This window comes from Tenggerimyces flavus (genome assembly GCF_016907715.1).
GTDB lineage: Bacteria > Actinomycetota > Actinomycetes > Propionibacteriales > Actinopolymorphaceae > Tenggerimyces > Tenggerimyces flavus.
Genome location: NZ_JAFBCM010000001.1, coordinates 5,743,962 through 5,852,136, shown reverse-complemented (window position 1 = coordinate 5,852,136; position 108,175 = coordinate 5,743,962). Strand labels below are relative to the sequence as shown.

The following is a 108,175-nucleotide window of genomic DNA, read 5'->3' as shown; positions in this document are numbered from 1 at the left end:
CCCGCACCCGAGTCCCTCCAGGCGTTCGGCGATCGCGTCGCGAACGCGTTGCCCGCGACGGCGCACGGCGTCCGCATCGCCGGCGACCCCGATCGGCAGGTCCAGCAGGTCGCGGTCTGCGGAGGAGCGGGCGACTCGTACCTCGCCCTTGTCCGCAGCGCCGGCGTCGACGCGTACGTCACCGCGGACCTGCGCCACCACCCCGCTTCGGAGGCTTCGGAGCAGGCCGGTGCGCCTGCGCTCGTCGACGTCGCGCACTGGGCGAGCGAGTGGCCATGGTTGGCCGTTGCCGCCGAGCGGTTGCACCGTAAGCTCGCGGTAGCCGGCACCGCGGTCGAGACCCGCGTGTCGACACTTCGAACCGACCCGTGGACCGTCCGCGCGTCCAGTGACGAGGGAGGGATGGCCCGTTGAACGCCGACCCGTCCGTACAGCTCAGGCTGCTCGACGTTCAGGCCCTCGACGTCAAGCTCGACCAGCTGGCGCACCGCCGCGCGACCGTGCCCGAGGCCGTGACCGCGCAGGAGCTCGCTGCCGAGCACAAGGAGATCTCCGACGCGGTGGGTGCGGTGGAGACCGAGCTCGCCGACCTCGGGCGCGAGCAGCGCAAGGCCGATGCCGACGTCGAGCAGGTACGCAGCCGGCGGGACCGGGACGAGAAGCGGCTGCAGGCCGGGCAGGTCGGCTCGCCGCGCGACCTGGAGAACCTGCAGCGCGAGATCGAGTCGCTGACCAAGCGGCAGTCCGATCTGGAGGACGCCGAGCTCGAGGTGATGGAACGCGTCGAGGAGTCCGGCAAGCGGCAGCAGGAGCTTCAGGCGCGGCAGGCCGAGATCGCGGGGAAGCTGTCTGTTGCCGAGCAGGCGCGGGACGCGTCGTACGCGCAGATCGACACCGAGATCTCGGCGTCGCACACCGAACGTGCGCTGACCGCCGAGGGGATCGGCGCGGATCTGCTGGGCTTGTACGAGAAGCGCCGGGCCCAGTTCGGCGGGGTGGGTGCGGCGGCGCTGCGCAACCGGCGGTGTGAGGGCTGCCGGATGGAGATCAACGCGAGCGATCTGCAGAAGTTCGCCGGGTCACCGCCGGAGCTGGTGCTTCGGTGCGAGGAGTGCGGGCGGATTCTCGTACGTACGGCACAGTCGGGACTGCCGGGCGCGTGAGGTTCATCGTCGAGGCCGACGGCGGTTCGCGCGGCAATCCGGGTCCGGCCGCGTTCGGCGCTCTCGTACGGAACGGGTCGACGTTCGAGGTACTGGGTCAGATCGCCGAGTCGATCGGGGTCGCGACGAACAACGTGGCCGAGTATCGCGGCCTGCTCGCCGGGCTTCGGCTCGCGCGGGAGCTGTCGCCGGCGGCGCCGGTCGAGGTGCGGATGGACTCCAAGCTGGTCATCGAGCAGATGGCCGGGCGGTGGAAGATCAAGCATCCCGAGCTGCGTTCTCTGGCTGCGTCGGCTTCGGAACTGCTGCCGGCGTCGGTGACGTGGACGTGGGTGCCGCGGGAGGAGAACGCCGCGGCGGACGCGTTGGTGAACCAGGTGCTGGACGGCGGCGAGCCGGTCTGGGGACTGTTTGCCGACCGGGCTCCCGACGTGCAGGCGACCGAGCCAGCCTCGGACCCAGTGAACAAGCTGGTCGGCTGGGGTGACGTCACCTCACCGCCGACGCGCACCATTCTGCTGCGGCACGGCGAGACGATGCACACGATCGAGAAGCGGTTCAGCGGTACGGGCGGCGTGGATCCAGCTTTGACGGCGCTGGGCCGGGCGCAGGCCGAGTCCGCGGCGGCGGCGCTGGCCGCGGGGCCGATGATCGACGCGATCGTGCACTCGCCGCTGCGGCGGGCTCGGGAGACGGCGGAGATCGCGGGCAAGGTGCTGGGTCTGGACCTGGCGCCGGAGCCTGGCTTCGCCGAGGTGGCTTTCGGTGCGTGGGACGGGTTCACGTTCGTCGAGGTGCGGGAGCGGTGGCCGTCCGAGCTCGACGCTTGGCTGGCTTCGCCCTCGGTCGCGCCGCCTGGCGGCGAGTCGCTGGAGTCGGCCGACGCGCGGGTGCGTGCCGCGCACGCTTCGCTGTTGGACGCGTACGCGGGGAAGACCGTGCTCGTGGTGGCGCACGTGACCCCGATCAAGCTGCTGATCCGGCACGCATTGCAGGCTCCGTTGCCGGTGGTGTTCCGGATGGAGCTCGCGGCGGCGTCGATCAGCGAGATCCACTGGTACGCCGACGGGCTGGCGTCACTGCGCTCGTTCAGTGTGTCGACGCATCTGCCGGAGATCACCGACGGATAGCAAGTTCGGATAAGCCTGCTGGGTGTGTGCGCGCCTAGGCTCGCTTGTCATGATCACTCATGTGGGTCTCGCGGTGATGTACGTCGCCGATCCACCGCACGCACCGACCCTCTCACGCCTCGCGGGGTTTGCTGGCGAAGAGGAAGGCGCGGGGGAGGAGCTCGTGGGGCTCTGGGCCGCGGAGGAGGCGGGCACGTTCGACCAAGCCGGCTGCGCGCATGGCTTCGGCGACGCGGTCGGCGGGGCGGAGGTGGTAGTCCAGCGCCACCTCGTACCCGAACGCTTCCGTTCGCCGCATCCGCTCGTCTCCGGTGAAGAATACGACCAGCACCTCACCACCCGGCGCGAGCACTCGAGCGAATCCATCGAACAGCGACGGCAACGCCTCGTCCGGCACATGGATGATCGAGTACGACGCCACGATCCCACTCACCGACGCCGGCGGCAGATCGAGCGCGGTCATCGAACCCACGTCGAAGCGCAGGCCGGGATTCTCCTTCCGTGCAAGCGCGATCATCTCCGGTGACAGGTCGATGCCGAAGACGTCCACGCCCAGCCCGTGCAGGAAGGACGTCACCTTGCCGGGGCCACACCCCAGGTCGGCCACCGGCAATCCGCCAGCGGAGGCGCGCGCGTACTCCGCGAACGCACCGAGCATCGCCCGCTCGAACGGAAGCGGGCCATAGTCGTTCCGCTCGTCCCTCGCGTACTCCTCAGCGAACGTGTCATAGGCGGTCCTTGTCGTCTCGAGAAATCCCTGCTCTGTCATCGAGATCAGACGCTAGACCCACCCACCGACAAGGCCGTTCCAGCCCGTAAATCAGCGCTGATCTGCCAACAGGACCTGGAACTTCCCTACAACCGTCACGCAACGGCGATCGCGGTGAGAACGTTGTCAGCGGGAATGGGGAAGGGACCTCAACGGCTCAGCAACGCCAGCATCCGCCTGCACCTCCCACCGGAGCGAAGGCAAGCGGTGCAGAGGTGTCCTCGGTCGATTCGTGAATTCCACCGTGCAGAACGCCAACGCGCGCACCTGATGCGTGCGCGAGCCGGCGGGGGTGCGGTCGTGCCCTGAGGCAGACCGCGGCACCACATCCAGGGGGAGGAACCCTCAGCATGTCCCAACCAGATCTTTACCCATCCGAGCAGCGGCCCTGGTGGACGGGCAACACGCAACCGCCCGCGCCACCACCGCCGCCCCGTCCACCGCGTACGGCGAAGCGTCCGCCCACCTGGCCGTGGATCGTCGGCATCGTTGCGTCCCTGCTCATCGGCCTGATCGTCGGCTCCGCCGCGGGCGGCTCGCCGACCACGACCGCGGCGGCCAACCCCGCGCCCGTCGAGACCGTCGAGGTCGAGGTGCCCGGACCTACCGAGACCGTCGAGGTGCCCGGGCCGACGAAGACCGTCGAAGTCCCAGGCCCCACGGTGACCGTCACCGTCAGGCCGGCCGCGCCGCCGAAGGCGGTCGAGCCCGCCGAGCAGACGGTGACCTCGTTCGCCGGCGACGGCACGTACGTCGTCGGCGAGGACATCGAGCCGGGCCGGTACAAGTCGCGGCCCTCCATCGACGGCGCCGGAATCTGCTACTGGGCAAGGCTGAAGTCCACCGACGGCGACCTGGACTCGATCATCGCGAACCAGCTCGGCGAAGGCCCGCAGACCGTCACGATCAAGAAGTCGGACGAGGCGTTCGAGACGTCCGGCTGCGCGGACTGGGTCAAGACCAACTAACCAGCACCTAGGCTGCCCTTCATGCCTAGACGCCAGATTCGCCTTGCCGCTGCCGATGGAGGCGAGGTCCGGGCCGGGTTGGCGCGGATCCGCGAGGAGCTCGACATCGCTCCGGAGTTCCCGCCCGAGGTCCTTGCCGAGGCGGCCGCGGCCAGCGCCGGCGACGGACCCCGTACCGACCGGACCGACCTCGCGTTCGTGACGATCGACCCGCCGGGCTCGATGGACCTTGACCAGGCTCTGTTCATCGAGCGCGACGGCACGGGTTTCCGTGTGCACTACGCGATCGCCGACGTGGCCACGTTTGTACGTCCCGGTGGGGCGATCGACCTCGAGGCGCACCGGCGCGGCGTGACGATGTACGGGCCGGACGTGCGTACGCCGCTGCACCCGCCGACGCTGTCCGAGGGCGCGGCCTCGCTGCTCCCCGACGGTGACCGGCCGGCGATCCTGTGGACGATGCGGGTCGACTCGGCCGGCGAGGGCGTGGCCGTCGAGTGCTCGCGGGCGTTGGTGCGCAGCCGCGCGCGGCTCGACTACGCCTCGGTGCAAGCGTCGCTTGACAACGGCACGGCGGAGGAACCGTTGGTGCTGCTGCGCGAGTTCGGCTTGCTGCGCGAGGAACGTGAGCGGGTCCGCGGCGGTGTGACGCTGCCGATCCCGGACCAGGAGGTCGTGGAGTCCGGTGACGACTGGACGCTGCGGTATCGGGCGCCCCTGCTCGTCGAGGGCTGGAACGCCCAGGTGTCGTTGATGACGGGCATGGCCGCCGCGGAGCTGATGCTGTCCGGGAAGATCGGCGTTCTGCGGACGTTGCCGCCGGCCGATCCGCGCGACCTCGAGCGGCTGCGGCGTACCGCCAAGGCGTTGCGGGTCCCGTGGCCCGACGGGACGACGTACGCGGCGTTCATCCGCACGCTGGACCCGAAGGAGCCGGCGCACGCGGCACTGCTGACGTCGTCGACGGTGCTGCTGCGCGGCGCGGGCTACACGTCGTTCGCGGGCGACCTGCCGGACCAGCCGCTGCACGCGGCGCTGGCGTCGGAGTACTCACACGTGACGGCGCCGTTGCGGCGACTGGTGGACCGGTACGCGCTGGAGACCTGCGTCGCGCTGTCCGGCGGCGCCGCGGTGCCGGAGTGGGTACGCGCGGCGTTGGAGACGGTGCCGAAGGAGATGAACGAGGCGGACGGCCGTTCGCACAAGTACGAGCGGATGGTGCTCGACCTGGTCGAGGCGGAGCTGCTGAAGGGGCACGAGGGCGCGACGTTCGACGGCGTGGTAGTCGATGTGGAGAAGGACGGCTCGCGCGGCCACGTCCAGCTGCAGTCGCCCGCGGTGGAGGGCACGCTGGTGGGAACGTCGCTGCCGTTGGGCGAACGCGTCACGGTGCGGCTGGAGGAGGCGAACGTGGCGAAACGTTCGCTGCGCTTCGTCCTGCCCTAGCCTCGTTCTTTCGTCCGACCGTCGGCCCGGACCGCCCCCGGCCTGGGGCCAATGATCATGTAAACATGGTCATTTGCCGCTTTACGTGGGGTGGACGCCAGGTAGAGCGGCCACTGGCCGGGTAACGCGACCACGACGCTTCACCTACGGAGTGCCTTCCCGCTCGGATCACTCGAGACGTCGCCACCCATGTCGCCCCAGCAGGACAGGCACTTCTGTCCTTCACAGGCCAATGTCGCCCACCAACAGCTGAAATCCCGAGGTCAGGCCGTGTCTGCCAAACATCGCAGTGCGCGCGACACCCCCAGAAGGCAGCAGAGTCCGCCTGGCCGCGGTTCAGTTCGTCACCCATATGACCAATATGAGTTCCTCCTGTACCACGCCCAGACGGGCGCGGATGCGCCGCGCGCACGCGCGCTGCGCTTCGTCCTGCCCTAGACTTGCGCGTTGGACGAGTCGGCCGGGCGGTCGCGTCGGGGCACTTCGGTGCTCCGCCGAGGAAAGTCCGGACTCCGAAGGGCAGGGTGGTGGGTAACGCCCACCCGGGGCGACCCGCGGGACAGTGCCACAGAAAGCAAACCGCCAGCGGCCCTCGCGCTTCGGTGCGAGGGTGCGGGTAAGGGTGAAACGGTGGTGTAAGAGACCACCAGCGCCTGAGGTGACTCAGGCGGCTCGGTAAACCCCACCCGGAGCAAGGCCAAGAAGGGCCGCAAGGTCCGCGCAGGCGTTCGAGGGCTGCCCGCCCGAGCCTGCGGGTAGGCCGCTAGAGGCTGTCGGCAACGGCAGCCCGAGAGGGATGACCGCCCTCGACAGGATCCGGCTTACAGGCCGGCTCGTCCACACACCCCCTGGTCAGCGGCCCGACTGCCGCCAACACCTGCGATGATATCTATAGATGTCTCTAGGTGTCAATGGGTCTGTTCAGGCGTCTATGACGTAGCAGAAACGGAACGGGGCGGAACAGGCGCGGAACGGAACACCCTCGCGATCGCGTCCTCGATCTGCTCCTCGAACGTCAGATGAGCGTACGTCTCGTAGGTCTCGGCGAGCCGCGCGTGCCGCAACCGCACCTGGACGACGGTCATCGGCAGCCCCATCGCGATCAGGTAGGACGCGTAGGCGTGCCGCAGGATGTGCACTCCGGTCTTGTGCCCGCTCGGCGTGATCCCGTTCGCCTTGAGCGACGCGTTCCATGCCGTGGTCCAGGACTCCGTTCGCGCGAGCGCGCCGCGACGACCGGCGACGAGCAGCCGCACCGTACGGGTCTGGCCGGCCTTGATGCCCTTGCCGACGTACGGCAGCGTGACCTCCCTCGGCTCGAACGTCGCGAGGCGGGCGGCGAGCCGGTCGAGCAGCTCCTGCGGGACTGGCACCGTGCCGACCGAGTTGCGCTTGGGTGGGGCGAAGACGAAGCCCACGCCGTTGATCCGGAGCAGCTGCTGGCGGACGTGGACCTCGCGGCGAAGGAAGTCGATGTCATCGACGCCGATCCCGAAGCCCTCCGACCGGCGCAGGCCGGCGCCGTACGCGAGCTCGCCGACGGGCGCGTAGTTCGGGGCGTTGGCTCGCACGTGGTCGAGGATCCTTGTGATGGTCGGGAGGTCCCACAGGGCGAAGGTGTACGACTTGGCGAGCCGCTCGAGCTTGGCGGCTGGGTTCTTCCGGATCATGTCGTCCTCGACGGCGAGGTCGAGGATTGCAGTCAGCAGCCACAGCTCGAGGTTCAACGTGCCGGGCGCGACCAGCTCGGCGCGAGCCTTGCGCCACTGCCGGCACTTGGACGGCAGGATCTCGCCGACCGGGTAGTCGCCGAAGGTCTCGTTGAGTCGCTCGATCTTGTGGCGGAACGAGGCCGCGGACGACGGCGCGACAGCCTCACCCTCGAGCCAGGACTTCGCGAGCTCCCGGAACGCGGTCTGTCCGCGCCGGGGGTCGATGTACTCCCCGCGCTGGACGTCGGCGCTGATGTCGACGAGCCGGCGCTCGGCGTCGGGTTTGCGGTTGAACGCCTCCGTGCGCAGCTTACCGACCGGGTCGCGGTACTCGACCAGCCAGCGCTTGCCGCGACCGTGCCGCTTCGTCGGGACGCGCTCGCCGTTCGAGTCAGAGCGGGCGTTGAACCAGAGGTCTTTCACTCGTGCCATGTCGTGCCTCCTGGCGAAGGATGGTACGGCCCGGATCCGTACCCGCCCCTTCGCTACTTCGTTCGGTGCGGTGGTCGCAGGAGCTGTCTCGTGACTTCCGCTGCGCGCCGCGCCCGGCGCTGCTCTACCCAGTTCATCTGGAGTTGGACGACCGCAATCGAGCCCAGCAGGAACATTCCCCATCCCCGCCAGAGCGCTTCGTCGCGAGCCCATCCAGCTGAGTAGATAGCCACTGCCGCCCCCCACAGTGCTAGCACCGCTCCAATTCCAAGCAGGATGCTACGCATGACCAGAACTCCCCCCAATCGTTGATGATTCTTGGCGTCGCCTCTGCGGAGATACGGAAGCTTGGCGGCGGAAGTTGATCCGCGGGGGTGACGTCCATTCGGTAACTGTCTGTGCTTAGTCAACGCTGTGCACATCAGGACGTAAGCGCTTTCAGGCCAATTCGTGATAACTACTTCGTAGCGTAGCCGGAATGCCGTTTCAGACAGCATGATCGCTACTCTTTGTTGCCAATCTCAGGGTTGGTCGTCGGCGACGAACCTGCCGTACTCGATCCAGAACCAGGGCTCGGCGAGCTGTGCGAGCGCGTCGGCGGCCTCGTCGCCGCGAAGGCGCCGCACGTGCTCGGCGGCCTCGACGCGCGTGGGTGGGCGCGGCGCGGAGGGCTGGCTGTCGACCGCGTCTTCTGGGTACCCGCCAGCGAGGACACGCGCGGCCGACCCCGGCCGCCAGTCGAGACCGTGGTCCAGCTTTGCCAGGCTGAGCTCCTTCACGCTCTTGCCGCTCTCGATTCGCCGGATCGTGCCAAGGGAGCCGAGTCCGCCGAGCTGCGCGACCTCTCCTTGGGTACGCGCGAGCTCCAGTCGGCGGTCCTTCGCGAACCGCCCGAGTCGCTCCCAGTCCATGACGAAATCGTGACACGTGAAATCGGTAGAGGTCTACAGCTAGCCATACCTATCTAGACCTATCTATAGACAGGCCGTGCTGACCCAGCTACAGAGCGTTGACTTTGTGACACTACAAGTCTCTAGTCGTTACTAGGCGTCTTGACATGTGCATAGATGAGCATCACGATAGGCGCCATGAAGGACGAGTTGCTCCGGATCGGGACGGTCGCCGAGATGATCGGTGTCGCCGCGGGCACGATCCACAGCTGGCGCTACAAGGGCACCGCCCCGCCCGGCTTTCCGCTGGGCTTCCGGCTCGGTAGCGACGCCACCGGCCTGCGGTGGAAGCGGTCCGAGGTCGAGGCGTTCATCGCCGCCCGGCACGCCACCCAGACCAAGGCGTCGGCCTGATGTCCGCGCCGCTCACCTCGCAGGGCCGGCTGTGGCAGCTCGCACTGTCGTGCGGCGACTGCCCGCAGGGCGGCTCGCACTCCTGGGTCTATTTCAAAGAGGCCAAGCAGTGGACGTGCATCAAGTGCAAGTCGTCCCGCCGCTGACTTCCGCGCGGGCGGGTCGAGCCCCCCTCCTCGCCCGCGCGGATCACCAGACCGGGGGTCGGTTCGAGAGGTGACCGAAAGGTCCGGACCGGCCCCCGCCAGTAGCACCGCTCGACCGGCAGCCACCGAGGTTCGAGGCCTCGGCGAGCACGCGGATCACGAACCCGCTGTGAGTGGAGAGCAGGTGAGACCGATGTGAACGAGTCGCCTACAGGGAGGCGAGATCCCACTGCGCGCCTCTGATGCCACGGCGACGAGCCGGAGCAAGGCAGGAGCAGCCCGTTCGAGTCGGGCGCGCGCACGGCAGACATGAACCAGCCCCGCCCTCTACGACCGCGAAGCCGAAGAGCGGGGCCAGACAAGGGAGAGGTTACCGCCATGGAGACCAGGTTGGCACCGGGCGCGGTGGTGTTCGACGGCGAGCACGCCTGCATCGGTGTCGTGGAGGACCGGCCGCACCCGCAGCACTGGTGGTGGGTGATGGAGCCCTTGAACGGCGAGGTGCTCGTCAACGAGGCGTACCTGTCGGAGTACCCGGCCCCGTCCACGCCGCAGCGGATGTCGCCATGAAGCCCAAGCACAGAAGGGAAAGACCTCCCATGCGCATACGCGTCCGTGTGGCGCTCGCCTTGTCCTTCGTCGTCGGGGTTGCCGGGCTCGCCGCTCCGTCCTCGGCCCAAGCCGTCGCCAACATGGGTGACGCGCAGACGCTGGCGTGCGACTACACGATCACGAACGAGGCCCACAACAACGGCTGGAACGCACTGGCGACCGCGAGCGAGCGAGTCTGGGTCGACCACCGCATGCAGGTCTCCACCGCGCCGGGCTGCAACCCGCGTGTCAGGGGCGCTGTGAACTTCCGCTGCTACAAGCTCGACGGCGGCGCATGGCGTACGGCCAACTGCGGCTCACTCGGCCGCATGTCCCACGTACAGAACGACCAGCTGGTCACGAGCAGCGTGCTCGGGTACGACTTCGGCAGCACCGGGCCGGACGGCACGACCTCGGTCTACAGCGCGTGGACGCTCCGGACCAACTGCCGCTGGTACTGGAGCAGCCTCTTCGTTCACCGCGTGACGGTCGAGGGCAACACGTACACGCTGAACGAAGAGATCGGCGCCAGCCACGACTACCTATCGCCATGCCCGGTGTGATCGCCATGACGTGGAGAACCAAGCTCAAGGTCGCGGCCGTGCTCGCCGCGCTCGCGTTCGGTGCGATCCTCGCTGGCTTCTTCGGTGACAGGGCACACGCCGACGTCCCCTCGCCGGCCTACCAGCGGCCGCCGATCCCGCCCGTCGTCGACGGCCCGTCCGAGCCGGCGACCTTCGCGGCGATCGTCCTCACCGGCGCGTTCCTGGTCTTCGTCGCCGGCTGGCTGCTCTACGGGTGGCTCAAAAACCGCCGTGAGCGCGCCGAGAAGTTCAACGCCGCGGCCGAAGCCCTACGCCGCAACAGAGAACGGAACATCGCGCGCGACGTCAACCTCACCGACTCCGAGCGCGAACAGTTCCTCGACATCGTCACTGAGTGGCGCAAGGGGGTTCAGTCGTGAGCCGGTTCTCAGGTCCAGGCCACGAGGTGGTCGACGAGATCGGGAAGGCGTACCCGCCCGAGATGCTCTCGCGTCCGGCCGGTCCGCGCGCGTGGGTGCGCTGGTTGAAGCGCGAGCAGGCCTACGTGCGAAACGCCGCGACGCCGGAGGCTCGGCGCCGCGCGACCCGCGAGCACGAGCAGAACGGCCGGATCCTCCGACAGGGAAGGTGGGTCACCCCGTGAGCCGCTGCTACCAGCACCCCAGCGCCGCGCCCGTGCCGCTGCCCGGTGACCCCGGCGTCAAGGTCTGCTCGAAGTGCCCGACCGTCGTCTCCGGCGAGCCGACCTCGTGGAACCGCGCCGGCACCCGGCTGCAGCGCAACCAGCCGAAGCACGCCGGCAACGCGCCCGCGACTGGCTGCCTGCCCCTGATCGGCCTTGTCGCGTTGGCGATTCTCGCCGCGCTGACCGGAGGTGCTTGATGCCAGTCGAAGTCCCAACCACTGCCGATCTCTTGCAGGTTGTTCGCGAGGTGTGGCCCGGCGATGACCTGCTCGACGCCGTCGACATCGCGGCCGACGGCGGCGGGGCGATCCTGCTCGGACCCGGAACGCACGTCCTCTACAGACCGCTGAACCTGCCGTCGTACGTGCGGCTTGTCGGCGCCGGTACGGGCGCGACCAGCATCCGCGCGGGCGCGGACATGGAGTACCTGATCGGTGTCGACGACCACGCATCGTCCGTGAGCGTGGAGAAGCTGCGCATCGAGTGCGCCGGCAAGGCCCGTACCGGTGTCCGCATCGTTCCCGCTCCCCGCGATCCCGCGAACGGACTCGACTACGGCGTCACGTCACCCGACCCGCGACACCGCATGTTCGACGTCGAGGTCTACGACGCCGCGCATTCCGGCGTCGTCCTCGGCGAGCACGCTCGCGGCACCCGGCTCGATCACGTGCTGGTGCGGCGGGCCGGAACCGTCGGCTTCCACTGCGGCATGGCCGACAGCTACCTCACCAACTGCGAGGCGACCGTCGTCGCGGGTCCGTCCTACTCGGCAGCAGCCGCGTTCTGGATCGGCTCCGTCAACACGGTCTACGCCAACTGCAAAGGGTGGTGGGGGCGCGGCAGCGGCTGGCGTGTCCGCGGCTCGCGCAACCGGTTCGTCGCGTGCGAGTCGCAGGACACCGCGTGGCACGGCTGGTACGTCGAGTACGACCTGAACACCTTCACTGCCTGTGTCGCCGACTCGGCGGGGTTCGCAGCGTCGGGCGGCATCGGCGGCGTTGACGGCTTCTACTTCGCTGGCGCTGGCGCGACCACCGCCACGGGATGCCTTGCGTTCAACCGGTCCAAGAGTGCGAAGTCGCAGCGACACGGGTTCAACATCCCCGCCGAGATGCTCGCGATCGAGCTCGACGGGACGGAGCGGTTCTGGGGCAACCAGGGACGCGACAACGCCGGTCTGTTGGTGAACGTCCGTGGATAGCGAGTGGGGCAACGTCGTACTCACGCTCGAGATGAACGGGTTCGGGCTGCCCGCCCCAGTCGTCCAGACGGCGCCGCCGTCAACCCTCGTCGCGGGTGAGCTGATCCGCCGAGCCCGCGCCGGGGAGCTGCAGTACCTGGTCTGCGAGAACCGCGAGGACGGACGCACCGTGCTCCGGGTCGGGACGGAAGGTCGCGGCATGGGGGTCGTGGCGTACGAGCTCGTCGGCATCTACCACGGGTTCGAACCCCCCGCCGACACGTGGCGCGCAAGGCGGATCGAGTGATGCGCGGGCTCGCGGCCGGCGCCGTCGTCGTAGCCCTCGTGGTGATCCGCGAGGTCCTCCGCTTCGCCAACGAGGCAAGGCAGTCCGTGCCGAAACAGCCCCGCCCCCATGTACCCGATCCCGACCTACCGCCCACGCACACCGAGCACCGGAGGAACTGATGTCCAGCTACCGCGAGGGAACCGCGTACCTGCAGCTCGTGCCGACCCGCTACCCGTACGAGTTGAAGGTCGTCAACGCGACCCAACGCAAGCCGAGCATCGTCGACCCGGACGCGGTCGTCGTCAAGGTCCGGTTGCGCGTGCCCTGCGCCGCGTTCGAGCCGCTGCAGCCCGAGGCCGTGATCACCGTACCCGCCGAGCTCGTGCAGCACCCCGTCGAGGTCGACGCGGTCGCGAACGACTGAACCGCCAATCCAGGAAGGGAATACCAACGCATGCCCAAGCACACAGACGACGAGGCCGAAGGCGTACCCGTCCGACCGTTCGCCGCAGTCCTGCAGGATCTCGGCCGCGGCGAAGTCATGGACCAGGCGGGCGCCATGCTGCAAGACCTCGTGCAGGGCGTCCTCTCGTACGGGAAGGCCGGCGTCTTCACGCTCAAGGTGAAGGTCGCGCCGATGAAGGGGCAGCCCGACGGGCTGCTCGTCACCGCTGTCGCGGACGCGAAGCCGCCCGTGGGCGACCCAACGTCTGCGGTGTTCTTCGCCGACGAGCACGGCAACCTCCTGCGCGACGACCCGAACCAACCGAAGCTGCCGTTCCGCGAGGCGTCCCAGACGGTCAACCTCCGAACCGGCGAGGTCAAGGGCTGACGTCCGCCAACCCCCAACCCAGAAGGGCAAACCCACCCCCATGACCGAGAACTTCACCGAGACTGTCGAGCTCGCCGTCGAGCCGAACGGCGTACAGGCCGCGATCGACGCAGGCGAGGCGATCGCCAAGCCGACCCTGCTCGACCCCGGCAATCACTACGTCGCCGTCGTCCCTGCGGGCGGGCGGCTCGCGCACGTTGACCTCGACCTCGACAAGTACCGCGATACCCCACGCCGCAAGGAAGGTCGAGTGGTTGTCGACGACGTCGCCTCGTTCGTCCACTACTGGGGAAAGCACGCCGACGAGCACTCTGAGGTGTACGCGAACGTCTCGCGCAGCAAGGTCGAGGCCGTGCTCGATGCGCACGCCGACGACGGACCGCGCTGGGGCGGGCACCGCCTCGTTCTCCAGCTCAAGCACACGCAGCCGTGGCTCGCGTGGAACGCCAACGAGGGAATCAAGTTCAGCCAGACAGACTTCGCCGAGTTCCTCGAGGACAACCTGGCCGACATCTACGCCCCGCCGGCCGCCGACATGCTGGAGATCGCGCAGACCTTCCAGGCGACCACGAAGGTCAACTTCGAGTCCGGCACCCGGCTCGCGTCCGGTCAGCGGAAGCTGACCTACGTCGAGCAGGTGGACGCCAAGGCTGGGCAGAAGGGCGAGCTCACGATCCCCGAGTCGTTCACGCTCGGCCTGCAGGTGTTCGAGGGGTTCGAGGTCGCCGACGAGGTGGGGGCCCGCCTGCGGTACCGGATCAACGGCGGCAACCTGCAGCTGTCGTACCACCTGAACCGGCCCGACGAAGTCGCGCGCGCCGCGTTCGATGCCATCGTCAACCAGCTCACCGAGCACCTCGACGGGACGCCCGTCCTGGTCGGGCAGCCGATCGGATGAGCACTCCGGTCGTGGTCGGCCTCGACCTGTCGCTCACGTCGACCGGTATCTGCGTTGCGGATGCCGGCGGCGTGGCCGTCAGCAAGGTCACGAGCAGCGGGAAGAAGGACGCGACGCTCACCGAGCGGCAGGCGCGGCTCCGGAAGCTGGCCGACTCGATCTGGGTCGCGGTCTGCAGCGCGCAGCCCAGCCTCGTTGTGGTCGAGGGGCCGTCGTTCGCGCAGCCCAGCCAGGGCGGGCAGCACGACCGCGCCGGGCTGTGGTGGCTGGTCGTCGACCGGTTCACCTTCACTGGCTGGCCGATCGTCGAGGTCCCGCCGACGTGCCGAGCGAAGTACGCCACGGGCAAGGGCAACGCCGCGAAGGACGCCGTGCTCGCCGCGGTCGTACGCCGCTACACCGAAGTCGAGGTGTCCGGCAACGACGAGGCCGACGGGCTCGTGCTCGCGGCGATGGGTCGGCGCCGGCTCGGTGCGCCGATCGACGACCCGATGCCGCAGGCGCACGTCGCCGCGATGGACGCGGTCCACTGGGGCGAGGTGGGCTGATGCCCGACCTGGAGCTGTACCAGCGGTGGGCCGAGCTGACACAGCTCCTGCCGAACACGTCGCTGTCGCGGGCGGCCGAGCATCTGCGCGTCCGCCCGCAGAAGCTCGAGGCCTGCATCCGCGACGTCGAGCGGCTCGACACCCGCACGCCGGCATGGCTGGTCGCGCAGTGCCTACGGATCCGCGCCGACGAACTCGAGGTCGACCTCAACCTCGACCAGGCCGATCTGCTGCGCGCCCGCGCCGACGAGATCGATGAGGGGGCGAGAGTGCGATGAGCTACGCAGAGTTCCTTGCGCGGAAGACGCGCACCGTCGAGCCAGCCGGGCGCGACATCGACCTCGCCGACGTGCACCCGATGCTGCATCCGTGGCAGCGGGAGATCGTCCGCTGGGCTGTGCGCACTGGTCGCGCCGCAGTCTGGGCTGACACCGGCCTAGGGAAGACGCTGATGCAGTTGGAGTGGGCGCGCCTGTCGGGGTCGCGTTCGCTGATTGTGGCTCCGCTCGCGGTGTGCCACCAGACCGTACGGGAGGCGGCCCGGCTCGGGATCGACGCTCGGTACGTGCGCGAGGACGACGACCACGACGACCGGATCCGCGTCGCGAACTACGAGCTGGCGGATCGGTTCGACACCGGACTGCTCGACGCTGTCGTGCTCGACGAGGCGTCGATCCTCAAGCAGTCCACGGGGAAGATGCGCACGCGGCTGATCCGTCACTTCGCCGATGTCCCGCACCGGCTCGCGTGCACGGCGACACCGGCGCCGAACGACGCGGAGGAGCTGACCAGCCAGGCTGAGTTCCTCGGCGTGACGACCCGCGCGGAGATGCTCGCCGCCTATTTCGTCCACGACTCCGACGGGTGGCGCCCGAAGGGTCACGCCCGCGGCCCGATGTACCGGTGGATGGCCAGCTGGGCCGTCGCGCTGCGGCGACCCTCGGACCTCGGCTACTCCGACGACGGATATGTGCTGCCCGGGTTGGAGATCCGCCCGCACCTGCTGCCCGTAGAGGTCACCGTCGAGGGTGCGCTGTTCGGCGGGGAGCTGGGCGGCGTCGGCGGTAGGGCGAAGGTCCGCAAGGCCACAATGCGGGCGCGCTGCGAGAAGGCCGCCGAGCTCGTCAACGCCGAGCCGGGTGAGCCGTGGATCCTATGGTGCGGACTCAACGACGAAGCCGAGTCGCTCGCCAAGCTGATCCCCGGCGCGGTGAACGTCCCCGGGTCATGGACGCCTGAGGACAAGGCGAAGGCCGCGCTCGACTTCGCCGACCAGAGGATCCGCGTGCTGATCTCCAAGCCGTCGATCTTCGCGTACGGCATGAACTGGCAGCACTGCGCGCGCATGGCGTTCGTCGGGCTCGGCGACTCCTACGAGCAGTACTACCAGGCGATCCGCCGCGCCTACCGGTACGGGCAGGCCCGCCGCGTCGTCGCGCATGTCGTCCTCACCGACCTCGAGTCGCCGATCGCCGACAACATCGCCCGCAAGGAAGCCGAAGCGACCGCTATCCACGAGGCGCTCGTCGCCGAGATGCGGCAGACCGACACCTGGAGCGCAGCGTGACCGACGAGATGTACGTGACCGACGATGCGGCCGGCGACACCTGGCGGCTGATGCTGGGCGATTCGTGCGAGCGGCTCGCCGAGCTGGACGCCGACTCGATTGACCTGTCGGTGTGCTCGCCGCCGTTCGCGTCGTTGTTCACCTACTCGCCGACCCCGAGGGACCTCGGCAACTCGGCCAGCCGTGGCGAGTTCTTTGAGCACTACGGCTACGTCATCCGCGAGCAGCTCCGGATCACCAAGCCCGGCCGGCACGCCGTCATCCACGTACAGCAGCTCACCACGACCAAGAGCTTCCACGGCGTCGTCGGGCTCACCGACTTCCGCGGCGAAGTGATCCGTGCCTTCATCGACGGCGGCTGGATCTTCCACGGAGAGGTCACGATCGACAAGGACCCGCAGGCACAGGCCATACGCACCAAGGCCCAGGCGCTGATGTTCGTCCAGCTCGAGCGGGACTCGTCGAAGTCGCGGCCGGCGCTCGCCGACTACCTGCTCATCTTCCGCAAGCCCGGCGACAATTCGGTGCCGATCAAGCCTGAGTGCACTCGGGATGAGTGGATCGAGTGGGCGCGCCCTGTCTGGTACGGCATCAAGGAGACCAACACGCTCAACGTCCGTGTCGCCCGCGAGAACGATGACGAGCGGCACATCTGTCCGCTGCAGCTCGACCTGATCGAGCGGTGCGTGCGGCTGTGGTCGAACCGTGGCGAGACGGTGCTGTCGCCGTTCGCTGGCATCGGCTCCGAGATCTACGTCACCACCCAGTGGGGCAGGCGCGGCATCGGCATCGAACTCAAGCCGTCGTACTGGCGCACCGCCGTCGACAACCTGCAACGCCTTGACAAGGAACTCGCGGCGTCGACGCTGTTCGGAGACGAGACCAATGCCGCCTCGTAAGCGGAAGCTGTGGCTGTCGGGGTTCTGCGGGCTCGGCATGCCGCCCGACTCGCACCGTCGTTGCCGCGGTTCGCACGGCGACCTGACCTGCAGCTGCAACTGCCACGTCGAGCCCATTGACGGAAACGGCCGCCCGGAGGCGGCCGTCGAGCCGAAGGACCAGCCCTCGGCGGGGATGCCCCACGGTAACACGGCCGAGCTGGCGGCCCGCCCGGTCACGATGCCTGCCGAGGACTACCACGCGCACCCGGCGCTGTCGTCGACCGGCGCGAGGAAGCTGCTCCCGCCGTCCTGCCCGGCGATCTTCAAGTACGAGCGCGAGCACCCGCCGCCGCCGAAGAAGGAGTTCGACTTCGGCCACGCCGCGCACACGCTCGCGCTCGGCGCCGGCCCGGACATCGTGCCGCTGCCGTACGACAACCGCCGTACGAACGCGTACAAGGCGGCCGTCGAGGAGGCGCGCGCGGCCGGCAAGGTGCCGCTGCTGCAGCACGAGTACGACACCGTGCAGGAGATGGTCTGGGCACTGCGCACGCACCCCGACGCGGCGCTGCTGCTCGACCCCGACAGCGGCGCGCCCGAGCAGTCGCTGTTCTGGACGGACGACGAGACGGGCGTCGCGTGCCGGGCTCGGCTGGACTGGCTGCCCAAGCCGAAGCCGAGCGGGCTCGTCATCGCGTGGGACTACAAGACGACGCAGAGCGCCGCGCCCGACAAGATCGCGAAGGCGATCGACGAGTACGGGTATTTCCAGCAGGCGCCGTTCTACCTCGACGGCATGCGCGCCCTCGACCTCGCGGGCGACGACGCCGTCTTCCTGTTCGTGTTCCAGGAGCGCGAGCCGCCGTATCTCGTGACCGTCGTGCAGCTCCCGCTGATCACGATGGAGATCGGCGCCGCGCGGAACCGCCAGGCGCGCGAACTGTTCCGGCGCTGCGTCGAAACCGATCACTGGCCGGCCTACGCCGAGGAACCGATCCTCGTCGGCCTGCCCACCTATTCGGAGAACCGATACCTGCAGGAGTTGGCCCTATGAACTATCCGAACTACGACACGACCGCAGACCACCTGAACCGCCTTGCGCAGCGGTGCTTCGACGCATCGAAGGCGAACGGCTGGTACGACGCCGACATCAGCCGGACGTTCGGCGACATCGTGGCCCTGATCCATACCGAGGCGTCGGAGGCGTTCGAGGAGTACCGGAACGGCCGCGCCCTCAACGAGACGTACTACAACCCGGACAAGCCCACCAAGCCTGAGGGCGTCCCGTCGGAGCTCGCAGACATCGTCATCCGGGTCTTGGACACCTGCGGAGCGAACGGCATCGACATCGGCGCGATCGTCGAGGAGAAGCTCGCGTACAACGCCACCCGCGGGCACCGTCACGGAGGTAAGGCACTGTGAGCAACGCAATCGAACGCGCCCAGCAGCGCGAGATCGTCGTTCCCCAACCGTCCGCGATCAGCCAGTCGACCGCCGTCGAGCAGGCCCGCGCCGTCGCCGAGGTGCAGGCCGCTGTTCTCGTCGCGCAGCAGGTGCCGCGCGACGTCGACCGCGCGCTCGCCGAGATGCGCGTCTCGTGCAGCCGGCTCGGCCTCGCGAACCGCGCCTTCTACAGCGTGCCGAACCGCGGCACCGGCCCGTCGGTTCACCTCGCCCGCGAGCTCGCGCGCATTTGGGGCAACCTCGACTACGGCGTGCACGAGCTGCGGCAGGATCTCGCCGCCGGCATGTCGGAGGTCCGCGCGTTCGCGTGGGACCAGCAGGCGAACGTGCGGTCGACGCGCACGTTCCAGGTCCCGCACGCCCGCATGAAGAAGGTCGGCGGCAAGCCGGTCCGCGAGCCGCTCGTCGACCTGACCGACGTCTACCTGTCGAATCAGAACCTCGGCGCCCGCGCGGTCCGCGAGTGCGTCTTCACCGTGGTGCCGACGTGGTTCACCGACGAGGCCGTCGAGCTGTGCCGGCGCACCCTTGAGACCGGCGAGGTCGACCCGAACGGCCAGGCGACACGGACGCTCGACGAGCGCATCTCCGACTGCGTCGCGAGCTTCTCGAAGCTCGCCGTCACCGTCGACCAGCTCGAGCGACACGTCGACCGCAAGCGCGCCAAGTGGACGCCGGAAGACCTTGCCCAGCTGGCGATCACGTACAGCTCGATCAAGAACGACGGCGTGCGTGTGGCCGACGCCTTCCCCGACAAGGTCGTCACGACCAAGGACATCCGCGGCGAGGGGAACGAGGGCGAGGGGTACGACCCGACCGCCGACGACGCGAACCCGTGGAAGGAAGGCGAGTCGAAGTGAGCGCCGAGACGGGGCGCCTCGGCCGCGCAGCCGTCGAATCCGGGGATGTGCTCGCGCAGCTCGCCGAGATCGAGGCGACCTGGCTGCAGCAGTGCGCCAGCTGCGACGCGATGCTGCCGGCGTCGTGCACCTGCCCGCCGGGCGACCCGCGCGCCGTCATCGGGTGGCTCGTTGACCAGGTGAAGCAACTCGGCGGGCAGCGGATCCTCGACGCGATCGACGCGCTCCCGGAGCCGACCGACCACCAGGTCGAGGCCGAGAAGATGCTCGGGAGCGCCTACGCCTTCGGTGCCGATGACGACCTCGACCGCGCCGCGCTACGGACACAGGCCGCCACCGTGCACGCCCTGCTCGCGGTCGTCGAGCGGCTGCAGACCATCGCCGAGCAGGGGCCGGGAGGTGCGGCGTGATCCCCCGTGTCGAGGGCTACTGCCCGGTCGGATGCGGCCAAACCCTCATGCTCGGCGCTGGCGGGCACGTCTACTGCAGCTATCTCGCATGCCCCGAGCCGACTGCGGTCGACGAGATCCTCCACGACCGCGAGGTCGAGCACGTCGTCACCCTGACCGAGACGGACTTCACCATCCGCCACCCACTGCGGGAACGGCTCGGCGACGCGCTGCTCGAGTGCCACCTCCACGAGCACCTGCGCAGTCTCGACGGCCCACCGCGGAAGCCAGGCAGGTACCACGCGTTCCAGCGTGGCGAGCGGTGGCACTGGCATGAGATCGAGCCGGCCTGATGTTCGGCCCTGGCTACCCGCGCGGCCGCCCGTGGGTCTGCGGCGACTGCGACCGCGGCGACTGCCCGCTCTGCGACGGCGACCCGTGTGCGTGCGGCGACGAGATCCACGACCAGCCGTGGGGAGGCGAACCGTGAACGAGTGCGACGTCTGCGGCCTGCCCGACCCGTACAACGGCAGCGGCGACGGCATCGGCTCGTGCGACTGCCCACGCTGCGAGTGCGGAGAGGCGCACTTCTCGTCGCTGTGCAGCTGCCCGACGGGCGACGAGATCGAGGGATGGGAGGACGACTCGTGAGCGCGCACGAGGCCGCGCAGCGGGTCGCGGGCGAGGTCCGCGACCAGGCATGGATGTGCGCCACCGCCCGGCTCGCGGAGGACGGCATCGAGCCCGCCGCCACACCCGAGCAGGCCGAGCTCGTACGCCGCTGCGTCGAGATCGGCATCGACGCCGGCATGCACGCCCTCGCGCACCGCTACGCCGCCAGGTTCATGAAGGGAGACGCCCATGGCGAGCAGCGTTGACGTCGTCGAGGCCGCCGGCATCACATACCGGCAGCTCGACTACTGGTGCCGGAAGGGATGGCTCGCACCGACTATCCGGCGCGGAGGCGGCTCAGGCATCGACCGCGACTTCCACGCCGACGAGCTCGCGTTCGCTGTCCGCATGGGGCTGCTCGTGCGCGCCGGGTTCCCCCCGGACGTTGCGTTCCTCATCGCGCAGGCCACGCCCGGCGTCGTCCCGCTCGGCGAAGGCGCGCGCGTCGTCATCGACGGGCCGTGTGTCGCCAGCCGACGCGACCCGCAGTACCGGTCGCTCGAGCGCGGGCAGGCGGCATGACGACGAAGCACGAGTGGTGCGGCAGCGACCGCGGCTACGGCCGCCACCGCCGCCAGGGCGAGAAGGCGTGCAAGCCATGCCGAGAGGCCCACAGCATCGTCGCCAGCAGACTGCGTACCGAGATGCGCGCAGCCGCCAGGCTCGAGCCCACGAGGCCCAAGACCAGGCGTCCCACCAAGACTGAGCGCGAGGTCACGCGCCTCGCAGCGCTGGAGAAGCTCGCCAAGATCCACATCACAACGTTCCGGTACCTGCTCAACGAAGAGCTACACGCCCGCGGTTTCCTGTCGACGCAGGGGTTCAAGAGGCGCGGAGGGATCGTCTGATGGCCCGCCGCCAGCACCTCACCGACACCGAGCGGCGCGACACGGTCGACGCCCGGATCGAGTACGAGATCCGCCTGGCCGAGCGGTTCGGCGACGAGCAGACCGCCGCGCAACTGCGACGCGATCGCCTCGAGAACGCCCTCGACGGCTTCCATTTCGACCGCCGCGGATCGCCAAAGCGACTCGAAAACCGCACGACCGAGCACGCACGAGGGTGAAAAGGGGAGTGGAATGGCCCGGATCCGATCGATCAAGCCGAGTTTCTGGGGAGACGAAAGGGTCAGTCAGCTGTCGCGTGACGCGCGGTTGCTGTTCATCGGCCTGTGGTCGTTCTCCGATGACGCGGGACGCTTTCTCGCATCGCATCAGGCGATCGCCGGCTACGTGTTCCCCAACGATGAGGACGTCACGCCGAAGAAGCTCTCCGCGTGGCTGGATGAGATTGCCCAACAGGGCATGGTCATTCTCTACAGCAACGGGCGCGTCAAGTACGGCGCGGTGCCGAAGTGGAGGAAGCACCAGAAGATCAGCCACCCTCAACCGTCGTCCCTGCCGGGGCCACCGCCCGATGCCCTATTCGATGAATGACTCCGGAGCCATTCCGGAACGCCGCACGAGCCGTTCACGTAGTTACTCACGAGCATTTCTGTCAGGAAGGGAAGGGATAAGGAATGGATAAGGAGGGGAGTGGAAAGACCCCTTGTGGAACCCAAGTCCAAACCGCTTCGGTCTGTAGCGCGCGAAGCCGGCTAACGATTGGGCTTGGATCATGACGCCGATCGAGGCCGAGCGGCTCGCCTACGCGATCAACTCGTTGCGACCCGACTGGCCACGCAGCTCGCTGCAGACGTTGTTCGCCAAGCACCTCGCCAAGCGCACCCTGCACGACGCCGCCGTCGCCATGGTGTGGGTCGCCACCGACCCCGCGACGCAGACCCCCGGCCGCGTCCTCGAGAACGGCCCGTGGTGGGGCGCGTCGCTCACCACGACCAGCGAGGCCGAGCGCCACCCCAGCGCGCAGACGTACGTGCCACCGACCGAGCCCTGCGACCTCTGCGGGCGGACACGACGCCAATGCGAGCAGCGATCCAACGGCACGCACGAATACCGGCCACGGCAGGAGTTCAAGCGGGTCGGCGCCTACGAGCGCGGGCTCACCAAGGCCAGGGCCGCGATCGGCGCACCCGTAGCACCGACCACCGACGACGAGAGCGAGACGCCATGAGTCGCCTGACCATCCACAGCGCCGACGGCAAGCACTCCGCCACGCTCGACGGCGACGACGTCACACACCGCCTCCGCAGCATGACCGTCGACCTGCAAGGCGGTCAGCAAGCGATGGTCCTCATCGAACCGCTGATCGTCGAGCTCGACGTCGACACCGACCGCGCGAGGTTCCACGTCCCGCCCGACACCGCCGACCTGCTCGTCAGCCTCGGCTGGACGCCGCCCAACAGCCTCGGCAAGACGCTCGGAGACCCCGCATGATCGCCCGCACCGAGTTCCGAGTCGTCGCCGAGCGCGATGGACGTCAATGGCCGATCCCCAACCAGCACGACGAGCCGATCATCGACCGCGGTGCGGCAGAGGCGTACCGCAACTACGTCGAGCTCCAACAACCCACCTTCGACCGCGTGTTCATCGTCCACGCAGTGACCGCGCGCTCCGCGTGGGTTGACGACCGAGGCGTCGAGTGGAACGAGCAAGCCGCCCTTGACGAGAGTCTGCTGGAGCTGAACGAGAGGCGGTACGCGTGAGCAGCGTCGTCAGCCCCGAGCCGGCACCTGAGCCCAAGCCCGAACGCCGACCGACGATGTGGGAGCAGGCCGGCGCACTGCAGGTCGGTGACTTCTGCGACCTCTGCGTCACCAACGAGATCGCGCAACGCAAGATCCGGACCTACACCGGATGGCAAGCCTGCCCACGCTGCGACTACGTGCGCCCCCTACCACCGCTGCCGCCACTCACCGAGAGCTACGCATGAGGGTCCCGGTGCGCGTCGTGGACGGCAAGCTCATCTGCCCGTGCTGCCAAGAGCCCATGGTCAAGGCCCGCGATCAGAGCCAAGCGAGGCCCGGCGAGACGCCCTGAGTACGCCGCCGTCATCGAGCCGTACATCCAGCAGCAGCTAGCCGAACGGTTCGCTCATGACTGCAACCCAGAGACGGGTAGCGCGTACTTCCGGGAGGTCCGATGAACGCCCCTGCTCGCGCAGAGATGGATCCGCTCGACTGCGTGCACGAGCTCACCGAGCGGATCGTGCACCGGGAGCGCTACACCCTCGAGGCGACGTCCAAGCGCGGCCGCTGGCGGCGAACGAGCCGCTACCACGAGACCGAGCACCCATCCCTGCTCGAGCAACTGCTTGGCGCGGTCGACCCATCGCGTTCGGCCGAGGAAGGCACCGGCATCGCGCGGCCGTACGGGTCAGCCGCGGCAGCCCGACTCGACGCGATCGACGCCGCCCTGCGCATCGACCGCGAGGCCGCGGCCTGGCTGCGCGCGCTCGGCAAGGACGACCCCGGCGACACGATCGCCTGCGTCCGCCAGCTCGGTCCGCACCTACGCAACACCGAGATCGCCCGTGACGTACGCCGCTGGTGGACGTGGGCGCGCGTCCTCACCGGCTGGGACTCGCCGGCCTGGCGACCCGACAACACGTGCCCACTGTGCGGCGTACGGGGCATCCTGCGCGTACGGCTCGACAAGCGCTCGGCGGTATGCATCGGCTGCTGGGAAACGTGGGACACCGAGACAGTCGGCCTGCTTGCCGACCACATCCGCGCGGAGAACGACGCTGAGAAGCCCACACGCGCGCCGCTCGTGGCCGTGTACGGAACCTGCCCGACCTGCCACACCCCGAACGTTCTGCGGCAGCGACAGGAAGGGTTGGGGCTGCAGTGGGCGTACGCCTGTCCGCACGGACACGCCACGGTCTAGCGTTGACCTGCGGCTATGTGTGGCATACTGATGCCGGCACCGTAGGTGTCTCTAGCCCCAGGTCTGGGGCTGTTCATTTTTCAGGGGGGCACCTCTACCTACCCCACCCCCTCGGTGTGAGCAGGGCGTATGCCTAGCAAGATCAAGGGGCACGGTCGAACAGGCCGGCCGTGGCGACGGAAAGCGGCAGAGGTCCGGGCTAGCTTTTCTCCGTGCTGGCTGTGCGGTGACCCCATCGACTACACCCTGCCGCCCAACCATGTGTGGTCCTTCACCGTGCACCACAAGGTCCCGCTCGCGGTAGCTCCGTGGCTGGCGCACGACCGAAGCAATCTGGTTGCTGCGCATCGACGATGCAACAGCCTGCAAGGCGACCGGCTGGGTAGGCCGCCCACCCCCACGTCCCGCACCTGGTGAACGCGAGAACGAAAACGATTTCAACGTTCGAGTTGATCATCGCTGCTCGGTGGGAGGGGTAGGGGGGCACCCCGAACACGCAGAGTCACAAACACTGGGTGACCCCTAGCTACCTGCCCGTTTCTCTCCCCACACGTTCTAGGGGGCTCGCCGTGAGCGATCTTGTCAAGTCCGTGTTGACAGGTAACCGAGTCGCATCACTCGAACGTCTGCGCGATTACCTAGCGAAGACACTCGAACGCCCCGGTCTAGATGACCGCACGATCGCGCCGATCGCGAAGCGGCTCGAGGACGTGATGCGCGAGCTCGACCAGCTGAATCCCCCGAAGCAGGAGTCCGCCGTTGACGATCTCGCCGCCCGCCGCTCTGCTCGGCGCAAGAGCGCCGCGGTACCGAAGCGTGCCGCCAGCGGTGAGCAGCGCCGGAGAGGAAGCCGTCGATCTCCTGAAGTCAGCGGGCCGACCACCTGACGACTGGCAAGCCGACGCTCTCGTCGACGCGCTCGCCGAACGCGAAGACGGTCGGTGGGCGTCGTCCGAGGTCGGTCTCGTCGTCGCGCGGCAGAACGGCAAGGGCGACATCCTGCTCGGCAAGGCGTTGCACTCGCTGTACCTGACCCCGGTCAAGCTGATCCTCTGGTCGGCGCACGAGTTCAAGACCGTCCGCGAGATGTTCCTCCGCGTCCGCGAGACCATCGACGGCTGCGCTGACCTGTCCCGCCGCGTCAAGACGATCCGCACCTCGCACGGCGAGGAAGGCGTCGAGCTGCGCGACGGCTCGCGGCTGAACTTCGTCGCACGGTCCGGCGGATCCGGCCGCGGCTTCAGCCCCGAAGAGCTGCTCTGGGATGAGGCGTACGCCCTCACCGACGACCAGGTCGCCGCACAGATGCCGTCGACCTCGGCGCAACCGAACCCGCAGATCTGGTACGCCTCGTCACACCCGCTCGTGATGTCCCTGGTCCTGCGTCGCATCTGCAAGCGCGGCCGCTCCGGCGGTGCCGGGCTGACCTACCTCGAGTGGGCCGCCGACAAGGAAGCGTCGCTCGACGACCGTCAGGCGTGGGTGGACGCGAACCCCGGTTACGGCATCCGGATCTCGGAGGAGTCGATCGTCCGCGAGCTTGGCTCGATGGACCCGGACGACTTCGCTCGGGAGCGGCTCGGCGTCGTCGAGCTCGACGAGGAGCAGGTGGTCAGGGCGATCGACCTCGAGCTGTGGAAGACGCTGGTCGACCTGAAGACAGCGCGTCCGGCCGGTCCGGCGGTCGCCGTCGACACCACCCCCGATCGGGCGTTCTCGGCGATCGGCACCGGTGGCGTCGCCAGGGACGGTCGCATGCACGTCGACGTACTGGAGCACCGAGCCGGTACGGGCTGGGTCGTCGATGAGGCTGTCAAACGCGCTACCGAGCTGGATGCCTGCGCGGTCGTGCTCGACCCGACCGGCCCGGCGGGCTCGTTCATCAAAGAGTTCAACAAGCGCGGTTTCGTCACCGAGCCCGACAAGCGGAAACGTCAGCGGCAGCTGCACATACTCGGCGCTCGCGAGGCCGCGCAGGCGCACGGCGCGTTCGTCGACCTGGCCAACAACAACCGGCTGCGGCACCGCGACCGGCTCGAGCTGAACAAGGCGCTGGCCGGTGCCAAGACACGACCCCTTGCGGATGCGGCCGCGTGGTCCCGCAAGGACAGCTCGGTCGACATCAGTCCGCTTGTCGCGGTGACCGAGGCCGCGTACGGCTTCGCCACCTACGGAGCCGCCGAGAAGCCCAAGCGCAAGCCAAAGTTCGCGTTCGGATGAACAGGAGACCGATGACCGTCCTCGACCGCGTGCCTGTCGACGCGATCACCGAGCAGGCCAAGCAGGTCAACGTCGGCCGTGTCGTGCTGACGGTGCTCGCAGCGCTGTTGTTCGGTTTGGGCTGGCTGGTCGGCGCCTTCGTGTTGGCGCTGGCGTGGTGTGGGACGGCGATCAAGGTCGGCTACCTCGAGGGGCGTCGCCGCGAGCAGGGTGTCGGTAGCGGCTGATGGCCAGCCTGCTCGACAAGATCGCGGCAGCACGTGGGCCGTCGGTCCGGACGGCCACACGTAAGGCGTGGTCTGAGCCGCCGTTCTGGCAGACGGATGCGGCGCGGCTCCCGTTCCTGCAGGCGTTCTCGCTGACGGGCGATAAGGAGCAGATCGAGAACGACTTCGAGGCGTACATCGGTGCTGCCTACAAGGGCAGCGGCATCGTGTTCTCGACGATCGCGGCGCGTCAGGCCATCTTCAGTCAGACCAAGTTCGCGTGGCAGACGTTCACGAACGGCCGTGGCGGCGACCTGTTCACGAATGCCGAGCTGGCGCTGATCCAGCAGCCGGCGCCCGGGCAGACGACGGGCGAACTGCTGTCCCGGATGGATGTCACGGCGTGTCTGGCTGGGAACTACTACGCGACCACCGCTGACGACGCTGGCCGGCTGGGGCGCGCCGCAACGGGTCCGGGCCGACGGATCGTGTATCTGCGGCCGGACTGGGTGACGATCGTCATCGGCACGGCGTCAGACGACCTGTGGGCACCGGACGCGAAGATCATCGCCTACGAGTACTGGCCGCGCAGCACGAGCGTGTCCCGCCCTGAGCCGGTGACGTTGCTGCCGACCGAGGTGTGTCACTACTCGCCGACACCGGACCCGGCCGCGAGGTTCCGCGGCATGTCCCCACTGACGCCGATCCTGCGCGAGATCCAGGCCGACAAGGCTTCGACGCTGCACAAGGAGCGGTTCTTCTCCAACGGCGCGCAGCTGTCGACGATCATCGGCATGAAGGACATCGACGAGGATGGCTTCGACGAGTTCGTCGAGAAGTTCAACGCCTCGCACCAGGGCGCGGCGAACGCGTACAAGACGCTGTTCCTGATGGGTGGCGCCGACGTCACCACAGTGACGGCGGATCTGCGGCAGCTGGACTTCAAACAGACCCAGGGTGCCGGCGAATCCCGCATCGCGATGGCGCTCGGCATGCACCCCGTGATCGTCGGCATGACCGAGGGCCTGCAGGGGTCGAGCCTGAACCAAGGCAACTTCGGCGCCGCGCGCCGACTCGTGGCCGACAAGACGATGCGCCCCCTGTGGGACGTGGCCGCGGCCAGCCTGCAGACGCTTCTGACTCCACCGTCGTCCGCTACCCAGCTCGTCCCGGATCTGCGCGGCGTGGCGTTCCTCCGTGAGGACGCCGCCGACTCCGCCAACATCCAGGGCTTGGAGTCCCGATCGATCCGGACCCTTCTCGACGCCGGATACCTGGCCGACTCGGTCGTCGAAGCCGTGACCACTGGCGACTGGACACGCCTCAAGCATTCCGGCTTGTTCTCTGTCCAGCTGCAGCCACCCGGAACCGCGACACCCGCGACCCCAGCCGAACCGCCGGCCGAGGAGGAAACCGCATGAGCATCAAGCACCTTGGCCAGTTCGAGATCAAGAACGCCAGCAAGGGTGAGGTAACGGCCGTCTTCTCCACGTTTAACGTGGTCGACAAGGACGGCGACGTCACCATCCCCGGCGCGTTCACCGACGGGCAAGAGGTACTGATCTCGGCGTACGGACACAAGGTCTGGGAAGGTGCGCTGCCAGTCGGCAAGGGGATCATCCGGCAGACCGATTCCGAGGCGATCCTCGACGGCAAGTTCTTCCTCGACACCGACGACGGCCGGAACACGTTCAACGTGATCAAGAATGTGGGCGCTCGACAGGAGTGGTCGTACGGCTACGACATCCTCGACGCCGCGCCGGGCAAGTTCGGCGGCACCGATGTCCAGTTCCTGAAGCAGCTCAACGTGACCGAGGTGTCGCCGGTGCTGATCGGTGCCGGCGTGAACACCCGAACTCTGGCGGCGAAGTCCGCCCAAGGCCAGCAACGGCAGCAGGAGACGACCATGTCGGCGTACAAGCGCGCCATCCGCCCGCACGAGACCCCGGTCGCCGCGAAGGCGTGGCACGGTGTCGAAGTCCACGAGAGCGCCGCGGTCGGCGGACTGCGGCACGTGTACGCATGGGTGGACGGTGACCCGGAGCAGAAGGCGTCCTACCGGTTCCCGCACCACGAGAACGCGGTCGGTCCGGCCAACGTCCGGGCCTGCCTGCTCGGTATCGCGCAGCTCAACAGCGTCAAGGGCGCCGGTATCCCGGCCGAGGACCGGCAGGCGGTGTACGAACACCTGGCCGGCCACCTCCGCGACAACGACAGCGAGCCTCCGGAGCTGTTGGCCGCTCCGACATCTACCATGAAGTTCAACGACGAGGGGATCTCGGTCATAGCCGACGTCTCCGCGTTCATTGATCGGGCGACGGAAGTCATAGCTCTCCGCTCCGCCAAGGGCAGGACTCCTCTGTCTGCAGGTTCCGCTGACCTCTTCGAATGGCTCGGCGACGAACTGCAGCGCTTGAAGTCCCTGCTGGACACCCCCGATGAGGAACTCGCGCGTGAGTACGTGCGGTTCGTCCAGTCCCAGCTCAGGAGAGCATCATGACGTTTCCCGCTTTGAAGGAAGCCGAGGGCAAGCTCAAGGCCAAGCAAGACGAGCTCGGCGCTATCTTCACTGAGGCCGGTGAGGACCTGGACTTCACGAAGGTGAAGTCGGTCACGGGCACCTCGCGCGAGATCTCCGCACACGTCCGCAAGCTGAACGACGAGATGGCCGACATTGCGTCGGAGGTCGCCGACCTGCAGGCGGTACAGAAGGCCGCGGAGCGTGCGCGCACCGCGCCCGACACCCGCAGCGAGTCCGGCAGCGAGCCAGGCTCGCGGCCGAACGGCCAGCGTCAGACGAAGTCGCTCGGCCAGCTGTTCGTGGAGTCGAAGGCGTTCAAGGACAAGTCCGGCGCGAACGGTCCCGAGGCGACTCTGGACATCGAGCTGAAGACGCTGTTCCAGACCGGCCTCTACGGCGCGACGATCGGTTGGGACCCGGAGGAGATCCGCACCGGTCGCGTCGTGGATTTCGCGACTCGCCCGATCCAGATCACCGACCTGGTCCCGCAGACGACCACTTCTCAGGCTGCTGTGCAGTACATGGAGGAGACGACCTTCACCAACGCCGCGGCGGAGGTGGCGGAGTCGACGACGGCCGCGGCGGGCACCTACCCGGAGGCCGCGCTCGCGTTGACCGAGCGTTCGTCCATCGTTCGGAAGATCGCAGTGTTCCTGCCTGTCACCGACGAGCAGCTCGAGGACGTGCCGCAGGCCCGCGGCTACGTCGACAACCGTTTGCCGTTCATGATCCGGCAGCGGCTCGACTCGCAGATCCTTGTTGGCAGCGGCGTCGCGCCGCAGCTGACCGGCGTCCTGAACGTCGCGGGCATCCAGACCCAGGCGAAGGGCACCGACACGACGCCTGACGCGGTGTACAAGGGGATCGTCAAGGTCCGGGTGACCGGGCGCGCGTTGCCGAACGCGGTCGTCATGCACCCGAACGACTGGCAGGACATCCGGCTGCTGCGCACCGCTGACGGCATCTACATCTGGGGCAACCCTTCGGACGCTGGCCCTTTGCGGATCTGGGGCCTGAACGTGGTCGAGTCCGACGCGATCACGGAGAACACCGGCCTCGTCGGCGACTTCGCGAACTTCATCGAGCTCGCCGTCCGTCGCGGCATCGACGTGCAGGTGTCGAACAGCCACGGCTCGTTCTTCATCGAGGGCAAGCAGGCGATGCGCGCCGACATGCGGGTCGCGCTGCCCGTGTACCGGCCGGCCGCGTTCTGCACGGTCACTGGCATCTAGGTCGTACAAGCAGGGGCCGCGTCACTACGTGGCCCCTGCTTTGCTCGAAGGGAGCAGTAATGACTGTCATCACTGGCGGCAAGGTCATCGGTGGGAACAACCCAGGACAGGCCCTCGTCAAGAACCGTGTCTACCGTGCAGAAGGTGTCCCGACGGACACGAACATCGGGTTCGAAGGGACGCCCCCGGACCTGACGCTCGCCGAGAACGTCCTTACCGGGTTCGTGTACGAGCGGCGGACCGCTGTCTGGACGCGGATCGACACATGAAGATCACCGAGCACGTGTGGAAGACGGTCGACGGTCGCCTCGTTCCACACGGTCACCCCGACGCCGCGTTCCTGGAGTTCCCTGCCGGGACGGAGATGGGCGACGACCGTGCCCGCGAGCTCGGCCTACTCGTCGACGACGCGCCAAAGTCCCGCCGCCCAGCCGCGAACAAGCAAGCCGCGAAGAGCGAGGACAAGTAGTCATGCCGTTCAGTGGATCCGTCACGGTCGCCGGCACGGTGGACCCGGCGGCCGGTGTCGAGATGACGGTGTTCACCGTGCCGGCTGGGCAGGTGTGGGAGTTGCAGACTCTCCGCTTCGCTCTCGTCACGTCGGCTACCGCGGCGACCCGGCGTGTGCACCTAGTGTTCGACGACGGCACAAACATCCTCGCGAGGTTCGCGGTGCTGTCGACGCAGATCGCTTCGCTCACGTACAACTACACGTTCGCGCGCGACGTCGACAATGCAACCGAGACGGGACTAGAGGTCGTCACTAGGCTGCCGCGGCTGCTGCTGCCGACCGGGTTCCGGGTGCGCACCATCACCGAGAACCTGCAGGTTGGCGACAACTTCTCGGCCGGCGTCTACGGCTACACCGGATAGACGATGGCGATCGGCGACCCGTACGCGATCCTGGCCGAGCTGAAGACTCGGCTCGGTGGGATCGCTGACACCGACGACGATGCGGCGCTGAACAACGCGCTCGCGACGGCGTCGCGTGGTATCGACGCGTTCTGTCGCCGCCAGTTCAACAAGACCACGTCGGCTACGGCGCGGGTATTCCGGCCTACCCGCGCCGGGCTGGCGTTCGTCCACGACTTCCACACCACGACGGGACTCGTCATCGCGACGGGCGACGACGGAACCTTCGGTACCACGTGGGCAGCGGCGGACTACCAGCTCGAGCCGTTGAACCAGATGCGGCACGGCGAGGAAGGCTGGCCGTACTGGATCATCCGGGCTGTCGATTCCCAGGCATTCACGTGCGCCGCGCGGGCAACGCTTCAGGTGACGGCACAGTGGGGCTGGAACGCGGTACCGGCGGCGGTGAAGGAAGCCTGCCTGATCCTCGCGGTGGATGTGTTCAAGCTGAAGGACACCCCGTTCGGTGTTGCGGGCTATGGCGACTGGGGTGTCGTGCGGGTTCGGCAGAATCCGGCCGCCGCGGAGAAGCTGATCCCGTACCGGCGCAACGCTCCGCTGGTGGCCTGACGTGGCTCCCACGATTGAGCAGGTCATGGTCGCCATCGAGAGCCGGCTCGCGACGATCACCGGTCTGCGGACGACCGAGTACACGCCCGACCAGATCAACCCGCCGCACGCCATCGTCGGCGTACCGGCGATCCCCGAGTACCGGACGACGTTCGGTCGCGGCGTCTTCACCCTTGAACCGACGATCACGGTCCTCGTCTCTGCCGTCCTCGACAAGCGGGGCCAGCTGAAGCTCGCCTCGTACGCCAACGTGACCGGCGCATCGTCCATCCCTGCGGCGATCGAGGCGGATCGCACCCTCGGCGGCGTCGTTGACGAGTGCTGGGTGTTGTCCTTCCGTCCGCTGGGTCTGGAGGAGGTCGGACAGATCGGCTACTACGGCGGCGTCTTCGATCTACGAACTGTGGCAAAGGGAGTCTGATCATGGTCGCGAACATGCGGTACGAGGTGTGCGGCGCGTTCCCCGTGCTCGAGGTGGCGCCCGGCGGCGTCGTCGAGCATGCGGCGTTGGAGGTAGCGGGCGCGAACATCGACGCGCTGCTGCAGGCAGGCCTGATCAAGCCGGCCGAGCAGGCGGCAGCCAAGGCACCGAAGGGCGACTGATGGGCGTCATCGCGCTGCTGGACTGCTTCATCCACGTCCATGGCCACGACTTCACGACGGACTCGAACAGCGGGCAGCTCGCGACCGAGACCGCACCGTTGGACAAGACGACGTTCGGTTCTGCCGGCTGGACTGAGCTGCACGGCGGCCTGAAGTCGTGGACGCTCGCACTGAAGGGCTTCTGGCAGTCCGACACATCCGACGCCGTCGACCCGGAGATCTTCAACGGGCTTGGTTCGACCGGGCAGGTGTTCACGCTGGGCCCGGTGGAGACCGAGGCTCAGGTCGCGTACTTCGCGCAGGGCGGCAAGTTCAACTACCAGCTGCTCGGCCAGCTCGGCGAGCTCGCCCCGTTCACGCTCGCATCGCAGGGAACCAGCGGGCAGGGCGTGATCCGCGGCCAGCTGGCGAAGGCGCGCGGGGTTGTGTCGGCGGCCGGGCAGGTCGGGTCGGCGCTGAACCTCGGTGCCGGCGCGGCGGGAAAGTTCCTGTACGCGACGGTGCACACGTTCTTGGCCGGTACGACGGTGACGATCCAAGTCCAGTCGGACACCGCGTCCAACTTCCCGACGCCGACCACCGTCGCCACGTTCCCCGCGATCACCGCCCGCGGCGCGTCATGGCTCGTGCGCGTCGACTCCACCGGCATCACGGACACGTGGTGGCGGCTCAACGTCTCCGCGATCACCGGCTCGTTCACCGTTGCCGGCGCCATCGGAATCCAGTAAGAAAGGTCCGCCGTCATGGCTGTCTTGTCACTGCTCAACGAGCATCTCACGCTCAACTCGGTCAACCTGTCCGACCATGTTCGCCAAGCCGCGCTCGCGGTCGAGGCGACGGCGCTCGACTCCACGGCGATGGGCGACAACTGGAACGAGGTCACCAGTGGCCTGAAGGCGGGCACGCTGACGATCGAGTTCCTCGACGACTTCGCGCTGTCGAGCATCGACGCCACGCTGTGGCCGATCTTCGGCACCGTGGTTACGTTCATCGTCCGGCCCGACGCGGGTGTGGTGTCGACGACGAACCCGAACTACACCGGTTCCGTCTTCATCCAGCAGCACAACGTCGGCGGTTCGCTCAACGAGATGGCGATGAAGTCGCTGACGCTGCCGACGAGCGGCGTCGTCACGCGCGCGACGTCCTGATGGTCGCGCGTATCACCATCAAGGGCGCGAAGCAGCTCGAGCAGTTCTCGAAGGCGTTGCGTACCGCGCCGAAGGAGATCCAGCGCGAGGGGTACCGCGCACTCAACAGCGTCACGGCTCCCCTGAAGAGGGACGCGAAGGCGTCCGCGCTCGTGACCCTGCCGCGCCGCGGCGGGCTGGCCGGCAAGGTGGCCGGGTCTAAGTTCACCACGAAGCGCCGCGGCGGCCAGAACGCGTCGATCACGATCGTCGCCAAGGGCGGCGTCGACATCCGCGCCATGGACAAGGGCAGCCTGCGGCACCCGGTGTTCGGGCGCATGTGGCTGTGGGTGCTGCAGCGAGTGAAGTCGAAGTGGTTCACCCGGCCGATGGAGAAGGGCGCCCCGAAGGTGCGGCGCGAACTCGTCAAGGCGATGCGTCAGATCTCCCGGAAGATCGCGAGGGCAGCAGCATGAACAGCCGGACCCCGATGAAGGTCACGTTCTCCGACGGCCGCGAGGAGACAGTCCAGCTGACCGCCAAGCTCGAGGTAGAGATCGAGCGGAAGTTCGAGCTCTCACTGGAGGAGTGCACCCGCCGGGAGCACACCTACTACGGCGTGTGGCTCGCGCTCGGCGCGGCCAAGAAGGAACGCGGCCGCAGCTTCGAGGACTTCCTCGACATGGTCGACAGCGTGGAGCTCGCTGAGGACAGGCCTGTCCTTGAGGTCGTGACGCCGGACCCTACCCAGCCGCCAGCTACGTCCGGGAGCTCGTCGAGCTGAGCGTTCTGACCAGCCTGCCGTACGGCTCGCTCGCGCGCGAGTCGCCGCGGATCATCGCCACCTACTGGGACGTACTGAAAGCCCTTGACGAGTTGAGAAAGAAGGAGGCGGGCAGTGGCTGACGGCACGCTCTCCTTCACCATCCTCGCCAAGGACGCCGCGTCGAAGACGTTCCACGGCATCGGCAAGGCCGCGTCCGGTCTCGGCAAAGGGCTGGCCTCTGTCGGTAAAGCGGGCGCACTCGGCCTCGCAGCTGTCGGCGTGGGCGTGGTGGCGCTCGGCCCGCAGCTGCTCGACGCGGCCGCGAAGATCCAGCTGATGGAGAACAAGTCGAAGATCGTCTTCGGCGACCAGATCGGTCGAGTGAAAGACTGGGCCGAGGCCAACGCCCACGCCATGGGGTTGACGAAGAGAGAGGCCGTCGGCCTCGCGGCCGGTATGGCCGACCTCCTGGTGCCGATGGGCTTCACCCGCAAGACGGCTACCGACATGACGCTGCAGATTCAGAATCTGTCCGGCGCGCTGTCGGAGTGGTCCGGCGGTACCCGCACTACGGCCGAGGTGTCGGAGATCCTGCAGGCGGCACTGCTCGGTGAGCGTGACGCCCTTCAGGGGTTGGGCATCGGCATCAGTCAAGCGCAGGTTGACGCGCAGATACTGGCGAACAAGAAGAAGGGTCTTACGTTCGCCACCGAGGAGCAGGCTTCCGCGCAGGCCACCCTTGACCTGGTCATGCAGAAGTCGACCGATGCGCAGAACGCCTACGCCCAAGGCGCCGGCTCACTGGCTCGGAAGGTCACCGAGTCGAAGGCGCGACTCAAGGAGATGGGCGACACCCTGCTCGTCACCGCGACCCCGGCACTGGTCTCACTGGCAGACATCGCACAGAAGAAGGTGCTGCCGGCGCTGGAGAAGTTCGTCGCCTGGCTGTCCGGCCCGGGTAAGTTCCAGGTCGCGGCGGCCGCGCTCGGCATGGCCGAGTCGTTCCTCGCCTTCGCCGGTGACGCTTTGGCGTCGGTGGCCAGGATGGCACGCGGACTGACCAGCTTCACCGCGGGCGCGTTGACGCAGGCCGGAATGCTCGCGTTCGCGATGGGGAAGAAGGGTCTCGCCGGGAAGCTGTTCGAAGCGGCTGGCTCGGTCGAGTCGTTCGGGCAGGACGTCGCCGTAACGCTGGAGGGCGCGTCGAACGACATCGCACGCTGGAACAGCGCCGTCCGCAACATGAAGGACAAGGTCGAGCTCAAGGCGAAGATCTCCGACCTGGAACAGAAGCTCGCATCCGCGAAGAAGCAGCTGAACGACAAGAGCCTAACGAAGGACCGACGCGCGGCGATCAAGGCCAACATCGCCCAACTGACCGCGCAGGTCCGCTCGGCCAAGCGGCAGCTGAACAGCATCCCCGACGAGCGCGTCAACATCACGGTAGGCGTGTCGATCTCGGGCGCGAACAAGCGGATCATTGACCGTGCCCGCGCTCACGGTGGCCCGGTCGACGCCGGGGTCGCCTACACCGTTGGTGAGCGTGGACCTGAGACGTTCGTCCCCGATCAGGACGGCCTCATCGTGCCGAACGGTGGACGGCTGCGTCTCGGTGGGCAGGGCATGGCGATGGCCGCACCGGTCCAACCCGCTCCGGTCATCGTGCAGCTTGCGAACCACGGCGTCATCGGCTCGAAGATCGAGCTGCTGAACTGGCTCACTGCGGCGCTTAACAGCCTGCGCAAGCAGGGCAGGCTCGCATGAGCGACATCCTCCGGATGGACCTGACCGGTGTCGGGTCCGGGCCGATGGGCCCAGGCACGGGCGGTCCGGGCGATACCCCGTTCGACAACGTTCTCGGTAACGTGCTCGTCGCGGAGGATGGCCCGCACGGTTCGTACATGTCGATCCAGCAGCAGGCAGGCGAGCCCGCGAACGGGGAGTGGATCCTCGGCTCGGACATCGCGACGGGCATCTGCGGTGGCCGCGTCGAGGTGACCCACCCAGGCGTGGCGTCGCTGTCGTGGACGGTCATGCTCGCGGCGCCCACCCTGGGTGGGTTCGGCTGGCGCATCGACTCCAGCGGGCCAGGCCGGCTGCGGATCCGGGACAACGCCAACGCGCAGGTCGGTGCGGAGTCCACGATCACGTTCGTCGCCGGCACACGGTACCGGCTCGAATGGTCGATCAGTGCGACGAACGCCGAGGTTCGGATCTTCCTCGGCGACGACGTCAACCCGACCGAGACGATGACCCGTGCCGGCGCGTTCGGTCCCGTCGGCGTCATCAAGCCCGGACCGACCACAAGCTCGCCGACGGTGCCGACGTTCGCGATGGACTCGATCCTCGTCAACGACGACGGCACGTTCCCCGGCCCTTGGGTGGCACCGGTCGGCCGCTACGACTTCCGCATCGACTGGGACAACGACGGCTACTTCGAGGATCCCGGCGACGACGTCACCGACCGGGAGCTCGGCCAGCGTGCGGTGCCGCAGATGGTGTACGGCCGGGACCAGGCACGGTCGCTGACGCCGACGACGTCGGGCCGAATGTCCGGACTCGAGCTGTTGAACACATCCCGCGACTACACGCCGGACAACGCGCTGTCGCCGATCGCCGGGAATGTGAAGCCGGGCCGGCCGCTGTGGGTGTCGTACAACGACCGGATGAACCTGGTCCCGAACCCGTCGTTCGAGCTGAACACGACGGGTTGGTCGTCGACTCGGACGACGCTGACCGCGACGGCGAACAACCCGTTCGTCGGCGGGCAGGCCTGCCAGTCGGTGGTCAACAACATCGCCGGCACGCCGACCGTCGACACCCTGCAGTTCCCCGTCAAGCCGGGCAAGGCGTACACCGTCTCCGCGTACCTGCGGCTCAACACCGTGGGCACGCGAACCGCCGGCCTCAAGATGATCTTCCTTCGGGCGAACGGCAGCATCACGCTCAACCCGAGCACCGTGTTCACGTCACAGGCGGACACTGCTGGTTACGTCCGCCGGTCGAAGACTGACACCGCACCGGCGGATGCCGCCAAGGCTCAGGTGACGATCGCCTACTCCACCAGTGACGCGGCGCTGAACGACTCGTGGAACATCGACGGCGTCATGGTCGAGGAGGGCGCCATCCTCGGCACCTACTTCGACGGCGCCTCGACGGGCGCGTTCTGGCGCACCACCGCCCACGGTTCGGCGTCGATCATCGGGACCGTCCTGTTCCGTGGCCACCTCGAGGACTTCGAGCTCAACCCGGACATCAACAACCGCTCGGTGACGCTCGGCGCGCTCGACCCACTGGCGAAGCTGCGCGAGGCGGACGTGTCGACCGCGCTGTTCTCCGGGCTGCGCACCGGCGACGCCGTGCACAAGGTGCTCGACGCCATCGGCTGGGACGCCAACAAGCGCGACATCGACGCCGGTGCCAGCATCCTGCCCTGGTGGTGGGAAGAGGGCACCGACGCGTACGCCGCGCTCGAACGATTGGTCAACGCCGAGGGGCCGCCCGCACTCGTCACCGTCGACTCAGTCGGGCGGCTGGTGTTCCGCGACCGGCACCACCGGCTGCTCGACGCGGCATCGATCGCGTCACAGACGACGTTCCGCGACGTTGACGGTTCCGACGGACTGCGCGTCACCGGCAACGCCAACAGCCGCGCCTCGACCCCGGACAACGCCGCGCTCGACATCGTGGCCGACCTTGATATCCGGGTGCGGGTCGCCGCCGACGACTGGACACCGGCCGCGAACCAGGCGTTCGTCGGCAAGGCGGCCGGCGGCGGACAGTTCTCCTACGAGTTCCGGCTGTCCAACTTCGACGGTCGCATGCAGATTCTGTGGTCGGCGGACGGAACGGCCGTTCTGTCGGCGCAGGCGACCCGCCCGACCGGCTTCGCTGACGGCTCGCTGCACTGGGTGCGTGCGGCGCTCGACGTGAACAACGGCGCGAGCGGCCGGACGATCACCTTCTACACAAGCGAGAACGGCGTCAACTGGGTGACGCTCGGTACGCAGGTCGTGCAGGCCGGCGTCACGTCGATCTTCGCCAGCACCACACCTGTCGAGGTCGGTGCGCGCGGTGACAACACCGAGCTGTTCATCGGCAACGTGCACTACGCGGAGATCCGCGCAGGCATCAACGGGACCGCGGTGGCGTCGCCGTTCTTCGCGGCACACGTCGCCGGAACTACGGCGTTCACTGACGGCGCCGGCCGGCTGTGGACAGTCCATCCGCCGGCCGCGATCACCGGCGCGTCGGAGCCGAAGCACTCCGCACCGTTCGGCTACAACGCCGGGTTCGGCGAGGTCGTCAACCAGGTGGCGTTCGACGTCGAGGAGCGACGCCCATTGGGCGGTGTCGGCGTGGTGTGGGAGACCGAGGAGACGTTCACCGTCCCGTCTGGCGGTAGCCAGCAGCGCGTCTTCACCGCTGTCATGGACGACCCTGTGGATAGTGCGGTAGCGCCAGTGTCCGGCACCGACTTCGAGGTGCTCAACGGCGTCACCGTCAATGGCTCGTTGACGCGCACGTCCGGGCAGTCGATCGAGATCATCCTGTCGAACACCGGCGGTGGCGCCGACGCGGTCGTATCGGGGCTGCGGCTGCGGGCTCGGTCGGTGCCGGTGGCGCGGACCGTCAAGGTGGAGCTCGAAGACGTCACGTCGCGCGACGAGCACGGCCCCCGCAAGTACGACCGGGATGCTCCGTTCGTCAACCAGTACGACGCCGAGGCGATCGGCCAGCTCGTGATCAACCAGCGCAAGCAACGCCTTCCCACCGTGACCGTCCGAGTGCTGGCGTCGCCGACGACACAGCCGGAACGGTTCTACCCGGCGATTCAACGCGACCTGTCGGACAAGGTGCGGATCCTGGACACCGAGTCCGCTGTCGACGGGCACTTCTTCGTCGAGCAGATCCAGCACACCATCCACCAGGTCGGCTTGCAGCACGAGGTGGAGCTGGCGTGCGAGTTGATCCCTCCCGAACCGCTCGACGAGCCGTCAGAGGTGTTCGTCCTCGACTCGACCACGAACGGCGTACTGGACACGAACAGGCTGGGGCACTGAATGAGCGAGATCGTCGCGACCGTGTATGCGAATCACGGCCGCTGGGTGGCCCGCTGTCCGCGGCCGGAGTGGCTGGGTGGCCCATGCAGGAACGCCGAGCACTACGGAGTCCACGCGGTCGGTGGCCGACCTGGCGGCCTCACCGACGAGGAGTTCCTCTGCTCCCGTTGCGGAGTCGAGGCTCGCGCCGAGTGGCCGGCGAACGCTCAGGAGATCGCGCGCGTACTGATGGACCGTCCCGTGCCGGAGACCCGGAACTGGCTGCCAGGCGAGACCGTGCTGCGGCTGCAGATGGAGAACGTCGAGCACGGGATCCTGCCGTGGACGCTGGAGGAGCTGAGGTCCATGCCCGCCGGCCTGCTGTTCCGTAGCGTCGAGCCCGCACCGGATTACGAGCTGACCGACGCCGAGCTCGCTGCCCGGAACGCGGAGTCTTACGCGGCCGCCGAGATCGAGGACCGCTGATGGCTTGGGCGACACCGCCGACCTTCACGGCTAACAATGTCCTGACCGCGGCGCAACAGAACATTCTGTCCGGCGACCTGAACGAGACGGCGCCAGCCAAGGCGGACGTGGCCACGTCCGGCTTCATCGTCACCAGCGGCGTCAACCAGGTGGTCCGGCGCTCCGTCTTTCGGGGGATCGTCGCCACCAACCAGACCACCACCAGCACCACGTACACCGACCTCGCCACACAGGGGCCGGACGTTACGGTCACCACCGGCACCCAGGCGATCGTGACGGTGACGTCCATCATCAAGAACGACACCGTCGGGCAGAACTCCTACGCCTCCTACAACGTGTCGGGTGCCACCACGATCGCCGCCGACGACCCGCGGGCCGTGTTCATCACCGCATCCAGCACGGGCGGCGCCATCCGCGCTTCGACGATGTACCTAGAGACCGGGCTCACTGCCGGCTCAAACACGTTCCGCATGAAGTACCGGGTCACCGCCAACACTGGCACGTTCGGCGAACGCATGATCGTCGTCATCGGAATGTGAGGAGAGGAAGTCCCTATGCCCGATGTGGACGCCGAGATGCGAGACCGGCTGGTGAGGGTAGAGACGAAGCTCGACATCGTCATCGGCCAGCACGACGCGCGCCTCGTCGCACTCGAGAAGGCGGTCGCTTCGCTCAACGCGCTCCGCTGGATCGCCGTTGGCGCGTCGGCGGTCGCCGTCGGATCCGGCGGCATCTCCCTCATCTCCCTAGTTGGAGGTCCGTGATGGGCAGCATCGACCTGGTGAAGACGAGCCTCGGCTCGGTGAAGCCGTGGGCGCGTTCGGCCGCAGATGAGCTGGTGACGGACTGCCCGTGGCAGGTCTGGTTCTGGTGGGGAGCGCCCGGCCGCGGCACTGGCGACCATGCCGTCGGCTTGGCCGTCGACCTCACGGTGCACGACGGCGGCACCGTCAACGACCCTGGCCCGCTGCGGAAGTTCGTCGGCGACTGGATTGCCGCACGCGCCCTCGCCGACCACGAGCGGCTCGGCCTCACTTACGTCATCTGGTTCGAGCGGATCGCCTCGCCGCTGTCGAACCCGCCGTGGTCGTGGCGCGAGTACGACGGCAGCAACCCGCACGTGGACCACGTCCACCTCAGCTTCAAGACCGAGCACACCTACCAGCCACCGGAGGACGACATGCCCACCGTGCAGGAGATCGCCAAGGCTGTTGCCGACCTCGACGCCAAGCCGTACGGCGGCGTCGCGGGCGTCAGCCTCGGCGAGTACATCGTCGGCGCGGGCGTGAAGCTCGACGCCGAGAAGCAGCGCGACAAGGGCGACGACGCTCAGGACGCCGCCGACCAGACCGAGATGCGTGAACTGCTCGGTCAGGTGGCGGCCTCGCTGAACCTCATCCACAAGAGGCTCAACGAGATCATCCCCCCTTCCTAGGAGGAACCATGTTGAAGATCAGCGACAAGTGGAAGGCGGTTGTCGGCGCGGTCGGCACCGTCGTGACGGCGCTTACCGCAGCGTTCGCGGACAACGTGCTGGGTGTCGACGAGCTCGGTCACGTCATCTCCGTAGTGGTCGCTGCCGGCGTCACGATCTACGGCGTGTGGCGCGTGCCGAACAAGCAGGTCCCCACCGAGTAGCTGAAGCGTCCGGTCACCAGCCGGACCACGCTGGCCGCCACGCGCTGTCGTCGGGAGGTCGGCTGGCACGAAAGACCCCCATCCCCAGGCGGGATGGGGGTCTTTCGTCGTGCTCCGGCGAAGCGACCGGCGTTAGGGGGTGGGCGCCGGGTATGGGAGGTACCGGAGCACGACGCCTATTGCCACTGCCAGGACTCGGCGAGGAACGGCTTCACCCAAGGCGCGCCCTCCTCGACGAGCTCGGCGCGGCGACGCAGGAACCGGCGGTACGTCGGCTGAGCCTCTGGGCCGTAGTGCACCGGCAGCTGCTCGGCGAGCGAACGCAGCACCTCCACCACGATCTTCTGCGCGTCAGCGCCGTTCGCCAGACGCTTCTCCACGAGCTCGACCAGCGGGTCGCGAGACTTCTGGGGGTGGTCCATGACGCCTTCCTGGCGGGTTTGGTGCCGGCCCCCGGCCCTCCGGGTGGTCGCGGGGCGCGCGATCCAGGGCCGGGAGCCGACGCCAACGAGCCCCGGCCCCGTCTAGTGAGAAGGGGTACTTCCCGAGGAAACCTAGCGTGGCCGGTCTCGGAAGGGAAGGGGTCCTTCTCGCACCGTGACTACGTTTACTGAGCGTGACCGCATCCGGGGCGGCCGCACGAGCGCGCGCTGCTGTTCGTAAGGCAGTCGAGGCCGCGGTCCGCGAGATCGGCGACGACCGCGACCGAGCGGCCGCCGTCCTCGCGGCGCACGCGCTCGCGGAGGGTATGCGCGAGGCCTACTTCGACACGACCGACTTCCGCGCGCGCCTGGTCGTGGCGATCATCGACGCCGGCCACCTCACGCGGGAAGAGGTCGCGGTCGCGCTCGGCGTCAGCCGACGACGGGTCAACCAGCTGTACCGTGCTGGCCGAGGTTAGGTGCGCTCGTCCGGACGGTGGCCGCCCCGACGGTTCCGAGGATGGCACCGCCGATCACGACGAACAGGCCGATGCCTGGCGCTCCGATGCCGGCGAGCGCGACAGACACCACCTGGAACAGCGTGACGAGCGCCACCAGGCCGGCGAGTACAGCGCATCCCAGGGCCACCCAGCGGAGCACGGGGTATCCGAGGAAGACACCGACCGCGCATGCCACGACGGCCGCGCCGAGGGCGAGCGTGATCGTCCCGTACCCGCCGACGCCCGACATGCCGCCGAACTCACCGATCGTGGCCCACGGCAACAGGGAGCCCGCGAAGATCGCGACCCCCGAGACAACGGTGAGCGCGGCAGGAATGGCGGCGTGTCGCATGGCCGTAGGATCCCACGCCAGTGGCCATCGCGCGGGCGAAACCGCCAGATGCCTGCTCGTCATGACTGGCTCCGAATCTCGGACCTGGTGTAGTTCCACACCAGCACCATGGCGCCCACGGCGACGGCGACCGCGAGGAGCGCGAGCACGCGTGCCATCGGCCAGGGTACGGTGGCGACCAGCTCGACGAAGCGGTCGGTGGCGGTCATCTTGGGTCTCCTCGGTCTAAGGTTGGGCGGTTGCTTCGGATCCAGCGGCGGAGCTCGCGGCGCAACTCGCGACGGCGACGGCGGTCCTCGCGACGCTCGGCGCGGCGGGCGCGCACACGGTGCCGGGACTCGCGGTCGATCAGGTTCAGGATCAGGTCGAGGATCACGCCGCCACCGCCACGAGCTTGCCGTCCGTGTCGTCCACCCACGGGGCCGTCGTCAGGTAGCCCGCCGCGCCGACCGACTTCCACTGGTCGAGCCTGCAGACACCTGCGATGCCCGCACCGCAGTGCACGCCGGTCGCGATCTCGTTGTTCTCCGCGCCCTGCATGATCAGCCCGCGGATCGAGTGCCCGCCACCGGAGACCAGGTGAATGATCTTGTCGGCGGACTGGCCGAACGGGGCGTCGATGACCCATCCCCAGCCGCGCGCCTTGATGCCCACGGCGAAGTCCTCGAAGAAGGGCGACGTCACGACCACGTTGAACACGTTGTTGCTGTTGCTGCGGATGCCGACCGAGTTCGCGACGTGCCCGTCGGTGGCGGTGTTCTTGAACCGCGGGTTACGGATCTCCACGCTGTAGATCGCGGTCGACTGGCCGTACTCGGTCGGGTCGTGCAGGTCGATCCCGGTCTGGACGCGTTCGAACGCGCAGCCGTCGATGACCAGGTTGTTGATCGGGCCGTTCCCGTTCGGCAGCGCCTGCGGCTTGACGATGATCGCAGCCCGGTTGGACGCCACGCCCTCGACGCCGAGCCGCCAGAAGTTGCAGTCGCGGATCGTGCCGACCCAGCTCGACCAGACGCGGATGCCGGGCCGGTCACCGAAGTTGTTGTCGAAGTGGACGCGCTCGACCACCCACTTCCGCCCGTACTGCTGGACGTCCAGCAACGGGTACGCGGTGCTCGCGGCGTCCCCACGGAACGTGAAGTCCCGCACGACCAGGCCGTGCGGCTGGCTCTGCGTCAGGCTGCCCAGCCGGACACCCGTGGTCGCCGTCGGCGGGATGATGACCGTCCGCTCCGGGCCCTCCCCGGCCAGCTCGATCGAGCTGGATCCGACTAGCGTGGCGGTCGTGAGGTAGACGCCGGCCGGAAGGCTGACCCGGCGCGGGTACGTGCCGGCCGACGCGTCATCGAGCGCGGCCTGGATCGCCGCAGTGTCGTCGGTCACGCCGTCGCCCACGGCGCCGTACGACGACACATCCAGCCCCGTCACGCCGGCTCGTGCAGCGCGCGGTTGCGCCTTCGCCCCGGCGAGCTGGGCACCCGCAGCCACGAGCGAACCACCGGTCAGGGTGGCCAGCAGTCCGCGGCGCGAGAGGCTCACGCGTCGCCCCGGAACGCGGCGATCGCGCGGTCGAGCGCCTCGCGGACGTACTGGGCTTGTACCGCGGTGTCGTAGTGGGACGCGTTGGGTAGCCGGGCTTGCAGCTCGGCGAGGCGGTCCGCAGCGTCCGCCACGGCCTGGTGTGCGGCGATCGCACGAGCCGCGACGTCTTCGAGCTCGGCGACATGCGCGGTCCGGGCGCCGCGGTTCATCAGGGCGCGCGTCTGCTGGTCGGTGAAGTGCGGGTGCTCGCAGTCGTCTCGGATGAAGTGCTCGAGGTCGTGGGCGGCGTTCTCACACCAGACGGTCTCGACTTCGCGTGCGGCGGTGGTGCTCATGGTGTCCCCTCCCTGGAACGGAACAGGAACGGAACAGGGCCACGTTGTGCCCGCGCTCCGGACTGCTCCTCTGCAGGTCAGGGGGCTACGGACGCCAGCGGTTGGGCTGTATCCGGCTTACAGGCCGGCTCGTCCATCAACCCCGGGCGGCAGGTGCCGCCCGGGGTTACAGCAGATTGATGGGTCAACGTCGCACCTGATAGCGCAGGTGAAGCACCCGGTTGCCCTGAATCACGTCAGGATCCTCCAACAGGTGCTGCGCGTCGACCGATCCGAAGAAGCGCTTGCCTGACCCCAACACGACGGGTACGACGTCCATGCGCACCTCGTCGACGAGGCCCGCGGCGAGCAGCTGGCCACCGACGTCGCCAGCGGCGACCTCGACGAGGCGGTCACCCGCGAGCTCCTGCGCCTTGGCCACGGCTGCCTCGATGCCGTCGACGAAGTGAAACGCCTCAGAGTTCCAGCCCTCGGGCGCCGGCCGGTGCGTCACGACGACCACGTGGTCGATCCCGGCCGGAGGCTTCCCGTCCCAGCCGTCGGTCAGGTCGAAGACGTGGCGGCCGGCGATGGTCACCCCGATCTGGTCCCAGTACGCCCGGACATAGTCGTACGACACCTGCGACACCTTCAACACGCCACTCTCGTCCAACGGGACGTCACCGCTGGTCAGCCAGTCGAACAGCGGCCCGGGCTGGTCCTTCTCGTCCGCGACGAAGCCGTCCACCGACACCGAGGCGTACATGACTACTTTGCTCATGGGGCTCTCCTTTGCTTGGGAGTGCCCAAACTAAGCGTGTCGGGGCTGTCGGTCTTGTAAGGAATCAATCGGCTGGCAGAGGCCAGCTGTCCAGTGTGTGGCCGGGGTGCTCGCGCAGGAACCGCCGCCGGACTTCGAGGTACTGAGTGGGCGTGAGCCCGGTGAACTCGCGGAACTCGTGGCCGAAATGCGCCTGGTCGAAGTAGCCCGCACGAGCGGCGAGGTCGCCCCAGTCGACCGGTTCGGCGGGGTCGATCGTGAGCATGGTGGCGGCGAAGCGGTGGGCGCGGGCCAGCCGTTTCGGGGTGACGCCGACGAGCTCCTTGAACCGCAAAGTCAGCTGAGTACTGCTGACACCGGCTGCCACCCTCAGGTCGCCGATCGCCACCGCCCCGCTGGTCGCCGCGATGACACTGCTCGTGTGGCGGACCAGCCCCATGCCGGGAGTCTCGCCAAGCCGTCGCATCAGCTCATCCTCGAGCAGAGCCAGCATCTCGTACGGTTCGTCCGCCGTGGCCAGCCGGTCTTGCAGCTCGGCAGTGGCGGGCCGGCCCCACACCTGCTCGACCGTCACCGGCCGGTCACACAGCTCCGCCGCGGGCATCGGCAGGAACGGCGCTAACCCCCACGACTTGAAGTGCACGCCGACGGACCGGGTCCGGAGTGGGTAGCCGAAGTCCCACGCGCGGGTGGGCGTGGTGACCACGCAGCCGTCGGCGAACTCGGCCGTCTCGGTGTCGGCACCACCGCGGACGTGGAACGGCGCCCCCAGGTTGACGATGAGCAGCGCCCCCGGCGCCGGCGGCAACGTCAGCCGGGCGTACGGCGGCGAACCCTCCAGGTAGTAGAGGTCGTCGATCAGCCCGTCCAGCGGCGATCGCGGCACTCTGGACACGTACTCCACGTCCACATCATCGCCGACGCCTTGGCGAGATCAAGAACCTCGGCTGACGGATGTAGAAGTCCCGTGACCCGCTCCGACCACGAGGTGACAGGCGCTCTGACCGAGGGGCGCCAGGAGCTGGAGGAGCGATCCAGAATGACGCTGGTCACCGCAGAGATGTCGATCTCCCTCGACGGCTACTTCGCCGGACCCAGGAGCGACGAGACGGACTGGACGAAGAGCCCGGAGGCGTTGGGGTTCTTCCGCATAACCCGCTGGGTCGTCAACGCCCAGTCGTGGCGCGAGCGAATGGGGTACGCCGGGGGTGAGCAGAGCGTCAACTCCGACCTCGCCGCCGAGCTCACCGCACGGAACGGGGCGTACGTCATGGGCAGGCGCATGGCCGACGGCGGCGAGGGGCCGTGGGGCGAGGAGCCGCCGTTCCACGGTCCCGTCTTCGTCGTCACCCACCGCGAGCGCGAGACGAGGCACTGCCAGGGCGGAACGAGCTTCACCTACGTCACCGACGGCCTCGAGAGCGCGATCGCCCAGGCCAGAGAGGCGGCGAACGGCAAGAACGTGCTGATCTCCGGCGGCGGCACCACGGTCCAGCAGGCCATCGCCGCCGGACAGGTCGACGAGCTCGTCCTCCACATCGCGCCCGTCCTGCTCGGCGAAGGCCAACGCCTCCTGGACAACCTCGGCGTCAGCACGGGTCACGGCAGAGAGCTCACCCCCGAACGAGTGGTCCACACACAGGACGTCACCCACCTCGTCTACCGGGTCGGCAAGGCCGCGAGCCTCTTCCTCGACGACCGTGGCAGCGGTGACGGAGAGGCGTGAGGTACGTCGCTTGTCTCACCATTCGGCCGGATGCTGACATCACTGCCCCGAATTGAGCCCGCGAAGAATCGGGACGGAATCGGACAAGCCCGGGCACCGAACCAAGAAACTTGTCCACAGTCTGTCGCCACGTCTTCACAGTTCGCCAGCGACCGGGTTGAATCTGTGCCACGCTCGGCGCAGGCCTCATCACGGTCTGCTGTCGGGCCCCCCTAGTTCTCGGCGGCAATCGAGGGACGGGGGAGTTCGGCCAACACGTGTCTGGGGAGTCACCAGGGGGCACACATGAAAGCCGCAAGAGATCCACAGCGTCAGGTCCGGTCTAACCGCGGGGGTGGGCGGTCATGAACGTGAACAAGATCGTTTCCGCGCCATGGGCGCGCGTCACGCGCCGTCGGACGCTCAAGCGTCGACGGCCTGCCGAAGCGCCATGGCGAATCGAACGTATGTTCGATAAGCTGTCCTCCGGTCATCCGGAGGGCGGAGTGGTGACGGATCGGTACGCGGTGCGCGAAACGGAGTACGGCTTCGGCATCTGGGACCTGAGCGAGAATCGCTGGTGGATCCCGCGCCTGGAGATGACCCAGCAGGACGCCGAGCAGATCGCCGCGGAGCTCAACAGCCGCGAAGAGTGAGTCGGGCACGCCGCGCCACCTGAGCGGGCCTGCCGGGGAGGTGTGGGAAGCTCCCCAGGTGCGGATCCGCGGGGACACGGCGTGGCCTGTGCTGGTCCCAGCGGTCCTCGCGTGCGCGCTGTTCTGCTGGCGGCTCGGCACTCCAGCGCTGTGGCTGGACGAGGCCGCCACGGCGCAGGACGCCGGCCGGCCGCTGGGTGACCTGCTCGCGTTCCTCACCGAACGCGACCTCGGCCTCGGCGCCTACTACGTCGGCATGCACGTCTGGACGCTGCTCGGGAGCGCCGAGTGGTGGCTGCGCCTGCCCTCGGTGCTCGCGATGACCGTCGCCACCGCGTTCGTCGCCGATGTCGCCAGACGCAGCTGGGGGACCCGTGCGGCGTACGTCGCCGGCCTGGTCTTCGCGCTCGCTCCCATAGCGAGCAGGTACGCCCAGGAGGCGCGCCCGTACGCGCTCGCCATCGCGCTCGCCGTGGTCGCCTGGTGGCTGCTCCATCGCGCGCTCGAGGACGGCGGCAGGCGCTGGTGGATCGGGTACACCATCGTCGTCGCGTGCCTCGGCGTCGTCCAGCTGCTCGGTCTGCTGATCCTCGTCGCGCACCTGGTAAGAGCCCGCGACGAACTCCGTCCCTGGGTGCGAGCGACCGCGGCGGCGCTGATAGCGCCAGCGATCCTCGCCGTCTTCACGTTCGGACAACGCGACACCGTCGCCTGGATCCCGAAGCCGACGTTCGCCAGCCTGGCCGAGGCGTACGCGGAGCTCGCCGGCGGACCCTGGCTGCTCGCCGCCCTCGCGGCAACAGCCGTCCTCGCCCTCGCGATGTCCGCAAGCACCCAGACCGTCGGGACAGCCGTCTGGTTCGCCGCACCACCGCTCATCCTTGCGGGCATCGGACTGCTGACCCCGCTCTTCCTCGGCCGCTACCTCGTTGTCTGCGTACCGGCACTCGCGCTCCTCGCCGGTGCGGCCATAGCCAAGCTCCCGTCCTGGACCGCGGTCGTCCCCGTCGGCCTCGCAGCCGCGCTCGCAGCCTCACAGCTGCAAGCGATGCGCGAGGTAGACGGCCACGGCCCCGACGTACGCCAAGCCGCGCACACGATCGAGCAGGGCTGCCAACCAGGCGACGGCATCCAGCGCACGGTCACCACGATCCAGACGATCCCGTACTACCTACGCGACGCGAAGTGCCGCCCGGCAGACCTCACCGGCCCGCTGCCCAACGACATCAACAGGCTCTGGATCCTGCAACCGACGTGGGAGAACGGCGCACCCTCCGGCAGCCAAGGCCTCGACCTCGTCCAGGAGACCACAGTCGAAGGCCTCCGCGTCACGCTCTGGAAGCGCCCCTAAGCAACGGTCAGCAGCTCCGGCCCGGACTCCGTCACCAACACCGTGTGCTCGAACTGAGCCGTCCGGCTGCGGTCCTTCGTCGTCACCGTCCAACCGTCGTCCCACATGTCCCACTCGTGCGTGCCGAGCGTCAACATCGGCTCCACGGTGAACGTCATGCCGGCCTCGATCACGGTGTCGAACCGGGGCTCGTCGTAATGCGGAATGATCAGCCCCGAGTGGAAAGACGTACCGATCCCGTGCCCGGTGAACTCGCGGACCACGCCATAGCCGAAGCGCTTCGCAAAGGACTCGATGACCCGGCCGACGATGTTGACCTGACGCCCGGGCCGAATGGCCTTGATGCCCCGCAACGTGGCTTCTTTGGTGCGTTCGACCAGAAGGCTGTTTTCCTCGTCGACAGAACCGACGAAGAACGTCGCATTCGTGTCCCCGTGCACGCCGCCGATGAATGCGGTGATGTCGATGTTCACGATGTCGCCGTCTTCGAGCGGCCGCGCGTCGGGGATGCCGTGACAGATGACCTCGTTGACCGACGTACACAACGACTTCGGAAAGCCGCGGTAGCCGAGTGTCGACGGGTACGCGTCGTGCGCGAGCAGGAAGTCGTGCCCCACCTGGTCGAGCTCGTCGGTGGTCACGCCCGGCTTGATGGCGCGCCCGACCTCCTCCAGCGCCTGCGCGGCGAGCCGACAGGCGATGCGCATGCGTGCGATCGTGTCGGCGTCCTTCGCCTCCGTACCGTTGAACGGTGCGGGGGCTGGCTTGTCGACGTACTCCGGGCGCGGGATGTGCGCGGGAACCTTACGTCGCGGCGAGATCGCGGCGGGGGAGAGTGCGGCAGCCATGATGACTGCGAGTGTACGTGAGCCCTTGCTGGGAACCCTCACGTGCAGGAGGCTGAGCACATGAGCAATGAGACCGAGCAGTGGTACTTCTGCCTGGTGCACCACACGGTCGAACCGTTGGATGGGTGCAAGGCCGCCGACCGGCTGGGCCCGTACCGCACACGCGAAGAGGCCGAACGCGCGCTGGAGAAGGTCGCCGAACGTAACGAGAACTGGGACACCGACCCGCAGTGGAACGACGACGTCGAACCACCGCGACAGCAACAGCAGTAGACACGCGACGAGGGTGTCGCCACACCTGCCTCGCGTGGCGACACCCTGATCTGTGCGACGTCAGGCCTTGCGGGCCCTTGCCGTGGTTGTCCGCTTGGTGGCGGACGCGGCGCGGGACGTGGTCGCTCGCTTCGCGGTCGTCCGCTTAGCCGGTGCGCGCTTGGCCGGAGCCTTCTTCGCAACGGTCTTGCGTGCGGTAGTCGTCCGCTTGGCGGTCGTCTTCTTCGCCGCGGTGGTCTTCTTGGCCGCGGTGGTCCGCTTCGCGGCGGTCGCCTTCTTGGCGGTCGTCTTGCGTGCCGTGGTCTTCCGCGCCGCAGTCTTCTTGGCCGGAGCCTTCTTCGCTACGGTCTTGCGGGCGGGAGCCTTCTTGGCAGCAGTCTTCTTCGCTGTCGTCTTCTTCGCAGTTGCCTTCCTGGCGGTGGCCTTCTTGGCCGGTGCCGCCTTACGCGCCGCGGGTCTCTTCGCGGTCGCGGTCTTCTTGGTAGCGGTCGTGGCTGCCGAACGCTTCACCGCAGTCTTCTTCGCTGCAGCCTTCTTCGCCACGGTCCGCTTGGCCGGCGACTTCTTAGCCGCGGCCTTGGTTGCCGTTTTCCGTGCTGGCACCGCACTGCCTCCCTCAGAAGGGACAACCGACTTTTCGTCGGTGTTCTGCTATGACGAGGATAGTCACCTCACCATGTTGTATCTGTGGATCTTTGCAACATCGGCGCGTCACGTAAATAGCAAAACGCAAACTTGTTTGTCGCGTGTTGTCGACGTGACCTGCGCGAACGACCTCGTCAGAGTGCGTGCGGAAGGCTGGGTTGACAGTACGACAATGCGAAATTCACTAAGAAAACAAGGGGAAACTCAATCACTCAAGATGTGCATTGCGTCAACGCGAAGGGCCCGAGATGTGGTCGAGGAGACGTCCGAGTCGTGCACGAAAACTTTGCCGACCGGACGCGATCGGTTGCCCCGCGGCGAGGCTCACGAGGTGTTGCGCACCATCGAACGTGAGCAACGCGTCGTCGTCCGTTGGTACTTCCAACACCTCGTTCGCGAGCGACGCGAGCTCGCGATCGCCGGTGTCGAGCGCGAACACACTCGCACCCTTGCGACGTACGTCGTCGACCCGTTCGAGCAACGGAACCGACGCCGATTCGGCAACCACCACGAGGGATTCGCCGCGTCGCGTTTCGACGAGTCGATCGAGACCGATCGCGAGATGCGGTGCGGCGTCCGGCGGTGGGTTCCACCGCACCAACGTCGGCTTGAGCTCAGGGATGTCGTTCAAGCGCGACTCGTCGTCGAGATGTGCGGTGAGATGCCACGGTTCGTCGGTGGGCGTACCGAAGAGCAGCAGACCGCCGGGTGTTCGCGTGTTGACGCGCATCGCGCGTGCGAACTCGACCGTGCGTTCCACCCATCCGGACCCCGCGAGCACGTCGCGGAGCAGCTCTGCCTGACGTACGTCCATAGAGCTACGGTGCCACACCGCACCACGCGCACGACAGGGACCGATTCCTCGCGCGTCGATCGCGAGTCTGGAGGTCCATGGAAGACGCCGTAGGCTGGAGCGGAATCGTTGGCCGGGAAGAAGGGCGCGAGGGTGAAGTACGGATACAAGGCTTCCGCGGAACAGTTCGGTACGCGGGACTTGCTCGACTACAGCTTGCACGCCGAGCAACTCGGCTACGACATCGTCTCGGTGTCGGACCACTTCCAACCGTGGCGCCACACGACCGGGCAGGCGCCGCTCGTGTTCAGCTGGCTCGGCGCGCTCGCGTACGCGTCGCAACGCATCACGATGGGCACGAGCGTGCTGACGCCGATCCTGCGTTATCACCCGTCGGTGGTCGCGCAGGGATTCTCGACGCTGGAGCAGTTCGCTCCCGGCCGCATCTTCCTCGGCGTCGGCACCGGCGAGGCGATGAACGAGGTGCCGGCGACGGGTGCGGAGTGGCCGAGCGGCAAGGAACGCCGGGCGCGGCTGACCGAGGCCGTCGAGCTGATCCGCAAGCTCTGGACCGAGGAGCGCGTGACGTTCGAGGGTCAGTACTACCGCACCGAAAAGGCGACGATCTACGAGCGCAGCGAGGTGCCGGCGCCGATCTACGTCGCCGCGTCGGGTCCGTTGGCGGGCTCGTTGGCGGGCCGCATCGGTGACGGGTTCATCGCGACGAGCGGCAAGGCGTCGGAGCTGTACGAAGCGGTGCTCGGCAAGGTGCGCGAGGGTGCGGAGAAGGTCGGCAAGGACGCCGCGAAGCTGCCGCACCAGATCGAGATCAAGGTGTCGTACGACAAGGACCTCGAGTTCGCGAAGGAAGCCACGTACTGGTGGGCCGCGCTCGGACTGACGCCGGAGCAGAAGCAGGGCGTCGAGGACCCGGTCGAGATGGAGCGGCTGGCCGACGAGGACCCGTCGATCGCGCAGAAGCGGTTCATCGTGTCGAACGATCCGGACGAGGTCGTCGAGCGGATCCAGCGCTACGTCGACCTGGGCTTCACCGAGCTCGTGTTCCACGGCCCGGGCAACGACCAGCCGCGCTTCCTCGAGGCGTTCGCGAAGGACGTCCTCCCCAAGCTCCGCGACCGCTGGTCCTAGCGACGTTTCGAATGAGGGCGTCCCTGTAGCGAATAGATCGCTACAGGGACGCCCTCATTCGAAACGTACCGCGGTGGCTGTTGTCGCAGTGGCCCAGCGGCGCTGGTGTGGCGAGGTCTGGCTGGGTCGGGGGCACCCTGGTCCCATAGGTTCGGACGAGGGTGCCCCCGACCCAACGGCGGCGGAGTGGGGTGGCGGGGTGAGTGGTTGGGTGAGGGGCGCCCTGGTCCCATAGGTTCGGACGAGGGTGCCCCCGACCCAATGGCGGCGGCGGGTTCCCGATCGGGCACCGTGTCGCGGCGAATGGCGGTTGCGGGTCGGCTGAGCTGCCAGGATGTGGCCGTGGATGCTCTGCGACGCGTCGGTCCGTGGATCGGCATCGTGCTGTTGCTGCCGTTGCTGATCCCGTTCCTGGTCAGCGGTCTGGTGATGCCCAGCTGGGCCGTCATCTTCTTCGTGTTCGTCTGGGTGGCGTTGGTCGTTCTCGCCCTCTACCTCTTCCGGCGCAAGCCCCTCGTCGTGCTGGCGTTGCCATTCGCCGGCTTCGCGTTCTGGCTGGCGTTCTGGCTGACCGGTGCGGCGATCTTCGACTGGACCGCCTAAAAGGAGTGCTCGTCGCCCGGAAACGTACCCTCGACAACGTCGCGCGCGAACGCCTGCGCGGCCTCGTCGAGGACTGAGGCGAGGTTCGCGTACTGCTTGACGAAGCGCGGCATCGGCCCGGTTCGCAGTCCGGCGAAGTCCTGCCACACCAGCACCTGGGCGTCGCAGTGCGGACCGGCGCCGATGCCGATCGTCGGTACGCGCAACGTCGCCGTGACCTCCTGCGCGACCGCCGCCGGCACCATCTCCAGCACGACGGCGAACGCACCGGCGTCCTGCACCGCGAGGGCGTCCTCGACGAGCCGCTTCGCCGCGTCGGACTCCCGTCCCTGCACGCGATAGCCGCCGAGCGCGTGCTCGCTCTGCGGTGTGAAGCCCAGGTGCCCCATCACGGGTACGCCGGACTCGACCAGCTTCGCGATCGCCGGCAGCACGGGGCGGCCGCCCTCGAGCTTCACCGCGTGCGCTCCGGCCTCCTTCATGAACCGCGCCGAGGTGAGGAACGCCTGCTCCGGCGACGCCTGGTACGAGCCGAACGGCAGATCCGCGACGACGAGGGCTCGCCGCGCCGAACGGACGACCGCGCGGGCGAGCGGGATCAGCTCGTCGACCGTGACCGGCAGCGAGGTCGCGTTGCCGTACACGTTGTTCGACGCCGAGTCGCCGACGAGCAGCACCGGGATGCCGGCACGGTCGAAGATCTCGGCCGCGTACTGCTCGTACGCGGTCAGCATCGCCCACCGCTCGCCGCGCTCCTTCAGCTCCATCAGGTGGGGGATCCGCACCCGCCGGGGAGCCGGAGCCGCACCACCGGCACCGCTGCCGTACGGGGCGGGAGTCTCGCTCATGCCCCCCATCCTGGCACCTCAGACCCGTGTCAGGCCCGCCAGCGGTAGCAGGGACAGCTCCGTCGACACCCACGTCGTCACGACCGCGTCGAGGTTCGGCAGCGCCGACTCCTCGATCGCGAACGCACGCGTCGGCGTGCTCGCGCCGAGCTCGACCAGCAGCGGGCGCAGGTGCACGTCGGCGGTCAGGCGGTGGATCGGTGCGGCCGCGACCGTGAACGGGATGGCGACGACACCTTCGAGTGCCCGGTTGTCGTAGCGGTCCAGGAACGCCTTCAGCAGCCCGGTGTAGCTGGCCTTGTAGACCGGCGTCGCGACGATCAGCACCGACGCGGTGCGTACGGTCTCCAGCGCGGCGTCCACCTCCGGGGAGCCGTCGAGTACGGCACCGCCGAATTCGGCCAGGTCGATGACGAAGGGCGTCGCGCCCAGCCCTGCGGCCAGCGCTTCGGCCGCCGCGCGCGTACGTGAAGCGGGTCGGGGATTGCCAACGAGAACGACGACGCGGTGCCCGTTTTCGTCGTGAACGTGGGGGGTCGGTGTGCTCACGGAAACTCCAATGCCATCTCAGTAGACGGTCTTCCCTAGTAATCCTACTGATTTAGTGGGTAATCTCGATGGCATGTCGCAGGTGGTTCTCCTCACGCAGCGGCGCGAGATCGATCAGATGCGCGTCGCCAGCGCAGTGTGTCGCTGACACCACACGTCCTCTCGTACCCGCACCACCTTCCCACCGCATCCACGCCACATTCACACGCCACAGGAAGCGACTTCCCCAATGCGTGCACGACCTGCTGCCCTCCTCGCGCTGCTCGCGGTGCTGGCGATCGCGAGCGCCTGCGCCAGGACAGAGGCCGATTCACCAGCCAGTACGGCGAAACTGGACACACCGCTCGCCGACACCGTTCCCGCGGGCACCAAGCTCATCGTCGGCGACCCACAGACCAAGGTGGCGTTGAAGCTCGCCGGACTCGACAAGTTCAGCTTCGAGGTCGAGTACGCGAACATCTCCGGCGGTCCGCAGACCACCGAAGCGTTCCGCGCCAACGCGCTCGACCTCGGCTCGGTCGCGGACATCCCGCCCATCCACGCCACCTGGACCGGACTGGACGTCCGCATCGTCGCGGCGCAGTTCCGCCAGGATCCGGTCAACCACCCGATCTACCAGTTCGGCATCGCGCCGGGCGTGACCGTCAAGACGCTCGCTGACCTGAAGGACAAGCGGATCGCCTACAGCCCCGGGCAGGCTCAGGGCGCATTGGTCCTGCGTGTGCTGCAGAAAGCGGGCCTGACGAAGACCGACGTCGAGCTCATCGAACTGCCGAGCACCGGCGACGTCTACCCGAACTCCCTGTCCAGCGGCCAGGTCGACGTCGCGCCCATCGGCGGGACCAACCTGAAGCGCTATCTCGCCAAGTACGGCAAGGACGGCGCGTCCGCGATCAAGCACGGCCTTCGTGACGATCCCGGCCACCTGTACGCACAGACCTCGACCCTCGCCGACCCCGCGAAGGCCGCGGCGATCAAGGAGTACGTCAAGGCCTGGGCACGCGCTCAGGTCTGGATCCGTGCACACCCCAAGGAATGGATCGAGGGCTATTACGTCAAGGACCAGGGCCTCACAGTCGAGGACGGTCAGTACCTCGTCGACGCGGCCGGCGCTCTCGACCTCCCCGCCAGCTGGGACGACGTGATCGCTCGCCATCAGCAGACCATCGACCTGCTCGCGAAGGAGACCGGGAACCCCTTGATCAAGGCCGAAGACCTCTACGACCGCCGCTACGAGAAGGTCGCCGCCGAGGCGCTCGAGGCAGGTGGGGGAACGTGACCGCGACCATCTCCACCTCCACTCGTGCGGTCGAGGCCACGCCGTTCTCGACGCCGCGGCGCCGCCGACGACTGGCGCTGGGAACGGCGATCCCGTTCGGCCCCGTCGTCGGCCCGCTACTGCTGCTCGCGATCTGGTCGGCGGGCTCGGCCACCGGGCTGATCGACCAGCGCATCCTGTCCGCGCCGTGGACGGTCGTCACGACCGCGGGCGAGCTCATCGCCGACGGACGACTGCAGTCCAACCTCGCGATCTCCACCCAGCGGGCGTTTCTCGGCCTGGGGATCGGGATCGTCGCCGGCACCGTGCTCGCGCTGATCTCCGGGTTGAGCCGGTGGGGCGAGGCCGTGCTCGACGGGCCGATCCAGATCAAGCGGGCGATCCCGTCGCTTGCCCTGCTGCCGTTGCTGATTCTGTGGTTCGGGATCGGCGAGACGATGAAGGTCACGACGATCGTGCTCGGGGTGTTCGTGCCGGTCTACATCCATACCCACAACGGACTGCGCAGCATCGACGCGCGGTACGTCGAGCTCGCGCAGACGGTCGGGCTTCGGTACGGCGCGTTCATCCGGCGCGTGGTGCTGCCCGGTGCGCTGCCGGGTTTCCTGCTGGGCTTGCGGTTCGCGGTCGTCGGCGCGTGGCTGTCGCTCGTCGTGGTCGAACAGATCAACGCGACCAGCGGCATCGGCTACATGATGGAGCTCGCCCGCACGTACGGCCAGACCGAGATCATCATCGTCGGCCTCGTGCTGTACGGCGTGCTCGGCCTGGCATCCGACGGCATCGTCCGACTCGTGCAGAGGAGGGCGCTGTCATGGCGACGCACGCTGGCGGACTGACCGCGACCCGGACGCGCGTGCACGAGCTGGTGCGCGGCTTCGGCGACCGTGCCGTGTTGAACGGGCTCGACCTGGACATCGCGCCGGGGGAGTTCGTCGCGCTGCTCGGTCGGAGCGGCTCGGGCAAGAGCACGTTGCTCCGGGCACTCGCGGGACTCGACGAATCGGTCACCGGATCGGGCGCGGTCGAGGTGCCTGCGAAGGTCTCGGTGGTCTTCCAGGACTCGCGGCTGCTGCCCTGGCAACGCGTCCTTGACAACGTCGTGCTCGGCCTCGACGGGCCCGAGGTCACCGAGCGTGGCCGCGCGAGCCTTGCCGAGGTGGGACTCGCGGGGAGGGAACGAGCTTGGCCCAATGAGCTTTCGGGCGGTGAGCAGCAGCGGGTCGCGCTCGCCCGTTCGCTCGTCCGCGAACCCGAGCTGCTGCTGGCGGACGAACCGTTCGGCAGCCTCGACGCGCTGACCCGGATCCGCATGCACGATCTGCTCCGGCAGCTCTGCGAACGGCATCGCCCGGCAGTCCTGCTCGTCACCCACGACGTCGACGAGGCGATCGTGCTCGCCGATCGCGTGCTGGTGTTGGACAACGGGCGGATCGGCGCCGAGCTGCAGGTCGAGATCCCGAAGCCGCGCGATCCCGCGGACCCACGGTTCGCCGAGCTGCGTACCTCCTTGTTGTCCCAGCTGGGCATCGAGAAAGAGCAACCATGACGAAGAAACTGTTGCATCTGAACGCGTTCCTGATGAGCACCGGTCACCACGAGGCGTCGTGGCGGCTGCCGGAGAGCAACCCGTACGCGAACACCGACATCGACCACTACCTGAACCTCGCCCGGATCGCCGAGCGCGGAAAGTTCGACTCGGTGTTCTTCGCCGACGCGCCCGCGTTGTTCGCCGAGGTCGGTCGCCGGCCCTCGGGTTCGATCGAGCCGACCGTGCTGCTCACCGCGATCGCGGCGGCGACCGAACGGATCGGGCTGATCGCGACGGCTTCGACGACGTACAACGATCCGTTCAACCTGGCAAGGCGATTCGCCTCGGTCGATCACGTGAGCGGCGGCCGTGCGGGCTGGAACATCGTCACGACCGCGTCGCCGGACGCCGCGAAGAACTTCGGCCTCGACGATCAGCCGCTGCATGCCGATCGGTACGAACGTGCGACCGAGTTCGTTGACGTGTCACGCAAACTGTGGGACTCGTGGGAGGACGACGCGACGCTCGCGGACAAGGCGTCCGGCGTGTGGGCGGACTCCTCGCGGGTGCATCCGATCGAGCATGTCGGCAAGTACTTCAAGGTGCGTGGGCCGCTCAACGTTCCGCGTTCGCCGCAAGGGCATCCGCTGCTCGTCCAGGCTGGTTCGTCGGAGGACGGGAAGCAGTTCGCGGCGACGTACGCAGAGGCGGTGTTCACCGCGCAGCAGACGCTCGCCGACGCGCAGGCGTTCTATACGGACCTGAAACGGCGGGCGGCCGGGTTGGGGCGGGACCCGGACAGCGTGAAGATCCTGCCCGGGATCGTTCCGGTGCTCGGCGCCACGGAGGCCGAGGCACGCGAACGGGAGGAGGAGCTGGATCGGCTGATCGTGCCGGAGTACGCACGGATCCAGCTCGCGAAGACGTTGCGCGTCGCGCCGTCGGAGCTGGCGTTCGACCGCGAGCTGCCGGCCGACCTGCCCGACGAGGACGAGATCGAGGGCGCGAAGAGCCGGTACACGTTGATCGTCACGTTGGCGCGTCGTGAGCGGCTGACCGTACGGCAGCTGATCGGGCGGCTGGGTGGCGGCCGCGGGCACCGGACGTTCAGCGGCACGCCGGAGCAGGTGGCCGACGCGCTGGAGTCGTGGGCGTCGCAGGGTGCGGCCGACGGGTTCAACGTGATGCCGGCGGTGTTGCCGTCGGGTTTGGAGGACTTCGTCGAGCACGTGATCCCGATCCTGCGGCAGCGCGAGTTGTTCCGGACCGAGTACACGGGGCAGACGCTGCGCGAGCACTACGGCCTGTCGCGGCCGTCGAGCCAGTACGAGCGCGTTCTGCAGGAGGTGGCGTCGTGACGATCTCGGCTGACCTGGGTACGGCGATCGACGCCGAGCGGTACCGCGCGGTCTTTCGCCGGTACGCGGCTGGCGTCGTGGTGGTGACCGCCGACGCAGGACTGGGGCCGGCGGGGTTCACAGCGACGTCGCTGGCTTCCATTTCGCTGGACCCGCCGCTGGTGTCGTTCGCCTTGTCCACGGGGGCGTCGAGTTGGCCGACCATCGCGGCCGCCTCGACGGTGGTGGTGAACTTCCTGGCGGCGGGCCAGCATGGGTTGGCGGGTCGGTTCGCGACGAGCGGGATCGACCGCTTCGCGGCACCGACGTTGTGGTCGCGGCTGCCGTCGGGGGAGCCGGTGCTGGACGAGGCGGTCGGCTTCCTGCACGGCTCCGTACGGCACCGCTATCCAGTGGGTGACCACCACCTGGTGGTCGCGGAGATCACGCACGCGACGCTGGCCGACCACCCGCCGCTGGTCTACCACGAGGGGGGTTACCGCACTGTTGCCTAACCGCGGGTGACGCGGATGTGGCCGAACGTCGAGTGGCCGGTGATGCGGATGACGGGGCCGTCGTCGCTGGACGCGGGGGACTCCGGCAGCGTGCGTTTGCCGAACGTCGCGCTGCCGCCGTTCCCCACCAGCCGCGCATTGTCGGGGATGCGGATCTCGACCTTGCCGAACGCGGAGTTGGCGACGATCGTGACGCCGCCGTGGGGGATCTGCGCGTGGCGGAGGTCGAGGACGATCGCGCCGAACGTGGCGCGCGCCTCGAAGCGGGGCGGCACCTCCCACTGTCCGACGCGGCGCACCTTGCTGAACAGGGCCCTCGCCCGTTCGTCCGGCGCCACCTCGATCGCGCCGGCGGCCGGCCTCGTGGCGGGGAGGTCGCGGGTGATCGGGGCGAGCTCGCCGACGGTCTTGGCGGCGAAGACGGCACCAAGTCGTTCCTCGTGCTCGGTGGGGCTCAACCGTCCGGTCGCGAGGGCTTCGCGCAGGGTGTCGGCGACGCGGTCACGGTCCTCGTCCGACGCGCGCAGGTCGGGCGATTCAGCAGGCTGCATGGTCACCTGCCGCAGGATAGACCGTCAGTTGGGGATCATCCTCGCGATCACGTCGTTGGCTCGTTTCGGGTCGGGGGTGACCTTGGCGAGCTCCTGCCAGAGGGTGGTCTTGCGTTCGCGCAGGGACAGGGCGGTGGCGCACCAGGCGGGGGCCCAGCCGAGCTCGAGGCACCAGGCGCCCCAGCCGGCGTCGCCGGAGCTGCCCCAGTACGCCCATCGGTCGAAGTCGAACGAGCGGAACCAGCCGCCGTTCAGCTCTTGCCGGTCGCTCTTGGTCTGGATCCTGATGAGGTAGTCGGCGAGTCTGTCGGCGCCTTCGCTTGCCTTGGTGTCGTTGAGTACCGCGGCGGCCTCGTGCAGGCCGAGGAGTGCGAACCCGGTCGTGTAGAGCTGGTCCGAGGCCGAGTCGCCGGTCTGGAAGATGATCGGCTCCTCGGTGGTGCCGTACTCCTCGTTCGTCTCGGCGACCTTGAACAGCGCGATCCCGCCGGCCTCGATCTCCGCGATCCCGCCGCTGCTGTCCTGGTGGCTGAGCAGTGCGTCGACGACTGCTGCCAGCCAGCCGCGGACCTGGTCGTTCGGGTCGATGCGCAGCTGCCAGGCCAGCGGCAGCATCACTCGGGCCAGCTCGGTGACGTCGTTGCGGCGCCAGCCGCCTGGGAACGCTTCCATCATCGTGCTCAGTCCGTTGCGGGCCTGTTCTTTGAACGGCTCGTAGCCGGTCGCCTGGTACGCCCACTGGTAGCAGGCCCAGAGGTAGGCCTCGAAGTGCGCGCTCTGGTTGATCACGTCGCCGTCGAAGTAGTGCTGCCAGCCGTTCGCTTCCAGCTGCGGCATGTCGATGCGGTCGCCGCGGTGGCCCTTCCTTCCGGTGGTGCGGAAGTTCGCGGTGATCGCGGTGATCAGCTGCTCGTCCCAGTCGGTTTGGCCTAGTGCGGATCGGGTGAGCAGCCAGGCCAGGATCACCCGGGCGTTGTCGTCGCCGTAGTTCGCGATCTCCCAGGCGGGGAGGCCGGTACCCCAGCCGATCAGGCCGTACGCCGGATGGTTTGGGTCGGCTCTTTCTTTGCCACACAGGCCCGATCTGCCGCGCAGGTATTCGATCAGGTTCCTTGCTGTCTCGTGGTCGGCTGGGGTGCCGTCGAGGGCGAACGCCATCGCGGTCTCGGCCACGCAGTCGGCCCGCAGCGCCATCCTTGCTCGTTGCGTTCCGTCGGCCTGGATGGTGGACTCGTAGCCCTCGGCGACTCCCCAGCTGCCGCCACCTTCTCCGGCCGGTAGGTGCTCGATGTCGGCTGCTTCGCCGGTGTGCATCAGCTCTCGTACGGCGCGTTCCTGGTCTTCTGTGAGGAGCATTCTCGACTGGCGCAGCCACCGCTGGTAGTCGGCGACCGCTTGCGTCTCCGCGTTCTCTGCCAACGGCTCGTCGCGGTCGTAACGTGGCGTCACTACCGCCGTGCCGCTCAGGGTCACGTCGGCGTTCAAGACGCTGAGGATCCCTTGCCATAGGGCGATCCAGCCTTGGTACGGCTCGTACCTTGCCCGCACGAACCTGCTCAGCTGGGTGGTGGCGACGAGGATCTTCGTGTCGGGGAGCTTGTAGAGCAGTGAGTTCGCTGAGTCTGGGAGGCCGAAGACGGCGGTGTCGAAGCCGGCTACGTGGGCCAGCCAGAGCAGGGTGTCGGGCTGGCTGGTGGGGAGGTAGTGGCAGGCGTGGACGGCTAGGAGGCTGTGCTTCGGGCCGAGCCTTGGGTCCTCGATGACGACGCGTTCCAGGACCGCCGTCGCCGGCTCTGCGTTCGCTGGGTGCTGGGGGAACTCGACGAGGACGGAGAGGTCCTTGTCTGTGGCGGCTTTGACCAGCTCTGGCGGGAAGTCGGTTCGTCGATCGGGGTAGCCGTCCGCCAGGACGAGGACCGCGTCCCCTGGCTCAGCCGCTGCGATCGCTTCGGCCGGGTCGTCGTAGCGCGGTGGCTCCGACGCGAGGGCACGGTAGAGGTCGTTGTCCGCGTCGCAGCAGAACAGAAGGCCGGTCATGACTCACCACGCTAGTCATGATCACCTTGGCTGGCACTCAACAGCTTTAGACCAATGGCCTCGTTACTGGGGTGTGGTTTGGGTTGCATTCCTGTGCGGCCAGCTCGCCCATCGCCAGCGCCGCCATCTGCTGCGTCACCCGCGTAGCGCCGCCCTGGCCACCGTGCGCGCAGCGCCGCCTCGCCATTGGGGTTGCGACTTCCCTAGCCCGAATGGGGTTTGCAACGTGGCAGGGTGCCCCGAAACCCCGTTCTGCTAAGGGAAGTGGCGCTAGCTGTGGACGACGAGGCCGACCTCTGCCGTGCGCCCTCAGCTGCGGCTGGGCTGGAGACTTGTTCTACGGATCTCGGTCGAGAAGGCGAGACCTCTCGAACAGCTCGCGAGTCTGTGCGGATCTCTGCGCTCGGACCATCCCGCATCGTGACTTTACCCACCAAGGGGGCGTTCCCAGCTCCTTCGAGCACCCTCGGAACGCCCTCCTCATGGGCAAAGTCGGCCAGCTGTCGTGATCATGAGCGTGATCATGAAGGCGAACCCGCCGTATACGACCGATTTGGCTTCATGATCACGTTCATGATCACGGGCGGGTTGGATGAAGGTGCCCTTCATCCAACGGCAGTCGTGGCGGGCGAAGCTCCCTGGTTTGTGACGCTGTCTTGGTGCGGTGCCAGATGAGAGCTGTCCGGGAGTTGGTGCTCTCGGGGTCTGTGGCGGCGGTCGATGGTGGCCACCTGTTTTTCACGCGCCGCCCCTCCCCCCGGAACAGGTGTCCCGGGGGAGGTTCCTTCTTGCTGGGTCTGCTGCCAGGTTGCGGCCGGTTGTGGACCCCTGGTCTCTTGTTGCTGAGATGAAGCCGGGCTTTCGGTCGGTAGGTTGGTGATATGCGATTCATTGTTTACGGTGCTGGTGCCATCGGCGGCGTTCTTGGTGCTCGGCTTGCTGGTGCTGGCAAGGACGTCGTACTCATCGCCCGCGGTGCGCATCTCGAGGCCATCCGACGCGACGGACTCACGGTCGAGGCTCCGAGCGGCCGGACCGTCCATCCCATCAAGGCCGCCGCCCACCCTGCTGAGATCGAGTGGACACAGGGCGACGTCGCCCTCCTCGCGATGAAGGGCATGGACACCGAGGCTGCCCTCCGCGAGCTCGCTGCCGTCGCTCCGCCCGAGACCCCGATCGTCTGCGTCCAGAACGGCGTCGCGAACGAGCGGGCCGCTCTTCGCATGTTCGCCAACGTGTACGGCGTCTGCGTCATGTTCCCCGCCACGCACCTCGAGCCCGGCGTCGTCCAGGCCCAGTCTGAGCCCATCACCGGCCTGCTCGACCTCGGCCGCTACCCCGAGGGTGTCGACGACACCGCGGAGGCCATTGCCGCGGCGCTCAGGGACGCCACGTTCGAGTCCGTTCCGCGCCCGGACATCATGCGCTGGAAGTACACCAAGCTGCTGATGAACCTCGGCAACTCCATCGACGCCCTCTGCGGACGCGACGAGGACCGGAGCGACGTCCTCGCGAGGATCCGCGAAGAAGGCGAGGCCGCACTCGCCGCGGCTGGCATCACGTTCACCCCCTGGGAGACCGATCGGGAACGCCGCGGCGACCTCCTTCAGGTCAAGCCGATCAACGGGCAGCAGCGGTCCGGCGGCTCCTCCTGGCAGAGCCTCGCCAGGGGCACCGGCTCGATCGAGGCCGACTACCTGAACGGCGAGATCGTCCTCCTCGGCCGGCTACATGGCGTAGAAACCCCAGTCAACGAGCTCGCGAGAAGGCTCGCCAACCAGGCCGCACGCGCGGGCACCCCGCCCGGATCGTTCACTCCTGACCGGATTCTGGAGCTCGTTCACTAGCGGCCACTTGCTGCCGCGAGCCTTGCCACGCGCGACGAGCCCGGCTTACGTTTTCAACGTTGTAGCCGCCCGGTGTCCGCACACAAGGGGAGCGGTCATGTCGTTGTCGTCGCACTCGAAGCTCCGTCCGCTGGCCATCCTGGGCGCGCTCTTCGCGCTGCTGGCGGCGACGTTCGTCCCACTGTCAGCCGAGGCGGACGCGCCGACGTTCACCAATCCCATCGCGACCAACCGGTCGGACCCGCACGTCATCAAGCACGCCGGCAAGTACTACTACACGAGCACCGACGGCTGCGTCGGCGGCTGGGTGTGCGTGTGGGAGTCGACCACGATCACCGGCCTCGGCTCGGCGACCCGGCACCAGGTGTGGCAGGTCCCGGCGTGCCCCGCGATCAACTGCGCGGAGATCTGGGCACCCGAGATCCACGTCCTGAACGGGAAGGCCTACATCTACTACGCCGCGGACAACGGCGACAACGCCAACCACCGGATCTTCGTCCTCGAGGCGACCACGAGCAGCCCGACCGGCCCGTACGCCGAGGCGAACACCGGGCAGCCGCACGGCAAGCTGTTCGAAGCCTCCGACCGGTGGGCGATCGACCTCAACGTGATGCAGACGAGCAGCGGCCAGCTGTACGCGCTGTGGTCGGGCTGGGCGGCCGGCCCCGGTCCGCAGAACCTCTACATCGCGCCGATGAGCGACCCGCTGCACCTCAGCGGCCCGCGCGTCCTGATCTCGCAGCCCGACCGGCCGTGGGAGGTCGTCGACCTGCAGGTGAACGAGGGCCCGGTCGGCTTCCAGCGGAACGGCAAGACCTACATCAGCTACTCCGCTAGCGGTTGCTGGACCGACAGCTACTCCGTCGGGCTGCTGGTCAACAGCACCGGCGACCTGCTCAACCCGGCGGCCTGGGTGAAGACCGGACCGCACTTCAAGTACAACAACGGCGTGAAGGCGTCCGCTTCGATCGTGCCGATCCAGACCGTGACCGGCAACGAGGACTGGTTCGTCTACCACGCCAACACCGCCGGCTGCGACCCCGGCCGCGTGCTGAGCGCGCAGCGGCTGTACTGGGACACCGACGGAACGCCCTTGCTGGGTTACCCGATCGCGAACGGCGTGCAGCTCACCGCGCCGAACGGTGAGCTCGGTTCGACCGGCAGCCCGAATCCGTACGACCAAGGCTGGGGCAACGCGTTCGGCGACCTCGCGCAGGGCGTGAACGACGGGCTGCGCAGCGGCAGCTGGTCGATCGCAAGCCCGACGGCCGCGAACGTCACCGCACCAGGTGGGGCGGCCTGGACGCGGTTGTTCCGCGCGAGCAACCCCAACTACGAGACGTACACGGTGTCGGTCGACGTGCAGTGGGTCGCGACCGGGACGACGTCGGGGTTCCCCAAGTACGGGATCTACGCCACGTACGAGGACCGCGACAACCACGTCGAGGTGTTCATCGACCGGCAGTTCAACGTGCTCGCGACGCACGCGGTCGTGCAGGGCGTCGAGCAGGCGTGGCAGAACGCGCCACTGCCGGCGGGCTTCGACCCCGCGGCGTTCCACCAGCTGCGCGTGGTGAAGAACGGCGCGACGTACCGGTTCCTGCTCGACGGCGTCCAGCTGCAGCAGCGCACGTTCCCCGGCGCGTTCCCGGTGCTGCTGAACGGGCAGACCGGCCTCGTCACCGAGGACACCGCCGCCAACTACCGCAACTGGGCCGTCACAGGGACGTTTTAGAGGCGTACGCCGCCTGCGGTGACTGCGTGGCGAGCTTGCCGCCGCTGATGTCGATGAGCGTGCCGGTGATGTAGGCGGCCTGGTCGGAGCAGAGGAAGCAGACCAGGTTGGCGATGTCCTCCGTGGTGCCCCAACGGCGCACGGTCAGCATGTCCAGCATCTTGTCCTGGTCCTCGGGCGACCGCTCGGCGAAGTGGTTGAGCTGGGTGGGGATCATGCCCGGCGCGTACGCGTTCACCGTGATGCCCCACGGGCCGAGCTCGCCCGCGAGCGCGCGGCTGAAGTGGGCGACGGCGGCCTTCGCCGACGCGTAGGCGGTGTGCCCGACGGTCGGCACGAGCGCGGCGAACGAAGAGGCGTTGATGATCCGGCCCCAGCGCTGCGCCTTCATGTGCGGGACGACGGCCTTGGACGCGAGGAACGTCCCGTTGAGGTTGACGTCGTGGCAGTAGCGCCAGGACTCCTCGGAGAGCGAGTCGACAGAGCCGGTCGCGACGACGCCGGCGTTGTTGACGAGGATGTCGATGCGGCCGAACTCCTGGTGCGCCGCGTCGACGGCCTTCGTGAGGTCCTCGAGTGAGGTGACGTCGCAGATCAGCTGCAGCGACGGGAGGTCGTGGCCAGAAAGCTCCTGGGTGAGGTCGGCGAGGTTGGCCTCGTTCACGTCGAGGGCGACCGTCCGTACGCCCTCCTCGGCGAACCGGCGTACGAGGTCGCGGCCGATGCCGCGCGCCGCCCCGGTGACGACGGCGACGCGTCCGTTCAGGTCGATGTGCATGCCCGTATGCCTTTCTAGGCCTGAGGTGGAGGTTGGGAACGTGCCGACCAGGTGGCGCCAGCGCTGGCCGCGATCACCAGGCCGATCGCGACGAGCTGGAGGACGGCGAGCCGCTGGTGCAGCACGAGGTAGCCGGCGAGTGCCGCGACGCCGGGCTCGAGGCTCATCAGAACGCCGAACGTCCGTGGGGGAATCCTGCGCAGCGCCATGACCTCGAGCGTGTACGGAAGCGCGGACGAGGCGATCGCGACGGCGAGCCCGAGTGCCAGCACCGTCGGGTGGAGGAGGTCGGTGCCGCGGGCGACGATGCCGATCGGGAGCGTGAAGATCGTGGAGACGATCAGGGCGACAGCGACCGCCGCGGCGCCGGGGAATCGCCTGCTGGCTTGCGATCCGAGCAGGATGTAAGCGGCCCAGCAGGCGCCGGCGGCGAGAGCGAAGAGCACGCCGACCACGTTCAGCCGCTCGAGTCCACCCTCGCTGAGCAGGAACACGCCGACGCCGGCGAGCAGGACCCAGACGAGGTCGCGGAGCTTGCGGGACATGACGACCGCGAGGCCGAGTGGGCCGATGAACTCGAACGTGACCGCGGCGCCGAGCGGCAGGCGGGCGGCGGCCTCGTAGAAGCACAGGTTCATCACGCCGAGCGCGACACCGAAGCTCAGGCCGACCAGGATGTCCTGCCGCGAGTGAGCCTTGAGCTTCGGCCGGACGATCGCGACGACGATGATCGCGGCGAGCACCGTACGCAGGGTGGTCGCGCCGATCGCGCCGACGTGCTCGATCAGCAGTACGGCCAGCGCCGCGCCGAACTGGAGGGACACCGCACCGGCGAGCAACAGGGCGACGGCCTGGGTCTCGCCGCGCCCATGCGGTGCGGGGTCGTTCACACGTCGAACGTACCGGCCCGCCCCTCCGCCTAGGTGCGCGGAGCTTCGCCGGGTGGGGCCACCTTCTCGGGCACGGGCGGCTGAGCGGCCGGGGGAGTGCCGGCGGGAGAGGTCTCGCGCCAGCCGTTCGTGATCGGCAGCCGGCGGTCGCGGCCGAAGGCCTTGAACGAGATCTTCGGGCCTGGCGGGTACTGGCGCCGCTTGTACTCCGCGGCGTCGACCATCCGGATCACGCGTTCCACCAACGCCGGCTCGAAGCCCGCCGCGATCAGCTCGCCCGAGCCCGCGTCCTGCTCCACGTAGTCGTCGAGGATGTCGTCGAGCAGGTCGTACGGCGGCAGCGAGTCCGTGTCGAGCTGGCCCGGCCGCAGCTCCGCCGAAGGCGGCTTCACGATCGAGCTCTCCGGGATCGGCGGCGTCTCGCCCATGTCGCGCGCGACCTGGTTGCGCCAGCGGGCCAGGCGCCACACGTACGTTTTCGGCACATCCTTCAACGGGGCAAAGGCGCCGACCGCGTCGCCGTACATCGTCGAGTACCCGACGGCGAGCTCGCTCTTGTTGCCGGCCGCCAGCACCAGGTGGTTCTCCTGGTTGGCGACACCCATCCAGAGCATGCCGCGGATACGGGCCTGCAGGTTCTCCTCGGCGACCCCTGTCAACTCCACGTTGCCCAGGAACGCCGAGACCATCGGCTCGATCGCGATCACGCGGTAGTTGAGGCCGGTCCGGCGCGCGAGCTCAGCGGCGTCGTCCTTGGAGTGCTCGGAGGAGTACCGGCTCGGGTTGGAGATCCCGTTGACGTTCTCGGCCCCCAGCGCGTCGCAGGCGATCGCCGCGGTCAGCGCGGAGTCGATGCCTCCGGACAGGCCGATCACGACGCTGGAGAAGCCGTTCTTGTGGACGTAGTCGCGCAGCCCGGTGACGATCGCCGTGTAGATCTCGGCCTCGTCCTCCAGCCGCGGCGCCAACCCGGCGGGCACCGGCGCGTAGCGGGCGAGAGGAGTCTCGGAGATCACCGAACGGTCGATCCGGATCCCCGCGTAGTGGTCCTGCCCGTGCGCGCCGGACGCGAGGTCGAGGTCGAGTGTCAGCAGGCCCTCGCTGAACTGGGGCGCGCGGGCCAGCACGTCGCCCTGCTCGTCGACCACGATCGAGTCGCCGTCGAAGACCAGCTCGTCCTGGCCGCCGACCAGGTTGACGTACGCGAGCGGGCACATCGCCTCGCGCGCCCTTCGAGTGACGAGCTCGAGGCGGGAGTCGTCCTTGTTCAGCTCGTACGGCGAAGCATTGATCGTCAGCAGCAGCCCGGCCCCGGCGGCGCGGGCTGCGGCGACGGGGCCGCCGTCCTGCCAGAGGTCCTCGCAGACCGCGACCGCGATGTCGACGCCGTGGATGCGTACGACCGGCAGCGTCTCGCCGGGCACGAAGTAGCGGAACTCGTCGAACACGCCGTAGTTCGGCAGGTGGTGCTTCGCCGACCGGGTGACGACCTCGCCGCCCCAGATGACCGCGGCGGCGTCGTACGGCGACCCCTTCGGGCGGCCGACCCGGTCGACGGCGCCCTCGGCCTTGTCGAGGTATCCGACGATGACCGCGACGTCCCCGTGGCCTTCTCCGGCCAGGCGCTTGGCGAGGTCGACGATCGCGGTGCGGGAGGCCTCGACGAAGGACGAGCGGAGCGCGAGATCCTCGACGGGGTAGCCAGTCAGGGCCATCTCCGGGAACGCGACGACGTGCGCGCCTTGCTCGGCCGCGTGGCGGACCCAGCGCACGATCGTGTCCGCGTTCCCCGCGATGTCGCCGACCGTGACGTTCAGCTGGGCGAGGGCGAGGCGTATCTGGGGCACGCCCCGAGACTATTGCTTCCCCAGGTCAGGAACCACGTTTGGGTGGGGTTGCGCGGCTGTGTCCTGGCTCACCGGCCGACGGCGGCGCCGAGGCGGTCGGCGGCGGCGTTCGGGGCGAAGCCGAACCAGCCGGCGGTGTAGACGCCGGTGGTCGCGGCGAGGCCGGTCGCCGCGCCGTTGAAGCGCGCGGCGAGGCCGGCGTCCTGGGCGGTGCCGAGGTCCTCGTCGGGGGCTCCGACCACCCCGTCCAGCCGGTTGTCGCCGGACAGGTCGAGCAGCCCGACGGCGGCGCCGAACGAGTCGCCGGCCTCGGCGGTGTCGGGAACGTTGACGGTGTTCTGCGTCCACTCCTGGGAGCCGGCGCCGGTCAGGCCGGTCGCGGAGCCCTTGAGGACGACGGCCGAACCGGCGAACGCGAGCGTGCCCACGGTCTTGCCGGGAACGCCGACGAGCACCTCGGCCTTGCCGTCCTTGGTCACGTCGCCGGCGTCGAGGGTCGTGCCGAAGCCGTCGTTCGCGATCGGGTCGCCGACCACGTTCGCGGTGGACTGCCCGACGACCTGGACTCGCGCCTTGTCGATCCCGGCCGCGGCGCCCTTGAGGACGAGCACGACGCCGGCGCCCTCCTTGCCGGCGTCCTCGTCGTTCGGCGCCCCGGCGATCACGTCGGCGTACGCGTCGCCGTCGACGTTCGCGATCGCGAGCGTGTGGCCCGCGCGGCCGGTGACGCCTTGAGCGGACGGGACGACGAGGGTGCTGCCGGCGCCGGTGAGGCCGGAGGCGCTGCCCTTGATCAGCATGACCGCGCCGGCGCCGACGTTCTCGCCGGGCAGCCCGACCGCGAGGTCGGCGCGCTTGTCTCCGGTGACGTCGCCGATCGCGACCGCGCCGCCGAACTCGTCGTCGTCCTCGGACACGTCGGGGACGCTCGCGGTGTCCTGGGTGAACAGCTGCGTGCCGGTGGTGACCAGGCCGGTCGCGGAGCCCTTGAAGACGAAGACCGCACCGGTCGCCTGCGCGCCGTCGTCGGCGTCGGGGAGGTCCTCGCCGGGCGCCCCGACCGCGACCTCGTCCTTGCCGTCGCCGGTGAGGTCGCCGCACGCGACGGAGATGCCGAACTGGTCGTCGTTCTCGGACTGGTCGGGGACGTTCGCCGTGTCCTGGCTGAACTGTGCCGTCTTGCCGAGCCCGGCGGCGGAGCCGAGGTACGTGGTGATGCCGCCGGAGATCCCACCGTTGTCGATGCGTCCGGGATCGCCGACGACGAGGTCGGCATACCCGTCCCCGTTGAGATCGCAGCTCGCCGTACTGGCGCCGAAGCCTCCCGCGTTGGCCCCCGCCTTCACGTGCTGCTTCTTGCCGCTGGCGTACGCGACGAACACCGCTCCGGAGGCGTAGTTGTAGCCGGAGACGCCGATGGCCACGTCTGCCTTGCCGTCCCCGTCGAAGTCAGCCTTCTTGTACGTCGCGGCGCTAGCGGGCGCCTGCGCGAGCCCGGTCGCGGCAACGGCGGCGGCAACGAGTACTGCGATCCCCGTGTGACTCATGTCCCGACCCTAGCCCAGTACGTCCGGGATGTCGGATTCGCTTGGGTGATGATGGGGAGGTGAACGAGACGACGGGCAGCGGCTTCGTGGACCCCTCGACGCCTGTCCCGGAGGCCGTCCAGACGTTGGGGGCTGGGGATCCGGTGACAACCCTCTGGATCAATGGCGAAGGGGGCATGACGTTTCGCGTCGGGGCCACTCGGTTCGCGAAGTGGGTTCCCGCGGGGTCGGGGCTCGACCTGGTCGCGGAGGCGGAGCGGATGCGTTGGGCGTCTCGGTACGCCAAGGTCCCGCGGGTGCTCGAGTCTGGCGCGGACGCGAGCGGAGCGTGGCTGGTCACCTCCGCGCTGCTCGGCGAGTCCGCCATCACCGAGCGCTGGAAGGCCGATCCCGCGACAGCGGTCCGTGTCGCCGGCGCAGCACTGCGCGAGTTCCACGAGGCGTTCCCAGTGGAGGAGTGCCCGTACGACTGGTCGGTCGTTGCGCGCCTGGAACGAGCGCACGTCGAGCACGGACCTGGCGACCCTCCACCGATCGATCGCCTCGTGGTGTGCCACGGCGACGCCTGCGTGCCCAACACGTTGATCGACGAGCACGGCAATTACGCCGGCCACGTCGACCTCGGCGATCTGGGCGTGGCCGATCGCTGGGCCGATCTCGCGGTCGGGAGCTGGAGCACCGAATGGAACTACGGTCCCGGCTGGGAGGACGCCTACCTCGAGTCCTACGGCGTAGAGGCGGACGCCGAGCGCATCCGCTACTACCGCGCCCTGTGGAACCTGGCCTAGCCTCGGGATTTCAGGTGTTGGTGGGCGACAGTGGCCTGGGAATGCCGGACGTACCTGTCCTGCGGGGGAGACTTGGGGTGGCGACGTCTCGAGTGATCTGAGCGGGAAGGCACTCCGTGGGTGAAGCGTCGTGGTCGCCTTACGCGGCCAGTGGCCGCTCTACCTGGCGTCCACCCCACGTAAAGGGGCCAATGACCATGTAAACATGATCATTGGCCCCAGGGCAGGGCGGGGGCGGGCCGGGCGAACCCACCGCCGAACGAAAGAACGAGACGGGCAGCGATCACTGCCCGAACGACAGCTCCCAGGTGGAAACCCCAGAAGGCAGGTCGACGCCCAGTTCGACGAACGACCGCCCGTGCCGCTGCGCCACGCGGGCCTGACCGTCCGACGACACCTTCACCGCGGCCGACGGATCGAGACCAGGCACCGCCACGAGCACCGACGCGTTCGCGATCGCCGAGGGCGTGAACACCGTCACCGACACCCCACCGTCGACCAGCGCGGAAGCAATCCGGACTTGACGGCGGCCGCGTTCCCACGCGTTGACCTCCGCCGCGGTCCACCAGGGCATGCCCACCTTCCGCGCCGCCGCGGCCGTGTCAAGGACGGCTTGCCGCACCTCCGGCCACCGGCCGATGTTCCAACCGTGGAAGAGGAAGTGCGCGACCCCGTGCTGCGCCAGCGTCTGCGAGAGGAACTCCGAACGGTTCGCCTCCGCGCACGTCAGCCACAGATCCTGCGCCAGCATCGGCATCGACAGCACGTCGATCGGCCGGTTCCGCTCGGTGTGGTCGGCTATCGGGAACGTCAGATGGCAACTGCCGAAGGAGAAACCCGTGTTGCCCTGCTTGGAAGGACCGCGGGTCTGATCGAGCTCGATGCCCTCCCGCTCACACCACAGGTAGAACTCGTGCCAGCCCTCCCAGCGCGTGTAGTGGTTCTTGTTCGAGACGATCCGCTGACCACTCTTCGCACGCACCCACTCGAGCTGCTCGACGAAGTAGTCCTCGCCCCAGACCGCGATGTCCGACTCCGCCATCGCGTTGTAGTGCAGCGCCGCCTCGTGTCCCGCGGCGACGACGTCGCCGTAGATCTCGTCGGAGTAGCCGCCCGGGTGGAGGAAACACCACGTCACGTCGACATCGGCCTCGGCGAACACCGACAGTGCGGCGCGCGCGGACTCGTCGGTGTTGCCGTCGCTGTCGTGCGACATGTGCGCGACCGCGGGCACGTCGTACGGCCAGTACGACAGCCAACCGACCGGCTGGCCCGCCCCCTCGGCGGTCCAGAACAGCACGGCGGCGAACAGTCCGCGCCACAGGTCGCCGTGCGGCCGGTGGAACGTCGGCGACGCGGCGCCGATCGGCGACTTGTACTCGAACGGCTCGGCGAACGCTCCCGCCGCCGGCGCCATCGCCCGGTCCAGCTCGTACGACAGCGCGAGGCCGTCGTCGCACTTGAGGATGCCGTCGTCGACCGGCGCGGTCCCGTCGAAGGCGGGCGTCCCGTCCTCCGACACCGGCCAGCCCTGGTGGACGCGGACGATGCTCTGCCACAGGTCCGCGCCGAACACGGTCACCCGGCCGCGGCCCACCGAACGCGTCGTGATCGCGGCCGCGTCGTCGTCGGTCCAGGACGCCAACGTCGTCGCCGCCCCGGAGAGCCGCACGCCGCCGAACGCGTGCAGCGCGACGTCGGGCGCGGGGCCCCACGGCTCGGCCGCGGCGACGCGTACATGCCCCTCCTCGACCGCGCTGGAACCCGCGCAGCCGGCCAGGTCGGCGAGCGGGCCGGGGTCACCGCAGAGAACGAGGCCGCCGCCGTCCCGCACCCAGCCGGACAGGCTCTCGACCTGGTCGGCAGACAACGCCGGAACCGACGGAACGACTAGCAAACGGTTGTCCGAAATGATCGCGAGGTCGTCGGCCGCGAGCTCATCGAACGAGACCGCGAGGTGGCCGAGGACCTCCCGGACGTACCCGAACCACACGTTCCGACCGGCGGCCCAGTCCCGCTCCGCGCGGGTGGCGTCGAACAGCACGCCCACCGAAGCAGGGGAGTGGTCGTCAGTACTGGTGGGCATGCGTCGCCTCAAATCCTGGCAAAGGGAATCGCGTTCCGCGTCTTCTGGCGACGGTAGGTGGCCCCTTTTGCACTGTCAAGGCACACGCTAGGGTGCGAGTGAAACGGCCGTGACCGTAATCGGCAACACCGGATCGACGCTTGACGGCAGCATATAGAAAGGCTTTTCTGAGGGCAATGTCTCTTGAGGAGGCCGCGATGCCCGAACGGACAGGACCCAGCCGGCGCACCATCCTCGGTGCCGCCGGCCTGGCCGCCACTTCTTGTCTGCTGCCCAGCCTGCGACCGCGACCCGCGCGAGCAGCAAGCACCACCACCAGCATCACCACGATGGCCACCGCTCCGGTGAAGACCGCGAGCACCTTCTACACCCCCGCCCGCGTCGCGGCCGCCCGCCGCAACATCACCGACTTCGCCTGGGCCAGACAGGTCCGCGACGGCGTGCTTCCCTACGCCAACCGGATCGCCGCGCAGACCGACGAGTGGCTCTGGGGTCTCGTCCCCGGCCAGAAGCTGCCACGCAGCATCAACGTCAACTACGTGCTCGGTTCGCCGGTCACCGGCAAGGACGTCTACCAGCTCGGCTTCTACCCGTTCCGCATCGACCAGTGGAACCGGCCGTGGAAGATCACCGATCCGCTCGCCCAGCAGCGCGGCCTGCCGTACGTCTTCCCGACGAACGACTTCGGCGCGTTCTACGCCAGCGCGCTCGACGAGAACGGCGTCTTCGACCCCGAGCTAGGTGACCGCTCGCTGCTCGTCAACGAGCTCTACCCGGAGAAGGGCCCGACCTGGGGTGTCGACGACGGCCTCGGCTGGGTCGACGACGACGGCAACCGGTGGACGTTCATCGCCTACTACTGCCACTACGGCCTGTGGTGGACCGGCGTCTCGAGCATCGGCGCGACCGCGCAGATCTGGGGCGGGCTCACCCTGTTGCGCGACGCGTACGTCTACACCGGTGACCCGAAGTACGCGCACGCCGGCGTCATCCTGCTCGACCGGATCGCCGACATGTACCCGTCGATGGACGTGGGCGCCTACTCCGAGGACTACCGCAACAACGACCCCGCCACCAAGAAGGGCAAGGTCCTCGGCTCGATCTGGGAGACGAACTTCTCCACCGGCATCATCACCGCGTACGACGCGTTCTTCCCCGCGATCGCCAACGAGGACACGGCGAACGTGCTGCCGTTCCTCAGCACGAAGGGCAAGGACTCGCTCGCCGCGATCCGGCTGAACATCGAGAACAACATCCTCCGCCAGATCCTCCCCTCGGTGAAGAGCGCGCAGATCTACGGCAACTTCGGCACCCACCAGGCGTCGCTCTCCCTCGCCGGCGTGGTGCTCGACGAGCCGGAGGAGGCGAAGGAGTGGTTCGACTTCGTCTTCGCCGCCGGCGGGATCCTGCCGGACCCGGAGTGGCACGTCACGGGCGGCGGCGTCTACACGACGCTGGTCAACAAGATCGACCGCGACGGCTGGGGAGCGGAGTCCGCACCGCACTACAGCAACATCTGGTTCGACAACCTCAAGGTCGTGGCGGACGCGCTCGACGGGTACGAGGGCTACCCGGGCCTCGACCTCTACACGCATCCGAAGTTCCGCAACATGTTCACCGCCGGACCGCGCACGGTCGGCGTGAACAAGTTCCTGCCGTCCATCGGCGACTCCGGCGCGTGCGGGCAGCCCGGCATCGCCCTCGTTAAAGCCAACTACGTCAAGGGATTCGCGGAGTACGGCGACCCGCGGCCGGCCCAACTCGCGTACCTCCTGAACGGCAACAAGTCGGCCGGTCTGAACACCGGCATCTTCAGCGACGACCCGGCCGGGACCGAGGCAGCGATCCAGCAGGTCGTCGACACCCAGGGACCGCTCGACCTGCCGAGCGACAACCTGACCGGGTACGGCCTGGCCTGGCTGCGCGACGGCGAGCTGCCGAACAAGCGCGAGGCGTGGATCTCCTACGGGCGCTCCGAGGCGTACCACGGAGCGACCGACCAGCTGAACCTCGGGCTGTACGCGTTCGGGCTCGACCTGATGCCCGACCACGGCTATCCCGAGGCGACGGACTACACGAACTTCTCGCAGGAGTGGACGAAGAACACGGTCTCGCACAACAGCGTGATCGTGAACAAGCACCCGCAGAAGACCAACTGGGTGGGCGTTCCGCACGGCTTCGGCAGCGGCGCGCGCGTGCAGCACGCGGACATCGCGGCACCGAAGGCGTACCCGGACGTCGAGACGTACCGCCGGGTGACCGCGATGGTGAAGGTCGACGCGACGAACTCCTACCTGGTCGACGTGTTCCGCGTCGTCGGCGGCACCGACCACGTGTTCTCGTTCCACTCGGCCGAAGGCCCAGTGAGCGTTGACGGTCTGACGCTGGCCGAGCAGCCGACCGGCACGTACGCCGGCGCCGACGTGCCGATGCCGGGGCGTCGGGAGACGCCGACGGACTGGGACTCACCGGGCTTCCACTGGTTGGACAAGGTCGCGCGCGACGCGTCGCCGCCGGCGTCGTTCAGCATCGACTGGGACGTCGTCGACACCTGGAACACGCTGCCCGATCCGGACCCGGACGTGCACGTTCGCCTGACCGTGTTGAACGAGAACGACGATGTCGCGGTAGCGAACGGCTATCCGCCGCAGAACAACCCGCGCAACCCGCGGAGCCTGCGCTATGTGCTGTTGCATCGCGCCGGTGCGTCGCTGGCGTCCCAGTTCGTGTCGGTGGTGGAGCCCTATGTGGGGCAGCGGTTCGTGCGTTCGATCGCGTCCGTGCCGGTCGAAGGGCTCGGTGCCGGTCTCGCGGCACACGAGGCGACCGCGGTGCGGGTCGAGCTGGTGGACGGGCGCGTGGACTACGTGATCTCCAGCCTGCGACCGGACGTGACGCTGCGCGTGGACGGGCGGTTCTCGTTCCGCGGCGGCTTCGGCGTGGTGTCGTTGCGGTCGGACGACCTGGAGTACGCGTACGTGCACGACGCGACGCTGCTCGCGCCGGCACCCGCCGGCTTCCGCCCGCCAGCGACCGTGACCGGTCAGCTCGTCGACTTCACCCGCGAGCTGTCCGAGCAGAACCGGCTGGTCGTCCGTACCCGCGGGCCAGTCCCCGCCCCGGACCAGCTGGTCGACCAGTACGTCTATGTGGCGAACGACAACGTGCGCAACGCCGCGTACCGCATCGTCGGCGCCTCGCGGGACGCGTCCGGCCAACTGGTGTTGGACATCGGCACCGCGTCGACGATCCGGCGGTACACGGACGACAACGACTTCGGCAAGGGCTTCCAGTACGACGTCGCCGTCGGCGCGCAACTGAGGATCCCGCTGAGCAAGGAGTGGTCGAGGTGATCCAGCGACGTGCGTTCCTCGGCGGCGCGGCCCTGCTGGCCGCCGGGACTTTGGCCGGCTGTGGCGGCGCCAAGCAAGCGGACAAGAACAGCTCGACGGCGAACCAGGCCGTCAAGCTGCCCACCTACGCGGCGTTCGCCGGTGTCACGCCGGACTTGGCAGGGAGTGCGGACGGGATCCGGCCCGCGTTCCTCACCTATCCGTCCGAGCGTCCGGACTCCGTCCCCGAGAAGCCGGGCAGCGGTGGTACGTATCGCGCGATGGTCAACATCTACGAGCCGCTGCCTCCCGGCCCGGACAAGAACAAGCTGTGGCAGGCGATCAACGACAAGCTCGGTGTCAACCTCGAGCTGACGATGGTCCCGGCGGGGGAGTACGGGCAGAAGCTCGCGACCACGCTCGCCGGCAACGAGCTGCCCGACTTCATGTTGCTGTACGGCGTCCCCAACCTGCCGAGGCTGCTCAAGGCGAAGTTCGCCGACCTCACCGAGCTGCTCTCCGGCGACGCGATCAAGGAGTACCCGAACCTCGCGAACATCCCCTCCCAGGCGTGGAAGAACTGCGTCTACAACGGCGCGATCTACGGCGTCCCGCTGCCGCGCGCGAAGATCGGGACCGGCCCGTTCATCCGCGCGGACATCGCGAAGAAGGCCGGGATGAGCCCGCAGCCGAAGAGCTTCGAGGAGTTCCACGAGCTGGCCAAGGCGGTCACCGATCCGAAGCAGCGGCGGTGGGCGTTCTCGAACGCCTCGTACCCGTTGACGATCACCAGGGTGATGCTGAACGCGCCGAACGGCTGGCGTGAGGACGGCGGCAAGCTCACCCACGTCAACGAGACCGAGGAACAGCGCAAGGCGCTCGACGTCGCGGCGCGGTTCTGGAAGGAGGGGCTCGTCCACCCGGACGCATTCGGCTCCGGCGTCCCGTTCCTGGAGTGGTTCAGCGCCGGCACGACCGTGATCCAGCCCGACGGGTACGTGTCGTGGTTCTACTACGTGAAGAACAACGTGAACAACCCGACGTTCGAGCTCGACTACATGCGCATCCCGGGCTACGACGGCGGCGAGGGCAGGATCGCCGCCGGAAGGCCGAGCTTCATGGACGGGCTCACCGCGTTCAAGCAAGCCGATAAGGAGAAGCTGCGCGAGCAGCTCCGCATCGCGAACTGGCTGGCGGCACCGTTCGGCACCGCCGAGTACCACCTGCGCGTGTACGGCGTCGAGGGCACGCACCACACGGTCAGCAAGTCCGGCGACCCCACCCTGACCTCCGCGGGCTCGGCGCAGACCACCGTGCCGTTCCGGTTCGTCACCGAGGCGCCGTCGGCGATCTACCAGCCCGGCCGACCGCACGACGCCGAGCTGCAGCACGCGTACGAGACCGCGGTGGTGCCGAAGGCGATCCTCAACCCGGTCGTGGGCGCGTACTCGGACACCCAGGCGAGCAAGGGGCCGACCATCGACGGCAAGTTGGCCGATACGCAATCGGAAGTGATCCAGGGACGGAAGTCCTTGCAAGACTGGGACTCGGCGGTCGCAGCGTGGCGGCAGGCCGGGGGAGATCAGATCCGCACGGAGTACGAAGACCAGCTGCAGAAACAGGGTGGAACATGACGACCGACGGGCAATCCGACCCGGGGCAACCAGAAACGCTCGCGATCAACGGTGGCGTCAAGCTGCGGACGACACCGTTCCCCTCCGTCGACAACGCGGACGGGCGCACGATCGGCGCGGAGGAGCGCGAGGCCGTGCTGCGCGTCCTCGACTCCGGCAAGTTGGGCTCGGTGGTGGGGACGGAGACGAAGACCTTCGAGCGAGAGTTCGCGGCGCTCTACGGCGTTCCGTACGCGACCTCCACGACGTCCGGCACGGCGTCCATCCACGTCGCCGTCGGCGCGGTCGACCCGGCGCCGGGAGACGAGATCATCGTTCCGCCGTTGACCGATTTCGGAACGGTGATCCCGGTACTGCGGCAGAACGCGATCCCGGTCTTCGCCGACGTGGACCCGGTCACGGGCATCCTCGATCCGGCGAGTGTGCGTTCGCTGATCACCGAACGCACGCGCGCGATCATCCTCGTGCACCTGTTCGGCAACCCCGCCCCGATGGAGGAGTTCGTCGCGATCGCGCGCGAGCACGACCTCAAGCTGATCGAGGACTGCGCGCAGGCGTTCCTCACCGAGCCTGACCAGAACGGCAAGTACGCCGGGACGTACGGCGACATCGGCTGCTTCAGCTTCCAGCAGTCCAAGCACATCACGACCGGCGACGGCGGCATGGTGATCACCTCCGACGACGTGCTCGGCCAGCGGATGAAGCTGTTCGTCGACAAGGCCTGGCCGCGCGAGACCGGTGAGCGGACCAACCTGTTCCTCGGCGCCAACTACCGCATGACCGAGCTGCAGGCCGCGGTCGGCCGCGCGCAGCTGACCAAGCTGACGGACGTCGTGGCGCGGCGGCGCGAGGGCGGGCAGCGGTTGGCTTCGGAGCTCGAACAGATCGCCGGCATCCGTTCGGCCTCGCCCGCCGGCGGGACGTTCTGGCAGTTCCCGGTGCTGATCGACCCGGCGGCGTCGGGCGGGACGAACGCCGAGTGGGCCGCCGCGCTCGCCGGGGAAGGGATCCCGGTCGCGGCGGGCTACCTGCCTCGCCCGCTCTACGACACCCCGGTGCTGACCGACGGGCAGACCTACGGCGGCACCGGCTTCCCGTACGAGGGAGTGCGGAAGTACGAGCTGGGCCTGTGCCCCGTGGCCGAGCGGCTGATCGGCGAGACGCTGCTCGTCGTAGCGTGGAACGAGAACTACACGAAGAACGACGTCGACGACATCGCGGCGGCGTTCTGGAAGGTTGGTGCCAGTTTCGCTGGTGGCAACGGCGAGCGACCGTAGACTCCTGCCATGGCCGTCACCTTGACCGACGTCGCGGCGCGCGCCGGGGTCTCGCCGGCAACGGTGTCGCGGGTGCTGAACGGCAACTATCCCGTCGCTGACGCCACCCGGCGGCGGGTGGAGAAGGCCGTTCGCGACCTCGACTATGTCGTCAACGCGCACGCGCGGGCTTTGCTGCACGCGACGAGCGGCCTGGTCGGGGTGATCCTCAACGACATCGCGGATCCGTTCTTCGGGGCGATCGCGCGGGGGATCCAGGCGACGGCGGCGGAGATGCGGCGGCTGGTCGTGCTGTGCTCGTCGTCGGCGGACTCGTCCTCGGAGTTCGCGTACATCGAGGTGTTGCGGCGACAGCGCGCCGAAGTCGTCATCCTCGTCGGGGCGGCGCCCGAGGACGCCGCCTACCGGCGGGAGATGGCGGGGCACGTCCGGGGCCTGCGGGCCCAGGGCGCCCGGCTGGTGCTGTGCGGGCGGCCGGCGCCGAACCCGCACACCGCTGCCGCCTCGGTGTCGTTCGACGATCTCGGCGGGGCTCGTGCGTTGGCCTCGCACGTGGTGTCGTTGGGGCACTCGGCGGTGGCGTACGTCGCGGGGCCGGAGGGCCGGACGACGGGGACGCAGCGACGGCTCGTCTTCGCCAAGGCGCTGTCGGAGTGCGGGGTCTCGTTGGATCCTGCTCTGGTGGTGGCCGGTGACTTCAGCCGGCAGAGCGGGGTGGACGCCGTGCGCCGGCTGCTCGCCTCGGGCGCCTCGTTCACCGCGGTGTGCTGCGCGAACGACCTGATGGCGCTGGGCGCGATGGCGGCCCTGCGCGAGGCAGGGCTGCGAGTGCCGGAGGACGTGTCGGTGACGGGTGTGGACGACGTCCCGTCGGCGCAGGACGTGACGCCGGGGCTGACCACGGTGCGGCTGCCACTGGAGGAGGCGGGCCGGCGTTCGCTCGCGTTGGCGTTCTCCGGCCACGACTTCGGCTCGCCGGTGGTGCTGCCGACCGAGCTGGTGGTCCGATCGTCGGTGGTCGCACCGTCCGCTGCGTCGGCCCGGCGCAAGCTGGCCTAGGCGCTCGTCGCCCGGACCGTCGTTCCTTCTCGCTCGAGGAGGTCGGGGTGGAGCGCGGTGCCGATGCCGGGGCCGGTCGGTGGGGCGATCGTGCCGAAGTCCATGTGCGGGAGCTCGGTGACCACGTCCTGGTACCAGTTCGTGTAGTAGTCCTGCACGGTCTCCTGGATCAGCGCGTTCGGCGCGCTCACCGCGACGTGGGTCGCGGCGGTCAGCAGCACCGGGCCGGCGCGGCCGTACAGGGTGAGCGGCAGGTGGTAGTCGTTCGCGAGGGCGGCGACGCGTACGGCCTCGGAGACGCCGCCGGACCACCCCAGGCTGAACATCACGATGCCGGCGATACGGCGGTCGAACAGGTCCTTGATCGCGTACCGGCTGCGCAGCGGCTCGCGCAGCGTCATCGGCACGCGGGCCCAGCGCGCGTACGCGGCGATCGCGCCGAGGTCGTCGGCGTTGATCGGCTCCTCCAGCCACAGCGGGTCGAGCTCCTCGACGGCGCGGGCGATGCGCTTGGCCGGCCTCAGATCCCAGCGGGAGTGGAACTCGAGCATCAGCTCCATCTGCATGCCGAACACGTCGCGGAGCTCGTGCAGCGGCTGGAGCGCGCGTTTGAGCTCGGGCGCCGAGATGTCGCTGCCTTCCACGTACGCGAACGGCTCGACCTTCATCGCGGTGATCCGGCGGTCGAGCAGGTCCTCGGCGAGCTCGAACAGCCGCACGGCGGCACGCGGCGCGCCCGTACGGTCCCAGTCCAGCGGGAGGCTGCTGTAGACGCGGATCGCGTCCCGGCAGGCGCCGCCGAGTAGCTCGTGCAGCGGCTGGTTCGCGGTCTTCGCGGCGAGGTCCCACAGCGCGAGGTCGACGGCCGACGCGCCGCGCCTCGTCGCCGCCGTGCCCCCGTCGGCCTGGCGGGCGAACAACCGGCCAGCGGTCTGGTCGAACCGCGACGGCGGCGTACCGAGCAGGATCGGCGCCGCGACCTCGTGCAGGTAGTCGTCCACCTCGCGCGGCGTCCCGTACGCCTCGCCGAGCCCGACCAGCCCGTCGCGGGTGACGAGGCGCAGGAACAGCAGCTCCGGATGGGACTCCAGCCGAACGGTCTCCAGCCGGACGACCCGCCGCCGGGTCCCCGTGCCCTGGACGATCGGATGCTGGTGGACCGGCCACGTGGGACCGGGGTCCGGCTCGGCCGAGTGGACGAGCGAGAGGTGACGCGGCATCTGCATCCACCCTGGAAGACGAGTGCTTCGCAGCAGGCTACAGGGAAGGTGGCCCGTACGTAACGCGCCGGAAACACGGAGCCGGGAGGCTTCCCTGAGACGGAACCAGCGAGGATAGGGCGTTATGGACAAGCAGCAGGAGTTCGTGCTCCGTACGCTCGAGGAACGAGACGTTCGGTTCGTGCGGTTGTGGTTCACCGACGTGCTCGGCTTCCTCAAGTCGGTCGCGGTCGCACCGGCTGAGCTCGAGGGCGCGTTTTCGGAGGGGATCGGCTTCGACGGCTCGGCGATCGAGGGCTTCGCGCGCGTGTACGAGGCGGACATGCTGGCCAAGCCCGACCCGTCGACGTTCCAGATCCTGCCCTGGCGCGGCGAGGCCCCGAGTACGGCACGGATGTTCTGCGACATCCTCATGCCGGACGGCTCGCCGTCGTACGCCGACCCGCGGTACGTGCTCAAGCGCGCGCTGGGCAAGGCCGCCGACCTCGGCTTCACGTTCTACACGCACCCGGAGATCGAGTTCTTCCTGTTCAAGGACTCGCCGAACGGGCGCAAGCCGGTCCCGGTCGACCAGAGCGGTTACTTCGACCACACCCCGCACGGCCGGAGCCAGGACTTCCGCCGCGAGGCGATCACGATGCTCGAGGCGATGGGGATCTCGGTCGAGTTCAGCCACCACGAGGGCGGGCCGGGCCAGCAGGAGATCGACCTGCGGTACGCGGACGCGCTGACCACGGCGGACAACATCATGACGTTCCGCGTGGTGGTGAAGGAGGTCGCGCTCGGGCAGGGGATCTACGCGACGTTCATGCCGAAGCCGTTCACGGAGTTCCCGGGCAGCGGGATGCACACGCACCTGTCGCTGTTCGAGGGCGACCGGAACGCGTTCTTCGAGTCCGGCGCGGAGTTCCACCAGAGCAAGGTCGCGCGGTCGTTTATCGCCGGGCTGCTGCGGCACGCCGCGGAGATCACGGCGGTGACGAACCAGTGGGTGAACTCGTACAAGCGCATCTGGGGTGGCGGCGAGGCCCCGGCGTACGTCTGCTGGGGGCACAACAACCGCTCGGCGCTGGTGCGGGTGCCGATGTACAAGCCGGAGAAGGTGCAGTCGACCCGGGCCGAGTTCCGCTCGCTGGACGCGGCGTGCAACCCGTACCTCGCGTACGCGGTGATCCTGGCCGCGGGTCTGAAGGGGATCGAGCAGGGGTACGAGCTGCCGCCGGGCGCTGACGACGACGTGTGGTCGCTGACCGACCGCGAACGGCGTGCGCTGGGCATCGAGCCGCTGCCGCAGAGCCTGGACGAGGCGGTGCGGGCGATGGAGCGGTCGGAGCTGGTGGCGGAGACGTTGGGTGAGCACGTCTTCGACTTCTTCCTGCGGAACAAGCGGACGGAATGGGAGGAGTACCGGCAGCAGGTCACGCCGTTCGAACGTGAGCGGATGCTTGCCGTCCTCTGAGGTGTCCGTGCTCGTCGTTCAGCACGAGGTCGGCTGCACGCCGGCCTGGTTCGGGGAGTGGCTGCCGTTCGCGCTGGACGTGCGACACCCGTACCGCGGCGACGCGCTGCCGTCGTCGCTCGCCGATCACGCCGGGCTCGTCGTGCTCGGCGGCTCGATGGGCGCGTACGACGACGCCGACTGTCCGTGGCTTCCGGCGACGAAGGCACTGCTGCGGTTTGGCGTCGATTCCGGGCTGCCGACGCTCGGCATCTGCCTCGGCCATCAGCTGCTCGCCGTCGCGTGCGGCGGGGTGGTCGAGAAGGCACCGGATGGCCCGTACATCGGCGTCGTCACGCTCGAGTCCACGCAGGAGTCGGCCGACGACCCGTTGCTCGGGGCGTTGACGTTCCCGGCGTGTACTGCACGGTGGAACGGCGACGTCGTGACCTCGCTGCCCGCGGGCGCGGTCCCCGTCGCGGCGGACTCCTCCGGGCGGGTCCAGGCGGCCCGGTTCGGGCCGTCGGCGTGGGGGCTGCAGTTCCATCCGGAGGCGGGCGCCGAGGTGTTCGCGACCTGGGCCGAGGAGGTCCGGGCGACGCCGGACGGGCCGTCGCTCGAGCCGCTGATCGCCGCCGGGCTCGCCGAGGTCAGTGCCGCCGAGGAGGCGCTCGCGTCGACCGGCCGCCGGCTCGCGGACGCCTTCGCGGCGACCGTTAGGTAGTCCTTCCCGCCGAGTTGAGTAGCGGCTACTCATGCGCCCGTACGTCACCGTGCGTCACCCTGGTCTGGGTTGCCTGCTGGGTCCATCGGGGGGTGGTGGATAAGTCGGCGGACGCCGGTGGTCTGGCCTGGGGGGAACCAGCTACGAGCCAACCACCGGCCCGCCGACTGAAGCAGTCCGCTCCACCCGGACGTTGCCGTTGTAGTCGGGGATCCCGGCCTGCGGCGACCTGCGCGACCGGCCGATGAGGACCTCGCCCTCGGGCCAGTGCACCTGCAGGTTGCCCGGGGTCAGCGGAGCCCGGAAGACGTGGCCGTCCATCGAACCGAAGTCGCTCGTCAACGTGACCTTGTCACCGTTGGCCAGGCCGAGCCGGTCGGCGTCGTGCGTGCTCATCAGCACCGCCTCCCGCTCCGCACCGTTGAGCGAGTCCTGGTGCTCGTGCACCATGCTGTTGAACTGCTTCCCGCGCCGGGTCGCGACGGCGAACGTGCCGTCCGGCCGGACCAGCTCGGGGAGCCGCACGGTGGAGAAGTGGGCCTTGCCGTCGTCGGTGGGGAACTTCCAGTCCCAGCACAGATGCGCGCCGCCGTACTGGACCGCGTCGCCGAACTTCGCCAGCTTCTCGATGCCGGCGTAGAACGGAACGGCTTTGGCGATGTCGTCGCGTATCGCTTGCGTGCTTGGGTAAAGCACGGCCTCGGCGGTGTCGGGGCGAACGCGAGCCGCGAGCTCGCCGAAGATCCGATACTCCGGCCAGGCCTCGGCGATGCGCGGCCCGCTGATCTCCGGGCTGAAGATGATCCTGCGTTCGGTCGACGTCTCGGTGACGCCGCCGGCCATCTCGTACCTGGTCTCCGCGGGCAGCAGCAGCACGGCCTCGGTGGAGTCGAGCAGCATCTGGCTGGACAGGCAGATGTCGATGTGGATCCGCATCGGGATGCGTTCCAACGCCTGCTTGCAGTACTTCGGGTCGGGCAGCACTTCGAGGAAGTTGCCGCCCGAGCTGATCAGCACGTCGAGCTTGCCCTCGTATCCGGCGTCGATCATCTCCGGCGCGGTCTGGCCGGTCCAGGTGGGAACGTCGAACCCCCACTGGTCCGCGAAGCTGGCCGCGGTCTCGTCGGTGATCGGCAGGCCGCCGGGCAGCGCGGTGGAGTACGCGCCCATCTCGGCGCCGCCCTGCACGCCGGAGTGGCCGCGGATCGGCATCAGCCCGCAGTTCGGGCGGCCGACGAAGCCCTTCGTCAGGCCGAGGTTGATGATCGCGCGCACGTTGTCCTCGCCGACCTCGTGCTGGGTGACGCCCATGCTCCACACGAAGATCGCTGTCTTCGCCTTGCCGATCATCCGGGCGAGCTCGATCATCTCGCTCCGGTCGACGCCGGCGGTCGCCTCGAGAGCTTCCCAGCTCTGGTTGGCCAAACTGTCCTTCAGGCTGTCGTACCCGGTGGTGTGCTCGTCGACGAACTCGCGGTCGATCCAGTCGTTGTCGACCATCGACTTCGCGACCCCGTTGAGGAAACCGATGTCGCCGCCGATGTTGATCTGGAACGTGCGGTCGGAGATCTTCGTACCGAACACCGCGCTCTCGACGTTCGACGGCACCCAGTAGCGCTCCATGCCGGGCTCGCGGTACGGGTTGATGCTGACGATCTTCGTGCCGGCCTTCTTCGCGTGGTAGAGGTACTTCATCGCGACCGGCTGGTTGTTGGCTGGGTTGGAGCCGACGAACACGATCAGGTCGGAGCCGATCCAGTCCGAGTACGAGCACGTGGTCGCCGCGACGCCGAGTGCGCCCTTGAGCCCGAACGTGCTGGGGGAGTGGCAGATGCGGGCGGCGTTGTCGATGTTGTTCGAGCCCATCGCGCGCATCGCCTTCTGGGCGGCGAAGTAGTTCTCGTTCGGTACGCCGCGGCTGGTGAGGTACGTGCCGAAGCGCGACGGGTCGGACGCGCGCAGCTTCTCACCGGCGAGGTCGAGCGCCTCGTCCCAGCCGATCCGCGTGAAGCCGGGGTCGCCCGCGCGCCGGATCATCGGGAACGGCAGCCGGCCGAGCTCGCGCAGGTACGTGCTCTTCTTGCCGCGGAGGTTGGCGACGTCGTTCAGTACGCCGGCGTCGAGCGGCGGCATCGTGTTGAGGCGGAGCAGGCGGAGGCGGATGTTGCAGAGGTGGACCTCGCGCATGGTCCAGTCGCGGATGCCCTTGGTGCCGAGCGCGCAGCCGTCGCAGGTGCCCTCGGTGAGGATCTTCCAGGCGTACTTCAGCTGGTCCTTGTTCTCGCCGACGGCCTTGACGATTTCTTTGTAGTTGTTCGGCCTGCCCTCGCCGATGCCGAACGGCTTGAGACTCGCCCAGTTCGCCGGGTCGATCCACTTCTCACGCCGCTTGCCCACAACGCCTCCTTGGCCTGGTTCTCTCTCGACCCTAGCGGCCGCTCCTGGCCGGGATTCGTTTCACCGTGGCTGAAAGTGGCATACCCACCTGACCGGCCCGACTGAGCGGGCGAGTTCCCTACGTCGAGGTGGAGCAGATGGGCATCGGAGCAGGAGTGCTGTTGATCGCGCTCGGGGCGATCCTGGCCTTCGCGGTGGACTTCGAGGTGTCCGGAGTCGACATTTCGGTCATCGGCTGGATCCTCATGGTCGCGGGCGCGATAGGCCTGATCCTGGTCGTCGCCGTCTGGGGACCGCGCCGGCGCGCCGCGCGGGGTCCGGTCGTCGAGGAACGTCGCGTGTACGAGGACCCGCCGCTCTGACCGACCCCTCGCGCTGACCGCGGCGGATAGGGTCGGCGTCGATGGTCACGAGTGCGGGGCAGCTGGTACGGCTCGGCTTCGCGGACGCGACGGCAGCCGAACGGAGGCTGGCCGATCTCGGTCCGGTCGCCGAGGTCGTCCTCGACGCTGTCGCCAAGGCCGCCGATCCCGACCAGGCGCTCGACCTGTTCGGGTCCGTCGTCTCGGCCGCGACCGATCGGGCCGAGCTGGAACAAGCCCTCGCCGACAACGAGCGGCTGCGCGTACGACTGCTCGCCGTGCTCGGCGCGAGTACGGGGCTCGGCCAGCATCTGATCCGGCATCCCGAGCACTGGCGCGAGCTCGCCGACCCTCAGCTCGTGCTCTCCCATCCCGACGCCGCCGGCCGCCGGGCGACGCTGCTCGCCGCGGTCGGCGCCGACCCGGCGGCCGCCGAACCCGTCGCCACGAGCGGCGGCATCGACGCGCTCGACGCGCTGCGGATCGCGTACCGGCGCCTGCTGCTCCGGCTCGCCGCGCGCGACCTCACCGACCACCTCACCGTCGACGAGGTCGCGGCCGAGCTCGCCGACCTCGCGGCGGGTGCGCTCGAGGCCGCGCTGGCGATCGCTCGCGCGCGCCTGCCCGAGTCGGCGGCGCCGTGCCGGCTGGCCGTGATCGGGCTCGGCAAGTGCGGCGGTCGCGAGCTGAACTACGTGAGCGACGTCGACGTGCTCTTCGTCGCCGAGCCGGTCGATGACGATGAGCCGGACGCCCCGGCGCTCAAGACCGCGACGCAGCTCGCGACCCAGCTGATGCGGATCTGCTCCGAGCACACCGCCGAGGGCACGCTCTGGCCGGTGGACGCGGGGCTGCGGCCGGAGGGCAAGTCGGGTGCGCTCGTCCGTACGCTCGCGAGCCACCTCGCGTACGCCGAGCGCTGGGCCAAGACCTGGGAGTTCCAAGCCCTGCTCAAGGCTCGCCCAGTCGCGGGCGATCCGGCGCTCGGGCAGGCGTACGTCGACGCGGTCACCTCGATGGTGTGGACGGCGGCCGATCGGGACCACTTCGTCGACGACGTGCAGGCGATGCGGCGGCGCGTCGTCGACCACCTCCCGGTCGACGAGGTCGATCGCCAGCTGAAACTCGGGCCGGGCGGGCTGCGCGACGTGGAGTTCTCCGTACAGCTGCTGCAGCTCGTGCACGGCCGCGCGGACGAGTCGATCCGCAGCGCGAACACGTTGGTCGCGCTCGCCGCGTTGACCGCGGGCGGGTACGTCGGTCGCGAGGACGGCGCCGCGCTGGCCTCGGCGTACCGCTTCCTGCGCACGCTCGAGCACCGGCTGCAGCTGTCCCGGCTGCGCCGCACGCACGTGCTGCCGGAGGACGAGCGGCAGCTGCGCTGCCTCGGGCGTTCGCTCGGCATGATGACGAAGCCGGTGACGGAGCTGCTCGACACCTGGCGGCGGCATGCCCGCGAGGTGCGGCGGCTGCACGAGAAACTCTTCTACCGGCCGTTGCTCGCGGCGGTCGCCCGCATCCCGGGGTCGGAGGCGCGGCTCACCCCGGAGGCGGCGCGGCAGCGGCTCACCGCGCTCGGCTATGCCGACCCGTCCGCGGCGCTGCGGCACCTGGAGGCACTCACCGCGGGGGTATCGCGGCGGGCGGCGATCCAGCGCACGTTGCTGCCGGTGATGCTCGGCTGGTTCGCCGACGGCCCGGATCCGGACTCGGGGTTGCTGGCGTTCCGGCAGATCTCCGACGACCTCGGCTCGACGCCCTGGTACCTGCGGCTGCTGCGCGACGAGGGCGTGGTCGCCGAACGGTACGCGCGCATCCTCGCGACCTCGCGCTACGTCGTCGACCTGCTGCGCCGGGCGCCGGAGGCGGTCGAGATGCTGGCGCGCGACGAAGATCTGCGGCCGCGTTCGGCGGAGCAGCTCGAGTCGGAGGTGCTGGCGGCGGTCAACCGGTACGACGACCCGGAGCAGGCGATCCTCGCGGTGCGGGGGGTGCGGCGGCGGGAGCTGTTCCGTACGGCTGCGGCCGATCTGCTCGGGCTGCTGTCGGTGGCGGAGGTCGGCTCGGCCTTGACGACGATCGCTTCCGCGACCGTGTCGGGCGGGCTGCGGGCCGCGACCCGGTCGCTGGAACGCGCGGGCTCGGCGCCGTCGCCGTCGCCGATGCGGCTGGCGGCGATCGCGATGGGCAGCTTCGGTGGGCGGGAGATGGGGTACGGCAGCGACGTCGACCTGATGTTCGTGTACGAGCCGCTGCCGGGCGCGGACGAGAAGGCGGCGTCCGACGCGGCGTTCGCGGTGGTGGGGGAGCTGCGCCGGCTGGTCTCGTTGCCGGCGACGGACCCACCGTTCGTGCTCGACCTGGGGCTGCGGCCGGAGGGGCGGCAGGGGCCGGTCGTGCGGTCGTTGGCTTCGTACGCCGCCTACTACGGGCGTTGGTCGCACGTGTGGGAAGCGCAGGCGCTGCTGCGCGCGGACCCGCGGTGTGGTGATGCCGACCTGCGGTCGCGGTTCGCCGCCTTGGTGGATCCGCTGCGGTGGCCGCCGTCGGGAGTGACGGAGGCGGACCTGCGGGAGATCCGGCGGATCAAGGCGCGGGTCGACGCCGAACGGCTGCCGCGCGGAGCGGACCCGACGACGCACACCAAACTGGGGCCGGGTGGGTTGGCCGACGTCGAGTGGACGGTGCAGCTGTTGCAGCTGGAGCACGCCGCGCGCGTCCCCGGGCTGCGGACCACTCGTACCGCGGCGGCTCTGCAGGCCGCGGTGGAGGCCGGGCTGGTGTCGCCCTCCGACGCCTTGGCGTTGACCTCGGCGTGGCGGATGGTGAGCCGTGCCCGGAACGCGGTCGTGTTGGTCCGCGCGAAGTCGTCCGACGTCCTGCCCCGCGACGCCCGCGACCTCGCCGCCGTGGCCGAACTGCTGGGCTACGAGTCGCTCGCGGTCGGCGAGTTCGTCGAGGACTACCGCCGCGAAACCCGCCACGCCCGCGCCGTCGTCGACCGCCTCTTCTGGGGCTGACCCGCCTACCCAGCGGCACGCGTGCTGACCATCCCCGCAACCGCCCACACCACGCGGCGCCTGGGGCCAATGATCATGTTTACATGATCATTGGCCCCTTACGTGGGGTGGACGGCAGGTAGTGGGGTGGTTGGCCGTGTGGGGTGACCGCAGGCGGTCGGCGCGCGCTCCGCCGGCCCCGGCCGCTGGTTAGACACCCCAGGTCCGTAAGTTGTCAAGCGGCGGTTTGTTGATCTTGGTTTCGGTGGGCCCAGGCGGTGTGTTCGTCGTAGTGGGTGTGGTGGCGTAGGCATCCGTGGAGGATGCCGACGAGGCGGTTGCCGAGGGCGCGGAGGGCTTGGTGGTGGAGGTCGCCGGCGGCGCGGTGTTGGTCGTAGAGGGCGCGTGCTCCGGGGCTTCGGGTGAGGGAGCAGAAGGCCCAGGCGTCGATGGCGTCGTAGAGGCGGCGGTTGCGGACGTGGCGGGCGAGCACGGCGCGTTTCTTGCCCGAGGCGATGGTCAACGGTGACGTGCCGGCGTAGTTCTTGCGAGACTTGGTGGTGGTGTAGCGAGTGGGGTCGTCCCCGAACTCACCGAGCACCCGGGCGCCGAGGATGACACCGAGTCCTGGCAGGGAGCGGTAGATGTCGGCGTCCGGGTGGTGCTCAAAATGGGCTGCGAGTTCGGTTTCGAGCTCGCTGATCTGGCGGTTCATCTCGGCGATGATGCCGACCGCGGCGCGGGTGGTGGCCGCGAACGCGGCCGCCACTGGGACGGGTGCGGCCAGCTGCTCGGTGCGCAACGCGGCCTGGATCTCGCGGGCCCGGGTGTCGAGGTTGCGGCGGCGCCCGGCCTGCTTCAGCGCTGACCGGATCGACGAGACGCTCAGCCGGGCACCCTGGTCGGGGGTCGCCGCGCGCTCGAGCACGGCCAGCGCGTCCCGGTCGGTGAGATCGTCGAAGGCGACCAGCGCGCCCGGGTAGTACTCGCGCAGCGCCGAGCGCAGCGCGTTGGTCTGCCTGGTGCGGGCCCAGATCAGGTTCTGGTGGCCGCGGGCCAACACCTTGACAGCCTCAGCACCCGCACTGTCACCGGCGATCGGCCGGTGGTTGTGGCGGTCGGTGCGGACCAGGTCGGCGAGCAGTTTCGCATCACCGGCGTCGGACTTGGCTCCCGACAGATGGTGGCGGTCGCGGTAGCGGGCCACCGCCAGTGGGTTGATCGCATACACCTGGTACCCGGCCGCGACCAACGCGTTGACCCACAGTCCACGGTCGGTCTCGATCCCGACCACCACCCCGGCCGGGTCCACGCCATGATCCTCGGCATGGACGGCGGCGTGGCTGGCGACCACGTCATGCAACGCCCGGATCCCGGGCAGCCCTTCCGGCAGCCGGCGCGAGGCCAACCGTTCACCGTTGTCGTCCATCACGTGAATGTCGTGATGATCCTCGGCCCAGTCATCGCCAACGAAGATCATCGATCACCTCCCAAGGTGCGCCGAGTCGCTGGAACCTGTCCGAGCCGAAGGCAACCCGGCGGCAACCTAATGGATCAGTGCTCACGCCATCATCGACGGGCACGACACCCCATCAGCGCTACAGGAAGCCTCACCAACCGGCCGGCGCACGATCTAACCCTAGGAGTCGAACATCGATCCAGGCGGCAGAAGTGCTTACCGGCCAGCGGCTCGGCGACCAGCGTTCCTCCAACCAGACATCATCCGTTCGAGGCTCGCCGATCAGGTCCCATTAGGCGGCTGGGGTGAGGCGGTGGTTGCGGAGTGGTCGTTGGTGGGGGTCGATCCAGTCGGGGGGTAAGAACTCGGGTAAGCCGTCGAGTGCGATGCGGACTTGCCACGCACCTTGGTGGATTAACCGGTGGTGGTAGCCGCAGAGTAGGACGCCGTTGTCGCGGGTGGTGGGTCCGCCTTTGCTCCAGGGGGTGACGTGGTGGGCGTGGCACCAGCCGGGTGGCCGGTCACAGCCGGGGAACGCACACCCACCATCGCGAAGCTCGAGCAACCGACGCAGCTTGCCCTGGAACAGCCGCTGCTGGGCGTCGGTCAGCAGTGTGACGCGGCCGGGCTGGTCCTCGGGCTTGACGAGGTAGGTGCGGTCGGCCTCACACATGAGCTGGTCGACGAGTTTGCGGGACAGTTCGATCCCGGTGTGCAGGGTCCGGCCACCAGTCTGGGTGAGGGTGACGACGAGCTGGGTGGGGTTCCCACCGTGGGAGGGAACGAGCTTGTCGGCCAACAACCGCCGGCAGGCCTCATCCAATGCGTCGACGTTGCGTTGTTCGGGGAGGCGGGTGTCACGTCCGTCGGGTCCGGGCTGGGGTGCGGCGAGCGGGTCGAGGACAAGTTTGAGGCGTTCCCCGACCATCTTGGGGAGCCGGGCGGTGACCCGCCACGTCCCTGACGTGGCGTCGAAGGTCATGCGGAGGAACCGGTCCCGTTCGGCGCTGGCCTCTTCTTGTTTGAGCTTCAACTCCAGGACCTGGTCAGCCAGGTCCGGCGCGACGGTCTCCAAGAGCCTGTTCCCGACCTTCGACAAGGCTTTGGGGTCGAAGATGGCGGCTTGCTTCAGCAGGGTCGCCTCCACCTCGGAGCGGAGCTCCGGGGTGGCGATGTGGGAGGGCAGCATCGTCACGACCCGGGAGATCACTCGTGCGTGCGGAACAGAAATCTCGCCCTCAGCCAACGCTTGCGCGGTGGCAGGAAGCTCGGCGTCGAGGTGGCTGGCCAGTTTCACCATCGCCCCGGCCTCCGCAGTCGGGACCCGAAGCCGACCGGCGACCCACTGCGCGGTGTTCGCCGCACCAGCGGTGACGGCGAGGTTGCGGGCGTCGGCCTCGCGGATCAGCTCGAGCCGCCGGCCCTCAAGCTGGTTCAGCTCGGTGGCGTTGTCGAGGAGTGCGCTGGCGAGTTGGTCATCGGACATCGACCACGCCGACACACCATCGGCGGTGCCGGTGGTGTTCGAGCAGGTAGTCGATTCCATAGCAGAATTCTACCAGCCGAATCGGCCTAATGCCCAACCCAGCAAGGGAAACCTCCCGACATCATCGCCACCACAAGCGACGGCGGGCCCCACAAACAGCCGCAACACGGCAACAAACCCAAGGCGCAGGCAGGCCTGTCCCGGGGAACTGTTCCCGGGGCAGGGGCGGCGCGTATCAAACTGGTGGCCGGTCCGGGGCGAGTCAAGGGCCGCAAAGCGGTCGCGAAGCGACGCCTCTCTCCTCCGCGAAGCGCCCCAGAGAGGCGCCCTTGACGCGCCCCGGACCGGCCACCACAATCGACCGCCGCCACAGCCCGACCAGCTCCATCACCCAAGCACAGCAGGGAAAAACAACAGAAAACAGCACCCCCACGAGGAGACGATGGGTGAAGAGGACGGGAGTGACGGAACGCGCGAGATAGCAACTCGGTGGGCGAAGTAGCACCCGGTGAGTGAAAGTGGCGCGCCGACAGTCGAGGTGACGATGGCGAGCCCAAGGTCAACGAAGACAGCGGTAGACAAGGCTTCGACGCGAGTGTGACCCGCGCTAACCCCCATGCAGACGAGGCAACTCCAACCTGTCAGTGGGCTCGTAGAGAGAAACGATGGCGAGCCAAAGGTCCACAAAGATGGCAGTGGACAGGTCATCGACACGAGCTGGCCCGCTCCGTTGCGCGCGTTCCGCCAGCGCGTCGAGCAGAAGTCCGAGTCGGGCGGGTTCCTCGCCCAGAGCTCGCGGGGCGAACTCCTCGAGCTGCTCGTGCGACCAGCCGCGCAGTCGCACGAGCTGGAGCTGGCGCGACATCCGTACATCGAGCACGCGCCCGACCACGTCGGCGAGGTCGGGATTCCCCAGGTGGCGTAGGCATTTCGCCAGCCTCCTACGGTCTCCGGTGAACAGGGCGAGCTGCGCCTCGAGCACCCAGCTCTCGATGATCGCCGTGGTGCGTTCTCGAAGGAGAAGCAGCTCGACCAGCTGTTGATGTCGGCTTCTCGCCGGCGCCGTGACGGTCGCGGTGGCACTGGCGGAACGAGAGCGGCTGCGGCGGCTCCGAGCTGATCTCCTGGCAACGCGGCGTGCCTTGGTGCGCTTGGGCATGGCGGACTCCTCCTGTGGTCCGTCGACGCCCACACACGCCGAACTTCGTGGTGCCGAGAAGTCTCACAGACCCCACCGACAAGTCCTCGCGATCCGCGTCCGAACCGCGAGGACCTCGGTGGCAGCAGTCAGGCCGGAACCTGCGCCGACCGCCTCGTGCGTACGGCGGTCGCCAGGCCGTGGAGGACGTCGGCGGTGGTGTCCCAGCCCATGCAGGCGTCGGTGATGCTCTGCCCGTACACGAGACCGTTGACCTGGCCGTCCACCAGATCCTGTCGCCCCGGCACGAGGAAGCTCTCCAGCATCATCCCGACCACACCCCGGTCACCCGTAGCGATCCGCGAAGCCACGTCCTCGGCCACCAGGGGCTGGCGTTTGTGGTCCTTCCCGCTGTTCCCGTGGCTGGCGTCGACGACCACCCGGTCCAGCACGCCGGCCTTCGCCAGCCGCTCGCGCGCGCCAGCCACGCTGGACGCATCGTAGTTCGTGCCGGTCTGGCCGCCGCGCAGGATCACGTGGCAGTCGGGGTTGCCGCGCGTGGTGAGAATCGACGCGAGCCCGTCCTCGTTGATCCCCGTGAACACGTGCGATGCCGCGGCCGCGCCCACGGCGTCAACCGCGCCTTGCACGTCGCCGCTGGTCGAGTTCTTGAAGCCCACAGGCATCGACAGGCCGCTCGCGAGGTGCCGGTGCACCTGGCTCTCCGACGTACGTGCGCCGATCGCGCCCCACGACACGGTGTCGGCGATGTACTGCGGGATGATTGGGTCGAGGAACTCACACCCCGCTGGCAGCCCCAGATCGAGCACGCCGAGCAGGATCTTCCGGGCCGCGCGCAAGCCCTTGTTGACGTTGTACGTCCCATCCAGATCCGGGTCGTTGATCAGACCCTTCCAGCCCAACGTCGTACGCGGCTTCTCGAAGTACACCCGCATCACCACGAGCAAGTCGTCCTTGACGTCCTCGTTCAACACCGCGAGCCGTTGTGCGTACTCGAGCGCCGCCGCCGGATCGTGAACCGAACAAGGGCCGACGACGACGAGCAATCGTTCGTCCTCGCCGCAGAGTGCGCGGGTGACCTCATGTCGGCCACGGACAACGACCTTCGCCGCGGCGTCGGACAGCGGGAGTTCGTCGCGGAGCAACGCCGGTGACAGCAAGGGCCGCGCGGCGCCGATGCGTACGTCTCTGACCGACTCGGAGAGCGACTCGTTCATGCGGACGGTTCCTTTCTCAACGGAGCCGTCCCGTGTCCAGCAGTCCGGCTCGCCTGGGGGCAAACGAAAAGGCAGGAGCGAAAATCCGCTCCTGCCTTCGCCGGCTCTGGATGGTGGGTCAGCGCACGTGGTCGCCGCCGAGCCCATCCAGGGCCGGCCTGCTAAACCAATAGCGCTTCTGCACGAAAGGGAGCGTACCAGGCCTCAGCAGCGGCTCAACATGTCGTTCAACGCGGACACCTCGGCCGACTCGACCGTGAGGTCCCACGAGAACTTCACGCCGATCCACATCCGCGCGTACGTGCACCAGTAGCTGGTCAGCGGCGGCTTCCACGCCTCGGGCTCCTGATCGCCCTTGGACTGGTTGACGTTGTCGGTCACCGCGATGAGCTGCGGATCGTTCAGGTCGTTCGCGAACGCGGCCCGCTGCGCCGTCGTCCAGCCCGAAGCGCCCGACCGCCACGCCTCAGCGAGCGGCACCACGTGGTCGATGTCGACGTCGGCCGGGTCGGACCAGGTCGCGCCGTCGTACGGGCTGAACCAGCTGCCCGAGGTCGGCGCGCAGTTCGTGCCGGTCTCGACGTTCGTGCCGTCACGTTCCAGCACGACTTCGCGCGTGTTGCAGCTGTCGCCCTGGTTGCCCCAGTGCGGAAACTTCTCCCGGCTGTAGCCGGTCTGCGACCCGTCCGGCGCCACCGTGAGGCTCGCGAGCTGCGATCTCGCGGTGGACTCGGACGGGATGTTGGGAGGTTCGGCGTTCGCGGTCCCGCTGAGCAGGAGCGCGAACGCGCCGGTCAGGCTGACGAGGAGGGTGAGGAGTCGAACGACAGTACGGTTCGTGGGCATTGCGGCACCACCATCACGTCTGAGGTCGTCGGTCCTTCCGACCATGTCCCTTTGTCGGTGGGCAATGCAAGCATCTGGCCGGAAGTGTCATGCCGTCTTTGCTCGCCGTTCAAGGTAGGTGTCGTCAGGTGGTTCGAACCCGAACTGTTTGTAGAGGCCGTGCGCGTCCTTCGTGTGCAGCATCCAGCGAAACGCCGCACCAGGACCGAGGTCGATCATCGCGCGTACCAACTCTTTGCCCAGCCCGCGACCGCGCGCCTCCTCCAGAACGTACAGGTCAGCGAGGTACGCAAGCGCGAGTCCGTCCGACAGCGCGCGGGCGAAGCCGACCATGCGCCCGGTCTGCCGCTCGTACATACCGACGACCCGCCACGCGCCGCTGACCTGCTGCTCTACGACCGCACGGGACCGCCAGCGACCCCAGTACGCGTCCGTCGAGAGGTACGCCCACACCGCGTCCCTGTCGATACGTGCGGGATCATCGTCGACGTCGAACTCATCGTGAACGATCAGCATGGATCCGAACCTAACTGACGGACTCGGTGGATCCTGGGCCGCGCGAGGAGTTACCTTGTTCCCCTGCGGTTTCGACACGGACGAGTGGGCACGGCGTGGCCGAGACAGATTTCTCTGGCCTGCGATCGATTCGGAGGATTTCGGCTGATGCCATTGCCCAATGTGGTGACGAACATCGGTCCGGTGAAGTCCCACGTCAGGCCGGTCGCGGAGGAGATCGCCGAGCGGTGGGTCCTGTACTTCATCTGGGGTGCGCCCGGTCGCGGCACCGGTGACCATGCTCGCGGGTTGGCGCTCGACTTCATGACGTACGAGCTCGGCGGGGGTGTGGACAACCCGGGCCCGAAGCGCAACTTCATCGGCAACGAGATCTCGGCGTACGTGCTCGCCAACCGCGCCCGCCTGAACGTCACGTACCTCATCTGGAACAGGCGGATCGCCTCGCCGGCCAGCAATCCACCCTGGTCGTGGCGGGCGTACACCGGCAGCAACCCCCACACCGACCACGTGCACGTGTCGTTCGAGACGAACGGACCCTATGTACCACCGGAGGACGAAGTGACGCCTGAGGACATCGAGAAGATCGCGCAGCGCACCGCGGACCTCGTGTGGTTCGAGCGACTGCGCAACCCGCAGGCGCCGCCCGGATCGACGCCGCCGCATGCGTCGGAGTACCTCATCAGCCAGGGCAACGAGATCGACCGGCTCAAGGCTGTCATCGCGCGCATCGAGGCACGGGTGAACGAGCTGTCGAAGCAGGACAGTTCGACGAACCCGGACCCGGAGAAGGAGCCGCCGGCGGAGCGGCCCAACCCGTCGGCCTGAACGTCTGGCCCTCAGCTCGACCGACGGACGTACGCGGTCGTCGGCCAGGTCTCGCCCGCCTTCACCAGCGGCTTGGCGTCCCGTTCGGGTGCGCGGACGAAGCCGGCTCGCTCGGCGACCCGTTGCGACGCGACGTTGTCGGCGTGGGTCTTGAGCTCGATCTCCTCGACCTGCCAGTGGCGTTCGGCCCAGGTGGCGATCAGCTTCAGCGCGCTCGCCGCGACGCCGCGGCCCCGGCCTTCCGCCGCGACCCAGTACGAGACGTCGGCGAGCTGGTCCGCGCGCGTGATGGCGATGTTGCCGAGCCGTTCGCCGCTGGTCGCGTCGCAGATGACGAAGCCGGCGGCGTTGTCGTCCGCGTGCAGCCTGGCGATGGCGTCTCGCACCTCGGCCGCGGTGAGCGTGGCGGACTCGGTCGTGAAACGTTGGATCTGCTCGTCGCGTACGGCGTCGGCGTACCAGTCGGCGTCGTCGTCCGCCCAGTCGTGCAGGGCGACCTTGTCGTCCGCGAGCGGTGCTTTGTCGGTTGGTTCGTCGATCACAAGAGGAGCGTAGGGGTGACCAGTGGGTGCTGATCAAGTAGGCGCGGTCCGCGAAGTACGTCGCCAGCTGTCGTTGAACGGGCCGCCTGTGCTGCGGGACGCGCCGGGTGACTTCGGCCGGATCTCGGTGCCGGTGGAGTCGTGCGACGCGCTGCGGGACCTGTTGGTGGCGGAGCGGGTGTCGCGCGTGGTCGAGGTGGGCTTGGCGTACGCGGCGTCCAGCCTGGCGATTGGCGAGGCATTGCTGACCGTGGGTGGCGATGCGCCGTCCCATGTGGTCATCGACCCGTTCCAGGAGACCGCGTGGTCCGGTGTCGGTTGGGAGCAGCTTCGGTCGGCGGGGCTCGACCGGATCGCGAGGCTGCTGGTCGAGCCGTCGTCGTTGGCGCTGCCTGGCCTGCTGGCCGAGGGGTATGTGGCGGACGCGGCTTTCGTGGACGGCAGTCACCGGTTCCACGAGGTGTTCGTCGACCTGTACTTCCTGCGCAAGCTCGTGCGTCCGGGCGGCGTGATCGTGCTGGACGACATTCGCTGGCCGTCGGTGGCGACAGCGGTGCGGTACTTCGAGCGCGACCTGGGCTTCGAGCCGGTCGCTGTCGGGTCGGAACGGCTGGCCGCGTACCGGGTGCCGGAGCCGTTCGAGCCGAGCTTCGAGTCGTTCCAGCCTTTCTGAGCTTCACCAGAGGTCGAGGGTCTCGAGGACCTTGGGCGCTGGTGGGAGTTCTGGTGAGGCGGTGCCGCTTGGTGGAGCGACGTCGAGGTCTTTGCGTAGCTGGGCAAGGCTTTTCCAGCGTTCGAGGTCGCTCCATTGTTGGCGAATGCGTGCGCCGAGCTTGCCTTGGAGTCTGCCGGATCCCGGCAGCTCTTCGAGGGTGAGTCCGCCTTCGAGTAGGCGTGCGGCGGTGATGCTGCCGACGCCACGCACACCGGGGATGCCGTCGGACCGGTCGCCCACCAGGCTGGCGCGGTCGCACCATTGGGACGGTGTGATGCCGAAACGTTTCTCGATCCCCGTCTTGTCTATGACGCGTTGGTCGGATCTCCTTGTGGTGTTGAGGATTCGCGTACGTTCGTTGACCAGTTGGTAGAAGTCGCGGTCGCAGGACATGATCCAGGTGTCTCGCTCTTCTTGCTGGGCGAGGGTGGCGATGACGTCGTCCGCCTCGGCTGTGTCTTGGCAGACGTGCGTGATGCCGGTCGCGTCGAGCCCTCGGATGACGTTCGCGAGCTGCTTGATCGGTGCCATCGCTGCTTAATCGGTGGGCCGATGTGCCTTGTACTGTGGGTGAATCTCCTGCCGTTCGCCCCACGCGTTCTCGCCGTCGAAGACGACGACGATCTCTGGTTGGTCTGGCAGGTCGCGCGTCGCGACGCGGAGGAGGGCGAAGAAGCCGAAGACTCCGGTGACGTCGCGGGTCTTGTCGCGGTTCCGGATGCGGGCGGGGAACCCGTACCAGGCTCGCCAGAGCAGATTGTGACCGTCGACAAGGAGGAGGGGAACGTACGCCATCGTGGGCACCAACCAGCCATCACGCTCGTTGGCCGCTGAGCGTGCGGGCGGGTTGGGTCAGAACCCAGGGGACTCGACCGCGATCGTAGCGCGTCTAGACCGAGACGTGGGTAGCGAACCACGCCATCATCGGCCTCAGTTCGCCGAACACCTCCAGAACGCGGTCGACGACCCCCGGGGTGTGCAGCCAGTCGTCACATCCCAACGGGCGTTGGACTCTGACCGTTCGGTGCTTGAGGAGCTCTGCCCGTGGATGATCCTTGTCGTAGCCGCGCGGGACGCGCTTCATCACGTCGCCGGTGATGCTGAATCCCTTGGTGCGTAGGGCATCGAGGATCGTTGCGAGCTGCTCGCCACTCGCGTCGTCGCCGACAGCGCGGCGATAGCGCTCGACCTGCGTGCTGTCCGCGTACCACCACGCGCCCTGGACCCGCAGGCCGTCGAGGTCGAATCCCAACGAGAGCTCGAGAAACTTCCGGATCCGAACGACCGCGGGCTGATGTTGCCAGTACCAGGCCAGCTTGGCGTACGACCAGACCGAGAAGTCCTCGTACGCCCCGTCGGCATCGGCCACATCGTTCATCAGCGCGATCATCGGCTGCCGCACCAGCTGCTCCCGATCGGCCCGGCACCGCTGCCGCACCTCCTCCGACGGCTCGCCGTCGAGCTGGAGGAGCACATCGAAGGCCTCGCGCGGCCAGCCCGCGAAGGATGCCGTCACGCTGTACTCAGCCGGCCGGACGCGCGGAGGACGTAGAGGGAGTCGAGCGTGGTCCACTCGTTCAGCCGGCGGGTGCTGGTGCCGCCCCAGTGCACGAAGTCGTTGCCGAGGGCGATCTCGTCAGTGGTCTTCTTGTAGTAGCGCGCCTCGGCGGGCCAGCCGTCGTCCTCGAGGCGCTTGCTCTCGAGGAGGTCGAGTGCGTCGTTCGCCCGGTCGTCGCGGATCGCTGCCTCGCCGAGCTCCGACAACGCGCGGAGGCCGCCGAGGACGTCGTAGTGCCAGTAGAGCGGGTAGTGCAGCTTGGCGAACTCCTTGTTGATCAGCTGGCCGTCGGTGCGGCGGTAGAGGAGCCGGCGGGTGAGGAGGACCTCGGCGGCTTGGTGCGCGGTTGCCTTGGCTTCTTCACTGCCGTACGCCGCGAGGCCGCGGATCGGCAGCACCGTCTCGGCGAGCGCGGAGGTGTCGGCGGCCGGGTTCTTGTCGCAGTTCCAGCCGCCGTCGGGCCACTGCCAGTGTTGGAGGCGTTCGACAAGCTTGGGGGTCTGGTCGTCGGTCAGCCCGAGCCTGGCGAGGCTGCGCAGCGCGTTGCCCTGCTGAGAGGCGCAACGTCGGTGGCGGCCTTGCATCACTGGCACGCCGCGCCGGCTGTAGACGGTGGCCTTGCTGGCGGGCTCGAACTCCTCGTAGAAGTCGTCGCTCAGCCAGGTGTCCTGGACCCGCTCGGCCATCTCTCGCAGGCCGTCGTCGCCGGGCGGATAGCCGAGGTCCGCGAGCGCGGCGAGGACCCAGTGAGCCCCCTGCCACTTCGCATAGACGGAGATCGCCCGCCCCCGCTCGTTCAGCAGCGCCGAGACCCGCGCCGACCGCCGGACCTCCTCCCGCAGCCGCCGCATCGCGGGGGAGTCCACCGCCTCACCCAGCACCTCAGCCCGCACCCGCCACCGCACCGACGGCTCGTCCGACTGCAGGAGCCGGTCGACGATCTGGCTCGCCATGCCCGACACCGTACGACGGCTTTCAGGGTGAGATGGTCAAAATCTCGATCCCTTCCTCGGCTGTCGGCGGCTCGAAGATCGTCGCCGAGTGTCGGACGCCAGCGTCGTCGACGCGATGAACGCCGGCACCGCCCTCCTCGTCCCGCCCCCGCGCCCGCTCGGTGGCGGTCTCCACGGACACGTCGAGGTGGTGGAGGACGACCCGGCATCCCGACGCCGCTGCCCGCTCGCGCCAACTGCTGCGTCGATCGACGCTCCATTGGTTCCAGTCCAGGACGACGTCGTGGCCCAGCCTCAACACCTGTACCGCGGTGTCCCAGATGAGCGACGTGCATCCCTCGAGCCTCGCCACGTACGCCGGGTCGTCGTAGCTCAGCCCGTACAGCCGGAGCATCCATTCGTCGAGCGTGAACCGTACGGCGGGCAGTTCTGCCTCCAACCTCCGGGCGTAGGTCGTCTTGCCGGCCGCGACGAGACCACAGAGAAGGTGGACGCGGGGAGGGGTGCGGTCCTCGTCACGCATGATCCGCCTAGCGATTGTCGCCGCTGCCGCCGAGCACGGCTCGCTGCTGGCGGTCGGCGAGCTTGGCGAGGTTCAGCTGAGCGACATCCTCCAGCGGAACGTCGAAGTAGTCCGCGATGACAGCGACGTACCAGAGCGTGTCGCCGAGCTCCTTCGTGAGATCTTCCAGGTCCCATTGGGAGAAGTCGCTGTCCTTGTCGCGCACGATTTTCTTTGCCTTCTCGGCGATCTCACCCGTCTCGCCGACCAGCCCGAGCAGCAGATGGAACAGCTCGTTGTGCTTGTCTCTCGGCGCGGCCGTACGCAGGGCGGCCACCTGGTAGTCGTTCAGGTTCATAAGGCCGAACCCTAGGGGTCACGCGAACGGCCGCACCTCGACCTTGCGGTTGCAGGCCTTCGACCCTTCGGCGGCGAGCTCGAGCGCCACGTCGAGGTTGGGGGCTTCGATGATCCAGAGGCCGCCGAGGTACTCCTTCGACTCCAGGTACGGGCCGTCGCTGACCACCGCGGCCCCGGCACGGTTGTCGATGACAGTGGCCGTCGAGGGCGCCGCGAGCCCGCCGGCGAAGACCCAGTGTCCGTCGGCCCGCAGTCGGGAGTTGAACGCCGCGGGGCCGGCCTCGGCCGCGGACTGCTCGTGGGGGATGGAGCTGGTGATCTCGTCGTCGATCACGGAAACCAGATAACGCATGATGATCCTCCTGTGGCTCGGGGCGCGCGTCCCCGAGTGGACGGCCGCTCACCCCTGCTACGAACGCGCAGGCCACGATCCGACAACAGAAACGGCGGCCGACCAAGAAACCAAGGCCAGCCGCCGTTCCCCAGACCCTCAGGTCCTAGATGTCGAAGTGGGCCGCTGACCTGCCTCGATGCCTCGCCAGCGGCCCCAGAGTACACATCCGGTACACCTAGCGCCGCGTCGACAGCCTTCGTCGTCCGGTCCGCGCTGGTGGCATCAGGTGGATGTAAGTCCGGAGAGTGAACTCTGCATCGGAATGGCCCAGGTACTCGCTCACGGCCTTGATCGACTCACCGGCATCACGGTGCCGCCGACGCGGCGCATCCGCCCAGCCACCCCATTGCGGGCGGCGCCGGGGCGCCGTCCTCGGGCTCACCGGGCACAACGCACAGCACGACAGCTAGGTGGTGAGATCCCGCACCATGAACGTGCGTGGATCCTCGAAGACGCGCTTGACGCCCGCATCATCCTCGGAGCTCCATACCGCGGTGTAGCGCATACCGGCGTCATACGTGAGTCGCTCATACAGGCGCGCCGCGCTCGGATTGTCATCGCTCACGCCAAGTCCGATCCACTGAAACCCTCGCTCCCGGGCTCGGCCCTCGGCCGATCGGATCAGAGCCGTGCCTATCCCTTGGCCCCGCAGATCGGCCCGGTATACGCGCAGCCCGTTGATCTCCGGGCACTCCGGGTATGCGGCGCGCACCTCGGGGGTACTGCACCCCTGCCACATCACCTCACCATGACCGAGTGGCTCCTCACCGTCCCAAGCCACCAAGAACGTGCACTCACCCCTCTGTTGCCGTTCTACCGTTCGAGCGTGACGTCGATGCGCGCCCGTCGGGTATGCCTCCTCCACCCGCTCCACATCGGCGGCCGTGCACTCCCGGATCAGCATTTCCGCACTCTACAAATCAACCGAAACCCAGCACCAGCAGATAGCCGCTAGCTGTCCCGTGCAAGGCCCCGTCCTCCTCGCACGCCAGTCTCCGGGTCTTCACTCCGCGCCTCAAGAGTGCCTTCGGCGTCACTAAGTGATCGGCTCCGCCGCCTTCCGCTCCGACTTTCAACCTGGCTGGTTGTGAGGACTGCGGGGGAGAGGGGTTGTCGACCGGCGGGAGCTCAGCCAGGCCGCCAGACCATCGGCCGCCCGCGCAACGCCACGCCTGCAGCGTGCGCCATAAGCCGAAGACCGGGGAGCACGTCGGGCTTGTGAGAACTAGGCGCACGAGAACCCACTCGTTGGGCATCGCTCCGACTGACCCAGCCGGACCGCAACGAGCTGCAACACCGGGCGATGACGAGCACCGGACCGACGACTTCCCAAGCGCGGACGAGCAACTCGCGATTAGGCTGCCTGTTCCTACCTGAGAGCTCTGTCGCGGACCCGCGCGGTGGAGCGGCGAGGCGCCGATACACATCGGTACACATGATCATGGAAAACGGCGGCAGACCGTGGGAAGCGCCGAGAGGCGTTTCCACAGGTCAGCCGCCGTTTTCGCGGTGATCTTGCGGGTCCAGGACCTGCGTGGATCAGATGTCGAAATACAGCTCGAACTCGTGCGGGTGGGGGCGGAGGCGGATGGGGTCGATCTCGTTGGCCCGCTTCCAGTCGATCCACGTCTCGATCAGGTCGGGCGTGAAGACGCCGCCCTCCTGGAGGAACTCGTGGTCGTTCTCGAGGTGGACCAGCACCTCGTCCAGCGATCCCGGCACCTGCTGCACCGCGGAGTGCTCGTCCGGCGGCAGCTCGTAGAGGTCCTTGTCGATCGGCTCCGGCGGCTCCACCTTGTTTCGGATGCCGTCGATGCCGGCCATGACCATCGCGGAGAACGCGAGGTACGGGTTGCAGGACGGGTCCGGCACCCGGAACTCGATCCGCTTCGCCTTCGCCGAGGTCCCCGTCACCGGGATCCGGACCGCCGCGGAGCGGTTGCGCTGGGAGTACACGAGGTTGACCGGCGCTTCGAAGCCCGGCACCAGGCGGTGGTACGAGTTCACCGTCGGGTTCGTGAACGCCAGCAGCGCCGGCGCGTGCTTCAGGAGCCCACCGATGTACCAGCGCCCGAGGTCGGACAGGCCGCCGTACCCGAGCTCGTCGTAGAACAGCGGCTGGCCGTCCTTCCACAGGCTCTGGTGGCAGTGCATGCCGTTGCCGTTGTCGCCGAAGATCGGCTTGGGCATGAACGTCGCCGTACGGCCGTCCTCCCACGCCACGTTCTTGATCACGTACTTGTAGAGCATCAGCTTGTCGCCCGCGTGCAGCAGCGAGTCGAACTTGTGGTTGATCTCGGCCTGGCCCGCCGTACCCACCTCGTGGTGCGAGCGTTCGACCGTGATCCCGACCTCGATCAGCCGCGCGACCATCTCGTCACGCAGGTCGGCGAAGTGGTCGTTCGGGGACACCGGGAAGTAGCCGCCCTTGTAGCGCGGCTTGTACGCCTGGTTGCCCTCGGGCTGCTCGGCGCCGGTGTTCCACGCGCCCTCGATCGAGTCGAGGAAGTAGTACCCGGCGTTGGCCTTGGTCTCGAAGCGCACGTCGTCGAAGACGTAGAACTCCGCCTCCGGCCCGAAGTACGCGGTGTCGGCGATCCCGCTGGCCTTGAGGTAGGCCTCGGCCTTGGCGGCGACGTTGCGCGGGTCGCGGCTGTACGCCTCGTCGGTGAAGGGGTCGACGATCGAGAAGTTCAGCGCCAGCGTCTTGCGGGCGCGGAACGGGTCGACGAACGCGGTCGCCGGGTCCGGGATCAGCTTCATGTCGGACTCGTGGATCGCCTGGAAGCCGCGGATCGACGATCCGTCGAACATCTGGCCCTCGGCGAACGCGGCCTCGTCGAACGACGACGCAGGCACGTTGAAGTGCTGCATCACGCCCGGTAGGTCGCAGAACCGTACGTCGATGAACTCGACGCCCTCGTCACGAACGAAAGCCAACAGCTCGTCGGCGTTTTGGAACATCCGGCCCCTCCTCCGTCTCTTGCGGGCGACCGTAGGATCGCGCGGTTTCCCGGCCATGTCACACATGTTGCGCACGTGTTACGCCCCGTGTCTGACTCCAGGGAAGACACTATGGCCAGCCGCGCTTTCGGCGCCTACGGGACCCCACATAGCCTTGTCGCATGAGTCAGCAGGCAGCCGCACGCGGGGCGACCGACAACGGACAGACCGCGACCTGGGGCGCCCGGTTCGTGGCCGTGTTCGTGGACTGGCTGCTCGCGAACGCGGTGGCGTTCGCGATCGTGCGGGACGTGGGCCTGTGGCAGGCACCGACGACCTGGCACGACCTGCTGCCGCTCACGATCTTCTTCGTGCAGATCTGGGTGATGACGGCGGTGTTCGGCGGGTCGGTGGGGCACAAGGTGCGCCGGCTGGCGGTCGTACGGCCGGACGGCAGACCGGTCGGCTTCCTCAAGGCGGCGATCCGCACCCTCGGCGTGATGCTGATCATCCCGCCGTTCGTGGTCCTCGGCTCCGACGGCCGCGGCCTGCACGACCGCCTCGCGGGCACGGCGATCGGCAAGATGCCGCCGAAGGCGGACTAGGCCCGGGGTCCGAACGGGACGTCGGACCAGGACGGAACGAGCTCGACCTCCGAGCCCAGCGACCACTCCACGACGCGCGAGGCTACGGCTGCCGGGACCGGCGTCGGGAAGGCGTCGCTCGGCGGAACGTCGAACGTCGCGTGCGAGTCGTGCGGCAGCACCACGCCGTACTCGCGAGCCAGGGCCGTCCGCGCGGTCGCCGCGACGCACATCTCCGACATCAGCCCGCAGACGGCCAGCCGCTTCACCGAGGACGACTCCAGCAGGGAGCCCAGCGGTGTCCCGGCGAAGCCGTCGTCCTCGGGCTTCCGCACCACTGGCTCGCCGCCCAAGGGAGCGAAGTGCAGCTCCCAGGTAGGCGTCCCCGGCTCGTCCGTCGACCCCGGCGGCCCGTCGTTCTGCAGGTGGACGACCAACGCCCCAGCCGACCGGGCGGCGTCGAGCAACGACGAGAGCGACGACAGCAGGGCCGACGCCGACGGGACCGGCGCCGTGCCCGTCACGAACCCCCGCTGGACGTCCACGACGACCAGCGCGGTGACCGGCTCCACGACGCCTAGCGGGGCCGCGCGCTGCCCGGAGGCAGCTTCACGTTCTTCGGCAGCGGCCCCTTCGGGATCGGCAGCGTCTGCCGCGTCACCGACAACGCCTTCAGCCGGTGCAGCACCTCGGTCACCTCCGGGGGACGGAGGTTGCGCGGCAGCTTCTGGACGTGCAGCGACAGCTTCCGCAGCGGAACCTGCCCCTCCTCGTCGCCCACCACCACGTCGTAGATCGGCGTCTCCGGCGCGACCCGCGAGTGCTTCTTCTTCTCGTTCGCCAGCAGGTTGCCGATCCGGTTCGCCGCACCCTCGCCGACGAGCACGATGCCCGGCCGCCCGACGACCCGGTGCACGATGTCCTGGTTTCGCGTCACCGCGACCGCCGCGTCGACGGTCCAGCCGCGCCGCAGCGTCGACAGCGCGTTTGCGCCCGCGCCGAGCTGGCCCTCGAGCCGGGCGTACGCTGCCTTCTCGACCCGCCGGCCGAAGATGATCGTTGCCGCCAGGAAGCCGAACGGGATGCCCATGATCGTGAGGAACAGCACCTGGTTCAGCAGCAGACCAGCCACGACGAAGACCGCGACCACGCCGAGGAAGATCCCGAGCAGGACGAGCCAGATGAGCGGCTGCGCCTCCGCGGTGATCCGGTACGCCTGGCGGATCTGCTTGAGCCGGCCTGGCTTCTCTTCGGGTGCGTCGTTCTTCGCCATGAGTTCCTTCTCGCGGGATGGGGCCTCAGCCGGCTGCGGCCGGGAGGCGCCTCGACTCTAGAGCCTGCTGGTAGAGGCGGCCAGCCCGATACGACGAACGTACGAGCGGCCCCGCCATCACGCCGGCAAAACCCATCGCCAGCGCCTCTTCGCGCATCTCCACGAACTCCTCCGGCTTCACCCAACGCTCCACCGGGTGGTGCCGTACGGACGGCCGCAGGTACTGGGTGATCGTGAGCAGCTCGGTGCCCGCGGACAGCAGGTCCTGCATCGCGCCGGTGACCTCTTCCCGCGTCTCGCCCATCCCGAGGATGAGGTTCGACTTCGTCACCAGCCCGTACGCCCGAGCCGCCCGGAGCACGTCCAGCGAACGCTCGTACCGGAAGCCCGGCCGGATCCGCCGGAAGATCCGCGGCACGGTCTCGATGTTGTGCGCGAACACCTCGGGCCGGGTCGAGAACAGCTCGGTCAGCAGCTCGTCGCGACCGGAGAAGTCCGGGGCCAGCATCTCCACGCCGGTGCCGGGGTTGAGCTCGTGCACCTGGCGGATGGTCTCGGAGTACAGCCAGATGCCCTCGTCCTCGAGGTCGTCGCGGCAGACGCCGGTGATCGTGGCGTACCGCAGGCCCATCGTGCGGACCGACTCCGCCACCCGCCGCGGCTCGTCGCGATCGAGGTCGACCGGACGGCCGGTGTCGATCTGGCAGAAGTCGCAGCGCC

Annotated in this window: 129 protein-coding genes, 1 other RNA gene and 1 pseudogene (2 of these 131 only partly in view); 89 read left to right on the top strand and 42 right to left on the bottom strand. The window is 68.5% G+C overall.

Features of this window, described 5'->3' with window-relative positions; genetic code table 11:
- The 3 genes in view from JOD67_RS27540 to JOD67_RS27530 are tightly spaced (each overlapping or abutting the next) and all read left to right on the top strand, a layout consistent with a single transcriptional unit that may run on beyond the window.
- Positions 1-414, top strand: partial view of a Nif3-like dinuclear metal center hexameric protein gene (locus JOD67_RS27540; RefSeq protein ID WP_205120609.1) — the end only. It extends 429 nt beyond the left edge of the window; only the last 414 of its 843 coding nucleotides appear in the window; its start codon lies beyond the left edge, outside the window; the stop codon is at positions 412-414.
- Positions 411-1,163, top strand: coding sequence for a zinc ribbon domain-containing protein (locus JOD67_RS27535; protein ID WP_205120608.1), 753 nt, complete (start codon positions 411-413; stop codon positions 1,161-1,163). Before JOD67_RS27540 ends, JOD67_RS27535 begins: the two co-directional genes overlap by 4 nt.
- Positions 1,160-2,293 carry a bifunctional RNase H/acid phosphatase gene (locus JOD67_RS27530; protein WP_205120607.1) on the top strand — a complete coding sequence of 378 codons (1,134 nt, stop codon included), beginning with the start codon at positions 1,160-1,162 and terminating at the stop codon, positions 2,291-2,293. The genes JOD67_RS27535 and JOD67_RS27530 overlap by 4 nt, the downstream gene beginning before the upstream one ends.
- A 112-nt stretch (positions 2,294-2,405) precedes the next feature.
- Here the strand turns inward: JOD67_RS27530 and JOD67_RS27525 are convergent, their stop codons facing one another.
- Positions 2,406-3,062 (bottom strand): class I SAM-dependent DNA methyltransferase, encoded by a 657-nt coding sequence (locus tag JOD67_RS27525; protein WP_205120606.1) that lies wholly within the window; start codon positions 3,060-3,062, stop codon positions 2,406-2,408.
- A gap of 350 nt (positions 3,063-3,412) precedes the next feature.
- Here JOD67_RS27525 and JOD67_RS27520 point away from each other — a divergent pair, with 350 nt between their 5' ends.
- The 3 genes from JOD67_RS27520 (at position 3,413) to rnpB (ending at position 6,316) form a co-directional block, all read left to right on the top strand.
- The gene (locus JOD67_RS27520; RefSeq protein ID WP_205120605.1) at positions 3,413-4,030 is read left to right on the top strand and encodes an Rv1352/Rv1906c domain-containing protein; all 618 of its coding nucleotides are present in this window, start codon (positions 3,413-3,415) and stop codon (positions 4,028-4,030) included.
- A gap of 21 nt (positions 4,031-4,051) precedes the next feature.
- Positions 4,052-5,476, top strand: a complete 1,425-nt coding sequence (locus JOD67_RS27515) for an RNB domain-containing ribonuclease (RefSeq protein WP_205120604.1) — start codon at positions 4,052-4,054, stop codon at positions 5,474-5,476.
- A 452-nt stretch (positions 5,477-5,928) separates the two neighbouring features.
- Positions 5,929-6,316: RNase P RNA component class A (rnpB, locus tag JOD67_RS27510), an RNA gene on the top strand.
- Between the two features lie 89 nt (positions 6,317-6,405).
- Here the strand turns inward: rnpB and JOD67_RS27505 are convergent.
- Positions 6,406-7,620, bottom strand: coding sequence for a tyrosine-type recombinase/integrase (locus tag JOD67_RS27505; protein WP_205120603.1), 1,215 nt, complete (start codon positions 7,618-7,620; stop codon positions 6,406-6,408).
- A 521-nt stretch (positions 7,621-8,141) separates the two neighbouring features.
- On the bottom strand, positions 8,142-8,531 hold the full coding sequence (locus tag JOD67_RS27500; protein WP_205120602.1) for a helix-turn-helix domain-containing protein: 390 nt from the start codon (positions 8,529-8,531) through the stop codon (positions 8,142-8,144).
- 177 nt (positions 8,532-8,708) lie between these two features.
- On the opposite strand from JOD67_RS27500, the gene JOD67_RS27495 reads away from it, so the two are divergent.
- The 56 genes from JOD67_RS27495 (at position 8,709) to JOD67_RS27220 (ending at position 41,582) form a co-directional block, all read left to right on the top strand.
- Complete coding sequence (locus tag JOD67_RS27495) at positions 8,709-8,924, top strand: helix-turn-helix transcriptional regulator (protein ID WP_205120601.1); 216 nt, start codon at positions 8,709-8,711, stop codon at positions 8,922-8,924.
- A complete protein-coding gene (locus tag JOD67_RS27490) occupies positions 8,924-9,070 on the top strand; it encodes a hypothetical protein (RefSeq protein WP_205120600.1) in 147 nt (48 codons plus the stop codon). Before JOD67_RS27495 ends, JOD67_RS27490 begins: the two co-directional genes overlap by 1 nt.
- 378 nt (positions 9,071-9,448) lie before the next feature.
- Positions 9,449-9,640, top strand: coding sequence for a hypothetical protein (locus tag JOD67_RS27485; protein WP_205120599.1), 192 nt, complete (start codon positions 9,449-9,451; stop codon positions 9,638-9,640).
- A gap of 29 nt (positions 9,641-9,669) precedes the next feature.
- The gene (locus tag JOD67_RS27480; protein WP_205120598.1) at positions 9,670-10,224 is read left to right on the top strand and encodes a hypothetical protein; all 555 of its coding nucleotides are present in this window, start codon (positions 9,670-9,672) and stop codon (positions 10,222-10,224) included.
- 5 nt (positions 10,225-10,229) lie between these two features.
- The gene (locus JOD67_RS27475; protein ID WP_205120597.1) at positions 10,230-10,625 is read left to right on the top strand and encodes a hypothetical protein; all 396 of its coding nucleotides are present in this window, start codon (positions 10,230-10,232) and stop codon (positions 10,623-10,625) included.
- A complete protein-coding gene (locus JOD67_RS27470; RefSeq protein WP_205120596.1) occupies positions 10,622-10,849 on the top strand; it encodes a hypothetical protein in 228 nt (75 codons plus the stop codon). The genes JOD67_RS27475 and JOD67_RS27470 overlap by 4 nt, the downstream gene beginning before the upstream one ends.
- The gene (locus tag JOD67_RS27465; RefSeq protein WP_205120595.1) at positions 10,846-11,088 is read left to right on the top strand and encodes a hypothetical protein; all 243 of its coding nucleotides are present in this window, start codon (positions 10,846-10,848) and stop codon (positions 11,086-11,088) included. The genes JOD67_RS27470 and JOD67_RS27465 overlap by 4 nt, the downstream gene beginning before the upstream one ends.
- Positions 11,088-12,092 (top strand): hypothetical protein, encoded by a 1,005-nt coding sequence (locus tag JOD67_RS27460; RefSeq protein ID WP_205120594.1) that lies wholly within the window; start codon positions 11,088-11,090, stop codon positions 12,090-12,092. The genes JOD67_RS27465 and JOD67_RS27460 overlap by 1 nt, the downstream gene beginning before the upstream one ends.
- Positions 12,085-12,378, top strand: coding sequence for a hypothetical protein (locus JOD67_RS27455; RefSeq protein ID WP_205120593.1), 294 nt, complete (start codon positions 12,085-12,087; stop codon positions 12,376-12,378). Before JOD67_RS27460 ends, JOD67_RS27455 begins: the two co-directional genes overlap by 8 nt.
- Positions 12,378-12,539, top strand: a complete 162-nt coding sequence (locus JOD67_RS27450) for a hypothetical protein (protein ID WP_205120592.1) — start codon at positions 12,378-12,380, stop codon at positions 12,537-12,539. Before JOD67_RS27455 ends, JOD67_RS27450 begins: the two co-directional genes overlap by 1 nt.
- Complete coding sequence (locus JOD67_RS27445) at positions 12,539-12,784, top strand: hypothetical protein (protein ID WP_205120591.1); 246 nt, start codon at positions 12,539-12,541, stop codon at positions 12,782-12,784. The genes JOD67_RS27450 and JOD67_RS27445 overlap by 1 nt, the downstream gene beginning before the upstream one ends.
- Before the next feature lie 30 nt (positions 12,785-12,814).
- Complete coding sequence (locus tag JOD67_RS27440; RefSeq protein ID WP_205120590.1) at positions 12,815-13,192, top strand: YfdP family phage-associated protein; 378 nt, start codon at positions 12,815-12,817, stop codon at positions 13,190-13,192.
- Positions 13,193-13,232: 40 nt separating this feature from the next.
- The gene (locus JOD67_RS27435) at positions 13,233-14,090 is read left to right on the top strand and encodes a DUF2303 family protein (protein WP_205120589.1); all 858 of its coding nucleotides are present in this window, start codon (positions 13,233-13,235) and stop codon (positions 14,088-14,090) included.
- Complete coding sequence (locus tag JOD67_RS27430; RefSeq protein ID WP_205120588.1) at positions 14,087-14,638, top strand: hypothetical protein; 552 nt, start codon at positions 14,087-14,089, stop codon at positions 14,636-14,638. The genes JOD67_RS27435 and JOD67_RS27430 overlap by 4 nt, the downstream gene beginning before the upstream one ends.
- Entirely contained in the window at positions 14,638-14,916 is a 279-nt protein-coding gene (locus JOD67_RS27425) for a hypothetical protein (RefSeq protein ID WP_205120587.1), read from the top strand. The genes JOD67_RS27430 and JOD67_RS27425 overlap by 1 nt, the downstream gene beginning before the upstream one ends.
- Positions 14,913-16,205: a DEAD/DEAH box helicase gene (locus JOD67_RS27420; RefSeq protein WP_205120586.1), complete on the top strand. Its 1,293-nt coding sequence runs from the start codon at positions 14,913-14,915 to the stop codon at positions 16,203-16,205. The genes JOD67_RS27425 and JOD67_RS27420 overlap by 4 nt, the downstream gene beginning before the upstream one ends.
- Positions 16,202-17,104, top strand: a complete 903-nt coding sequence (locus JOD67_RS27415) for a DNA-methyltransferase (RefSeq protein ID WP_205120585.1) — start codon at positions 16,202-16,204, stop codon at positions 17,102-17,104. Before JOD67_RS27420 ends, JOD67_RS27415 begins: the two co-directional genes overlap by 4 nt.
- The gene (locus tag JOD67_RS27410) at positions 17,091-18,140 is read left to right on the top strand and encodes a PD-(D/E)XK nuclease-like domain-containing protein (protein ID WP_205120584.1); all 1,050 of its coding nucleotides are present in this window, start codon (positions 17,091-17,093) and stop codon (positions 18,138-18,140) included. Before JOD67_RS27415 ends, JOD67_RS27410 begins: the two co-directional genes overlap by 14 nt.
- Complete coding sequence (locus JOD67_RS27405) at positions 18,137-18,508, top strand: nucleoside triphosphate pyrophosphohydrolase family protein (protein ID WP_205120583.1); 372 nt, start codon at positions 18,137-18,139, stop codon at positions 18,506-18,508. The genes JOD67_RS27410 and JOD67_RS27405 overlap by 4 nt, the downstream gene beginning before the upstream one ends.
- Positions 18,505-19,410 carry a hypothetical protein gene (locus JOD67_RS27400; RefSeq protein WP_205120582.1) on the top strand — a complete coding sequence of 302 codons (906 nt, stop codon included), beginning with the start codon at positions 18,505-18,507 and terminating at the stop codon, positions 19,408-19,410. The genes JOD67_RS27405 and JOD67_RS27400 overlap by 4 nt, the downstream gene beginning before the upstream one ends.
- Positions 19,407-19,820, top strand: coding sequence for a hypothetical protein (locus JOD67_RS27395; protein ID WP_205120581.1), 414 nt, complete (start codon positions 19,407-19,409; stop codon positions 19,818-19,820). The genes JOD67_RS27400 and JOD67_RS27395 overlap by 4 nt, the downstream gene beginning before the upstream one ends.
- Positions 19,817-20,152 carry a DUF6085 family protein gene (locus JOD67_RS27390; protein WP_205120580.1) on the top strand — a complete coding sequence of 112 codons (336 nt, stop codon included), beginning with the start codon at positions 19,817-19,819 and terminating at the stop codon, positions 20,150-20,152. Before JOD67_RS27395 ends, JOD67_RS27390 begins: the two co-directional genes overlap by 4 nt.
- Positions 20,153-20,285: 133 nt before the next feature.
- Positions 20,286-20,450 carry a hypothetical protein gene (locus JOD67_RS27385; protein WP_205120579.1) on the top strand — a complete coding sequence of 55 codons (165 nt, stop codon included), beginning with the start codon at positions 20,286-20,288 and terminating at the stop codon, positions 20,448-20,450.
- A complete protein-coding gene (locus JOD67_RS27380) occupies positions 20,447-20,677 on the top strand; it encodes a hypothetical protein (protein ID WP_205120578.1) in 231 nt (76 codons plus the stop codon). The genes JOD67_RS27385 and JOD67_RS27380 overlap by 4 nt, the downstream gene beginning before the upstream one ends.
- Positions 20,661-20,993 (top strand): hypothetical protein, encoded by a 333-nt coding sequence (locus tag JOD67_RS42475; protein ID WP_239554076.1) that lies wholly within the window; start codon positions 20,661-20,663, stop codon positions 20,991-20,993. Before JOD67_RS27380 ends, JOD67_RS42475 begins: the two co-directional genes overlap by 17 nt.
- The gene (locus JOD67_RS27370) at positions 20,990-21,319 is read left to right on the top strand and encodes a hypothetical protein (RefSeq protein ID WP_205120577.1); all 330 of its coding nucleotides are present in this window, start codon (positions 20,990-20,992) and stop codon (positions 21,317-21,319) included. Before JOD67_RS42475 ends, JOD67_RS27370 begins: the two co-directional genes overlap by 4 nt.
- On the top strand, positions 21,319-21,537 hold the full coding sequence (locus JOD67_RS27365; protein WP_205120576.1) for a hypothetical protein: 219 nt from the start codon (positions 21,319-21,321) through the stop codon (positions 21,535-21,537). Before JOD67_RS27370 ends, JOD67_RS27365 begins: the two co-directional genes overlap by 1 nt.
- 13 nt (positions 21,538-21,550) lie before the next feature.
- A complete protein-coding gene (locus JOD67_RS27360) occupies positions 21,551-21,907 on the top strand; it encodes a hypothetical protein (protein WP_205120575.1) in 357 nt (118 codons plus the stop codon).
- A gap of 181 nt (positions 21,908-22,088) precedes the next feature.
- Positions 22,089-22,544 (top strand): hypothetical protein, encoded by a 456-nt coding sequence (locus tag JOD67_RS27355; protein ID WP_205120574.1) that lies wholly within the window; start codon positions 22,089-22,091, stop codon positions 22,542-22,544.
- Complete coding sequence (locus tag JOD67_RS27350; RefSeq protein WP_205120573.1) at positions 22,541-22,807, top strand: hypothetical protein; 267 nt, start codon at positions 22,541-22,543, stop codon at positions 22,805-22,807. The genes JOD67_RS27355 and JOD67_RS27350 overlap by 4 nt, the downstream gene beginning before the upstream one ends.
- Positions 22,804-23,076: a hypothetical protein gene (locus JOD67_RS27345; RefSeq protein WP_205120572.1), complete on the top strand. Its 273-nt coding sequence runs from the start codon at positions 22,804-22,806 to the stop codon at positions 23,074-23,076. The genes JOD67_RS27350 and JOD67_RS27345 overlap by 4 nt, the downstream gene beginning before the upstream one ends.
- Positions 23,073-23,303, top strand: coding sequence for a hypothetical protein (locus tag JOD67_RS27340; protein ID WP_205120571.1), 231 nt, complete (start codon positions 23,073-23,075; stop codon positions 23,301-23,303). Before JOD67_RS27345 ends, JOD67_RS27340 begins: the two co-directional genes overlap by 4 nt.
- Positions 23,304-23,512: 209 nt before the next feature.
- Positions 23,513-24,259 carry a hypothetical protein gene (locus JOD67_RS27335; protein ID WP_205120570.1) on the top strand — a complete coding sequence of 249 codons (747 nt, stop codon included), beginning with the start codon at positions 23,513-23,515 and terminating at the stop codon, positions 24,257-24,259.
- 129 nt (positions 24,260-24,388) lie between these two features.
- A complete protein-coding gene (locus JOD67_RS42470) occupies positions 24,389-24,676 on the top strand; it encodes an HNH endonuclease (RefSeq protein ID WP_205120569.1) in 288 nt (95 codons plus the stop codon).
- A 342-nt stretch (positions 24,677-25,018) separates the two neighbouring features.
- Positions 25,019-26,479 carry a terminase large subunit domain-containing protein gene (locus tag JOD67_RS27325; RefSeq protein ID WP_205120568.1) on the top strand — a complete coding sequence of 487 codons (1,461 nt, stop codon included), beginning with the start codon at positions 25,019-25,021 and terminating at the stop codon, positions 26,477-26,479.
- Positions 26,480-26,490: 11 nt separating this feature from the next.
- On the top strand, positions 26,491-26,706 hold the full coding sequence (locus JOD67_RS27320; RefSeq protein ID WP_205120567.1) for a hypothetical protein: 216 nt from the start codon (positions 26,491-26,493) through the stop codon (positions 26,704-26,706).
- Positions 26,706-28,106 carry a phage portal protein gene (locus tag JOD67_RS27315; RefSeq protein ID WP_205120566.1) on the top strand — a complete coding sequence of 467 codons (1,401 nt, stop codon included), beginning with the start codon at positions 26,706-26,708 and terminating at the stop codon, positions 28,104-28,106. Before JOD67_RS27320 ends, JOD67_RS27315 begins: the two co-directional genes overlap by 1 nt.
- Positions 28,103-29,185: an HK97 family phage prohead protease gene (locus tag JOD67_RS27310; RefSeq protein WP_205120565.1), complete on the top strand. Its 1,083-nt coding sequence runs from the start codon at positions 28,103-28,105 to the stop codon at positions 29,183-29,185. The genes JOD67_RS27315 and JOD67_RS27310 overlap by 4 nt, the downstream gene beginning before the upstream one ends.
- Positions 29,182-30,438 (top strand): phage major capsid protein, encoded by a 1,257-nt coding sequence (locus tag JOD67_RS27305; RefSeq protein WP_205120564.1) that lies wholly within the window; start codon positions 29,182-29,184, stop codon positions 30,436-30,438. The genes JOD67_RS27310 and JOD67_RS27305 overlap by 4 nt, the downstream gene beginning before the upstream one ends.
- 59 nt (positions 30,439-30,497) lie before the next feature.
- Positions 30,498-30,707 (top strand): hypothetical protein, encoded by a 210-nt coding sequence (locus JOD67_RS27300; RefSeq protein ID WP_205120563.1) that lies wholly within the window; start codon positions 30,498-30,500, stop codon positions 30,705-30,707.
- The gene (locus JOD67_RS27295) at positions 30,704-30,907 is read left to right on the top strand and encodes a hypothetical protein (protein WP_205120562.1); all 204 of its coding nucleotides are present in this window, start codon (positions 30,704-30,706) and stop codon (positions 30,905-30,907) included. Before JOD67_RS27300 ends, JOD67_RS27295 begins: the two co-directional genes overlap by 4 nt.
- 2 nt (positions 30,908-30,909) lie before the next feature.
- Complete coding sequence (locus tag JOD67_RS27290; protein WP_205120561.1) at positions 30,910-31,311, top strand: hypothetical protein; 402 nt, start codon at positions 30,910-30,912, stop codon at positions 31,309-31,311.
- 3 nt (positions 31,312-31,314) lie between these two features.
- Positions 31,315-31,920: a hypothetical protein gene (locus tag JOD67_RS27285; RefSeq protein WP_205120560.1), complete on the top strand. Its 606-nt coding sequence runs from the start codon at positions 31,315-31,317 to the stop codon at positions 31,918-31,920.
- Between the two features lies 1 nt (position 31,921).
- Positions 31,922-32,341 (top strand): hypothetical protein, encoded by a 420-nt coding sequence (locus JOD67_RS27280; RefSeq protein ID WP_205120559.1) that lies wholly within the window; start codon positions 31,922-31,924, stop codon positions 32,339-32,341.
- A gap of 2 nt (positions 32,342-32,343) precedes the next feature.
- Positions 32,344-32,523, top strand: a complete 180-nt coding sequence (locus JOD67_RS27275; RefSeq protein WP_205120558.1) for a hypothetical protein — start codon at positions 32,344-32,346, stop codon at positions 32,521-32,523.
- Positions 32,523-33,251, top strand: coding sequence for a hypothetical protein (locus tag JOD67_RS27270; protein WP_205120557.1), 729 nt, complete (start codon positions 32,523-32,525; stop codon positions 33,249-33,251). Before JOD67_RS27275 ends, JOD67_RS27270 begins: the two co-directional genes overlap by 1 nt.
- A gap of 15 nt (positions 33,252-33,266) precedes the next feature.
- A complete protein-coding gene (locus JOD67_RS27265; protein WP_205120556.1) occupies positions 33,267-33,671 on the top strand; it encodes a hypothetical protein in 405 nt (134 codons plus the stop codon).
- The gene (locus JOD67_RS27260; protein WP_205120555.1) at positions 33,671-34,126 is read left to right on the top strand and encodes a hypothetical protein; all 456 of its coding nucleotides are present in this window, start codon (positions 33,671-33,673) and stop codon (positions 34,124-34,126) included. The genes JOD67_RS27265 and JOD67_RS27260 overlap by 1 nt, the downstream gene beginning before the upstream one ends.
- The gene (locus JOD67_RS27255; protein ID WP_205120554.1) at positions 34,123-34,434 is read left to right on the top strand and encodes a hypothetical protein; all 312 of its coding nucleotides are present in this window, start codon (positions 34,123-34,125) and stop codon (positions 34,432-34,434) included. The genes JOD67_RS27260 and JOD67_RS27255 overlap by 4 nt, the downstream gene beginning before the upstream one ends.
- A 114-nt stretch (positions 34,435-34,548) precedes the next feature.
- On the top strand, positions 34,549-36,180 hold the full coding sequence (locus tag JOD67_RS27250; RefSeq protein WP_205120553.1) for a hypothetical protein: 1,632 nt from the start codon (positions 34,549-34,551) through the stop codon (positions 36,178-36,180).
- Entirely contained in the window at positions 36,177-39,479 is a 3,303-nt protein-coding gene (locus tag JOD67_RS27245; RefSeq protein WP_205120552.1) for a carbohydrate binding domain-containing protein, read from the top strand. The genes JOD67_RS27250 and JOD67_RS27245 overlap by 4 nt, the downstream gene beginning before the upstream one ends.
- On the top strand, positions 39,480-39,944 hold the full coding sequence (locus JOD67_RS27240; protein WP_205120551.1) for a hypothetical protein: 465 nt from the start codon (positions 39,480-39,482) through the stop codon (positions 39,942-39,944).
- On the top strand, positions 39,944-40,483 hold the full coding sequence (locus JOD67_RS27235) for a hypothetical protein (protein WP_205120550.1): 540 nt from the start codon (positions 39,944-39,946) through the stop codon (positions 40,481-40,483). The genes JOD67_RS27240 and JOD67_RS27235 overlap by 1 nt, the downstream gene beginning before the upstream one ends.
- Positions 40,484-40,498: 15 nt before the next feature.
- Entirely contained in the window at positions 40,499-40,708 is a 210-nt protein-coding gene (locus JOD67_RS27230; RefSeq protein ID WP_205120549.1) for a hypothetical protein, read from the top strand.
- Positions 40,708-41,379 (top strand): VldE C-terminal domain-containing protein, encoded by a 672-nt coding sequence (locus JOD67_RS27225; protein WP_205120548.1) that lies wholly within the window; start codon positions 40,708-40,710, stop codon positions 41,377-41,379. The genes JOD67_RS27230 and JOD67_RS27225 overlap by 1 nt, the downstream gene beginning before the upstream one ends.
- Positions 41,380-41,387: 8 nt before the next feature.
- A complete protein-coding gene (locus JOD67_RS27220; protein WP_205120547.1) occupies positions 41,388-41,582 on the top strand; it encodes a hypothetical protein in 195 nt (64 codons plus the stop codon).
- A 176-nt stretch (positions 41,583-41,758) separates the two neighbouring features.
- Here JOD67_RS27220 and JOD67_RS27215 read toward each other — a convergent pair whose 3' ends face one another.
- Complete coding sequence (locus tag JOD67_RS27215; protein ID WP_205120546.1) at positions 41,759-42,004, bottom strand: hypothetical protein; 246 nt, start codon at positions 42,002-42,004, stop codon at positions 41,759-41,761.
- A gap of 194 nt (positions 42,005-42,198) precedes the next feature.
- Here JOD67_RS27215 and JOD67_RS27210 point away from each other — a divergent pair, with 194 nt between their 5' ends.
- Positions 42,199-42,483 carry a hypothetical protein gene (locus tag JOD67_RS27210; RefSeq protein ID WP_205120545.1) on the top strand — a complete coding sequence of 95 codons (285 nt, stop codon included), beginning with the start codon at positions 42,199-42,201 and terminating at the stop codon, positions 42,481-42,483.
- Here the strand turns inward: JOD67_RS27210 and JOD67_RS27205 are convergent.
- From JOD67_RS27205 to JOD67_RS27180, 6 genes are all read right to left on the bottom strand, one after another.
- A complete protein-coding gene (locus tag JOD67_RS27205) occupies positions 42,452-42,856 on the bottom strand; it encodes a hypothetical protein (protein ID WP_205120544.1) in 405 nt (134 codons plus the stop codon). The genes JOD67_RS27210 and JOD67_RS27205 overlap by 32 nt on opposite strands.
- 59 nt (positions 42,857-42,915) lie before the next feature.
- Positions 42,916-43,065, bottom strand: a complete 150-nt coding sequence (locus JOD67_RS27200; protein ID WP_205120543.1) for a hypothetical protein — start codon at positions 43,063-43,065, stop codon at positions 42,916-42,918.
- Between the two features lie 163 nt (positions 43,066-43,228).
- Complete coding sequence (locus JOD67_RS27195; protein WP_205120542.1) at positions 43,229-44,395, bottom strand: glycosyl hydrolase family 28-related protein; 1,167 nt, start codon at positions 44,393-44,395, stop codon at positions 43,229-43,231.
- Complete coding sequence (locus JOD67_RS27190; protein WP_205120541.1) at positions 44,392-44,733, bottom strand: hypothetical protein; 342 nt, start codon at positions 44,731-44,733, stop codon at positions 44,392-44,394. The genes JOD67_RS27195 and JOD67_RS27190 overlap by 4 nt, the downstream gene beginning before the upstream one ends.
- Positions 44,734-44,917: 184 nt before the next feature.
- On the bottom strand, positions 44,918-45,493 hold the full coding sequence (locus JOD67_RS27185; protein ID WP_205120540.1) for a dihydrofolate reductase family protein: 576 nt from the start codon (positions 45,491-45,493) through the stop codon (positions 44,918-44,920).
- A gap of 64 nt (positions 45,494-45,557) precedes the next feature.
- A complete protein-coding gene (locus tag JOD67_RS27180; protein ID WP_307782568.1) occupies positions 45,558-46,397 on the bottom strand; it encodes a helix-turn-helix domain-containing protein in 840 nt (279 codons plus the stop codon).
- Positions 46,398-46,532: 135 nt separating this feature from the next.
- Between JOD67_RS27180 and JOD67_RS27175 the strand changes: the two genes are divergently transcribed.
- The 3 genes from JOD67_RS27175 to JOD67_RS27165 all read left to right on the top strand — a co-directional run bounded on the left by JOD67_RS27175 (position 46,533) and on the right by JOD67_RS27165 (position 49,205).
- Positions 46,533-47,219, top strand: coding sequence for a dihydrofolate reductase family protein (locus tag JOD67_RS27175; RefSeq protein WP_205120539.1), 687 nt, complete (start codon positions 46,533-46,535; stop codon positions 47,217-47,219).
- Between the two features lie 344 nt (positions 47,220-47,563).
- On the top strand, positions 47,564-47,854 hold the full coding sequence (locus JOD67_RS27170) for a hypothetical protein (RefSeq protein ID WP_205120538.1): 291 nt from the start codon (positions 47,564-47,566) through the stop codon (positions 47,852-47,854).
- Positions 47,855-47,912: 58 nt separating this feature from the next.
- The gene (locus JOD67_RS27165; RefSeq protein ID WP_205120537.1) at positions 47,913-49,205 is read left to right on the top strand and encodes a glycosyltransferase family 39 protein; all 1,293 of its coding nucleotides are present in this window, start codon (positions 47,913-47,915) and stop codon (positions 49,203-49,205) included.
- On the opposite strand, the gene map is transcribed toward JOD67_RS27165, so the two are convergent.
- Positions 49,202-50,053, bottom strand: a complete 852-nt coding sequence (gene map, locus JOD67_RS27160) for a type I methionyl aminopeptidase (protein ID WP_205120536.1) — start codon at positions 50,051-50,053, stop codon at positions 49,202-49,204. The two genes, JOD67_RS27165 and map, sit on opposite strands and share 4 nt — an antisense overlap.
- Positions 50,054-50,113: 60 nt before the next feature.
- Here map and JOD67_RS27155 point away from each other — a divergent pair, with 60 nt between their 5' ends.
- Entirely contained in the window at positions 50,114-50,326 is a 213-nt protein-coding gene (locus JOD67_RS27155; protein ID WP_205120535.1) for an SPOR domain-containing protein, read from the top strand.
- A gap of 60 nt (positions 50,327-50,386) precedes the next feature.
- On the opposite strand, the gene JOD67_RS27150 is transcribed toward JOD67_RS27155, so the two are convergent.
- Together JOD67_RS27150 and JOD67_RS27145 are read right to left on the bottom strand one after the other, a co-directional pair.
- Positions 50,387-50,929: a histone H1-like repetitive region-containing protein gene (locus JOD67_RS27150; protein WP_205120534.1), complete on the bottom strand. Its 543-nt coding sequence runs from the start codon at positions 50,927-50,929 to the stop codon at positions 50,387-50,389.
- A 271-nt stretch (positions 50,930-51,200) separates the two neighbouring features.
- Positions 51,201-51,785 (bottom strand): hypothetical protein, encoded by a 585-nt coding sequence (locus JOD67_RS27145; RefSeq protein ID WP_205120533.1) that lies wholly within the window; start codon positions 51,783-51,785, stop codon positions 51,201-51,203.
- 132 nt (positions 51,786-51,917) lie between these two features.
- On the opposite strand from JOD67_RS27145, the gene JOD67_RS27140 reads away from it, so the two are divergent.
- A complete protein-coding gene (locus JOD67_RS27140; RefSeq protein ID WP_205120532.1) occupies positions 51,918-52,913 on the top strand; it encodes a TIGR03557 family F420-dependent LLM class oxidoreductase in 996 nt (331 codons plus the stop codon).
- Between the two features lie 342 nt (positions 52,914-53,255).
- Positions 53,256-53,516 carry a hypothetical protein gene (locus JOD67_RS27135; protein ID WP_205120531.1) on the top strand — a complete coding sequence of 87 codons (261 nt, stop codon included), beginning with the start codon at positions 53,256-53,258 and terminating at the stop codon, positions 53,514-53,516.
- Here the strand turns inward: JOD67_RS27135 and panB are convergent.
- Positions 53,513-54,364: a 3-methyl-2-oxobutanoate hydroxymethyltransferase gene (gene panB, locus JOD67_RS27130; RefSeq protein ID WP_205120530.1), complete on the bottom strand. Its 852-nt coding sequence runs from the start codon at positions 54,362-54,364 to the stop codon at positions 53,513-53,515. The genes JOD67_RS27135 and panB overlap by 4 nt on opposite strands.
- Positions 54,365-54,382: 18 nt before the next feature.
- Complete coding sequence (locus tag JOD67_RS27125; RefSeq protein ID WP_205120529.1) at positions 54,383-54,913, bottom strand: NADPH-dependent FMN reductase; 531 nt, start codon at positions 54,911-54,913, stop codon at positions 54,383-54,385.
- A 229-nt stretch (positions 54,914-55,142) separates the two neighbouring features.
- Between JOD67_RS27125 and JOD67_RS27120 the strand changes: the two genes are divergently transcribed.
- Genes JOD67_RS27120 through JOD67_RS27100 form a run of 5 tightly spaced genes read left to right on the top strand, consistent with a single transcriptional unit; the run spans position 55,143 to position 59,575 of the window.
- Entirely contained in the window at positions 55,143-56,192 is a 1,050-nt protein-coding gene (locus JOD67_RS27120) for an ABC transporter substrate-binding protein (protein ID WP_205120528.1), read from the top strand.
- Positions 56,189-57,031: an ABC transporter permease gene (locus JOD67_RS40465; protein ID WP_307782567.1), complete on the top strand. Its 843-nt coding sequence runs from the start codon at positions 56,189-56,191 to the stop codon at positions 57,029-57,031. The genes JOD67_RS27120 and JOD67_RS40465 overlap by 4 nt, the downstream gene beginning before the upstream one ends.
- Positions 57,007-57,741, top strand: coding sequence for an ABC transporter ATP-binding protein (locus JOD67_RS27110; protein WP_205120527.1), 735 nt, complete (start codon positions 57,007-57,009; stop codon positions 57,739-57,741). Before JOD67_RS40465 ends, JOD67_RS27110 begins: the two co-directional genes overlap by 25 nt.
- Positions 57,738-59,081: an LLM class flavin-dependent oxidoreductase gene (locus tag JOD67_RS27105; protein ID WP_205120526.1), complete on the top strand. Its 1,344-nt coding sequence runs from the start codon at positions 57,738-57,740 to the stop codon at positions 59,079-59,081. Before JOD67_RS27110 ends, JOD67_RS27105 begins: the two co-directional genes overlap by 4 nt.
- Positions 59,078-59,575: a flavin reductase family protein gene (locus JOD67_RS27100; protein ID WP_205120525.1), complete on the top strand. Its 498-nt coding sequence runs from the start codon at positions 59,078-59,080 to the stop codon at positions 59,573-59,575. Before JOD67_RS27105 ends, JOD67_RS27100 begins: the two co-directional genes overlap by 4 nt.
- Here JOD67_RS27100 and JOD67_RS27095 read toward each other — a convergent pair.
- Together JOD67_RS27095 and JOD67_RS27090 are read right to left on the bottom strand one after the other, a co-directional pair.
- Entirely contained in the window at positions 59,572-60,126 is a 555-nt protein-coding gene (locus tag JOD67_RS27095; protein ID WP_239555662.1) for a DUF1707 SHOCT-like domain-containing protein, read from the bottom strand. The two genes, JOD67_RS27100 and JOD67_RS27095, sit on opposite strands and share 4 nt — an antisense overlap.
- A gap of 24 nt (positions 60,127-60,150) precedes the next feature.
- Complete coding sequence (locus JOD67_RS27090; RefSeq protein WP_205120523.1) at positions 60,151-62,163, bottom strand: hypothetical protein; 2,013 nt, start codon at positions 62,161-62,163, stop codon at positions 60,151-60,153.
- Between the two features lie 881 nt (positions 62,164-63,044).
- Between JOD67_RS27090 and JOD67_RS27085 the strand changes: the two genes are divergently transcribed.
- Together JOD67_RS27085 and JOD67_RS27080 are read left to right on the top strand one after the other, a co-directional pair.
- On the top strand, positions 63,045-64,010 hold the full coding sequence (locus tag JOD67_RS27085; protein ID WP_205120522.1) for a ketopantoate reductase family protein: 966 nt from the start codon (positions 63,045-63,047) through the stop codon (positions 64,008-64,010).
- Between the two features lie 97 nt (positions 64,011-64,107).
- A complete protein-coding gene (locus JOD67_RS27080) occupies positions 64,108-65,745 on the top strand; it encodes a glycoside hydrolase family 43 protein (protein WP_205120521.1) in 1,638 nt (545 codons plus the stop codon).
- Here the strand turns inward: JOD67_RS27080 and JOD67_RS27075 are convergent.
- The 4 genes from JOD67_RS27075 to JOD67_RS27060 all read right to left on the bottom strand — a co-directional run bounded on the left by JOD67_RS27075 (position 65,729) and on the right by JOD67_RS27060 (position 70,807).
- A complete protein-coding gene (locus JOD67_RS27075) occupies positions 65,729-66,523 on the bottom strand; it encodes an SDR family NAD(P)-dependent oxidoreductase (RefSeq protein ID WP_205120520.1) in 795 nt (264 codons plus the stop codon). The two genes, JOD67_RS27080 and JOD67_RS27075, sit on opposite strands and share 17 nt — an antisense overlap.
- 14 nt (positions 66,524-66,537) lie before the next feature.
- The gene (locus JOD67_RS27070) at positions 66,538-67,413 is read right to left on the bottom strand and encodes an EamA family transporter (RefSeq protein WP_205120519.1); all 876 of its coding nucleotides are present in this window, start codon (positions 67,411-67,413) and stop codon (positions 66,538-66,540) included.
- 29 nt (positions 67,414-67,442) lie between these two features.
- Positions 67,443-69,260, bottom strand: coding sequence for an NAD+ synthase (locus JOD67_RS27065; protein WP_205120518.1), 1,818 nt, complete (start codon positions 69,258-69,260; stop codon positions 67,443-67,445).
- A 68-nt stretch (positions 69,261-69,328) separates the two neighbouring features.
- Positions 69,329-70,807 (bottom strand): FG-GAP-like repeat-containing protein, encoded by a 1,479-nt coding sequence (locus JOD67_RS27060; protein ID WP_205120517.1) that lies wholly within the window; start codon positions 70,805-70,807, stop codon positions 69,329-69,331.
- 59 nt (positions 70,808-70,866) lie between these two features.
- Between JOD67_RS27060 and JOD67_RS27055 the strand changes: the two genes are divergently transcribed.
- A complete protein-coding gene (locus tag JOD67_RS27055) occupies positions 70,867-71,595 on the top strand; it encodes an aminoglycoside 3'-phosphotransferase (protein WP_205120516.1) in 729 nt (242 codons plus the stop codon).
- Positions 71,596-71,878: 283 nt separating this feature from the next.
- Here the strand turns inward: JOD67_RS27055 and JOD67_RS27050 are convergent, their stop codons facing one another.
- Positions 71,879-73,681, bottom strand: coding sequence for a hypothetical protein (locus JOD67_RS27050; RefSeq protein ID WP_205120515.1), 1,803 nt, complete (start codon positions 73,679-73,681; stop codon positions 71,879-71,881).
- Between the two features lie 197 nt (positions 73,682-73,878).
- Between JOD67_RS27050 and JOD67_RS27045 the strand changes: the two genes are divergently transcribed.
- Genes JOD67_RS27045 through JOD67_RS27030 form a run of 4 tightly spaced genes read left to right on the top strand, consistent with a single transcriptional unit; the run spans position 73,879 to position 80,983 of the window.
- Positions 73,879-77,034: a heparinase II/III family protein gene (locus JOD67_RS27045; RefSeq protein ID WP_239554075.1), complete on the top strand. Its 3,156-nt coding sequence runs from the start codon at positions 73,879-73,881 to the stop codon at positions 77,032-77,034.
- On the top strand, positions 77,031-78,647 hold the full coding sequence (locus tag JOD67_RS27040) for an extracellular solute-binding protein (protein ID WP_205120513.1): 1,617 nt from the start codon (positions 77,031-77,033) through the stop codon (positions 78,645-78,647). Before JOD67_RS27045 ends, JOD67_RS27040 begins: the two co-directional genes overlap by 4 nt.
- Positions 78,644-79,924, top strand: a complete 1,281-nt coding sequence (locus JOD67_RS27035) for a DegT/DnrJ/EryC1/StrS family aminotransferase (protein WP_205120512.1) — start codon at positions 78,644-78,646, stop codon at positions 79,922-79,924. Before JOD67_RS27040 ends, JOD67_RS27035 begins: the two co-directional genes overlap by 4 nt.
- A 9-nt stretch (positions 79,925-79,933) precedes the next feature.
- A complete protein-coding gene (locus JOD67_RS27030) occupies positions 79,934-80,983 on the top strand; it encodes a LacI family DNA-binding transcriptional regulator (protein WP_205120511.1) in 1,050 nt (349 codons plus the stop codon).
- On the opposite strand, the gene JOD67_RS27025 is transcribed toward JOD67_RS27030, so the two are convergent.
- Complete coding sequence (locus JOD67_RS27025; RefSeq protein ID WP_205120510.1) at positions 80,980-82,203, bottom strand: mandelate racemase/muconate lactonizing enzyme family protein; 1,224 nt, start codon at positions 82,201-82,203, stop codon at positions 80,980-80,982. The two genes, JOD67_RS27030 and JOD67_RS27025, sit on opposite strands and share 4 nt — an antisense overlap.
- Before the next feature lie 124 nt (positions 82,204-82,327).
- On the opposite strand from JOD67_RS27025, the gene glnA2 reads away from it, so the two are divergent.
- Both glnA2 and JOD67_RS27015 read left to right on the top strand, forming a co-directional pair.
- Positions 82,328-83,662: a gamma-glutamylpolyamine synthetase GlnA2 gene (gene glnA2, locus JOD67_RS27020; RefSeq protein WP_205120509.1), complete on the top strand. Its 1,335-nt coding sequence runs from the start codon at positions 82,328-82,330 to the stop codon at positions 83,660-83,662.
- Between the two features lies 1 nt (position 83,663).
- On the top strand, positions 83,664-84,365 hold the full coding sequence (locus JOD67_RS27015; protein WP_205120508.1) for a type 1 glutamine amidotransferase: 702 nt from the start codon (positions 83,664-83,666) through the stop codon (positions 84,363-84,365).
- A gap of 141 nt (positions 84,366-84,506) precedes the next feature.
- Here JOD67_RS27015 and JOD67_RS27010 read toward each other — a convergent pair whose 3' ends face one another.
- Positions 84,507-86,762, bottom strand: a complete 2,256-nt coding sequence (locus JOD67_RS27010) for an FdhF/YdeP family oxidoreductase (protein WP_205120507.1) — start codon at positions 86,760-86,762, stop codon at positions 84,507-84,509.
- A 137-nt stretch (positions 86,763-86,899) separates the two neighbouring features.
- On the opposite strand from JOD67_RS27010, the gene JOD67_RS27005 reads away from it, so the two are divergent.
- On the top strand, positions 86,900-87,124 hold the full coding sequence (locus JOD67_RS27005; RefSeq protein WP_205120506.1) for a DUF6458 family protein: 225 nt from the start codon (positions 86,900-86,902) through the stop codon (positions 87,122-87,124).
- Positions 87,125-87,165: 41 nt separating this feature from the next.
- Complete coding sequence (locus JOD67_RS27000; RefSeq protein ID WP_205120505.1) at positions 87,166-90,144, top strand: bifunctional [glutamine synthetase] adenylyltransferase/[glutamine synthetase]-adenylyl-L-tyrosine phosphorylase; 2,979 nt, start codon at positions 87,166-87,168, stop codon at positions 90,142-90,144.
- Between the two features lie 214 nt (positions 90,145-90,358).
- On the opposite strand, the gene JOD67_RS26995 is transcribed toward JOD67_RS27000, so the two are convergent.
- On the bottom strand, positions 90,359-91,603 hold the full coding sequence (locus tag JOD67_RS26995) for an IS110 family RNA-guided transposase (RefSeq protein ID WP_205117517.1): 1,245 nt from the start codon (positions 91,601-91,603) through the stop codon (positions 90,359-90,361).
- 271 nt (positions 91,604-91,874) lie between these two features.
- On the bottom strand, positions 91,875-93,128 hold the full coding sequence (locus JOD67_RS26990; RefSeq protein ID WP_205120504.1) for an HNH endonuclease signature motif containing protein: 1,254 nt from the start codon (positions 93,126-93,128) through the stop codon (positions 91,875-91,877).
- Between the two features lie 670 nt (positions 93,129-93,798).
- Here JOD67_RS26990 and JOD67_RS26985 point away from each other — a divergent pair.
- The gene (locus JOD67_RS26985; protein WP_205120503.1) at positions 93,799-93,993 is read left to right on the top strand and encodes a hypothetical protein; all 195 of its coding nucleotides are present in this window, start codon (positions 93,799-93,801) and stop codon (positions 93,991-93,993) included.
- 362 nt (positions 93,994-94,355) lie between these two features.
- Here JOD67_RS26985 and JOD67_RS26980 read toward each other — a convergent pair whose 3' ends face one another.
- From JOD67_RS26980 to JOD67_RS26970, 3 genes are all read right to left on the bottom strand, one after another.
- Positions 94,356-95,444 carry a 3-deoxy-7-phosphoheptulonate synthase gene (locus JOD67_RS26980; protein ID WP_205120502.1) on the bottom strand — a complete coding sequence of 363 codons (1,089 nt, stop codon included), beginning with the start codon at positions 95,442-95,444 and terminating at the stop codon, positions 94,356-94,358.
- A 204-nt stretch (positions 95,445-95,648) separates the two neighbouring features.
- Positions 95,649-96,290 carry an HNH endonuclease family protein gene (locus tag JOD67_RS26975; RefSeq protein WP_205120501.1) on the bottom strand — a complete coding sequence of 214 codons (642 nt, stop codon included), beginning with the start codon at positions 96,288-96,290 and terminating at the stop codon, positions 95,649-95,651.
- Positions 96,291-96,377: 87 nt separating this feature from the next.
- Positions 96,378-96,806, bottom strand: coding sequence for a GNAT family N-acetyltransferase (locus JOD67_RS26970; RefSeq protein ID WP_205120500.1), 429 nt, complete (start codon positions 96,804-96,806; stop codon positions 96,378-96,380).
- Between the two features lie 147 nt (positions 96,807-96,953).
- On the opposite strand from JOD67_RS26970, the gene JOD67_RS26965 reads away from it, so the two are divergent.
- Positions 96,954-97,631: a VldE C-terminal domain-containing protein gene (locus tag JOD67_RS26965; RefSeq protein ID WP_205120499.1), complete on the top strand. Its 678-nt coding sequence runs from the start codon at positions 96,954-96,956 to the stop codon at positions 97,629-97,631.
- Positions 97,632-97,642: 11 nt separating this feature from the next.
- On the opposite strand, the gene JOD67_RS26960 is transcribed toward JOD67_RS26965, so the two are convergent.
- Positions 97,643-98,173, bottom strand: coding sequence for a GNAT family N-acetyltransferase (locus tag JOD67_RS26960; protein ID WP_205120498.1), 531 nt, complete (start codon positions 98,171-98,173; stop codon positions 97,643-97,645).
- A gap of 22 nt (positions 98,174-98,195) precedes the next feature.
- On the opposite strand from JOD67_RS26960, the gene JOD67_RS26955 reads away from it, so the two are divergent.
- Entirely contained in the window at positions 98,196-98,846 is a 651-nt protein-coding gene (locus JOD67_RS26955) for a class I SAM-dependent methyltransferase (protein ID WP_205120497.1), read from the top strand.
- Between the two features lie 3 nt (positions 98,847-98,849).
- Here the strand turns inward: JOD67_RS26955 and JOD67_RS42110 are convergent, their stop codons facing one another.
- The 9 genes and pseudogenes from JOD67_RS42110 to glnA all read right to left on the bottom strand — a co-directional run bounded on the left by JOD67_RS42110 (position 98,850) and on the right by glnA (position 105,619).
- On the bottom strand, positions 98,850-99,164 hold the full coding sequence (locus JOD67_RS42110; RefSeq protein ID WP_307782750.1) for a 5'-3' exonuclease H3TH domain-containing protein: 315 nt from the start codon (positions 99,162-99,164) through the stop codon (positions 98,850-98,852).
- 12 nt (positions 99,165-99,176) lie between these two features.
- A pseudogene (locus JOD67_RS42105) lies at positions 99,177-99,683 on the bottom strand (flap endonuclease); the annotation flags it as partial.
- A 94-nt stretch (positions 99,684-99,777) separates the two neighbouring features.
- Positions 99,778-100,404, bottom strand: coding sequence for a DUF2461 family protein (locus tag JOD67_RS26940; RefSeq protein ID WP_205120494.1), 627 nt, complete (start codon positions 100,402-100,404; stop codon positions 99,778-99,780).
- Positions 100,401-101,399, bottom strand: a complete 999-nt coding sequence (locus tag JOD67_RS26935; RefSeq protein WP_205120493.1) for a hypothetical protein — start codon at positions 101,397-101,399, stop codon at positions 100,401-100,403. The genes JOD67_RS26940 and JOD67_RS26935 overlap by 4 nt, the downstream gene beginning before the upstream one ends.
- Before the next feature lie 22 nt (positions 101,400-101,421).
- Complete coding sequence (locus JOD67_RS26930; protein WP_205120492.1) at positions 101,422-101,922, bottom strand: P-loop nucleotide/nucleoside kinase family protein; 501 nt, start codon at positions 101,920-101,922, stop codon at positions 101,422-101,424.
- 7 nt (positions 101,923-101,929) lie between these two features.
- The gene (locus JOD67_RS26925; protein WP_205120491.1) at positions 101,930-102,259 is read right to left on the bottom strand and encodes a nucleoside triphosphate pyrophosphohydrolase family protein; all 330 of its coding nucleotides are present in this window, start codon (positions 102,257-102,259) and stop codon (positions 101,930-101,932) included.
- A gap of 18 nt (positions 102,260-102,277) precedes the next feature.
- Positions 102,278-102,613, bottom strand: a complete 336-nt coding sequence (locus JOD67_RS26920; protein ID WP_205120490.1) for a YciI family protein — start codon at positions 102,611-102,613, stop codon at positions 102,278-102,280.
- 448 nt (positions 102,614-103,061) lie between these two features.
- A complete protein-coding gene (locus JOD67_RS26915; RefSeq protein WP_205120489.1) occupies positions 103,062-103,559 on the bottom strand; it encodes a GNAT family N-acetyltransferase in 498 nt (165 codons plus the stop codon).
- Positions 103,560-104,194: 635 nt separating this feature from the next.
- Complete coding sequence (glnA, locus tag JOD67_RS26910) at positions 104,195-105,619, bottom strand: type I glutamate--ammonia ligase (protein WP_205120488.1); 1,425 nt, start codon at positions 105,617-105,619, stop codon at positions 104,195-104,197.
- 161 nt (positions 105,620-105,780) lie between these two features.
- On the opposite strand from glnA, the gene JOD67_RS26905 reads away from it, so the two are divergent.
- Positions 105,781-106,203, top strand: coding sequence for an RDD family protein (locus tag JOD67_RS26905; protein WP_205120487.1), 423 nt, complete (start codon positions 105,781-105,783; stop codon positions 106,201-106,203).
- On the opposite strand, the gene JOD67_RS26900 is transcribed toward JOD67_RS26905, so the two are convergent.
- The 3 genes in view from JOD67_RS26900 to lipA are tightly spaced (at most 25 nt apart) and all read right to left on the bottom strand, a layout consistent with a single transcriptional unit that may run on beyond the window.
- A complete protein-coding gene (locus tag JOD67_RS26900; RefSeq protein WP_205120486.1) occupies positions 106,200-106,754 on the bottom strand; it encodes an isochorismatase family protein in 555 nt (184 codons plus the stop codon). The genes JOD67_RS26905 and JOD67_RS26900 overlap by 4 nt on opposite strands.
- Positions 106,755-106,759: 5 nt before the next feature.
- Positions 106,760-107,455, bottom strand: a complete 696-nt coding sequence (locus tag JOD67_RS26895) for a DUF4191 domain-containing protein (RefSeq protein ID WP_205120485.1) — start codon at positions 107,453-107,455, stop codon at positions 106,760-106,762.
- Between the two features lie 25 nt (positions 107,456-107,480).
- Positions 107,481-108,175: the 3' portion of a lipoyl synthase gene (lipA, locus tag JOD67_RS26890; RefSeq protein WP_205123194.1), read on the bottom strand. The gene runs 217 nt beyond the window's last position; the window shows 695 of its 912 coding nt (coding positions 218-912); the start codon falls outside the window, past its right edge; the stop codon is at positions 107,481-107,483.

Coding starts and splice junctions, on each gene's coding strand:
- JOD67_RS27525 (WP_205120606.1), bottom strand. CDS start 3,062: ATGACAGAGCAGGGATTTCTCGAGACGACAAGGACCGCCTATGACACG.
- JOD67_RS27520 (WP_205120605.1), top strand. CDS start 3,413: ATGTCCCAACCAGATCTTTACCCATCCGAGCAGCGGCCCTGGTGGACG.
- JOD67_RS27515 (WP_205120604.1), top strand. CDS start 4,052: ATGCCTAGACGCCAGATTCGCCTTGCCGCTGCCGATGGAGGCGAGGTC.
- JOD67_RS27505 (WP_205120603.1), bottom strand. CDS start 7,620: ATGGCACGAGTGAAAGACCTCTGGTTCAACGCCCGCTCTGACTCGAAC.
- JOD67_RS27500 (WP_205120602.1), bottom strand. CDS start 8,531: ATGGACTGGGAGCGACTCGGGCGGTTCGCGAAGGACCGCCGACTGGAG.
- JOD67_RS27495 (WP_205120601.1), top strand. CDS start 8,709: ATGAAGGACGAGTTGCTCCGGATCGGGACGGTCGCCGAGATGATCGGT.
- JOD67_RS27490 (WP_205120600.1), top strand. CDS start 8,924: ATGTCCGCGCCGCTCACCTCGCAGGGCCGGCTGTGGCAGCTCGCACTG.
- JOD67_RS27485 (WP_205120599.1), top strand. CDS start 9,449: ATGGAGACCAGGTTGGCACCGGGCGCGGTGGTGTTCGACGGCGAGCAC.
- JOD67_RS27480 (WP_205120598.1), top strand. CDS start 9,670: ATGCGCATACGCGTCCGTGTGGCGCTCGCCTTGTCCTTCGTCGTCGGG.
- JOD67_RS27475 (WP_205120597.1), top strand. CDS start 10,230: ATGACGTGGAGAACCAAGCTCAAGGTCGCGGCCGTGCTCGCCGCGCTC.
- JOD67_RS27460 (WP_205120594.1), top strand. CDS start 11,088: ATGCCAGTCGAAGTCCCAACCACTGCCGATCTCTTGCAGGTTGTTCGC.
- JOD67_RS27450 (WP_205120592.1), top strand. CDS start 12,378: ATGCGCGGGCTCGCGGCCGGCGCCGTCGTCGTAGCCCTCGTGGTGATC.
- JOD67_RS27445 (WP_205120591.1), top strand. CDS start 12,539: ATGTCCAGCTACCGCGAGGGAACCGCGTACCTGCAGCTCGTGCCGACC.
- JOD67_RS27440 (WP_205120590.1), top strand. CDS start 12,815: ATGCCCAAGCACACAGACGACGAGGCCGAAGGCGTACCCGTCCGACCG.
- JOD67_RS27435 (WP_205120589.1), top strand. CDS start 13,233: ATGACCGAGAACTTCACCGAGACTGTCGAGCTCGCCGTCGAGCCGAAC.
- JOD67_RS27430 (WP_205120588.1), top strand. CDS start 14,087: ATGAGCACTCCGGTCGTGGTCGGCCTCGACCTGTCGCTCACGTCGACC.
- JOD67_RS27425 (WP_205120587.1), top strand. CDS start 14,638: ATGCCCGACCTGGAGCTGTACCAGCGGTGGGCCGAGCTGACACAGCTC.
- JOD67_RS27420 (WP_205120586.1), top strand. CDS start 14,913: ATGAGCTACGCAGAGTTCCTTGCGCGGAAGACGCGCACCGTCGAGCCA.
- JOD67_RS27410 (WP_205120584.1), top strand. CDS start 17,091: ATGCCGCCTCGTAAGCGGAAGCTGTGGCTGTCGGGGTTCTGCGGGCTC.
- JOD67_RS27405 (WP_205120583.1), top strand. CDS start 18,137: ATGAACTATCCGAACTACGACACGACCGCAGACCACCTGAACCGCCTT.
- JOD67_RS42475 (WP_239554076.1), top strand. CDS start 20,661: ATGGCGAGCAGCGTTGACGTCGTCGAGGCCGCCGGCATCACATACCGG.
- JOD67_RS27370 (WP_205120577.1), top strand. CDS start 20,990: ATGACGACGAAGCACGAGTGGTGCGGCAGCGACCGCGGCTACGGCCGC.
- JOD67_RS27365 (WP_205120576.1), top strand. CDS start 21,319: ATGGCCCGCCGCCAGCACCTCACCGACACCGAGCGGCGCGACACGGTC.
- JOD67_RS27360 (WP_205120575.1), top strand. CDS start 21,551: ATGGCCCGGATCCGATCGATCAAGCCGAGTTTCTGGGGAGACGAAAGG.
- JOD67_RS27355 (WP_205120574.1), top strand. CDS start 22,089: ATGACGCCGATCGAGGCCGAGCGGCTCGCCTACGCGATCAACTCGTTG.
- JOD67_RS27350 (WP_205120573.1), top strand. CDS start 22,541: ATGAGTCGCCTGACCATCCACAGCGCCGACGGCAAGCACTCCGCCACG.
- JOD67_RS27345 (WP_205120572.1), top strand. CDS start 22,804: ATGATCGCCCGCACCGAGTTCCGAGTCGTCGCCGAGCGCGATGGACGT.
- JOD67_RS27335 (WP_205120570.1), top strand. CDS start 23,513: ATGAACGCCCCTGCTCGCGCAGAGATGGATCCGCTCGACTGCGTGCAC.
- JOD67_RS42470 (WP_205120569.1), top strand. CDS start 24,389: ATGCCTAGCAAGATCAAGGGGCACGGTCGAACAGGCCGGCCGTGGCGA.
- JOD67_RS27320 (WP_205120567.1), top strand. CDS start 26,491: ATGACCGTCCTCGACCGCGTGCCTGTCGACGCGATCACCGAGCAGGCC.
- JOD67_RS27315 (WP_205120566.1), top strand. CDS start 26,706: ATGGCCAGCCTGCTCGACAAGATCGCGGCAGCACGTGGGCCGTCGGTC.
- JOD67_RS27310 (WP_205120565.1), top strand. CDS start 28,103: ATGAGCATCAAGCACCTTGGCCAGTTCGAGATCAAGAACGCCAGCAAG.
- JOD67_RS27305 (WP_205120564.1), top strand. CDS start 29,182: ATGACGTTTCCCGCTTTGAAGGAAGCCGAGGGCAAGCTCAAGGCCAAG.
- JOD67_RS27300 (WP_205120563.1), top strand. CDS start 30,498: ATGACTGTCATCACTGGCGGCAAGGTCATCGGTGGGAACAACCCAGGA.
- JOD67_RS27295 (WP_205120562.1), top strand. CDS start 30,704: ATGAAGATCACCGAGCACGTGTGGAAGACGGTCGACGGTCGCCTCGTT.
- JOD67_RS27290 (WP_205120561.1), top strand. CDS start 30,910: ATGCCGTTCAGTGGATCCGTCACGGTCGCCGGCACGGTGGACCCGGCG.
- JOD67_RS27285 (WP_205120560.1), top strand. CDS start 31,315: ATGGCGATCGGCGACCCGTACGCGATCCTGGCCGAGCTGAAGACTCGG.
- JOD67_RS27275 (WP_205120558.1), top strand. CDS start 32,344: ATGGTCGCGAACATGCGGTACGAGGTGTGCGGCGCGTTCCCCGTGCTC.
- JOD67_RS27270 (WP_205120557.1), top strand. CDS start 32,523: ATGGGCGTCATCGCGCTGCTGGACTGCTTCATCCACGTCCATGGCCAC.
- JOD67_RS27265 (WP_205120556.1), top strand. CDS start 33,267: ATGGCTGTCTTGTCACTGCTCAACGAGCATCTCACGCTCAACTCGGTC.
- JOD67_RS27260 (WP_205120555.1), top strand. CDS start 33,671: ATGGTCGCGCGTATCACCATCAAGGGCGCGAAGCAGCTCGAGCAGTTC.
- JOD67_RS27255 (WP_205120554.1), top strand. CDS start 34,123: ATGAACAGCCGGACCCCGATGAAGGTCACGTTCTCCGACGGCCGCGAG.
- JOD67_RS27245 (WP_205120552.1), top strand. CDS start 36,177: ATGAGCGACATCCTCCGGATGGACCTGACCGGTGTCGGGTCCGGGCCG.
- JOD67_RS27240 (WP_205120551.1), top strand. CDS start 39,480: ATGAGCGAGATCGTCGCGACCGTGTATGCGAATCACGGCCGCTGGGTG.
- JOD67_RS27235 (WP_205120550.1), top strand. CDS start 39,944: ATGGCTTGGGCGACACCGCCGACCTTCACGGCTAACAATGTCCTGACC.
- JOD67_RS27230 (WP_205120549.1), top strand. CDS start 40,499: ATGCCCGATGTGGACGCCGAGATGCGAGACCGGCTGGTGAGGGTAGAG.
- JOD67_RS27225 (WP_205120548.1), top strand. CDS start 40,708: ATGGGCAGCATCGACCTGGTGAAGACGAGCCTCGGCTCGGTGAAGCCG.
- JOD67_RS27220 (WP_205120547.1), top strand. CDS start 41,388: ATGTTGAAGATCAGCGACAAGTGGAAGGCGGTTGTCGGCGCGGTCGGC.
- JOD67_RS27215 (WP_205120546.1), bottom strand. CDS start 42,004: ATGGACCACCCCCAGAAGTCTCGCGACCCGCTGGTCGAGCTCGTGGAG.
- JOD67_RS27205 (WP_205120544.1), bottom strand. CDS start 42,856: ATGCGACACGCCGCCATTCCTGCCGCGCTCACCGTTGTCTCGGGGGTC.
- JOD67_RS27200 (WP_205120543.1), bottom strand. CDS start 43,065: ATGACCGCCACCGACCGCTTCGTCGAGCTGGTCGCCACCGTACCCTGG.
- JOD67_RS27190 (WP_205120541.1), bottom strand. CDS start 44,733: ATGAGCACCACCGCCGCACGCGAAGTCGAGACCGTCTGGTGTGAGAAC.
- JOD67_RS27185 (WP_205120540.1), bottom strand. CDS start 45,493: ATGAGCAAAGTAGTCATGTACGCCTCGGTGTCGGTGGACGGCTTCGTC.
- JOD67_RS27175 (WP_205120539.1), top strand. CDS start 46,533: ATGACGCTGGTCACCGCAGAGATGTCGATCTCCCTCGACGGCTACTTC.
- JOD67_RS27170 (WP_205120538.1), top strand. CDS start 47,564: ATGAACGTGAACAAGATCGTTTCCGCGCCATGGGCGCGCGTCACGCGC.
- map (WP_205120536.1), bottom strand. CDS start 50,053: ATGGCTGCCGCACTCTCCCCCGCCGCGATCTCGCCGCGACGTAAGGTT.
- JOD67_RS27155 (WP_205120535.1), top strand. CDS start 50,114: ATGAGCAATGAGACCGAGCAGTGGTACTTCTGCCTGGTGCACCACACG.
- JOD67_RS27145 (WP_205120533.1), bottom strand. CDS start 51,785: ATGGACGTACGTCAGGCAGAGCTGCTCCGCGACGTGCTCGCGGGGTCC.
- panB (WP_205120530.1), bottom strand. CDS start 54,364: ATGAGCGAGACTCCCGCCCCGTACGGCAGCGGTGCCGGTGGTGCGGCT.
- JOD67_RS27120 (WP_205120528.1), top strand. CDS start 55,143: ATGCGTGCACGACCTGCTGCCCTCCTCGCGCTGCTCGCGGTGCTGGCG.
- JOD67_RS27110 (WP_205120527.1), top strand. CDS start 57,007: ATGGCGACGCACGCTGGCGGACTGACCGCGACCCGGACGCGCGTGCAC.
- JOD67_RS27105 (WP_205120526.1), top strand. CDS start 57,738: ATGACGAAGAAACTGTTGCATCTGAACGCGTTCCTGATGAGCACCGGT.
- JOD67_RS27095 (WP_239555662.1), bottom strand. CDS start 60,126: ATGCAGCCTGCTGAATCGCCCGACCTGCGCGCGTCGGACGAGGACCGT.
- JOD67_RS27090 (WP_205120523.1), bottom strand. CDS start 62,163: ATGACCGGCCTTCTGTTCTGCTGCGACGCGGACAACGACCTCTACCGT.
- JOD67_RS27085 (WP_205120522.1), top strand. CDS start 63,045: ATGCGATTCATTGTTTACGGTGCTGGTGCCATCGGCGGCGTTCTTGGT.
- JOD67_RS27080 (WP_205120521.1), top strand. CDS start 64,108: ATGTCGTTGTCGTCGCACTCGAAGCTCCGTCCGCTGGCCATCCTGGGC.
- JOD67_RS27075 (WP_205120520.1), bottom strand. CDS start 66,523: ATGCACATCGACCTGAACGGACGCGTCGCCGTCGTCACCGGGGCGGCG.
- JOD67_RS27060 (WP_205120517.1), bottom strand. CDS start 70,807: ATGAGTCACACGGGGATCGCAGTACTCGTTGCCGCCGCCGTTGCCGCG.
- JOD67_RS27050 (WP_205120515.1), bottom strand. CDS start 73,681: ATGCCCACCAGTACTGACGACCACTCCCCTGCTTCGGTGGGCGTGCTG.
- JOD67_RS27045 (WP_239554075.1), top strand. CDS start 73,879: ATGCCCGAACGGACAGGACCCAGCCGGCGCACCATCCTCGGTGCCGCC.
- JOD67_RS27035 (WP_205120512.1), top strand. CDS start 78,644: ATGACGACCGACGGGCAATCCGACCCGGGGCAACCAGAAACGCTCGCG.
- JOD67_RS27030 (WP_205120511.1), top strand. CDS start 79,934: ATGGCCGTCACCTTGACCGACGTCGCGGCGCGCGCCGGGGTCTCGCCG.
- JOD67_RS27025 (WP_205120510.1), bottom strand. CDS start 82,203: ATGCCGCGTCACCTCTCGCTCGTCCACTCGGCCGAGCCGGACCCCGGT.
- glnA2 (WP_205120509.1), top strand. CDS start 82,328: ATGGACAAGCAGCAGGAGTTCGTGCTCCGTACGCTCGAGGAACGAGAC.
- JOD67_RS27005 (WP_205120506.1), top strand. CDS start 86,900: ATGGGCATCGGAGCAGGAGTGCTGTTGATCGCGCTCGGGGCGATCCTG.
- JOD67_RS27000 (WP_205120505.1), top strand. CDS start 87,166: ATGGTCACGAGTGCGGGGCAGCTGGTACGGCTCGGCTTCGCGGACGCG.
- JOD67_RS26995 (WP_205117517.1), bottom strand. CDS start 91,603: ATGATCTTCGTTGGCGATGACTGGGCCGAGGATCATCACGACATTCAC.
- JOD67_RS26990 (WP_205120504.1), bottom strand. CDS start 93,128: ATGGAATCGACTACCTGCTCGAACACCACCGGCACCGCCGATGGTGTG.
- JOD67_RS26980 (WP_205120502.1), bottom strand. CDS start 95,444: ATGAACGAGTCGCTCTCCGAGTCGGTCAGAGACGTACGCATCGGCGCC.
- JOD67_RS26975 (WP_205120501.1), bottom strand. CDS start 96,290: ATGCCCACGAACCGTACTGTCGTTCGACTCCTCACCCTCCTCGTCAGC.
- JOD67_RS26970 (WP_205120500.1), bottom strand. CDS start 96,806: ATGCTGATCGTTCACGATGAGTTCGACGTCGACGATGATCCCGCACGT.
- JOD67_RS26965 (WP_205120499.1), top strand. CDS start 96,954: ATGCCATTGCCCAATGTGGTGACGAACATCGGTCCGGTGAAGTCCCAC.
- JOD67_RS26935 (WP_205120493.1), bottom strand. CDS start 101,399: ATGGCGAGCCAGATCGTCGACCGGCTCCTGCAGTCGGACGAGCCGTCG.
- JOD67_RS26930 (WP_205120492.1), bottom strand. CDS start 101,922: ATGCGTGACGAGGACCGCACCCCTCCCCGCGTCCACCTTCTCTGTGGT.
- JOD67_RS26925 (WP_205120491.1), bottom strand. CDS start 102,259: ATGAACCTGAACGACTACCAGGTGGCCGCCCTGCGTACGGCCGCGCCG.
- JOD67_RS26920 (WP_205120490.1), bottom strand. CDS start 102,613: ATGCGTTATCTGGTTTCCGTGATCGACGACGAGATCACCAGCTCCATC.
- JOD67_RS26915 (WP_205120489.1), bottom strand. CDS start 103,559: ATGCTGATCCGGGAGTGCACGGCCGCCGATGTGGAGCGGGTGGAGGAG.
- glnA (WP_205120488.1), bottom strand. CDS start 105,619: ATGTTCCAAAACGCCGACGAGCTGTTGGCTTTCGTTCGTGACGAGGGC.
- JOD67_RS26905 (WP_205120487.1), top strand. CDS start 105,781: ATGAGTCAGCAGGCAGCCGCACGCGGGGCGACCGACAACGGACAGACC.
- JOD67_RS26895 (WP_205120485.1), bottom strand. CDS start 107,455: ATGGCGAAGAACGACGCACCCGAAGAGAAGCCAGGCCGGCTCAAGCAG.